The 114587-nt window shown below is 64.9% G+C and carries 103 protein-coding genes, 2 tRNA genes and 3 pseudogenes (1 of these 108 running past the window's edge); 58 read left to right on the forward strand and 50 right to left on the reverse strand.

What is annotated here, in order from left to right; translation table 11 throughout:
* The 3 genes from E4K09_RS11795 to E4K09_RS11805 form a co-directional block, all read left to right on the forward strand.
* Positions 1 to 130, forward strand: a 130-nt coding sequence (locus E4K09_RS11795; protein WP_134497181.1) for a 4Fe-4S dicluster domain-containing protein, incomplete at its 5' end; no start/stop codon positions are given.
* Between the two features lie 325 nt (positions 131 to 455).
* A complete protein-coding gene (locus tag E4K09_RS11800) occupies positions 456 to 2246 on the forward strand; it encodes a tetratricopeptide repeat protein (RefSeq protein ID WP_244610464.1) in 1791 nt (596 codons plus the stop codon).
* Between the two features lie 136 nt (positions 2247 to 2382).
* Positions 2383 to 3255: a 4-(cytidine 5'-diphospho)-2-C-methyl-D-erythritol kinase gene (locus tag E4K09_RS11805; RefSeq protein WP_134497183.1), complete on the forward strand. Its 873-nt coding sequence runs from the start codon at positions 2383 to 2385 to the stop codon at positions 3253 to 3255.
* Between the two features lie 94 nt (positions 3256 to 3349).
* Here the strand turns inward: E4K09_RS11805 and E4K09_RS11810 are convergent, their stop codons facing one another.
* Together E4K09_RS11810 and E4K09_RS11815 are read right to left on the reverse strand one after the other, a co-directional pair.
* A complete protein-coding gene (locus tag E4K09_RS11810; RefSeq protein WP_134497185.1) occupies positions 3350 to 4159 on the reverse strand; it encodes a MetQ/NlpA family ABC transporter substrate-binding protein in 810 nt (269 codons plus the stop codon).
* 358 nt (positions 4160 to 4517) lie between these two features.
* Positions 4518 to 5537 carry a polyprenyl synthetase family protein gene (locus E4K09_RS11815; RefSeq protein ID WP_134497187.1) on the reverse strand — a complete coding sequence of 340 codons (1020 nt, stop codon included), beginning with the start codon at positions 5535 to 5537 and terminating at the stop codon, positions 4518 to 4520.
* A gap of 112 nt (positions 5538 to 5649) precedes the next feature.
* Between E4K09_RS11815 and E4K09_RS11820 the strand changes: the two genes are divergently transcribed.
* Complete coding sequence (locus tag E4K09_RS11820) at positions 5650 to 5874, forward strand: putative signal transducing protein (RefSeq protein ID WP_134497189.1); 225 nt, start codon at positions 5650 to 5652, stop codon at positions 5872 to 5874.
* Positions 5867 to 6619: a tRNA1(Val) (adenine(37)-N6)-methyltransferase gene (locus tag E4K09_RS11825; protein ID WP_134497191.1), complete on the forward strand. Its 753-nt coding sequence runs from the start codon at positions 5867 to 5869 to the stop codon at positions 6617 to 6619. The genes E4K09_RS11820 and E4K09_RS11825 overlap by 8 nt, the downstream gene beginning before the upstream one ends.
* 29 nt (positions 6620 to 6648) lie before the next feature.
* On the opposite strand, the gene E4K09_RS11830 is transcribed toward E4K09_RS11825, so the two are convergent.
* Positions 6649 to 6978 carry a hypothetical protein gene (locus E4K09_RS11830; protein ID WP_134497193.1) on the reverse strand — a complete coding sequence of 110 codons (330 nt, stop codon included), beginning with the start codon at positions 6976 to 6978 and terminating at the stop codon, positions 6649 to 6651.
* A 162-nt stretch (positions 6979 to 7140) separates the two neighbouring features.
* On the opposite strand from E4K09_RS11830, the gene E4K09_RS11835 reads away from it, so the two are divergent.
* The 7 genes from E4K09_RS11835 to E4K09_RS11865 all read left to right on the forward strand — a co-directional run bounded on the left by E4K09_RS11835 (position 7141) and on the right by E4K09_RS11865 (position 15735).
* Complete coding sequence (locus E4K09_RS11835; RefSeq protein ID WP_134497195.1) at positions 7141 to 8025, forward strand: S49 family peptidase; 885 nt, start codon at positions 7141 to 7143, stop codon at positions 8023 to 8025.
* 302 nt (positions 8026 to 8327) lie between these two features.
* On the forward strand, positions 8328 to 9269 hold the full coding sequence (locus E4K09_RS11840) for a glycine--tRNA ligase subunit alpha (RefSeq protein ID WP_134497197.1): 942 nt from the start codon (positions 8328 to 8330) through the stop codon (positions 9267 to 9269).
* Positions 9270 to 9316: 47 nt separating this feature from the next.
* Positions 9317 to 11464 (forward strand): glycine--tRNA ligase subunit beta, encoded by a 2148-nt coding sequence (gene glyS, locus E4K09_RS11845; protein WP_134497199.1) that lies wholly within the window; start codon positions 9317 to 9319, stop codon positions 11462 to 11464.
* A 97-nt stretch (positions 11465 to 11561) separates the two neighbouring features.
* Positions 11562 to 12212 (forward strand): L,D-transpeptidase, encoded by a 651-nt coding sequence (locus tag E4K09_RS11850; protein ID WP_134497201.1) that lies wholly within the window; start codon positions 11562 to 11564, stop codon positions 12210 to 12212.
* Positions 12213 to 12413: 201 nt separating this feature from the next.
* On the forward strand, positions 12414 to 15092 hold the full coding sequence (gene ppdK / locus E4K09_RS11855; protein WP_134497203.1) for a pyruvate, phosphate dikinase: 2679 nt from the start codon (positions 12414 to 12416) through the stop codon (positions 15090 to 15092).
* On the forward strand, positions 15089 to 15370 hold the full coding sequence (locus E4K09_RS11860) for a hypothetical protein (protein ID WP_134497205.1): 282 nt from the start codon (positions 15089 to 15091) through the stop codon (positions 15368 to 15370). The genes ppdK and E4K09_RS11860 overlap by 4 nt, the downstream gene beginning before the upstream one ends.
* A 17-nt stretch (positions 15371 to 15387) precedes the next feature.
* Entirely contained in the window at positions 15388 to 15735 is a 348-nt protein-coding gene (locus tag E4K09_RS11865; protein WP_134497207.1) for a GFA family protein, read from the forward strand.
* 84 nt (positions 15736 to 15819) lie between these two features.
* Here E4K09_RS11865 and E4K09_RS11870 read toward each other — a convergent pair whose 3' ends face one another.
* Entirely contained in the window at positions 15820 to 16221 is a 402-nt protein-coding gene (locus E4K09_RS11870; protein WP_134497209.1) for a hypothetical protein, read from the reverse strand.
* A 236-nt stretch (positions 16222 to 16457) separates the two neighbouring features.
* On the opposite strand from E4K09_RS11870, the gene E4K09_RS11875 reads away from it, so the two are divergent.
* The 4 genes from E4K09_RS11875 to acuI all read left to right on the forward strand — a co-directional run bounded on the left by E4K09_RS11875 (position 16458) and on the right by acuI (position 21080).
* The gene (locus E4K09_RS11875) at positions 16458 to 17297 is read left to right on the forward strand and encodes a helix-turn-helix domain-containing protein (RefSeq protein WP_134497211.1); all 840 of its coding nucleotides are present in this window, start codon (positions 16458 to 16460) and stop codon (positions 17295 to 17297) included.
* Between the two features lie 107 nt (positions 17298 to 17404).
* On the forward strand, positions 17405 to 18634 hold the full coding sequence (locus tag E4K09_RS11880; protein WP_244610465.1) for a cell wall hydrolase: 1230 nt from the start codon (positions 17405 to 17407) through the stop codon (positions 18632 to 18634).
* 133 nt (positions 18635 to 18767) lie between these two features.
* A complete protein-coding gene (locus tag E4K09_RS11885) occupies positions 18768 to 20006 on the forward strand; it encodes an MFS transporter (protein WP_134497213.1) in 1239 nt (412 codons plus the stop codon).
* An 87-nt stretch (positions 20007 to 20093) separates the two neighbouring features.
* A complete protein-coding gene (acuI, locus tag E4K09_RS11890) occupies positions 20094 to 21080 on the forward strand; it encodes an acrylyl-CoA reductase (NADPH) (protein ID WP_134497215.1) in 987 nt (328 codons plus the stop codon).
* On the opposite strand, the gene E4K09_RS11895 is transcribed toward acuI, so the two are convergent.
* Positions 21044 to 22009, reverse strand: coding sequence for a LysR family transcriptional regulator (locus tag E4K09_RS11895; protein WP_134497217.1), 966 nt, complete (start codon positions 22007 to 22009; stop codon positions 21044 to 21046). The genes acuI and E4K09_RS11895 overlap by 37 nt on opposite strands.
* Before the next feature lie 141 nt (positions 22010 to 22150).
* On the opposite strand from E4K09_RS11895, the gene wrbA reads away from it, so the two are divergent.
* Positions 22151 to 22753, forward strand: a complete 603-nt coding sequence (gene wrbA / locus E4K09_RS11900; protein WP_134497219.1) for an NAD(P)H:quinone oxidoreductase — start codon at positions 22151 to 22153, stop codon at positions 22751 to 22753.
* Positions 22754 to 22911: 158 nt separating this feature from the next.
* On the opposite strand, the gene E4K09_RS11905 is transcribed toward wrbA, so the two are convergent.
* Positions 22912 to 23883 carry an L-threonylcarbamoyladenylate synthase gene (locus E4K09_RS11905; protein ID WP_134497221.1) on the reverse strand — a complete coding sequence of 324 codons (972 nt, stop codon included), beginning with the start codon at positions 23881 to 23883 and terminating at the stop codon, positions 22912 to 22914.
* Positions 23884 to 24003: 120 nt separating this feature from the next.
* Between E4K09_RS11905 and E4K09_RS11910 the strand changes: the two genes are divergently transcribed.
* The 4 genes from E4K09_RS11910 to E4K09_RS11925 all read left to right on the forward strand — a co-directional run bounded on the left by E4K09_RS11910 (position 24004) and on the right by E4K09_RS11925 (position 28589).
* A complete protein-coding gene (locus tag E4K09_RS11910) occupies positions 24004 to 25782 on the forward strand; it encodes an acyl-CoA dehydrogenase family protein (protein ID WP_134497223.1) in 1779 nt (592 codons plus the stop codon).
* Between the two features lie 4 nt (positions 25783 to 25786).
* A complete protein-coding gene (locus E4K09_RS11915) occupies positions 25787 to 26635 on the forward strand; it encodes an SDR family oxidoreductase (protein WP_134497225.1) in 849 nt (282 codons plus the stop codon).
* Between the two features lie 157 nt (positions 26636 to 26792).
* Complete coding sequence (locus E4K09_RS11920; protein ID WP_134497227.1) at positions 26793 to 27788, forward strand: magnesium transporter CorA family protein; 996 nt, start codon at positions 26793 to 26795, stop codon at positions 27786 to 27788.
* 51 nt (positions 27789 to 27839) lie between these two features.
* On the forward strand, positions 27840 to 28589 hold the full coding sequence (locus tag E4K09_RS11925) for an SOS response-associated peptidase (RefSeq protein WP_134497229.1): 750 nt from the start codon (positions 27840 to 27842) through the stop codon (positions 28587 to 28589).
* A gap of 175 nt (positions 28590 to 28764) precedes the next feature.
* Here E4K09_RS11925 and E4K09_RS11930 read toward each other — a convergent pair whose 3' ends face one another.
* Complete coding sequence (locus tag E4K09_RS11930; RefSeq protein ID WP_134497231.1) at positions 28765 to 30015, reverse strand: class I SAM-dependent RNA methyltransferase; 1251 nt, start codon at positions 30013 to 30015, stop codon at positions 28765 to 28767.
* A complete protein-coding gene (locus E4K09_RS11935) occupies positions 30008 to 30736 on the reverse strand; it encodes a TlyA family RNA methyltransferase (RefSeq protein WP_134497233.1) in 729 nt (242 codons plus the stop codon). Before E4K09_RS11935 ends, E4K09_RS11930 begins: the two co-directional genes overlap by 8 nt.
* A 118-nt stretch (positions 30737 to 30854) precedes the next feature.
* Between E4K09_RS11935 and E4K09_RS11940 the strand changes: the two genes are divergently transcribed.
* Complete coding sequence (locus E4K09_RS11940) at positions 30855 to 31568, forward strand: superoxide dismutase (RefSeq protein ID WP_134497235.1); 714 nt, start codon at positions 30855 to 30857, stop codon at positions 31566 to 31568.
* 234 nt (positions 31569 to 31802) lie between these two features.
* Here E4K09_RS11940 and dxs read toward each other — a convergent pair whose 3' ends face one another.
* Entirely contained in the window at positions 31803 to 33719 is a 1917-nt protein-coding gene (gene dxs, locus E4K09_RS11950) for a 1-deoxy-D-xylulose-5-phosphate synthase (protein ID WP_134497239.1), read from the reverse strand.
* 140 nt (positions 33720 to 33859) lie between these two features.
* Here dxs and E4K09_RS11955 point away from each other — a divergent pair, with 140 nt between their 5' ends.
* Together E4K09_RS11955 and E4K09_RS11960 are read left to right on the forward strand one after the other, a co-directional pair.
* Positions 33860 to 35104 carry an O-antigen ligase family protein gene (locus E4K09_RS11955; protein ID WP_166802276.1) on the forward strand — a complete coding sequence of 415 codons (1245 nt, stop codon included), beginning with the start codon at positions 33860 to 33862 and terminating at the stop codon, positions 35102 to 35104.
* A 9-nt stretch (positions 35105 to 35113) separates the two neighbouring features.
* Complete coding sequence (locus E4K09_RS11960) at positions 35114 to 36316, forward strand: glycosyltransferase family 61 protein (protein WP_134497243.1); 1203 nt, start codon at positions 35114 to 35116, stop codon at positions 36314 to 36316.
* 17 nt (positions 36317 to 36333) lie between these two features.
* Here E4K09_RS11960 and E4K09_RS11965 read toward each other — a convergent pair whose 3' ends face one another.
* The 8 genes from E4K09_RS11965 to ygfZ all read right to left on the reverse strand — a co-directional run bounded on the left by E4K09_RS11965 (position 36334) and on the right by ygfZ (position 45022).
* A complete protein-coding gene (locus E4K09_RS11965) occupies positions 36334 to 36582 on the reverse strand; it encodes an exodeoxyribonuclease VII small subunit (protein ID WP_134497245.1) in 249 nt (82 codons plus the stop codon).
* 41 nt (positions 36583 to 36623) lie between these two features.
* Complete coding sequence (locus tag E4K09_RS11970; protein WP_134497247.1) at positions 36624 to 39329, reverse strand: DUF2339 domain-containing protein; 2706 nt, start codon at positions 39327 to 39329, stop codon at positions 36624 to 36626.
* Positions 39330 to 39385: 56 nt separating this feature from the next.
* A complete protein-coding gene (locus E4K09_RS11975; RefSeq protein ID WP_134497248.1) occupies positions 39386 to 39904 on the reverse strand; it encodes a tyrosine phosphatase family protein in 519 nt (172 codons plus the stop codon).
* 4 nt (positions 39905 to 39908) lie between these two features.
* A complete protein-coding gene (locus E4K09_RS11980) occupies positions 39909 to 40499 on the reverse strand; it encodes a YfbR-like 5'-deoxynucleotidase (protein WP_134497250.1) in 591 nt (196 codons plus the stop codon).
* Positions 40500 to 41108 carry a DNA-3-methyladenine glycosylase I gene (locus E4K09_RS11985; protein ID WP_134497252.1) on the reverse strand — a complete coding sequence of 203 codons (609 nt, stop codon included), beginning with the start codon at positions 41106 to 41108 and terminating at the stop codon, positions 40500 to 40502.
* Positions 41109 to 41307: 199 nt separating this feature from the next.
* Positions 41308 to 41973 carry an FMN-binding negative transcriptional regulator gene (locus E4K09_RS11990; protein WP_134497254.1) on the reverse strand — a complete coding sequence of 222 codons (666 nt, stop codon included), beginning with the start codon at positions 41971 to 41973 and terminating at the stop codon, positions 41308 to 41310.
* Positions 41974 to 42072: 99 nt separating this feature from the next.
* Positions 42073 to 44025, reverse strand: a complete 1953-nt coding sequence (locus E4K09_RS11995) for a hybrid sensor histidine kinase/response regulator (protein ID WP_134497257.1) — start codon at positions 44023 to 44025, stop codon at positions 42073 to 42075.
* 103 nt (positions 44026 to 44128) lie between these two features.
* Positions 44129 to 45022 carry a CAF17-like 4Fe-4S cluster assembly/insertion protein YgfZ gene (ygfZ, locus tag E4K09_RS12000; protein WP_134497259.1) on the reverse strand — a complete coding sequence of 298 codons (894 nt, stop codon included), beginning with the start codon at positions 45020 to 45022 and terminating at the stop codon, positions 44129 to 44131.
* A gap of 75 nt (positions 45023 to 45097) precedes the next feature.
* On the opposite strand from ygfZ, the gene E4K09_RS12005 reads away from it, so the two are divergent.
* Positions 45098 to 46432, forward strand: a complete 1335-nt coding sequence (locus tag E4K09_RS12005) for a dihydroorotase (RefSeq protein ID WP_134497261.1) — start codon at positions 45098 to 45100, stop codon at positions 46430 to 46432.
* A 66-nt stretch (positions 46433 to 46498) separates the two neighbouring features.
* On the opposite strand, the gene E4K09_RS12010 is transcribed toward E4K09_RS12005, so the two are convergent.
* The 5 genes from E4K09_RS12010 to E4K09_RS12030 all read right to left on the reverse strand — a co-directional run bounded on the left by E4K09_RS12010 (position 46499) and on the right by E4K09_RS12030 (position 49464).
* Positions 46499 to 46735, reverse strand: coding sequence for a GIY-YIG nuclease family protein (locus E4K09_RS12010; RefSeq protein WP_342211350.1), 237 nt, complete (start codon positions 46733 to 46735; stop codon positions 46499 to 46501).
* A 138-nt stretch (positions 46736 to 46873) separates the two neighbouring features.
* Complete coding sequence (locus tag E4K09_RS12015) at positions 46874 to 47137, reverse strand: hypothetical protein (protein WP_134497263.1); 264 nt, start codon at positions 47135 to 47137, stop codon at positions 46874 to 46876.
* Positions 47138 to 47333: 196 nt separating this feature from the next.
* Positions 47334 to 47912, reverse strand: coding sequence for a TIGR02301 family protein (locus E4K09_RS12020; RefSeq protein WP_134497265.1), 579 nt, complete (start codon positions 47910 to 47912; stop codon positions 47334 to 47336).
* Positions 47909 to 48358: an NUDIX hydrolase gene (locus E4K09_RS12025; protein WP_134497267.1), complete on the reverse strand. Its 450-nt coding sequence runs from the start codon at positions 48356 to 48358 to the stop codon at positions 47909 to 47911. Before E4K09_RS12025 ends, E4K09_RS12020 begins: the two co-directional genes overlap by 4 nt.
* Complete coding sequence (locus E4K09_RS12030) at positions 48355 to 49464, reverse strand: citrate synthase family protein (RefSeq protein WP_134497269.1); 1110 nt, start codon at positions 49462 to 49464, stop codon at positions 48355 to 48357. Before E4K09_RS12030 ends, E4K09_RS12025 begins: the two co-directional genes overlap by 4 nt.
* Positions 49465 to 49613: 149 nt before the next feature.
* On the opposite strand from E4K09_RS12030, the gene E4K09_RS12035 reads away from it, so the two are divergent.
* The gene (locus E4K09_RS12035; protein WP_134497271.1) at positions 49614 to 50684 is read left to right on the forward strand and encodes a citrate synthase/methylcitrate synthase; all 1071 of its coding nucleotides are present in this window, start codon (positions 49614 to 49616) and stop codon (positions 50682 to 50684) included.
* A 12-nt stretch (positions 50685 to 50696) separates the two neighbouring features.
* Here the strand turns inward: E4K09_RS12035 and E4K09_RS12040 are convergent, their stop codons facing one another.
* The 3 genes from E4K09_RS12040 to pdxH all read right to left on the reverse strand — a co-directional run bounded on the left by E4K09_RS12040 (position 50697) and on the right by pdxH (position 52585).
* A complete protein-coding gene (locus E4K09_RS12040) occupies positions 50697 to 51113 on the reverse strand; it encodes a hypothetical protein (protein WP_134497273.1) in 417 nt (138 codons plus the stop codon).
* A gap of 23 nt (positions 51114 to 51136) precedes the next feature.
* A complete protein-coding gene (locus E4K09_RS12045) occupies positions 51137 to 51892 on the reverse strand; it encodes an SDR family NAD(P)-dependent oxidoreductase (protein ID WP_244610466.1) in 756 nt (251 codons plus the stop codon).
* A gap of 84 nt (positions 51893 to 51976) precedes the next feature.
* On the reverse strand, positions 51977 to 52585 hold the full coding sequence (gene pdxH / locus E4K09_RS12050; RefSeq protein ID WP_134497275.1) for a pyridoxamine 5'-phosphate oxidase: 609 nt from the start codon (positions 52583 to 52585) through the stop codon (positions 51977 to 51979).
* Between the two features lie 44 nt (positions 52586 to 52629).
* On the opposite strand from pdxH, the gene E4K09_RS12055 reads away from it, so the two are divergent.
* The 6 genes from E4K09_RS12055 to ribB all read left to right on the forward strand — a co-directional run bounded on the left by E4K09_RS12055 (position 52630) and on the right by ribB (position 58287).
* Complete coding sequence (locus tag E4K09_RS12055) at positions 52630 to 53163, forward strand: RT0821/Lpp0805 family surface protein (RefSeq protein WP_244610467.1); 534 nt, start codon at positions 52630 to 52632, stop codon at positions 53161 to 53163.
* Positions 53164 to 53268: 105 nt separating this feature from the next.
* Complete coding sequence (locus E4K09_RS12060; RefSeq protein WP_134497279.1) at positions 53269 to 54216, forward strand: DnaJ C-terminal domain-containing protein; 948 nt, start codon at positions 53269 to 53271, stop codon at positions 54214 to 54216.
* Between the two features lie 121 nt (positions 54217 to 54337).
* A complete protein-coding gene (gene fabI / locus E4K09_RS12065; protein WP_134497281.1) occupies positions 54338 to 55162 on the forward strand; it encodes an enoyl-ACP reductase FabI in 825 nt (274 codons plus the stop codon).
* Between the two features lie 11 nt (positions 55163 to 55173).
* Positions 55174 to 55767: a histidine phosphatase family protein gene (locus E4K09_RS12070; protein WP_134497283.1), complete on the forward strand. Its 594-nt coding sequence runs from the start codon at positions 55174 to 55176 to the stop codon at positions 55765 to 55767.
* A 64-nt stretch (positions 55768 to 55831) separates the two neighbouring features.
* Entirely contained in the window at positions 55832 to 56947 is a 1116-nt protein-coding gene (gene aroC, locus E4K09_RS12075) for a chorismate synthase (RefSeq protein WP_134497285.1), read from the forward strand.
* Positions 56948 to 56997: 50 nt separating this feature from the next.
* Complete coding sequence (ribB, locus tag E4K09_RS12080) at positions 56998 to 58287, forward strand: 3,4-dihydroxy-2-butanone-4-phosphate synthase (RefSeq protein WP_134497287.1); 1290 nt, start codon at positions 56998 to 57000, stop codon at positions 58285 to 58287.
* Positions 58288 to 58479: 192 nt separating this feature from the next.
* Here ribB and E4K09_RS12085 read toward each other — a convergent pair whose 3' ends face one another.
* Positions 58480 to 59421 (reverse strand): histone deacetylase family protein, encoded by a 942-nt coding sequence (locus E4K09_RS12085; RefSeq protein ID WP_134497289.1) that lies wholly within the window; start codon positions 59419 to 59421, stop codon positions 58480 to 58482.
* A gap of 203 nt (positions 59422 to 59624) precedes the next feature.
* On the opposite strand from E4K09_RS12085, the gene E4K09_RS12090 reads away from it, so the two are divergent.
* Positions 59625 to 60215 (forward strand): L,D-transpeptidase, encoded by a 591-nt coding sequence (locus E4K09_RS12090; RefSeq protein ID WP_134497291.1) that lies wholly within the window; start codon positions 59625 to 59627, stop codon positions 60213 to 60215.
* 133 nt (positions 60216 to 60348) lie between these two features.
* Here the strand turns inward: E4K09_RS12090 and E4K09_RS12095 are convergent, their stop codons facing one another.
* From E4K09_RS12095 to E4K09_RS12105, 3 genes are all read right to left on the reverse strand, one after another.
* Positions 60349 to 60600 carry a hypothetical protein gene (locus tag E4K09_RS12095; RefSeq protein WP_134497293.1) on the reverse strand — a complete coding sequence of 84 codons (252 nt, stop codon included), beginning with the start codon at positions 60598 to 60600 and terminating at the stop codon, positions 60349 to 60351.
* Positions 60601 to 60706: 106 nt separating this feature from the next.
* The gene (locus E4K09_RS12100) at positions 60707 to 61552 is read right to left on the reverse strand and encodes a patatin-like phospholipase family protein (RefSeq protein WP_134497295.1); all 846 of its coding nucleotides are present in this window, start codon (positions 61550 to 61552) and stop codon (positions 60707 to 60709) included.
* 5 nt (positions 61553 to 61557) lie between these two features.
* On the reverse strand, positions 61558 to 62052 hold the full coding sequence (locus E4K09_RS12105; RefSeq protein WP_134497297.1) for a MarR family winged helix-turn-helix transcriptional regulator: 495 nt from the start codon (positions 62050 to 62052) through the stop codon (positions 61558 to 61560).
* A gap of 196 nt (positions 62053 to 62248) precedes the next feature.
* Between E4K09_RS12105 and E4K09_RS12110 the strand changes: the two genes are divergently transcribed.
* The 3 genes from E4K09_RS12110 to E4K09_RS12120 are packed head-to-tail and all read left to right on the forward strand — an operon-like array spanning position 62249 to position 65345.
* Positions 62249 to 63475 carry a YjgN family protein gene (locus E4K09_RS12110; protein ID WP_134497299.1) on the forward strand — a complete coding sequence of 409 codons (1227 nt, stop codon included), beginning with the start codon at positions 62249 to 62251 and terminating at the stop codon, positions 63473 to 63475.
* An 8-nt stretch (positions 63476 to 63483) separates the two neighbouring features.
* Positions 63484 to 64566, forward strand: coding sequence for a M48 family metallopeptidase (locus E4K09_RS12115; RefSeq protein ID WP_134497301.1), 1083 nt, complete (start codon positions 63484 to 63486; stop codon positions 64564 to 64566).
* Complete coding sequence (locus tag E4K09_RS12120) at positions 64566 to 65345, forward strand: DUF1499 domain-containing protein (RefSeq protein ID WP_134497303.1); 780 nt, start codon at positions 64566 to 64568, stop codon at positions 65343 to 65345. The genes E4K09_RS12115 and E4K09_RS12120 overlap by 1 nt, the downstream gene beginning before the upstream one ends.
* Positions 65346 to 65369: 24 nt before the next feature.
* Here E4K09_RS12120 and E4K09_RS12125 read toward each other — a convergent pair whose 3' ends face one another.
* A complete protein-coding gene (locus E4K09_RS12125) occupies positions 65370 to 66281 on the reverse strand; it encodes an MBL fold metallo-hydrolase (protein ID WP_134497305.1) in 912 nt (303 codons plus the stop codon).
* A 476-nt stretch (positions 66282 to 66757) separates the two neighbouring features.
* Positions 66758 to 67048 carry a hypothetical protein gene (locus tag E4K09_RS12130; RefSeq protein WP_134497307.1) on the reverse strand — a complete coding sequence of 97 codons (291 nt, stop codon included), beginning with the start codon at positions 67046 to 67048 and terminating at the stop codon, positions 66758 to 66760.
* 303 nt (positions 67049 to 67351) lie between these two features.
* Here E4K09_RS12130 and E4K09_RS12135 point away from each other — a divergent pair, with 303 nt between their 5' ends.
* Positions 67352 to 68044, forward strand: coding sequence for a hypothetical protein (locus E4K09_RS12135; protein ID WP_134497309.1), 693 nt, complete (start codon positions 67352 to 67354; stop codon positions 68042 to 68044).
* Between the two features lie 71 nt (positions 68045 to 68115).
* Here E4K09_RS12135 and E4K09_RS12140 read toward each other — a convergent pair whose 3' ends face one another.
* Positions 68116 to 68511 (reverse strand): DoxX family protein, encoded by a 396-nt coding sequence (locus E4K09_RS12140; RefSeq protein ID WP_134497311.1) that lies wholly within the window; start codon positions 68509 to 68511, stop codon positions 68116 to 68118.
* Positions 68512 to 69081: 570 nt separating this feature from the next.
* On the opposite strand from E4K09_RS12140, the gene E4K09_RS12145 reads away from it, so the two are divergent.
* Entirely contained in the window at positions 69082 to 69405 is a 324-nt protein-coding gene (locus E4K09_RS12145; protein ID WP_134497313.1) for a hypothetical protein, read from the forward strand.
* Positions 69406 to 69484: 79 nt separating this feature from the next.
* Here E4K09_RS12145 and E4K09_RS12150 read toward each other — a convergent pair.
* Positions 69485 to 69561: transfer RNA gene (locus E4K09_RS12150), tRNA-Pro, on the reverse strand.
* Positions 69562 to 69715: 154 nt separating this feature from the next.
* Here E4K09_RS12150 and E4K09_RS12155 point away from each other — a divergent pair.
* Positions 69716 to 69790, forward strand: a tRNA-Gln gene (locus tag E4K09_RS12155).
* Between the two features lie 340 nt (positions 69791 to 70130).
* Here the strand turns inward: E4K09_RS12155 and E4K09_RS12160 are convergent.
* The 10 genes from E4K09_RS12160 to E4K09_RS12205 form a co-directional block, all read right to left on the reverse strand.
* Positions 70131 to 73385 carry an error-prone DNA polymerase gene (locus E4K09_RS12160; protein ID WP_134497315.1) on the reverse strand — a complete coding sequence of 1085 codons (3255 nt, stop codon included), beginning with the start codon at positions 73383 to 73385 and terminating at the stop codon, positions 70131 to 70133.
* Between the two features lie 18 nt (positions 73386 to 73403).
* The gene (locus E4K09_RS12165) at positions 73404 to 74906 is read right to left on the reverse strand and encodes a Y-family DNA polymerase (protein ID WP_134497317.1); all 1503 of its coding nucleotides are present in this window, start codon (positions 74904 to 74906) and stop codon (positions 73404 to 73406) included.
* Entirely contained in the window at positions 74824 to 75576 is a 753-nt protein-coding gene (locus E4K09_RS12170) for an ImuA family protein (RefSeq protein WP_134497319.1), read from the reverse strand. Before E4K09_RS12170 ends, E4K09_RS12165 begins: the two co-directional genes overlap by 83 nt.
* A gap of 844 nt (positions 75577 to 76420) precedes the next feature.
* Positions 76421 to 77116, reverse strand: coding sequence for an RraA family protein (locus E4K09_RS12175; RefSeq protein WP_244610468.1), 696 nt, complete (start codon positions 77114 to 77116; stop codon positions 76421 to 76423).
* A gap of 59 nt (positions 77117 to 77175) precedes the next feature.
* Positions 77176 to 78075 (reverse strand): NAD-dependent epimerase/dehydratase family protein, encoded by a 900-nt coding sequence (locus E4K09_RS12180; RefSeq protein WP_134497323.1) that lies wholly within the window; start codon positions 78073 to 78075, stop codon positions 77176 to 77178.
* Between the two features lie 214 nt (positions 78076 to 78289).
* Complete coding sequence (kce, locus tag E4K09_RS12185) at positions 78290 to 79216, reverse strand: 3,5-dioxohexanoate:acetyl-CoA acetone transferase (RefSeq protein WP_134497325.1); 927 nt, start codon at positions 79214 to 79216, stop codon at positions 78290 to 78292.
* A gap of 22 nt (positions 79217 to 79238) precedes the next feature.
* Positions 79239 to 80171 carry a 3-hydroxyacyl-CoA dehydrogenase gene (locus E4K09_RS12190; protein ID WP_134497327.1) on the reverse strand — a complete coding sequence of 311 codons (933 nt, stop codon included), beginning with the start codon at positions 80169 to 80171 and terminating at the stop codon, positions 79239 to 79241.
* Between the two features lie 20 nt (positions 80172 to 80191).
* Entirely contained in the window at positions 80192 to 82708 is a 2517-nt protein-coding gene (locus E4K09_RS12195; protein ID WP_134497329.1) for a branched-chain amino acid ABC transporter ATP-binding protein/permease, read from the reverse strand.
* A 4-nt stretch (positions 82709 to 82712) separates the two neighbouring features.
* Positions 82713 to 83588, reverse strand: coding sequence for a branched-chain amino acid ABC transporter permease (locus E4K09_RS12200; protein WP_134497332.1), 876 nt, complete (start codon positions 83586 to 83588; stop codon positions 82713 to 82715).
* A gap of 127 nt (positions 83589 to 83715) precedes the next feature.
* On the reverse strand, positions 83716 to 84966 hold the full coding sequence (locus tag E4K09_RS12205; protein ID WP_134497334.1) for an ABC transporter substrate-binding protein: 1251 nt from the start codon (positions 84964 to 84966) through the stop codon (positions 83716 to 83718).
* Positions 84967 to 85039: 73 nt separating this feature from the next.
* Between E4K09_RS12205 and E4K09_RS12210 the strand changes: the two genes are divergently transcribed.
* The 11 genes from E4K09_RS12210 (at position 85040) to E4K09_RS12260 (ending at position 95300) form a co-directional block, all read left to right on the forward strand.
* Complete coding sequence (locus E4K09_RS12210; RefSeq protein ID WP_134497336.1) at positions 85040 to 85765, forward strand: GntR family transcriptional regulator; 726 nt, start codon at positions 85040 to 85042, stop codon at positions 85763 to 85765.
* Positions 85766 to 85847: 82 nt separating this feature from the next.
* Entirely contained in the window at positions 85848 to 86624 is a 777-nt protein-coding gene (locus E4K09_RS12215; protein WP_134497338.1) for an SDR family oxidoreductase, read from the forward strand.
* Positions 86625 to 86718: 94 nt separating this feature from the next.
* Positions 86719 to 87618: an NAD(P)-dependent oxidoreductase gene (locus tag E4K09_RS12220; RefSeq protein WP_134497982.1), complete on the forward strand. Its 900-nt coding sequence runs from the start codon at positions 86719 to 86721 to the stop codon at positions 87616 to 87618.
* 270 nt (positions 87619 to 87888) lie between these two features.
* Entirely contained in the window at positions 87889 to 88878 is a 990-nt protein-coding gene (locus E4K09_RS12225; RefSeq protein ID WP_134497340.1) for a TRAP transporter substrate-binding protein, read from the forward strand.
* A gap of 80 nt (positions 88879 to 88958) precedes the next feature.
* Entirely contained in the window at positions 88959 to 89504 is a 546-nt protein-coding gene (locus tag E4K09_RS12230; RefSeq protein WP_134497342.1) for a TRAP transporter small permease, read from the forward strand.
* Positions 89501 to 90820 (forward strand): TRAP transporter large permease, encoded by a 1320-nt coding sequence (locus tag E4K09_RS12235; protein ID WP_134497344.1) that lies wholly within the window; start codon positions 89501 to 89503, stop codon positions 90818 to 90820. The genes E4K09_RS12230 and E4K09_RS12235 overlap by 4 nt, the downstream gene beginning before the upstream one ends.
* Positions 90821 to 90883: 63 nt before the next feature.
* Complete coding sequence (locus tag E4K09_RS12240; protein WP_134497346.1) at positions 90884 to 91672, forward strand: SDR family NAD(P)-dependent oxidoreductase; 789 nt, start codon at positions 90884 to 90886, stop codon at positions 91670 to 91672.
* 44 nt (positions 91673 to 91716) lie between these two features.
* A complete protein-coding gene (locus tag E4K09_RS12245; RefSeq protein ID WP_134497348.1) occupies positions 91717 to 92196 on the forward strand; it encodes a DUF2938 domain-containing protein in 480 nt (159 codons plus the stop codon).
* Positions 92197 to 92339: 143 nt separating this feature from the next.
* Positions 92340 to 93314 carry a Bug family tripartite tricarboxylate transporter substrate binding protein gene (locus E4K09_RS12250; protein WP_134497350.1) on the forward strand — a complete coding sequence of 325 codons (975 nt, stop codon included), beginning with the start codon at positions 92340 to 92342 and terminating at the stop codon, positions 93312 to 93314.
* A 14-nt stretch (positions 93315 to 93328) separates the two neighbouring features.
* Positions 93329 to 93787 carry a tripartite tricarboxylate transporter TctB family protein gene (locus E4K09_RS12255; protein ID WP_134497352.1) on the forward strand — a complete coding sequence of 153 codons (459 nt, stop codon included), beginning with the start codon at positions 93329 to 93331 and terminating at the stop codon, positions 93785 to 93787.
* Between the two features lie 13 nt (positions 93788 to 93800).
* On the forward strand, positions 93801 to 95300 hold the full coding sequence (locus E4K09_RS12260; RefSeq protein WP_134497354.1) for a tripartite tricarboxylate transporter permease: 1500 nt from the start codon (positions 93801 to 93803) through the stop codon (positions 95298 to 95300).
* Between the two features lie 33 nt (positions 95301 to 95333).
* Here E4K09_RS12260 and E4K09_RS12265 read toward each other — a convergent pair whose 3' ends face one another.
* The 4 genes from E4K09_RS12265 to E4K09_RS29015 form a co-directional block, all read right to left on the reverse strand.
* Positions 95334 to 95879: a 2,4'-dihydroxyacetophenone dioxygenase family protein gene (locus E4K09_RS12265; RefSeq protein ID WP_134497356.1), complete on the reverse strand. Its 546-nt coding sequence runs from the start codon at positions 95877 to 95879 to the stop codon at positions 95334 to 95336.
* 29 nt (positions 95880 to 95908) lie between these two features.
* Positions 95909 to 96658 carry an SDR family NAD(P)-dependent oxidoreductase gene (locus E4K09_RS12270; protein WP_134497358.1) on the reverse strand — a complete coding sequence of 250 codons (750 nt, stop codon included), beginning with the start codon at positions 96656 to 96658 and terminating at the stop codon, positions 95909 to 95911.
* 124 nt (positions 96659 to 96782) lie between these two features.
* On the reverse strand, positions 96783 to 97379 hold the full coding sequence (locus E4K09_RS30645; protein ID WP_134497360.1) for an ABC transporter substrate binding protein: 597 nt from the start codon (positions 97377 to 97379) through the stop codon (positions 96783 to 96785).
* Positions 97380 to 97618: 239 nt separating this feature from the next.
* Positions 97619 to 97783 (reverse strand): hypothetical protein, encoded by a 165-nt coding sequence (locus E4K09_RS29015; RefSeq protein ID WP_166802278.1) that lies wholly within the window; start codon positions 97781 to 97783, stop codon positions 97619 to 97621.
* A 518-nt stretch (positions 97784 to 98301) separates the two neighbouring features.
* On the opposite strand from E4K09_RS29015, the pseudogene E4K09_RS12280 reads away from it, so the two are divergent.
* The 4 genes and pseudogenes from E4K09_RS12280 to E4K09_RS12295 form a co-directional block, all read left to right on the forward strand.
* Positions 98302 to 98607, forward strand: a pseudogene (locus E4K09_RS12280) (YybH family protein); the annotation flags it as partial.
* A 192-nt stretch (positions 98608 to 98799) separates the two neighbouring features.
* Entirely contained in the window at positions 98800 to 99000 is a 201-nt protein-coding gene (locus tag E4K09_RS12285) for a hypothetical protein (RefSeq protein WP_134497364.1), read from the forward strand.
* 765 nt (positions 99001 to 99765) lie between these two features.
* Positions 99766 to 107730 carry an Ig-like domain-containing protein gene (locus E4K09_RS12290; RefSeq protein WP_134497366.1) on the forward strand — a complete coding sequence of 2655 codons (7965 nt, stop codon included), beginning with the start codon at positions 99766 to 99768 and terminating at the stop codon, positions 107728 to 107730.
* A gap of 131 nt (positions 107731 to 107861) precedes the next feature.
* On the forward strand, positions 107862 to 108629 hold the full coding sequence (locus tag E4K09_RS12295; protein WP_134497368.1) for an outer membrane protein: 768 nt from the start codon (positions 107862 to 107864) through the stop codon (positions 108627 to 108629).
* 150 nt (positions 108630 to 108779) lie between these two features.
* Here the strand turns inward: E4K09_RS12295 and E4K09_RS12300 are convergent.
* Positions 108780 to 109125, reverse strand: a pseudogene (locus E4K09_RS12300) (transposase family protein); the annotation flags it as partial.
* 473 nt (positions 109126 to 109598) lie between these two features.
* On the opposite strand from E4K09_RS12300, the gene E4K09_RS12305 reads away from it, so the two are divergent.
* The 4 genes and pseudogenes from E4K09_RS12305 to E4K09_RS12315 all read left to right on the forward strand — a co-directional run bounded on the left by E4K09_RS12305 (position 109599) and on the right by E4K09_RS12315 (position 112446).
* Complete coding sequence (locus tag E4K09_RS12305; RefSeq protein WP_134497370.1) at positions 109599 to 110183, forward strand: hypothetical protein; 585 nt, start codon at positions 109599 to 109601, stop codon at positions 110181 to 110183.
* Positions 110184 to 110205: 22 nt separating this feature from the next.
* Positions 110206 to 110283, forward strand: a pseudogene (locus tag E4K09_RS31035) (HGGxSTG domain-containing protein); the annotation flags it as partial.
* A 9-nt stretch (positions 110284 to 110292) separates the two neighbouring features.
* Positions 110293 to 110442 carry a hypothetical protein gene (locus E4K09_RS31040; protein WP_244610469.1) on the forward strand — a complete coding sequence of 50 codons (150 nt, stop codon included), beginning with the start codon at positions 110293 to 110295 and terminating at the stop codon, positions 110440 to 110442.
* A gap of 729 nt (positions 110443 to 111171) precedes the next feature.
* Positions 111172 to 112446: an endonuclease/exonuclease/phosphatase family protein gene (locus E4K09_RS12315; protein ID WP_134497372.1), complete on the forward strand. Its 1275-nt coding sequence runs from the start codon at positions 111172 to 111174 to the stop codon at positions 112444 to 112446.
* Positions 112447 to 113399: 953 nt separating this feature from the next.
* Here E4K09_RS12315 and E4K09_RS12325 read toward each other — a convergent pair.
* Together E4K09_RS12325 and E4K09_RS30165 are read right to left on the reverse strand one after the other, a co-directional pair.
* Positions 113400 to 113744: a hypothetical protein gene (locus tag E4K09_RS12325; protein ID WP_134497374.1), complete on the reverse strand. Its 345-nt coding sequence runs from the start codon at positions 113742 to 113744 to the stop codon at positions 113400 to 113402.
* Between the two features lie 45 nt (positions 113745 to 113789).
* Positions 113790 to 114587: the 3' end of an IS630 family transposase gene (locus E4K09_RS30165; protein ID WP_244610470.1), read on the reverse strand. Its footprint extends 870 nt past the window's final position; the window shows 798 of its 1668 coding nt (coding positions 871-1668); its start codon lies off the right edge, out of view; the stop codon is at positions 113790 to 113792.

A 114587-nucleotide genomic window follows, 5' to 3' on the forward strand; every position in this document is an offset into this window, starting at 1 on the left:
GGGCGTGCGCTTCCAGATCAACGCCCAGAACTGCGTGCACTGCAAGACCTGCGACATCAAGGATCCCAACCAGAACATCACCTGGACCACCCCCGAGGGCGGCGGCGGGCCGAACTACGTCAATATGTGAGACGAGCCGTCCCAGGACCCGGGGATCTCCGTCTTTGCCCCGGCGGCGCTCAAGACGTGGATGGCCGTGACTGATTCCCGGATCCAGTCCGGGGACGGCCATGACGAGGAGGGGCGTCTCCGTATCAGGCGGCCGAGCCCTGCCATGAGGAAGCCGGGAGCATGGCCGCCTCGCCCCATTTTCTCCCCTCAGGCGGCTTTTAGGCTCCCAGCGTCAATCTCCCCCCTTGCGACCGCTCCGGGGACACGCCATTCTCCGGCCTGATTTGGCGCACATCTCCCTACATCCTGTTCCCGAGATGTCGCGATGATTGGAGCCGCGCTTCGTGCCAACATTCAAATTGTCTTTGACCCGCAAGGGTTTGCCCGTGCTCGTGTTGATGGCGGCCGGCCTTCTGGGCTCACCGGCCCTGGCGGTCAACGGAGACCCGAATGACGCCCTGATGCCCGCTCAGAGCCTCGAGGGCAACTTCCTCTCGGCCTATGTGGCAGGCTCCGCCCGCGACACGGAAGCCGCTTCGCTGTATTTCCGCGAGGCCATCCAGGCCGATCCCGGCAACCAGGAGCTTCTGGAGCGCGGCTTCGTGGCGTTCCTCGGCAACGGCTCGATGCAGGAGGCCTACCGGGCGGCCGAACGCCTGTCCAAGCGCGACCAGTCCAACAACCTGGCCCAGTTCGCCCTCGCGGTCCGCTCTCTCAAGGGGGAGAAATACGCCGATGCCCGCGCCCGTCTCTCCAAGGGCGCGCGGGGCCGCCAGGCCGACCTCACCGCAACGCTTCTGACGGCCTGGGCCCACGCGGGCTCGAAGGACGGCAAGCAGGCGCTGGCGACCGTCGACAAGCTCAAGAGCGAGCGCGCCTTCAATCAGTTCCGGGAATATCATGCCGCGCTGATCGCCGACGTGGTCGGCAACGTCAAAGAGGCGGAGGCGCGTTTCAAGGCCGCCTATGAGGGCGAGAAGAACACCCTGCAGGTGGTGGACGCCTATGGCCGGTTCCTGGCCAAGCGCGGCAGGAAGAACGAGGCGATCGCCGTCTACAAGGCCTTCGATGAACTCGCCCCGCGCCATCCCATCGTCAGGGCGGCCATGACGGCGCTGGAGCAGGACAAGCCCCTCATGCCGCTCGTCACCAACGCGCAGGACGGCGCCGCCGAACTGCTCTACGGGCTCGGCGTGGTGGGCAATACCCAGGGCGACGAGCTGACGGCCATCATCTATCTCCAGCTCGCGCTCGACCTGAAGCCGGATCATCCGCTGGCGCTCATCACCCTCGGCGACGTCTATGAGCGCCTCAAGCAGTACGAGCAGGCCAACGCGAAGTTCGACCGCGTTCCGAAGGACTCGCCCGTCCGCACCAGCGCCGATATCGCCATCGGCCAGAACTACGAGCAGATGGGTCGCGGCGAGGAGGCCATGGCCTATCTCGACAAGCTCATGAAGGAGCGCCCCGACGACGTGGAGGTCGTCATGGCCCTCGGCAACGTGCAGCGTTCGCGCAAGAAGTTCGCGGAAGCCGCCGAGACCTATGGCCGGGCCATCCAACTCGTCGGCACGCCCCAGCGCGGCCACTGGATCCTCTTCTTCTATCGCGGCACGTCCTATGAGCGGGCCAAGCAGTGGGACAAGGCGGAGGCGGATCTCAAGAAGGCGCTCGAACTGGTGCCCGACAGCCTCCCGGCCGGCAAGGCGCAGGTGATGAACTATCTCGCCTATTCCTGGGTCGACCGGAACGAGAATATCGACGAAGCCTTCAAGATGCTCACGAAGGCCGTGGAACTCGCGCCGCGCGACGGCATGATCATCGATTCCCTCGGCTGGGCCTATTACCGCATGGGCCGCTACGAGGACGCCGTGCGCGAGCTCGAAAAGGCCGTGGAGCTGAAGGCCGGAGACCCGACGATCAACGATCACCTGGGCGACGCCTACTGGAAGGTAGGCCGCAAGCTCGAGGCGAAGTTCCAGTGGGACCACGCCAAGGCGTCGAACCCCGAGCCGGAGGATCTGGTGAAGATCCTCAAGAAGATCGACAACGGCCTGGAGGAGGAGCCGAACCCCACGGCCGCCGACAGCACGCCGGCTCCCGCGCCGGCTCCCGTGCCCCAGAGCGGCGGCTGATCCCAGATCCGCGAAAAACGCATTGTCTTCGTCATGGCCGGGCTCGTCCCGGCCATTTCTTCTGGAAGGCGCGGGCTCGGGCCCGGGAAGGGGATATGTCTTCCCATCCCGTCGTCTCTGGGGCATGGGAAAAAGCATGACGCAGCCTCTCGCCACCCGCGCCCCCGCCAAGATCAACCTGACGCTCCACGTGCTCGGGCGACGTGACGACGGCTACCACGACCTGGAAAGCCTCGTGGCGTTCGCCGAGGTGAGCGACGATCTGCGGATCGTGCCGGGGCCGCGTCTTTGCCTCGAGGTCAGCGGCCCGACGGCGGCCCTCGCCGGACAGGGCGCGGACAATCTCGTGCTGAAAGCGGCGTGCCTTCTCGCGGAGCGCGTCGAGGGGCTGAAAGTCGGCGCCTTCCATCTGGTCAAGCGCCTCCCCGTTGCGGCGGGCATCGGCGGGGGATCGTCGGACGCGGCGGCGGCTCTGAGACTGCTGGCTTTCCTCAACGACATGCCGCTGTCGCATCCTGCCCTTCTTGATGCGGCACGCCTCGCGGGGGCGGACGTGCCCGTCTGTCTCGAACCTCGGGCCCGGATGATGCGCGGCGCGGGAGAGGATCTCGGGCCGGCTCTGCCGCTGCCGCCGCTCTTCGCCGTGCTGGTCAATCCCCGCGTGCCGGTCGAGACGCCCTCGGTGTTCCGGGCGCTCGGATTGCAGCCGGGGCAATCCCTGGACGGCGGGGCGCATCCTGCGGTGGAGGCGGATTCCGTCGATTCCCTGCTGGGGAACCTGAAGGCTGCGCGCAACGATCTCGAACAGGCGGCTCTCAGGGTTCAGCCGGTAATCGGGGGGGCGCTTGACCTCGTCGCCCGCACCGGGGGCTGCCGCCTCGCCCGCATGTCGGGATCGGGCGCGACGGTGTTCGGGCTGTATGAGGATTCCCGAGGCGCGGCGGAGGCCGCTCGCTCTGTTCTCGCCCACAGGCCTGACTGGTGGGTGGAGGCGACGAGCCTCCGTTGAGCCTTGCCCCGATGCCACCGCTCAGCCGTCATCCCCGGGCTTGACCCGGGGATCCACGTCTTGGGGAGATGATCAGTGGCTTTGCAACGGCGGCTTACCAGGCCGGGATGATGGCGCCCTTGAAGCGCTCATCGAGGAACTTCGCCACTTCGGGAGATTGATAGGATTCCACGAAGGTCTTGATCTCCGGGCGGTTCTCGTCGCCCTGGCGGGCCGCGACGAAGTTCGCGTAAGGATTGCCCTCGCGCTTCTCGACCGCGATCGTGTCCTTGCGGATGTCGAGGCCGGCGTTGAGGGCATGATCGGTGTTGATCACCGCCGCATCGAGGTCGGGCAGGGCGCGGGGCAGCTGCGCGGCGTCGAGCTCGGAGAACTGGATGCTCTTCGGGTTCTCGGCGATGTCGAGCAGGCTCGGCGATAGGCCCTGGCCTTCCTTGATCTTGATCACGCCCTGCTGGGCCAGAAGGTTGAGCGCCCGGCCGCCGTTGCTCGGATCGTTCGGGATGCCGATCTTGGCGCCCTTCGGCAGCTCGGCGACGGATTTCACCTTGGTCGAGTAGAGACCGATCGGCTGCACGAAGGTGAAGCCGACGGGCACGATCCGGTAGCCCCGCGCCGCGATCTGCGCGTCGAGATAGGGCTTGTGCTGGAAGGCGTTGGCGTCGAGGTCCTTGCGCTCCAGCGCCTCGTTCACGAGGGCATAATCGGAGAAGGGGACGAGCTCGACATTGAGGCCCTTGGAGGCGGCCACCTTCTTGACGACCTGCGCCACCTCTTCCTCGGCGCCGGACATGACCCCGACCTTGATGCTCTTCTGCTGGGCGGCCGCGGGCAGCGCCGCTGCGAGAGCGGCTCCGAGGGCGAAGGTCGCGGACAGAATCGTGCGACGGGTGAAAACGGACATGGGAGTACCTTTCGGGCAGAATGCGTCTGGGCTTCAACACGAAGCCGGACATGTGGTTCGAGGGGATGGACGAACGATCAGGCCGTGAAGCGGCAACAGCGCTCAGCCAGGGCGGGCTGAGGGCGCGGCATGGATGCCGGCATGCGGATGGGGCGCGTCATGGCCAGTCGTTCCTCGTGAACCACGAGGCGGAAGCCGCTCGTGGCGCTTTAGCCTTTGATCACGCGGGGCAAGCTGCTCGTCTCAAATCGCCGCGGCTCCGAAGCGGTGGGCCGCTCCGGAACAGAGGTGTTTTTATCGCGACTGATTTTTATGTCAACCGAATTGTTCTGTAAAAAGAACAGACCTGCCATGCAGCTCAGTAAGCTCGGGCGATGCAGAACTCGACGGCGTCCAAAAGAGCCTGCTTCATGGGACTCGACGGGAAGAGAGCGAGCGCGTCGCGGGCCATGAAGCCGTAATGGCGCGCGCGCTCCACCGTGTCCTCCAGCGCCCTGTGGCGACGCATGATCGCGACGGCCTGTTCGAGATCGCCGTCCCCGATCTCGCCGTGTTCGAGCACGCGCTTCCAGAACGCGCGCTCGTCCACCGACCCGCGGCGGAAGGAGAGGACGACCGGGAGCGTGATCTTCCCCTCGCGGAAATCGTCGCCCACGTTCTTGCCGAGGATCGCGGCCTTGCCGCCGTAATCCAGGGCGTCGTCCACGAGCTGGAAGGCGATGCCGAGATTCATGCCGTAGGAGCGGCAGGCGGCCTGCTCGGCCTTGGGGCGATTGGCGATCACGGGACCGACCTCGCAGGCGGCGGCGAAGAGCTCCGCCGTCTTGCCGCGGATCACGGCGAGGTATTCGTCCTCCGTGGTCTCGGTGTTCTTGGCGGCGGCGAGCTGCATCACCTCGCCCTCTGCGATCACGGTCGCGGCGGCCGAGAGAATGTCGAGGGCGCGCAGGGAGCCCACTTCCACCATCATGCGGAAGGCCTGGCCCAGCAGGAAGTCGCCCACGAGCACGCTCGCCTCGTTGCCCCATTTGATGCGGGCGGCGATCTTGCCCCGGCGCATGTCGCTCTCGTCCACCACGTCGTCGTGGAGCAGGGTGGCCGTGTGCATGAACTCGACGGCGGCCGCGAGCTTCACGTGCCCGTCGCCCTCGTAGCCCGACAGGCCCGCGGTCGCGAGGGTGAGCATGGGGCGCAGGCGCTTGCCGCCGGAGGAGATGAGGTGGTTGGCAACCTCCGGGATCATGGTGACCTCGGATCCCGTGCGCGACAGAATCATCGCATTGACCCGCTGCATGTCGGCGGCCACAAGGGAGACGAGCTTCTCGATGCCCGCATTCTTTTCAGGATGCTTATCTTCGAAAGGAACGACGACGCCCACGTCTCAAACCCGGGTTGCCGGCCGGCATGGCCGGTAGGAATATCATTCACGGTGGCATGGCATTTTCCATGCTGCAATGCAAACGCTTGCCGCACAGGAAGGTTGTCAGCCGATGGTCGAAATCGTCCGCACGAACGATCTCGTGATGGTGGGCTTCCTACAATCCTTATTGGAGAACGCCAATATCCCTGTTCTGGTGGCAGACATGCATATGAGCGCCCTGGAGGGCATGATCGGCGCCTTTCCCAGGCGGCTCCTCGTGCCCGACGACGATGCCGCCCAGGCCCGACGGCTGATCCGCGAGGCGGGGCTCGAAGGCGAACTGCGCGATGAGTGACGCCCTCGGCGGGATCACGGACGATCGTCTGCTCGGCGGGCGTGTGCCGCTCGCGCAGCCGGCCCGGGGGCACCGGGCCGGAACCGACGCCGTGCTGCTCGCCGCCTCCGCTCCCGCGAAAGCCGGGGACAGGGTGCTCGACGTGGGCGCGTCCACCGGCGCGGTCGGCCTCATGGTGGCGGCCCGGCAGAAGGCTGTGCGTCTCGCTTTCGTGGAACGGGATCCGGACCTTGCCGCGCTGTGCCGCCGCAACTGCCGGCAGAACGGCCTCGAGGCCGAGATCTTCGTGACGGATGTCCTGGACAAGGCCGCCCGCCGGTCGGTGGGGCTCCTCCCGGAATCGGCCGACCTGGTGCTGAGCAACCCGCCTTTCCTGGAGGAGGGCCAGGCGCGGATCTCACCGGACGCGGGCCGCGCGGCGGCCCATGCTCTTCCGGCGGGAGGGCTCCAGGCTTGGCTCAAGGCGTGCCTGAGCCTGCTCAGGCCCAAGGGCAGGCTCGTCCTCATCCACCGGGCCGACCGGCTGGCCGAGTGCCTGGAAGGGCTGAGCGGCCCTCTCGGAGATCTGAGCCTTCGCTTCGTGCATCCGAGCGCGGACAGGCCCGCCATCCGCGTCCTGCTCTCGGGCGTTAAGGGCAGCCGCGCCTCCTCGAAGATCCTGCCGCCGGTCATCCTCAACGGGCCGGACGGGCGCTTCACGCCGCAGGCGCAGGCCCTGCATCTGGGAGAGGCGGACCTCCTGTGAAAAAGGGCGCCTTTCGGCGCCCTTCTCGATCACCAGCGATAGCCGGGCCTGCGGACCGTGCGGCAGACCTCGATCGGGCGGCGGACCCAGCGGTAGCCGTTCCAGACCCGACGGCGCTCGACCCAGCAGCGGCGCACCGTGCGGACCGGGCGATAGATGGGAGCCGGACGGTAGTACCGGCGGCCGCGGTAATGCGGGCGGCCGTATTCATGGCGCACCACGATGGGGCCGGCACGGTATTCGACGGCGGGGCGGCGATAGCCATAGCCGTAATAGGGCTGAGCCTCCGCCTGCGGAGTCGGGAGACCGACCAAGCCGAGGGTGGCGATTCCCAAAAGACCGAAAAGCAACTTGCGCATGCTATTCTCTCCTTGTCCGCTCGTGCCTCAGGCCCGAGGCGGCTGGTGGACGGTTAACGTTCATGCCTCTTCTGTAAGGCATCTTAACTGAACGAATGCCGAAGGTTTCCCTAACAGGATGTTCATCTTGGGAAGCTGCACCTCCCGCACTACATCTGAGCCATGGCTCAGACATCTCTCTCCTCCCTGCTTCCGGCCCGCCTTCAGGTCCTCCTTCCAAGCCGCTATCGCAGCTATCGTCATCCCGTCGTTCCGACCCTGCGCCTGTCGGGCGCCATCGGCGCCGTCACGCCGCTCCGTTCGGGGTTGGCCATGTCCGGCGTGGCGCAGATGCTGGAGCGGGCGTTCTCCATGCCCGGCGCGAAGGCCGTGGCCATCGTGGTCAATTCGCCGGGCGGATCGGCCGCCCAGTCGCACCTGATCTTCAAGCGCATCCGCAGCCTGGCGGAGGAAAAGAAGCTCCCGGTCTTCGCCTTCGTGGAGGATGCGGCGGCCTCCGGCGGCTACATGATCGCCTGCGCGGCCGACGAGATCTATGCGGACCCGGCCTCCATCGTGGGTTCCATCGGGGTGGTGTCGGCGGGCTTCGGCTTCCAGGAGCTGATCACCCGCCTCGGCGTGGAACGCCGGGTGCACACGGCCGGCAAGAACAAGGCCATGCTCGACCCCTTCAAGCCCGAAGACCCGGAGGACGTGGCGCGCCTCAAGGGCCTTCAGCGCAAGATCCACGACGTTTTCGTCGAGCTCGTTCGCAGCCGCCGGGGCGAGAAGCTCAACGATTCCTACGAGGATCTCTTCTCCGGCGCCTTCTGGGTCGGGGCGGAGGCGGTGGATCTCGGCCTCGTCGACGGCCTCGGCGACGTTCGCACCATCATGCGTCAGCGCTTCGGCGAAGACGTGCAGTTCCGCATGATCGAGCCCGCCCGCCCGCCGCTCCTGGCCCGGCTCATCGGGCGCCGCGCCGTGACCGGAGGCAGCCTCCTCGACCCCGCCGAGATCGTGGGGGCCCTGGAGGAGCGGGCCGCCTGGGCGAGGCTGGGGCTGTAGGGATTTCGTCATCGGCGGCTTTCCGCGAGACCGAGAACGGGATCTGCTCCCATGCACCCCGTCATGGATTCCTTTCCCCTCCGCTTCGCTCTGGCCGGGAATGACAACGAGGGTGTCATCCCCGGCGAGCCGAAGGCGAGGGAAGGGGATCCACCCACACGCTCTGGCTGATGGCTTCCTTACCCCTGCGAGGGCTCCGTTCTCCCCGGGGCAGGGAATGACACCGAGCGCACCCTGCGCTTGACTTCAAGCGCCCGTCATCCCAAGGGTTCGCCTGACATTTTCAAGACCGGACGCCATTTATGACGAGCGAACCCGCGCACATGAATCCTGCGCGCTCCTTCCAGGGCCTGATCCTCACGCTCCAGCGCTATTGGGCCGAGCAGGGCTGCGTCATCCTCCAGCCCTACGACATGGAAATGGGCGCAGGCACCTTCCACCCGGCCACGACCTTGCGGGCGCTGGGCCCGAAGCCCTGGCGCGCCGCCTATGTGCAGCCCTCCCGCCGCCCGAAGGACGGGCGCTATGGCGAGAACCCCAACCGCCTTCAGCATTACTACCAGTTCCAGGTGATCCTGAAGCCGAACCCGCCGAACCTGCAGGAGCTCTATCTCGGCTCCCTCGAAGCCATCGGCATCGACACGGCCGTCCATGACATCCGCTTCGTCGAGGACGACTGGGAGAGCCCGACGCTGGGCGCCTGGGGCCTGGGCTGGGAATGCTGGTGCGACGGCATGGAGGTCTCGCAGTTCACCTATTTCCAGCAGGTCGCGGGCTTCGAGTGCGCGCCGGTCGCGGGCGAGCTGACCTACGGCCTGGAGCGGCTCGCCATGTATCTCCAGGGCGTGGAGTCGATCTACGATCTCAACTTCAACGGCCAGGACGGCGACCGGAAGGTCACCTATGCGCAAGTGTTCCTGCAGGCCGAGCAGGAATATTCGCGCCACAATTTCGAGGTCGCCGACACCGAGATGCTGTTCCGGCACTTCCGCGACGCGGAAGCCGCCTGCCGCAAGTATCTGGAAGCCGGCGAGCCGAAGGACGGCTCCAACGACAGCCGCCATCTCATGGCGCTTCCGGCCTATGACCAGTGCATCAAGGCCAGCCACATGTTCAATCTGCTTGATGCGCGCGGCGTGATCTCGGTTACCGAGCGCCAGAGCTACATCCTGCGCGTGCGGGAACTGGCGAAAGCCTGCGGCGCGGCATGGCTGAAGACCGAGGGCGGAGGCGTGGCTGCCTGACGCCACGCACTCACCCGTTCCCTCAACCCTCAGGTTTCCAATCTCCCATGCCCGATCTTCTCCTTGAACTCTTTTCCGAAGAAATCCCCGCCCGCATGCAGCGCCGCGCGGCGGAGGACCTGAAGAAACTTGTGACCGATGCGCTGGTGGAGCGCGGCTTCCTCTACGAGGGCGCGCAGGCCTTCTCGACGCCGCGCCGCCTCGCGCTCACCATCATGGGCCTGCCCGTGAAGGGCCAGGACGTGCGCGAGGAGCGCAAAGGCCCGCGCGTCGGCTCGCCCGACGCGGCGATCCAGGGCTTCCTGAAAGGGGCGGGGCTCACCTCCCTCGACCAGGCGAGGATCGAGAGCGACCCGAAGAAAGGCGAGTTCTACGTCGCCATCATCGAGAAACCCGGCCGCGCCACCACGGCCGTGCTGGCCGAGATCCTGCCGCAGATCGTCAAGACCTTCCCCTGGCCGAAATCCATGCGCTGGGGCGCGGCATCCGCGGAGGCCGGATCCTTGCGCTGGGTGCGTCCGCTCCAGTCGATCCTGTGCACCTTCGGCCCCGAGACCGAGGATCCGGAGATCGTTCGCTTCGAGGTCGACGGCATCGTCTCCGGCGACGTCACTTACGGTCACCGCTTCCTCGCGCCGGATGCGATCCGCGTGAAGCGCTTCGACGATTACGCGCCGGCGCTCGAGCGCGCGAAGGTCGTGCTCGATGCGGATCGCCGCAAGGACATGATCCTGCACGACGCGAAGGACCTCGCCTTCGCGCAGGGCCTCGAGCTCGTCGAGGACGAGGGCCTGCTGGAAGAGGTCGCCGGGCTGGTCGAATGGCCCGTGGTGCTCATGGGCTCCTTCGACGAAGCCTTCTTAGGAATTCCGCCGGAGGTGATCCGCACCACCATCCGGGCGAACCAGAAATGCTTCGTGCTGCGTGACCCGAACACCGGCAAGCTCGCCAACAAGTTCCTGCTCACCTCCAACCTCATCGCCAGTGACGGCGGCAAGACGATCGTGGGCGGCAACGAGCGCGTGGTGCGCGCCCGGCTCTCCGACGCCAAGTTCTTCTGGGAGACGGACCAGAAGGTGAAGCTGGAGGACCGGCTCGAGAAGCTGAAGACCATCGTGTTCCACGAGAAGCTCGGCACGCAATACGAGCGCGTGGAGCGCATCGCCGCGCTCGCCAAAGAACTGGCTCCCGTCGTCGGCGCCGACCCAGCGCTTGCCGAGCGCGCCGCGCGCCTCGCCAAGGCCGACCTCGTCACCGAGATGGTCGGCGAGTTCCCCGAGCTGCAGGGCCTCATGGGGCGTTATTACGCGACGCTGCAGGGCGAGCACCCGTCCGTCGCCGCCGCCGTCGAGGAGCACTACAAGCCCCTCGGCCCCTCCGACCGCGTGCCGACCGATCCGGTGTCGGTGGCCGTCGCGCTCGCCGACAAGATCGACACCCTCGTGGGCTTCTGGGCCATCGATGAGAAGCCGACCGGGTCGAAGGATCCCTTCGCCCTGCGCCGTGCGGCGTTGGGTGTGATTAGGCTGCTGCTTGTTGGTGAGAAGCGAATCAATCTCCGGCGCTATGTATCGATTGCCTTGAACCCGTATAGATCTGCTTCGGCTGTTCCAGCCGATACGAGCATGACTGGCATTTCACAGCGTGAGGACGCGTTCTTCGAAGACCTCCTCTCGTTCTTCGCCGACCGCCTGAAGGTCTATCTCCGCGACCAGGGCGCGCGGCATGATCTCATCGACGCGGTATTCGCCCTCGAAGGCCAGGACGACCTGCTCATGATCGTTCGTCGGGTGGAGGCGCTCGGCCGTTTCCTCGACACGGAGGACGGGGCGAATCTTCTCGCCGGCTACCGACGCGCGGCCAACATCCTGCGCATCGAGGAGAAGAAGGACGGGCGCACCTACGACGAGGCTCCCGATCTCCACATCGTGAACGACCACGGCCAGATCGAGGAGAAGGCGCTCGCGGTCGCTCTCCACGGCGCGAAGGACGAGGCGCGGAACGCCGTCGCGGCGGAGGATTTCGAGGGCGCGATGCGGGCTTTGTCGCGGCTGCGCCAGCCGGTGGACGCGTTTTTCGACAAGGTGACGGTGAATGCCGAGGATCCGGCGCTTCGGGCGAACCGCCTGCGTCTCCTCAACAGCCTCCGCGAGGCGACCCGCACGGTGGCCGACTTCTCCCGAATCGAAGGGTAGATCGGTTAATTCCCGTTAAGGTGTTGCAGGAGGGGCACAGCCAAAGGCCCCTCTTGGCCCTAGGTAGGCGGCAACACATATCGGGTAGACCTGAGCCATGATCCGACGCCTGCTTCTCGGCGCTCTGCTGAGCGCTTCCCTCGCCGCCTGCCAGACCACCCAGCAGGCCTCCGCGCCTGCTGAAGCGCCGGCGGACGAATACGCCGCCTGGTACATCGGCTCCATGCCCGACAAGCCGTTCGACGTGCCGCTGGTCGACCGCCGCCGGATGGACGCGAAATACGCGAAGCAGACCGTGAATTACGACGGCCCCGAGAAGCCCGGCTCCATCGTGGTCGATATCGACGAGCGCATGCTCTACCTCGTCCAGCCCGACCGGAAGGCGATTCGCTACGGCGTCGGCGTGGGCAAGCAGGGCTTCTCCTGGAGGGGCGTCGCCTCCGTCGGCCGCAAGGGCGTGTGGCCCGCCTGGTCGCCCACCAAGACCATGCGGAGCATCAAGCCCGATCTGCCCAGCCATCTCCAGGCCGGCCTCGACAACCCCCTCGGCGCGCGCGCCCTCTATCTCTACCAGGACGGCCGGGACATCCTCTTCCGCATCCACGGCACCAACGAGCCCTGGAGCATCGGCGAGCAGGTCTCCTCCGGCTGCGTGCGCATGCTCAACGAGGATGTGGTGGACCTCTACGAGCGGGTTCCCGTCGGCACGACGGTCTACGTGAAGCGCAACGGGCGCTACCGGGTGTGATCCGACGAACCTGAAGGCACCGCGGCCGGGCATGTCCCGGCCGTTTTGTTTTCGGGACGGATGCCCCCCGAGCGACACCCCTTCCGCGCATCGATTATGCAACAAAGGAACCTTGGCTGTTCAGCTTGCGTTTGGGCTCTACATGCTTCAAGCCAGCATCGGCGCTGCAGCAGGGCGTTTCACGAGCCAAGGGGTTAAGCGATGACGCAGTGGGTTTACATCTTCGGTGACGGCAAGGCCGAGGGCCAGGCGGGAATGAAGAACCTGCTTGGCGGCAAGGGAGCGAACCTCGCCGAGATGTCCAATCTGGGGCTGCCGGTTCCTCCGGGCTTCACGATCACCACGGAAGTCTGCACCTACTATTACGATCATGGCCGCTCCTATCCCGAGGAGCTCAAGGCCCAAGTCGAGAAGGCCCTCGACTTCGTCGGCCGGCTCACCGGCCGTACGTTCGGCGACGCCCAGAACCCGCTCCTCGTCTCCGTCCGCTCCGGCGCCCGCGCCTCGATGCCCGGCATGATGGACACGGTGCTCAATCTCGGGCTCAACGACGTGACCGTCGAGGCGCTGGCGCAAGGCGCAGGCGACGAGCGCTTCGCCTACGATTCCTATCGCCGCTTCATCACCATGTATTCCAACGTGGTGCTCGGGATCGGGCACCACCACTTCGAGGAAGTGCTCGACGGGTTCAAGGACCGTCGGGGCTACACCCTCGACACCGACCTGACGGCGCAGGACTGGAAGGGCCTGATCCCGCGCTACAAGGCGCTCGTCGAGAAGGAGCTCGGCAAGCCCTTCCCGCAGGAGGCGCAGGAGCAGCTCTGGGGCGCCATCGGGGCCGTATTCGGCTCCTGGATGAACAGCCGCGCCATCAAGTACCGGGAATTGCACGCCATTCCGGCGAGCTGGGGCACGGCCGTGAACGTGCAGGCCATGGTGTTCGGCAACATGGGCGAGACCTCGGCCACCGGCGTCGCCTTCACACGCAATCCCTCGACGGGCGAGAAGCAGCTCTACGGCGAGTTCCTCATCAACGCTCAGGGCGAGGACGTGGTGGCGGGCATCCGCACCCCGCAGGACATCACGGAAGCCGCGCGCATCGCGTCCGGCTCCGACAAGCCCTCCATGGAAAAGGCGATGCCGCAGGCCTATGCCGAGCTGGTGCGCATCTACGGCATCCTCGAGAAGCACTACCGTGACATGCAGGACATGGAATTCACGGTGGAGAAGGGCAAGCTCTGGATGCTCCAGACCCGCAACGGCAAGCGCACGGCGAAAGCCGCGCTGCGCATCGCGGTGGAGCTGGCATCCGAGGGCCTTATCACCCAGGAGGAGGCGATCACCCGCGTCGAGCCCGCGGCGCTCGACCAGCTCCTGCACCCGACCATCGACCCGAAGGCCGAGCGCAAGATCCTCGCCACCGGCCTGCCGGCCTCTCCCGGCGCGGCCTCGGGCGAGATCGTGTTCAATTCCGACGATGCGGAGGCCGCCAAGAAGGCGGGCCGCAAGGTCATTCTCGTGCGCGTCGAGACTTCTCCCGAGGACATCCACGGCATGCATGCGGCGGAGGGCATCCTCACCACGCGCGGCGGCATGACCTCGCACGCGGCGGTGGTCGCGCGCGGCATGGGCAAGCCCTGCGTCTCGGGCGCGGGCTCGATCCGGGTCGATTATCAGAAGCAGACCCTGACGGTTGCCGGGCAAACGCTCAAGAAGGGCGAGATCATCACCATCGACGGCTCGAACGGCCAGGTGCTGCTCGGCCAGGTGAAGATGCTGGAGCCCGAGCTCTCCGGCGAGTTCGCCACCCTCATGGCCTGGGCCGACAAAGTGCGCCGCATGAAGGTGCGCGCCAATGCGGAAACGCCGCTCGATGCCAAGACCGCGCGCAACTTCGGCGCCGAGGGCATCGGGCTGTGCCGCACGGAGCACATGTTCTTCGAGGGCGACGGCATCGTGGCCGTGCGCGAGATGATCCTGTCCGACGACGAAGCCGGTCGCCGGGCGGCGCTCGCCAAGCTTCTGCCGATGCAGCGCAAGGACTTCGTCGAGCTGTTTTCGATCATGAGCGGCCTGCCCGTCACGATTCGCCTGCTCGATCCGCCGCTGCACGAGTTCCTGCCGCATTCGGAAGAGGAGATGCAGGAAGTCGCCAAAGCGATGAACGCTTCGGTCGACAAGCTCAGGCATCGCGCCCGCGAGCTGCACGAGTTCAACCCGATGCTCGGCTTCCGCGGCTGCCGTCTCGCGGTGGCGTATCCCGAGATCGCCGAAATGCAGGCGCGCGCCATCTTCGAGGCGGCGGTGGAGGCCGGACGCAGCACCGGCTCGCCCGTGGTGCCGGAGATCATGGTGCCGCTCGTGATGACGAAGCCCGAGCTCGACCTCGTGAAGGAGCGCATCGTCGCCATGGCGGAGGCGGTGGCCAAGGAAAGCGGCGTGAGAGTCGAGTACCAGGTCGGCACCATGATCGAGCTGCCGCGCGCGGCCCTGCGCGCCGCCGAGATCGCCGAATCGGCGGAGTTCTTCTCGTTCGGCACCAACGACCTCACGCAGACGACGCTCGGCATCTCGCGCGACGACGCGGCATCGTTCCTCGGACCGTATACGCAAAAGGGCCTGCTGCCCGCCGATCCGTTCGTCACCATCGACCAGGAGGGCGTGGGCGAACTGGTGAAGCTCGCGGTGGAACGGGGCAAGGCAACGCGACCGGACATCAAGCTCGGGATCTGCGGCGAGCATGGCGGCGATCCGGCCTCGATCCATTTCTGCCAGTCGGTCGGACTCGACTACGTGTCCTGCTCGCCCTACCGCGTGCCGATCGCACGCCTCGCGGCGGCGCAGGCCGCGCTCGGCAACAAGGCCGCGAGCCAGGCGTGAAGACGATGGCCCTCTCGCGCGGACGGTTGCTCTACATCGGCGCGGTGCTGGTCTCCGGCATCGTGATCGGCTTCATCGCGGCACGGAACCCTGCGTTGCAGCAGATGGCCGTGCCGCCCGCCGCGTGGCCGTTCGCCGTCTCGCTGGTCATCGATCTCGTCATCGGCCAGATGGCGGCGCAGGGCAGGGCGGAGCCGCTCACCATGGGTGACCGCTTCGTCGCCGTGCTCGGCGCAGGCCTCATCGTCACGGCGATGGTGGCCTACGCAGCCCAATAAGAAAGAGGAGGGGGAACATGGCTCTTCACAAAGGCTCATGCCATTGCGGCAAGGTCGCATTCGAAGTCGAAGCGGATCTCCGGCAGGTCATCGAATGCAACTGCTCCATCTGTCGCAAGAAGGGCTACTGGCTCGCTTTTGCGCCGCGTGAGGCGCTGACGGTGAGCGGCGAGGAGAACCTCTCCACCTACACGTTCAACACGCATACGATCCGGCACCGCTTCTGCGCCCATTGCGGCGCTGCCCCTTTCGGCGAGGGCAGCCAGCCGACGGGAGAGGCCATGGCCGCCATCAACGTGCGCTGCCTCGATGACATCGACCTATCGGAGATCAAGCCTGCGCCCTTCAACGGGCGGGACCGGTAGGGCCGAACGTTTCATCCGCAAGGCGCCGAAACACGACGTCATGCCCGCGACACGTGCGGGCATGACGAAGAATAGGCCGGTGCCTCAGGCCGCTACAGTCTCCGACCGGCGCAGCCCCATGATCTGGAGTTCCGCATACATCAGCACCACGAGGGCCTGCGCGATCACGAAGGCATAGCCCGCGCCGGTCGGCGCAACCCAGCCACTGACGAGCAGCAGAAGGCTGTCGGCGGCCCAGAGAACGTTGCCGAGAACGACGGCCCACACGAGCGCCCTGTGCATCCGGTCCCGCAGGCCGAGCCAGGCGAGCAGCGCCACGTAGGGGATGAGGACCGCGCCGGCGCCGCGCAGAAGCATCTCCGGCAATCCGAGCAGATAGCTCAAGGGGCCGGCGGCGAGCAGCATCAGAAGCCCGAACGCGCCGCTCGTGGTGGCGTCCGCCAGGAGCGCCTGTCGAAGAAGCGGGGAGGGGTGAAGCGTCGTCATGGCATGTTCCTCTCGAATGTCCGGTTGATCATCCAACCGCATCGCAGGATCGCCCGGCCCGAGAACGGCGTCGATTACCTCCGAGGTCATGGAATCGGGCGCCGCGCCGCGCTACAGCATCGGACGTGAAAAGCGGACTTGCACTTCTAGGATCAATCCGATGCTTCTTCTTAAGTTGAGAGCATCGTGCGGAAAACCGGATCCACTTTTCCGCACGATGCTCTAATGTCCCATCCATGAAGCCCGCGAAGTCCACATCTCCTTCCGTTCAGCATTTCGGCGATTACCTGCGCGAATGGCGTCAGCGCCGCCGCATGAGCCAGCTCGACCTCGCGCTCGAGGCCGAGATCTCCACGCGGCATCTGAGCTTCCTCGAGACGGGCCGCTCGCAGCCGAGCCGGGAGATGGTCCAACTCCTCGCGGAGAAGCTCGATATGCCCTTGCGCGAGCGCAACGTGATGCTCGCGGCCGCGGGCTTCGCGCCGGTCTATTCCGAGCGCTCCCTCGACGACCCGGCCATGCAGAGCATGCGCGAGGCCATCGATCTCGTGCTCAAGGGGCACGAGCCCTATCCTGCGCTCGCCGTGGACAGGCACTGGTCGCTCGTTGCCGCCAACAGCGCGCTGTTCTCGCTCGTGCAGGGCGTCGACCCGGCGCTGCTGAAGCCGCCCGTGAACGTGCTGCGCCTGAGCGTTCATCCGGCTGGCCTCGCCCGGCGCATCGTCAACTTTTCCGAGTGGCGCGATCACCTGATCGCCCGTCTCCATCACCAGGTGAACGTGACGGGAGACGCGGTGCTCGCGAGCCTGATCGAAGAGCTGCGCGCTTATCCGATCCCCGATGCGGCGAAGCGCTCGGCCGCCCCCCGCCGGGATCACACGGGCATCGTCGTGCCGCTGCAGCTGACGACGGAGGAGGGCGTGCTCACCTTCTTCAGCACCACGACGATCTTCGGCACGCCTGTCGACGTGACCCTGTCGGAAATCGCCATCGAGGCCTTCTTCCCGGCCGATCCGGAGACGGCCGGCGCCCTGCGGCGCATGGACGAGAAGCGGCAGGCGGCCGCAGGCGCCTGAGGCCCTGACAGGCTTCCTCTTTAACCACCCGTCAACCTTAACCCCGGATAACCATAAGCAACGGAAGTTTTTTGTCCGATGCTTCCCGGGATTGAGTGGGTGTTCGCGTGCGTCTTCGGAATCGTCGCTCTCGGGTGAAATGGATCTGCGCCACGACGGCGCCCTGGGCGCTTGCGACCGGCCTGCTGATCTCGTTCACCGCCTCGGCCAGCAACGACCCTCAGACGGGCGTGAGTTTCGCCGCCCGCGGCGCGCTGGCGCGCCTGACCCAGACCGATCTCGTGCCACCCATCACCACGTCGATCGCAGGCGGGCGGCTCGATCTCGAGCGGGATGTCCTGCGCTTCGTGCCCCGTTACGACCTGCCCGACGACTTGGCGAGCACCGTGCCGCCCAAGAGCGACCGCAAGGCGGGGGCAGGCCCCGATCCGGTGGTCGAGCGGTCGGGGAAGGGCGATCCCCTGGTCGCGCCGCATGTGACCCTCTCTCTGCGGGCGAGCCAGCTGCGCCCCGACCTCGCGCAGGCGGGCGGTTCGCGCCTCCTGTTCAGGCAGGACGAGCGGCTGCTGCCGCCCACCGTCCTCATGGAGGGCGAGCTGGAGGAGCCCGAGATGGGGCAGGGCTTCGAGCCTTGGGAGGCGCCGGAATTCACCACCACGCGCCAGTCGGTCTCCGTGCAGTCTCCCGCCGCCGCCGCGGCGGGTTCGACCGGCGCCGCGGCAAGCCTCACCACGCCGATGGTCAAGCGCGCCGTCACCCTGTCCTCGACGACCCCGGCTCCGATGGAGGCGACGCCCATCGAGATCGCCGCCGCGCCCGTCTCGCTGCAATCGCCGCGCCTCGACCGGGGCGGCTACGGCACGAGCCTCGTGCCGAAAACGGATGATTCGGCGGCGCCGCGCTACGCTGATCTGATCGATCCCGACAACATGAGCAAGGAACAGCGCTGCCTGGCGGAAGCGGTCTATTTCGAGGCGCGCAGCGAGCCCGAGGAAGGCCAGGCGGCGGTCGCGCAGGTGGTGCTGAACCGCGTGAAGAGCGGCCTCTATCCATCGTCGATCTGCGGCGTCGTCTATCAGAACCGCCACCGCCACCTGGCGTGCCAGTTCACCTTCGCCTGCGAGGGCAAGGCCCTGCGCGTCAGCGATTCCGCCTCCTGGGAGCGGGCGAAGCGCGTCGCCAGCGCCGTCCTGGAGGGCAAGACCTATCTCGCCGACGTGGGCGGCGCCACGCACTACCACGCCAATTACGTGCGTCCCTCCTGGGCGCGCCGCCTCAAGAAGATGGACGTGATCGGCCGGCACATCTTCTACAAGCTCAAGCCGGGGCAGACGTGAGCAAGGGGGCAGCCTCCGGCAGGCTGCCATCCATCACACTTCATCATACCAAAGCCCATAAACTTTCAATATTGCTGATGCTCTGCTTCGGATAACATCCGCCCTCCGATTTGCCGCCTCGAGGGCCGTGCCCATGTCCGCACCTTCCGCTCAATCCCGCGTCTCCCCGGAAATGATCGTTCTCGCCGGCTGCCTGATCGCGCTGATCAGCTTCGGCCCCCGCGCCTCGGTGGGTCTGTTCCAGATTCCGATGACGACGGAGTTCGGCTGGGGACGCGACACGTTCAGCCTGGCCATCGCCTTGCAGAACCTCCTCTGGGGCGTCGGACAGCCCTTCGCGGGCGCGGTGGCGGACCGTTTCGGAGCCTTCCGGGTCCTCTGCCTCGGCGCCGTGCTCTACGCGCTCGGTCTCGTGCTGATGGCCTATGCGGCGACTCCCGGCATTCTGCACCTCAGCGCGGGCGTGCTCGTCGGCTTCGGCCTCTCGGGCTGCTCGTTCAATCTCGTGCTCGGCGCCTTCGGCAAGCTCCTGCCCGAGCAATGGCGGCCCATGGCCTTCGGCGCGGGGACGGCGGCCGGCTCCTTCGGCCAGTTCCTCTTCCCGCCCATCGGCAATGCGCTGATCGACTCCTTCGGCTGGCATCAGGCCCTCATCATCTTCGCGGGCTCCGTGCTGATCGTGATGCCCCTGGCGCTGGCGCTCGCGACCCGTCCGGGTGCGGCGACGCAGGCCAGCGCCGCCAACGTGCCGAATCAATCCATCCGGCAGGCGCTGACGGAGGCCTTCCAGCATCGGTCCTACGTGCTCCTGGTGCTCGGCTTCTTCACTTGCGGGTTCCAGCTCGCCTTCATCACCGCGCATCTGCCCGCCTACCTGAAGGACGCGGGCCTCTCGGCCTCGGTCGGCGGCTGGACGCTCGCCGTGATCGGCCTCGCCAACGCCTTTGGGTCGCTCGGCTCGGGCTGGCTCTCCACCCGCATGTCGAAGCGCTGGCTCTTGGCCTGGATCTATTTCGGGCGCTCGCTGGCGATCGCCGCCTTCGTGCTGCTGCCGGCTTCGCCCGCGAGCTCGATCGTCTTCGGCATCTCCATCGGCCTCCTGTGGCTCTCCACGGTGCCGCCCACGTCGTCTCTCGTGATGCTGATGTTCGGCACGCGCTACATGGCCATGCTCTTCGGCTTCGCCTTCTTCTCGCACCAGGTGGGCGGTTTCCTCGGGGTGTGGCTCGGCGGCGAGCTGTACGAGATCTACGGCAACTACACCCTCGTGTGGTGGCTCTCGATCGCGCTCGGCATCGCATCGGCCCTGATCAACCTGCCGATCAAGGAGCGCCCGGTGGAGCGTGGCCCGGCGCTGCAGCCCGCCGAGTAGGGCTTTTCTCGTCCGAAGGGATGAGGCCCATGCGCTTGCCCTGATCGCTCCCCGCGCCAACAATCGGCGCGAGGAGGATGAATCGACATGGGAACGTTCAGGGCGCTTGTCATCGAAAAGACCGATGCCGGCCAGACGGTCGGCCTCCGCGACTTCGACGAGGCCGACCTCATGGACGGCGACGTCACCGTGCGCGTGTCGCATTCCACCCTCAACTACAAGGACGGGCTGGCGCTTACCGGCAAGGCGCCGGTGGTGCGGCGCTTTCCCATGATTCCCGGCGTCGATCTCGTCGGCACGGTGGAGGCCTCCTCCCATGCCGGGTTCAAGGCGGGCGACGCGGTGATCCTGAACGGCTGGGGCCTGGGTGAGACGCATCTGGGCGCCTATGCGCAGAAGGTGCGCGTGAAGGGCGATTGGCTGATCCCGCTGCCGGCGGGGCTCTCGCCCCATCAGGCCATGGCCATCGGCACGGCGGGTTACACCGCCATGCTCTGCCTGATGGCGATCGAGAAGCACGGGCTGACCCCCGAGCGGGGTCCCGCCATCGTCACGGGCGCAGCCGGCGGCGTCGGCTCGGTCGCCGTCGCTCTTCTGGCCCGGGCCGGCTGGCACGTGATCGCCGCGACGGGCCGGCCTCAGGAGGCCGAGTACCTGAAGGGCCTCGGCGCGGCCGAGATCCTCGACCGCAGCGAACTCACCGGTCCCGTGCGGCCGCTCGGGAAGGAGCGCTGGGCGGCGGGCGTCGACACGGTGGGATCGGTCCCGCTCGCCAACGTGATCTCCATGACCCGGTACGGCGGGGCCATCGCGGCCTGCGGCCTGGCGGCCGGCATGGATCTGCCCTCGACCGTCGCGCCGTTCATTCTGCGCAATGTCTCGCTGCTCGGCGTCGATTCCGTGATGGCGCCCAAGCCGCTTCGCGTCGAGGCGTGGAACCGGCTGGCGCACGAACTCGACCATGCCAGGCTCGCCTCCATGACCTCCACGATTCCGCTCGATGAGGTCATGGAGGCGGGAAGCCGGATCGTGGCCGGTCAGATCAGGGGACGGGTGGTGGTGGACATCGGCTGATCGGCCGATTTCCTGCCGCTGCCTTCGATCCAGCGCCGCTGCCTGCCGATCTCGGAGGCCATGAAGTCCATGAAGGCGCGCACGCGCGCCGACTGGCGCAGATCCGGATGCGTGAGCAGCCAGAGGCCTGCGGAGAAATCCGGATTCACGTCGGAGAGGCGCACGAGGTTGGGCTTCGAATCCGCGATGAAGCAGGGAATAGGTCCGATGCCGATGCCCGCCTCCACCGCCTCCGCCAAGCCCAGCACCGTGTTCACCTTGTAGACGATGTTCTCCGGGCTCACGCGGTCACGCACGAAGCGGGCGGCCTTGAGGGTTGCCAGGTTGTCGCCCAGGGCGACCCAGGGCCGGTTGTAGAGGGCGGGCGAAGTGAGGTCCACCGGCGTATGATGCTCGGGGAAATCCTCCAGTCGCCCGTAGATGGCCCAGGCGATGGTGGCGACGCGCCGTCCCACGAGGGTTTCGGGCGGATCGTCGGTCGCGCGGATCGCCACGTCCGCATCGCGCTTCGACAGGTTGAGGGCTTGGTTCGCGAGAACCACGTCGAGGCGCATCTCGGGACAGGCCTTCACGAAGCGCGTGAAGATATGCGTCAGCATGTGGACGAGCAGCGTGTCGTTCGTCGTCACCCGCAATTCACCCGCAGGCGCGACCGCCTGACCCGCGAGCTTGCGCGTAAACGAGGTGACGTTCTCCTCCATCTGCTCGGCGAGCGCCGACATTTCCTCGCCGGCCGGGGTCAGCACGTAGCCGGTCCGGTGCCGCTCGAAGAGCTTGACGCCGAGGTTCTCCTCCATCTGGCCAAGTCTGCGGAAAACGGTGGAGTGATTGACCCCGAGCCGCTCCGCCGCGCCCGCGAGGCCGTTCGCTTCGGCGATGACTTTGACGAGTCGGAAATCGTCCCAATCGAGCTGCTGTTGCTTGATCATTGGCTCTTGCAATGGCGCAATGGAAGTCCTGCATATCTAGCACTGGTTTTGCATAAGAGAAAGATTATCCTTAGGTCATCCTGCCGCTGCAGAGCGACCGGCATCCGGCGTCTGCGCAATCCCTCACAAACTGGAGATCACATGGCCAAGGTTCTTGTGCTGTATTACTCGTCTTGGGGTCATATCGAGCAGATGGCGTACGCCGCCGCCGAAGGGGCGCGCGAGGCGGGTGCCGAGGTGGTGGTGAAGCGCGTGCCCGAGCTGGTGCCAGCCGAGATCGCCCAGGCGGCCCATTACAAGACGGATCAGAAGGCGCCCCTGGCCACGGTCGAAGAGTTGCCCGAGTACGACGCCATCATCTTCGGCACGCCGACCCGCTACGGCACCATGACGGCGCAGATGAAGAACTTCCTCGATCAGACCGGCGGCCTGTGGGCGCAAGGAAAGCTCATCGGCAAGGTGGGCTCGGTCTTCACCTCCACCGCCACCCAGCACGGTGGCCAGGAGGCCACCATCCTCACCACGATCCCGGTTCTCATGCACCACGGCATGGTCATCGTCGGCCTGCCTTACAGTTTCGCGGGCCAGTCGGGCGTGGACGAGGTGAAGGGCGGCACCCCCTACGGCGCCTCGACCATCGCGGCCGGAGACGGCTCGCGTCAGCCGAGCCAGGCCGAACTCGACGGTGCCCGCTTCCAGGGCCGGCACGTCGCCCAGATCGCCGCGAAGCTCGCCGCGAAATAGGTTCCTTCCCCCTGATCGCCGTTGTCTTTGCAATCCTGCGTCATGGCCGGGCGTGTCCCGGCCATCCAGGTCTCGAGAACCGCGCCGGGGCAAGGACGTGGATGCCCGGCTTAAAGCGCCGGGCATGACGGAAGGGTGTGATCAAGGAACGGGGTGGATCACCGCTGCGCGGCCGCGCGCCGGAGACGGTCGTTGATGGCTTCGCCCAAGCCCGCTTCAGGAACCGGCGCAACGGCGATGGTCTCGGCGCCCGACGCGTCGAGCCGCCGAAGATACGAGAACAGATGAGCGGCGGCCTCCTGGAGGTCGCCGTTTTCGCTCAAGTTGAGCCGAGCCTTCGCCTGCTCCTCGTCCCGAAGCGGGGCCGTGCCGAACAGCAGGGCTGCTTCGCCGGGCCGGATCTCGGTCGCGTTCAGCCGCACCTGCGCGCGCGGCGCGTAATGCGATGCGAGCATTCCCGGCGCGAGCGGGTTCTCCTCACCGCCATGGCCGCCCTCGAGAGGCTGGCCGATCAGGGCTTCGATGGCCTCGCGCGGCACCCCGCCGGGGCGCAGCAGGCGAGGCGAGCCGCCGAGGCACGCCACGATGGTGGATTCGACCCCCACATCCGAAGCGCCGCCATCGAGCACGGCGTCGATGCGCCCATCGAGGTCGCCCAGCACGTGATCCGCATCCGTCGGGCTCACCCGACCCGAGCGGTTGGCGGACGGCGCCGCGACGGGGCGGCCGGTGGCCTTCAGGAGCGCATGGGCGAGGGGATGGGCCGGGACGCGCAGGCCCACGCTGTCGAGACCGGCGCGGGCGAGATCCGAGACCGTGCAGGTGGGGGCCACCGGCACCACGAGGGTGAGCGGGCCGGGCCAGAAGGCCTCGGCCAGCCGCCGGGCCGTCTCGTCGAAGAGGCCCTGGACCTGCGCCGCCTCGAGGCTGTCCAGATGGGAGATCAGGGGGTTGAAGCTGGGGCGCTCCTTGGCGGCATAGATGCCCGCGACCGCCTCTGCGTTCGTGGCATCGGCCCCCAGTCCATAGACGGTCTCGGTCGGGAAGGCGACGAGGCCGCCGCGGCTCAGAATGGCTGCAGCTTCCGCCAGGCCGCCCTCATCGGACTTCAGACGCAGCGTCCGGCGCATTGACCCGTGATCGTTCACCTCTAAACTATCCCTTGTCCGAGGAGTGATGATACCTTGGGCGGGTTTAATGACACGCGGGAACGCGTCAATATCAAAAGCCCCTGCTTGAGAGGAAATGCCATGACCTACCGCGCACCCGTGCCGGACATCGTCTTCACCATGCGCCACGTGGCGGGGTTCGACCGGGCCGTTGCGGATGGTCTCTACGGCGATCTGTCCGCCGATCTCGCCCAGGCCGTCCTGGAGGAGGCCGGACGCTTCGCCAACGACGTGATCGCGCCGCTCAACCGCGAGGGCGACCGGCACGGGGCGACCCTGAAGGATGGCGTCGTCACCACCGCTCCCGGCTGGAAGGAGGCTTACAGGGCCTGGGCCGAGGCCGGGTGGAACGCGCTTCCCGGGCCCGCCGACCATGGCGGGCAGGGCCTGCCGACGCTGCTGAATTCGGCCTGCGTGGAAATGTGGAACTCCGCCTCCATGGCCTTCGGCATCGGCCCCGTGCTGACCCATGGCGCCATCGAGGCACTGACCCGGCATGCCTCGGATGACCTGAAGAGCCGCTATCTCGACAAGCTCGTCTCCGGCGAATGGACGGCGACGATGAACCTCACCGAGCCGCAGGCGGGGTCCGATCTCGCGGCCCTGCGCTCGCGGGCGGAGCCCGTGGGTGACGGCACCTACCGCATCACGGGCCAGAAGATCTTCATCACCTATGGCGAGCACGATCTGACCGACAACATCATCCATCTCGTGCTCGCGCGCCTGCCCGACGCGCCGGCCGGCACGCGCGGCATCTCGCTCTTCCTCGTCCCGAAGATCCTGCCGGATGGCACGCGCAACGACCTGCGCTGCCACAGCCTGGAGCACAAGCTCGGCATCCACGGCTCGCCCACCTGCACCATGATCTTCGGCGACGAGGGCGGGGCCGTCGGCTGGCTCGTGGGCGAGGAGAACCGGGGCCTCGCCTGCATGTTCACGATGATGAACAACGCGCGCCTCGCGGTCGGCCTGCAGGGGGTCGCCATCGCCGAGCGCGCCTATCAGCAGGCTCTCGCCTATGCCAACGAGCGCCGACAGGGCCGTGCCATCGGGGCCGTCGAGGGATCGAGCGCCATCGTTCAGCACCCGGACGTGCAGCGCAGCCTTCTCACCATGAAGGCGCTCACCGCCGCCGCGCGGGCGATCTGCTACATGACCGCGGAGGCCATCGACCGCGCCCATCTGGAGCAGGATCCGGCGCGCGCCAAGGCGGCGCACGAGCGCGCGTCCCTGCTGACGCCCGTCGCGAAGGCGTTCTCGACGGATATCGGCATGGAGGTCGCGTCGCTGGGCGTGCAGGTCCATGGCGGGATGGGCTTCATCGAGGAGACGGGCGCGGCCCAGCATTACCGGGATGCGCGCATCGCGCCGATCTACGAGGGCACCAACGGCATTCAGGCGATCGACCTCGTCGCGCGCAAGCTGCCCCTGTCCGGCGGCGACACGGTGCATGCGCAGATCGCCTCCATGCGCGCCGTCGTTGCGCGCCTCCTGAAGGAAGGAACGCCCGCTTTCGGCGCAACCGCCGCGCGCCTGCGCGATGCGATCGAAAGCCTGGACCGGGCGACGAGCTTCATGCTCCGCTCCGTCTCGTCGAACGCACCCGCCGAGGCCCTGGCGGGCGCGACGCCGTATCTGCGCCTGTTCGGCTTGGCCCAGGGCGGGGCGGCGCTGGCGCAGGCCGCCCTCGCGGCGAATGCCCTGGTGGCGGGCGGAGAGAGCGATCCCGCTCATGCGGGCCGCATCGCGCTCTGCCGCTTCTTTGCGGAGAACATCGCCGTCGGGGCGAAGGGTCTGGAAGAGACGGTCCTGGGCGGAGCGGGCTTCCTGCAGGATGCGAACCTGGCACTGGCGAGCTGATCCGATGAGCCTTAAGGGAAAAACACTCTTCATCACCGGCGCCTCGCGGGGCATCGGTCTCGCCATCGGGCTGCGCGCGGCGCAGGACGGCGCGAACGTGGTGATCGCGGCAAAGACCGCCGAGCCGCATCCCAAGCTCCCCGGCACCATCTACACGGCGGCGGAGGAGATCGAGAGGGCAGGCGGCAAGGCCTTGCCGCTCGTCGTCGACGTGCGCGACGAAGAGGCGGTGAAGGGCGCGATCCAGAACGCGGTCGAGACCTTCGGCGGCCTCGACATCGTGGTGAACAACGCCAGCGCCATCAGCCTCACGCCGACGCCCGCGACGGACATGAAGCGCTTCGACCTCATGCACCAGATCAACACGCGCGGAACCTACATGGTCTCGAAATACGCGATCCCGCATCTGGAAAAGGCCGAGAACCCGCACATCCTCATGCTGTCGCCGCCGCTCGACATGAAGGAGAAATGGTTCGCGCCGCATCTTGCCTATTCCATCGCCAAGTACGGCATGAGCCTGTGCGTGCTGGGGCTTGCGGGCGAGCTGCGGGGGAGGGGAATCGCCGTCAACGCGCTGTGGCCGCGCACCACCATCGCGACGAGCGCCGTGAAGAACCTTCTCGGCGGCGACGAGATCGTGCAGGCGAGCCGCACGCCGGAGATCCTGGCCGACGCGGCCCATGCGATCTTCCGCAAACCCTCGCGGAGCTTCTCCGGTCACTTCCTCATCGACGACGTCTTCCTGAGCGGGGAGGGCGCGACGGATTTCGAGAAATACCGGGTCGACCCATCCAGGCCACTGATGCCGGACTTCTTCGTGCCCGACGATGTTCCGCCGCTGTCATCACGGTGAAACGCGCATCGTGCCACCTGCCCGTCATGCCCGGACTTGATCCGGGCATCCACGTCTTTAAACGTTAGCATTGCCTCTGGGGTTGATCCCGGGATGAATCCGAGGATGACCTGGCGGAGCCGGGGCCAGGAAGACCTCGCTTAAAACGGAGATGGGCATGATCGTGATCCATAGGCCTGCACAGGCGGTGCTTCCGGGAGGGGAATCCCTCGACCGTTTCGTGCTGCCTCCGGGAGAATCGATTCCGGAGGATGCCCTTTGGATCGATCTGATCGACCCGACCCGCGAGGAGGACAGGCTCGTCGAGCGCCATCTCAATATCGAGATCCCCACCCGGGAGGAGATGGCGGATATCGAGCCATCGGAAATTCTCTATAACGAGAACAATGCGCGCTACATGACCGCGCGCGTGCTCTGTCATTCGGATTCGGACACGCCGAAATTGATCGACGTCTCCTTCATCCTGACGGAGCGTGCCCTCGTCACCGTGCGTTATGGGGAACCGCGCTCCTTCAGCATGTTCATGGCCCGCGCCGGCAAGCCGGGCGGATGCCGGCACCAGCCGGAAGCCGTGCTCGACGGCCTGATTGAGACGATCATCGACCGAGCCGCCGAAATCCTCGGTACCGTCGGCCAGCGCATCGACCGGCTGTCGCAATCGATCTTCGAGAACGAGAAGAAGGGCACGCGGCGCACCGCCTCCTTCCGCGCCGCGCTGAAATCGATCGGCCGCAAGGGCGACATCATCTCCAACGTGCGCGAGAGCATGGTCTCCGTGGAGCGGCTGCTGCTGTTCCTGTCCGCCACCATGCCGAGGCCGCAGAAATCGCGCGGCTACCAGGCCGAATGGCGCACCGCCCTGCGCGACGTGCAATCCATCGAGGAGCACGCGACCTTCCTGTCCAACAAGGTGCAGTTCCTGCTCGACGCCACGCTCGGCTTCGTCACCATCGAGCAGAACGACGTGACGAAGATCTTCTCGGTGATGTCGGTGATCTTCCTGCCGCCGACCCTCGTGTCATCCATGTACGGGATGAACTTCCGCTACATGCCGGAACTGGAATGGGATCTCGGCTATCCCTGGGCGATCATGCTGATGATCTCGGCGGCGGTGGTGCCGTATCTCGTCTTCCGCTGGAAACGGTGGCTGTAGGAAGGTCCGGCACGAGGCCTTTGCCTGACGAGGAAGTGAAAGAGACAGATCATGTGCGGGCGCTATGCCATCAGCCTTCCTCCCGAGACTTACCGGGAGTTCTACGGCTACCCGGAGCAACCGAACTTTCCTCCGCGCTACAACGTGGCGCCCACCCAGCCCGTGCCCATCGTGCTGGAGGATCGCGGCGAACGGCACTTCATGCTGGTGCGCTGGGGCTTCCTGCCGTCCTGGGTGAAGGACCCGAAGGAGTTCCCGCTCGTCATCAACGCCCGCGGCGAGACCCTGGAGACGAAGCCGACCTTCAAGGCGGCGTTGAAACGAAGGCGGTGCATCTTTCTCGCCGACGGCTTCTATGAGTGGCGGCGCCATGACCGCGAGAAGACGCCCTTCCTGATCCGTCCGCGCTCCCGCAAGCCCATGCCGCTCGCCGGATTGTGGGAGACCTACAGCAGTCCCGACGGGTCCGAGATCGATACCGCCGCTATCGTGACGACGGATGCCAACGGCACGCTCTCCGCCGTGCACGACCGCATGCCGGTGATTCTCTCGGAGGAGGACATCGCCGCATGGCTCGATGTTCGCGACGAGCGCGCGAACGTCATGCGGCTCGTGCGGCCATGCCCCGACGATTGGCTCGAGGTGCTGCCGGTTTCGAGCCGCGTGAACAAGGTCGAGAACGACGATCCCGGGCTGATGGAGCCTCTGGCGCATCCGGAACCCGCTCCGGTGAAGGAAAGCAAGCGCAAGGCGAAGAAGCCGCTCTCCAGCGACGAGGACGACCAGGGAAGCCTGTTCTAAGGTCGTGCCCCGTCAAGGCCGGGCTCGTCCCGGCCATCCACGTCTTCGGAACGGCTGCACCCTCAAGACGCGGATCCCCGGCACAAGGCCGGGGATGACGGAGAGGTTGTGGGAGGCTGCGCAGGGTCGGTGATGACGTGAAGGGGGATGAAGGAATGTCTGAGGAAGTCCCGGCTCACCGCCGCCTCTTCGCCACCTCGCGCCGCAGGATTCCGATGATTTCGAGATGCGGCGAGTGCTTGAACTGATCGACCGGGACGACCCGCTCCAGGCGGTAGCCGCTGCCCATGAGGATGGCGGCGTCGCGGGCGAAGGTGGCGGCATCGCAGGAGACGCTCACCACGAGGGGCACCTTGGAGGCGGCGAGCTGCCTCGCCTGCGCCTCCGCGCCGGCGCGGGGCGGATCGAGCACGACGGCATCGAAGGCATCGAGCTCGGGCGTCAGAAGCGGACGGCGGAAGAGATCGCGCGCCTCGGTGGTGACCCGGCGAAGCCCCGGCGTCGCCCGGAAGGCCCTGTCGAGAGCCGACATCGAGCCCTGATCGTATTCCACCGCATGAACCTCGGACCTTTCCGCGAGGCGCAGGGCGAAGGGGCCGGAGCCGGAAAAGAGGTCGGCCACGCGCTTGGCGCGCCCGCAGGCCTCCGTCACGAAGCGGGCGAGGGTTTCCTCTCCCAGGCGCGTGGCCTGCAGAAACGAGCCTGCGGGCGGCACGACGGATGCGCGTCCCATCACGATGGCGGGCGGGCGGCGCTCCACGATCACGTCCCCATGGATCGACAGGCGCGAGAGATCGAGCTTTTCGGCAAGGCCGATCAGGCTCAGGCGGCTCGCATCCTTCAGGGGTCCGTGCCCGCGCACATCCACATCGAAGCCGGTCGATGTATTGGTGATCTGGACATCGAGCGGCTTGCGGGCGCTTTTGAGATGCTCGCCGATGGCGCGGGCGATCACGGGTGCCCGCTCCTTCAGCACCGGCTCGGCGATGGGGCAGAAGGCGATCTCGACGATCTGGTGGCTGCGGGCCGCCATATAGCCCACATGCATGGCGCGCTCGGGGAAGCGCACATGCAGCGTCACGCGGCGGCGGCCATCGCCATGGGCATCGATCATTCCATCGACGGGAGCCTCGATGCGGGCTTGGCGCAGGGTGCGGGCGAGGATCTCCTGCTTCCAGGTCCGGTAGAAGCCGTGCTTCATGTGCTGTGTCGCGCAGCCGCCGCATTCGTCGAAATAGGGGCAGAACGGCGTTTCCCGCTCGGGCGACGCCGCATCCACGCGAATGAGGTCCGCCCGTGAACCGTCGCGTTCGACGGTGACGGTTTCGCCCGGCAGCGTCTTGGGCACGAAGACGGGACCGGACGCGGATTCCGCGATGCCGTCGGCCTTGGCGCCGAGGCGCTCGATCACAATCTGCTCAGGCACGATGGGCTCCCAACAAGAACTCGCGGTTGCCGTCCCCGCCCTCGATGGGCGAAGGGACGATGCCGTCGACGGAAAATCCGAGCGAGGCGACGAAGGCGCCCATGTCGTCGCACACCGCGCGGTGAACCGCCTCGTCCCGCACGATGCCCTTCTTCACGTGATCGCGCCCCGCCTCGAATTGCGGCTTGACGAGAACGGCCAGCCTCGCGCGCGGTTTCAGCAAAGCGGTCGCGGCCGGCAGCACCAGCTTCAAGGAGATGAAGCTCACATCCGACACGAGGAGATCCGCGGGCTCGGGGATGAGATCGGCCGTGAGCGCGCGCGCGTCGGTGCCCTCGAGATTGGTGACGCGCGGATCCCCCGCCACCGTCGGATGAAGCTGGGAATGGCCGACATCCACCGCGTAGACATGGGCGGCATCGCGCATCAGCAGCACCTGCGTGAAGCCGCCGGTGGAGGCGCCGATATCGAGGCAGATGCAGCCTCGAGGATCGATGTGGAAGGCATCGAGCGCCGCCGCCAGCTTCACGCCGCCGCGGGATACGTAAGGATGCGGCTGCACCGCCGTGATCACCGCATCATTGGCAACCGCGTCGGAGGGTTTCTTCACCACGGCGCCGTTCACCGTGACGAGGCCTGCGGCAATCGCTTCCTGGGCCCGCGCGCGGCTCGTGAAGAAGCCGCGCTCGACGAGCACCATGTCGGCACGCTTGCGGGTCATGAATGCCTCAACGCCAAATGCCTCAACGCCATGTGAATTCAAATCCTCCTCAATTCCGGAACCGGCTCTCGCGGGTAGGCGTATCCGTTCAGCGATCAACCGAACTCATGGGGTTCTCATGCTCAGCCGTCGCCACCTTCTGACCGGCGCCACCCTCCTGGCCGCCAGCGCTGCCATTCCGCGAGCCTGGGCGCAAGCGCCTTCCGGTCCCTTCAAACTCGATCCCCTGCCATATGCCCCCTCCAAGAACGAGCCCCACATCGACGCCCAGACCATGGAGCTCCACCATGGAAAGCACCATGCATCCTACGTCAACAACCTCAACGCCGCTTTGAGCCAGAACGGCGAACTGGCCAGGATGCCGCTCCACGAGATGCTGGCGAAGATCGGCGAGATGCCGGAATCCGTGCGGACCGCCATCCGCAACAACGGCGGCGGGCATGCCAACCACACCATGTTCTGGCGGATCATGGGCGGGTCGGGCGGCGAGCCCTCGGGTGAGCTGAAGAGCGCCATCGACCGGGATCTCGGCGGATTCCAGAAGCTCCAGGCCGATTTCAACACGGCCGGGGAGAAGCAGTTCGGGTCTGGATGGGTGTTCGTGACGGTGAGCCGTGACGGCAGGCTCGGCATCACGTCCAAGCCCAACCAGGATACTCCGCTCATGGACGGACAGATGGTCCTCATGGGCAATGACGTCTGGGAGCATGCCTATTACCTGAAATACCAGAACCGGCGGCCCGATTACCTCAAGGCTTGGTGGAACGTGCTCGACTGGAACCGGATCGGCGAGCGCTATGCCGCCGCGAAGGCCGGGACGCTGGGAATTTGATCCAACGTCATGCGAAGCGGAGACGAGGATCCTTGGCTCTGATTCCTTGGCTTTGATCCTGGAGCGAACCCGGAATCAGCGTGATGGGCAGGGGAGGCAGGTCCAGACCACGGCATCCCCATGCGTCATGACCGGGCCCGTCCCGACCATCCACGTCTTTGATAGCCGCCCCAGAGAAGGCGTGGATGCCCGGCACAAGGCCGGGCATGACGGAGATGGAGGGCCCGAGCGGCGTTAAGCCCGCGCCTGGCGGGTCTCCTCCCGGCCAAGCGCCTCGAAGACCTTGGACACGATGCCCGCCGCATCGAGGCCGGCCTGGGCATACATGCGTTCGGGCTTGTCGTGGTCCTGGTAGAGGTCGGGCAGAACCATCGAGCGCACCTTCACCGTGCCGCGATCGAGCGCTCCCCTGTCGGAGAGAAGCTGCAGCACGAAGGAGCCGAAGCCGCCGATGGAACCTTCCTCGACCGTCACGAGAACTTCGTGGTCACGGGCGAGCCCGAGGATCATCTCCTCGTCGAGGGGCTTGGCGAAACGGGCATCGGCCACGGTCGTGGAGAGCCCGCGGGCTTCCAGCTCCTCCGCCGCCTTCAGGGCCTCCGCGAGGCGGGTGCCGAGGGACAGGAGGGCAATGCGGCTGCCCTGCTTCACGATGCGGCCCTTGCCGATGGCGAGCGGCACGCCCTGCTCCGGCAGGTCGACGCCGACGCCCTCGCCGCGCGGGTAGCGGAACGCGATGGGCCCGTCGTCATGGGCCGCAGCGGTGGCCACCATGTGCATCAGCTCCGCTTCGTCCGCGGCCGCCATCACCACCATGTTCGGCAGGCAGCCCAGATAGGCGATGTCGAAGGAGCCCGCATGGGTCGGGCCGTCCGCGCCCACGAGGCCCGCGCGGTCGAGGGCGAAGCGCACCGGCAGGTTCTGGATGGACACATCGTGCACCACCTGGTCGTAGGCTCTCTGCAGGAAGGTGGAGTAGATCGCGCAGAACGGCTTGTAGCCTTCCGCCGCCATGCCGGCCGCGAAGGTCACGGCGTGCTGCTCGGCGATGCCCACGTCGAAGGTGCGGGTCGGGAATTCCTTCCCGAAGAGGTCGATGCCGGTGCCGGTGGGCATCGCGGCCGTGATGGCCACGATCTTGTCGTCCTGACGCGCCTGCCTGATCAGGCTCTCGCCGAAAACCTTCGTGTAGGAGGGGGCATTGGCCTTGGCCTTCGTCTGAGCTCCGGTCACCACGTCGAAGGTGGCGACCCCGTGGTACTTGTCGGCGGCGGCTTCCGCCGGCGCATAGCCCTTGCCCTTCTGGGTGACCACATGGACCAGGATCGGACCGGTCTCCGAATCGCGGACATTCTTCAGGATCGGCAGCAGGTGATCCAGGTTGTGGCCGTCGATGGGGCCGACATAGTAGAAGCCGAGCTCCTCGAACATGGTGCCGCCGGTCCAGAACCCGCGGGCGAATTCCTCGGCGCGCTGCGCCTTCTCGTAGAGGAATTTCGGCAGCTTCTTGGCCAGCTGCTTGGCGGTCTCGCGGATGCCCCGATAGGTTCCGCCCGAGACGAGCCGCGCCAGATAGGACGACATCGCGCCGGTGGGCGGCGCGATCGACATGTCGTTGTCGTTGAGAATCACGATCAGGCGCGAATGCATGGCGCCGGCGTTGTTCATGGCCTCATAGGCCATGCCCGCCGACATGGCGCCATCGCCGATCACGGCGATCACATTGTTGCGCCTGCCGTCGAGATCGCGCGCGACCGCCATGCCCAGACCGGCCGAGATCGACGTGGAGGTATGGGCCGCGCCGAAGGGGTCGTATTCGCTTTCCGAGCGCTTGGTGAAGCCCGACAGGCCTCCCGCCTGACGCAGGGTCCGGATCCGATCGCGCCTGCCGGTGAGAATCTTGTGAGGATAGGCTTGGTGCCCTACGTCCCAGATCAGTCGATCGCGCGGCGTATCGAAGACGTAATGGAGGGCCACCGTCAGCTCGACCACGCCGAGGCCGGCGCCCAGGTGGCCGCCGGTGACGGAGACGGCGCTGATCGTTTCCGTTCGCAGCTCGTCTGCAACTTGCCTCAGCTGGTTTTCAGGGAGCTGTCGGAGGTTTTCCGGGATCTTAATGGTGTCAAGGAGAGGTGTATGCGTTGCGCTCACGTGGTCACCAGAATGCAGGATTTCCTTCGCCGGGAGCCCCAGCTTGGAAGCGCCGCAAAGGTTGAAAGCACCAAAGCCAGATGATAGACGGCAAGAAACAATATCCCAATTCCCAGGTCGGGGGGAGGATGCCGCTTCCGATGTTCTCCGTCTCTTCTCGACAGACATATGCTGCCGTCTGGCTGCGAAAGCAACTCGTTGATCCGAATTGGTCCAGTTCCATCGGTGCGGCAGCCTTCGTGGTTTTCGTTGCGTCGACCTTTCTCGTTCGGGGCCATGCGGTCCCTGTGGCGATGATCGTCGTCATGACCCTCGTGGCGTTGTCGAGCGGCGTTGCACAGGGGGCGTTCAGGCGGAATGCCTGGCTGTGGCTTTTCGGGATCTTTTTCTCTGCGTGGACGCTCCTCGGGACCGTTGCCGGAGGTCCGGGATACAATATTTCAGACTTTTTCAATCTCGTGCTTCTGGGGGCGTTCTTCCTGTCCCTGAGCCAGGTTTCCCGTGCGTTGAGCACGAGACAAATTTTGTGCATCATCGCGGTCGCCGGTGGGATAAGTGCGTTGGCGTCCATCGTGCTGCACTTTGTCTCATCCGGTGACCTGTTCGATCGCTTGTCTCCCCTCGGACGGGGGCGCAACCCCATTCCCGGTGCCGGAGGACTTGCGGTCGCGCTGATTGCATTTGCGGCACTCTGGCTGGAGCGTGCGCCCGGACGCCGGATCGAAGCGCTTCACGTGGCCCTGGCTTTTATGCTCCTCGTCGCCTTGGCCTGGACGCAGAGCCGCGCTCCGATCCTTTCGCTCTGCCTGGCGCTGCCGCTGGCTTGGTGGCTCGAGAAGAGGGGCGGGACGACCGCCGTGCTCGTCGCCTGCGGTGGCGTTTGGCTCTTCATTACTGGCCTCGGCCTCTTGGAGCCCGTCATCAAGGCCATGGTCTGCAAGGGCGATGCCAACTGGTGCCGCCCTGCGCTTCGAACCGAGATCTGGGGTTGGGTGCGTGACCAGATCCTTCTCCATCCAGCGCTGGGAACCGGCCCGAGCTTCCGCTTCCAGAAGGTCTGGATGAGCCATCCCCATAACGGCATTTTCGGAATTGCCATGTATTACGGCCTTCCGGCGCTCGTGGCATTCGGAGCCATGATCGGCTTCTACGCCCGGGAATTGACACGGCTGGGGGACCGGTCATTGCGCTACTTCGGGCTGGCGTCCATCGTCTTCTCATTCGGCTATATGGGAACGGATTTGTCCAATCCTTTTGCCTTCTTCAACATGCATTATCTCTTTCTCTGGCTGCCGTGCCTTCTCGTTCTGGCATCGAAGGAGGCCGGGGCCCGGGGTGAGGAAAAGGCTGCTCTGGGGGGCTCCGACGAGCTTCGGCGGATCTGACGGCCCGTCATGGCAAGGCATCACTCGGCCCTTCACCGCACGTTCGATCCCAAGCCCATCGCCTTCAAGGTGATGAAAGGGTTGACCGGCTCTCACCCAGGGCTCCGGAAGGCCATGTCCTTCTTCCCGGATTTCGGGTGGCCTGACGCCGCGAAGGTGGATCTGCGGGAAGACAGCATCCGCGCCTTCAACCTCGCCCAGGAGCGTTACCGTCGGCAGCGCGCCTTCGTCGCGTCATGCGACGTGGACGTGATGAACCCGCATTGCCGGTTCACGGACCCGGATTCGGCCCATCGGGTGATCGCCCTCATCGCGGACGTGCTGATCCCGGGCCATACGATAACGGCGGTCGATCCGGATTCCGGGCGGCAGATCGCCTACGACACGACAGCCGACAGCAACTGGCACTTCTCGTATCCGGCGCCCGCCGCGCTCCGGACCCGAAGGGTCGGAGGAGTGGTCGCAGCGATCCCGCCCTACAAGCATTACGGTCACCTGCTCACCGACGTGCTGATGCCTCTGGCCTATGGGTTGCAGCGCGGGGTGCTCGCGCCCGGCGAGACGCTGACCATCGTGACCGCGCGTTCGGTCAATCCGTTGGTGCAGAGCTTCCTCGAGGGGCTACGGCGCATCGGTCTTCCCGTGAACCATCTGAAGCTTGCTCCCTGGGAGCGGGTTCGGGCCGAGCGCTATCTCTATGCGCGCAGCCATTGCTGCAACCTCGAACGGGTGTTCGCAACGCCGGAAGCGCTGGAATACGCCCGCTCCATCTTCCAGGCCGCCTACGCGGACCGGAGGTTGCCGGAGGCTGAGCGCCGGATCTATCTGACCCGTGGCGAGACGCGGCTGCGCCGGGTGGAAGGTGAGGCCGAACTGATCGGGGGGCTTCGCGGGCGAGGGTTCAGGATCGTCGAGGCCTCCTGGTCCAACCACCACGAGCAGATTCACTGGTTCGGCGAAGCAAAGACCGTCATGGCCGTTCATGGCGCCGGCCTCGCCAACATTCTCTGGGCGCGTCGCGAGCCGCTCCTCATCGAGCTGATGGCCCAGAATGCCCGCAAGAGCACCGGCCTTCACTGGGCCGCCGAGGTCGGGGCGGATTACGAGCCCGTCACCGGCGGGCCCGAGGGACCGAGGCAGGCCTTCAGCATCGATCCCGCAGCGGTTCTGCGGGAAGTCGATGCGATTCTCGAGAAGAATCCCGGCCGTTAGGGGCCGTTCCTAAGGAACTAGGCCTCGACGTCCAGCGGCGCCGCGCCGGAGGCGGCGCCGTCCGGGCCGATGGTGATCTTCTCGATCCGGGCCTCGGCCTTCTTCAGAAGCTGCTCGCAATGCTTCTTGAGGGCCTCGCCACGCTCGTAGATGGCGATCGAATCCTCGAGCGGCACATCGCCGCGCTCAAGACGCCGCACGATCTCCTCCAGTTCGGCCAGGGCCTTCTCGAAGGGGAGGGTCTTGATGGAAGGGGTGTCGGTCATGCAGCTATCCGTCAAAAATCGTTGTTGGGCCGCTCCTTCTCTCAAGAGGTCGCGGCATTGCCCGGCTGGCGGACGAGGAATCTCTGATAAACGAGGCCGATGCCGATGAGAACAAGCCCGAGGCCAATAAAGGACAGGGCTCGCATCACGCCCTCCAGGTTGGACAGGTCGATGATGAACACCTTCACGACGGCGAGCACAAGATAAACCGCCGAGGCGATGCGCGCAAAGCGGTTGTCGCGCAGGATCCCGAGGCCGAGGAGCGCGATGCCGATGACGAGGAGCGCCACCGAGTAGCTCCACTGCTCGCCCTGGGTGAAGCCGCGCCAGAAGATGCCTACCCTGGGGCCTTGGAAGATTCGTCGGATCTCCATCGCCACGTAGGCCCATTGCAGCACCAAGCTCAGGATGGCCGAAGCGACGGCATAGGAAGCGGGCCGCGTATTCCGCTCCACAGAGGCCAAGCCAGCCGCCAGGATCGAGGGCAGAAGATAGGCCGCGATCAGACTGTTGAAGAGTGTCCCGCCCACGATCGTGTCATTGGTCAGAAGCGGGTTCTCGAGCACGAGCAGTCCGCCGGCGGCCAGAAGGAACGAGGCGAGCTTGAAGATCAGAGCCCCCCAGCGATAGACCGGATCGGGACGGCGGATATCCATCCGGGTCAGCAGGATCGAGAAAGCGAGGCTTTCTGTCGCAACCAGTCCCGCCTCCAGGAGATGGAGGTCAGCCGCCAGGGGATTGCTCACATGAAGGGCATGGCGGATCTCGAAGAAGACCAGGAAGGCCGCAAAGACGATGCTCAGGCTCTCGGCGAGCTGGACGATCCTGTCGCGGCCCATCCGCTCCAGAAGGCGGCTCGCCAGCCAGAACGAGACGGCGGGAACGCCATAGCCCCAGAGAAGCCAATTGAAGAGCACCGGCCCTGGATCGCCACCCACGATGGTCGGGTCCCAGACCAGGCGGCCGAGCACGACGAGGCCGATGGCGCCCACCGCGTAGCGCAGGGCCGGAATGGCGATGCGGTTCGCGACCCAGGCCGTTCCCAGAGCCGCAAGCGCGAAGGCGACCGTCAGCATACCCTTTTCGAGGGCGAAGGTCAGGCCGAGCGCGGCCGCCGCCAAAGCCGCCGAAGCGGTGGTCCCCACCCCGAGACGGATGGCCGCGTCCTCCTCCACTCCGCCACGGCGCATCAGCCATTGCGCGGCGAGGACGAAGCCCAGGGCCAGGAGGCCCGCCGCCAGGGCGAAGGAGAGGCTGCGCTCGAACGCGGTCACGCGCCAATAGGCGGCGATCAGGGCCAGGAGCGGTCCCGCGCCAGCGGCACCGGCGTACCAGGCGGCAACCGGCAGGCGTAAGGATCGCGAGCGCGCGAGCCGCAGCAGTGAGGCTCCCGCGATCACCGATGGCAGGAGAGCCGCCAGAACCAAATAGGTGCTGAGCGCATGGGGCCGGACGGCGAAAGCATCCCCGTTCTGGTAGAACAGGCTTTCGGGGCCATCCCCGATCTCGGCCGCGAGGGGCCAAACCAGGAGCGCGCCCACCGCCAGGACGGCGCTGCCGGCCGCCGCCGCCGCGACATTGGCGACGCGCACGCCCGCGGCGAGCAGGATCAACGCCATGGCGGCCACGAAGACCGGCCTTCCGTCGCCCGTGGCGACGGCGCCTGTCACCACGATCCCAGCCAGGGCGAAGGCCAAGAGCGCCATGCTCGCGCCTCCGTCGAGCCGCGCCTCGGGATCGGGCACATGGCGATAGGGATCGAGGGCGAGAAAGAACGCCGCGAAGCCGGCCTGAAGCACCAGATGCACCATGGACGGTAGCGCATTCGCTTCGTCGATGAAGAAAATCGGCACTGTCCACAGGAGCACGCCAGCCGCCGCCGCGAGGGCCAGCCAGCGCCAGAGCCTGAGCCGAGCGACGCCATAGGCGGGCAGGACCACGAAGGCGAGATAGACGACGAGCGCCCAGGGCTGGGGCCGATCCGAGGACACGAGGAGGGGGCTTCCCATGGCGCCGAGCAGGCCAAGAGCCGCCAGGATCGGACCATGGAGGGTCGAGGCCACCATGGCCATCACGGCGATGAGACCGAGCAGCACGAAGGTCGTGCCGGGGCCGATCAGGCCATAGAGGGCATAGGCGGCATAGGCCGAGGCGAAGGCCGTGCAGGTGCCGGCGGCCGTGAGGATGCTCGGCACATGGGCGCTCGGAATGCCCGGCAGGCGGAGGCTGCGCTCGCGTCGGCGCATCCATTCGCCCGCGCCGGCGAGGGCGAGCGCAAAGAGGATTCCGAGCGCGATGCGGGTCCGGGGATCGAGCAGGTTCTGCTCGATGGAATAGCGGACGAGAAAGACGCCGCCCAGCGCCAGGGCCACGCCGCCCACCCACACGGCCCAGCGCGAGCCGAGCGTTTCCTCGAAGCCCTTGCCGGGCGGGTTTGGGTCGGCCGCCCTGGGGGGAACCGGCGGAACGGAGGTTGGCCGGGGCTCTGAGAGTTCGGGGAGCGCAGTGTCCGCCTCCTGTGCCGGCACCGGCTCCGCGGCGCGCGAGGGACCGGGTTCCGGAACGGCCTCGGGAGGTGCCTGCGCATTCCGCATGTCCGTTTCGAACCGGTCGAGACGCAGCTGGAGATTGCGGAGCTCCCGCCGCGAGCGCAGGGCAAGCACGAGGCCGACGATGGCCACGATGGGACCGCCGATCCCAGCGACGATCGACAGGAGAATGCCAAAGCCGATGAGCACGTCGTCCACGAAGAGCCCCTTCCTCGTTCACGGGCGGGGCCCCTCGTCCAGCGCGTGGAATCGCGTCAGCCCCCGTTAAGCTGTAACATGAAGGGCGTGCCCTCCATAGCCTCCGCCCCCCGGCCGATGGCCCGGATGGCGTCCACCATGCGGCCCCCTCGGCCCAGGAGGTCGTCGGCAAGGGCCACGAAGCGCGCGTTCGGCGTGGCGGACGGAGCGGCCTCGCGCAGGGCGCGGGCGATCGCGACTTCGTCCCGCTCGGGAGCAAGGGCGCAGGCGGCGATGTAGGCGCCGGCCGTCGAGCGGCTGATGCCCGCCCAGCAATGGAGGAGCAGGGGACTCCCGCGATCCCAGGCGCGCACGAAGGCGAGAAGCTGCTCCATGTGCTCCGGGCCGGCCAGCACATAGCCTTCCATCGGCTCCAGGATGTCGTTGACGCTGATGACGAGGTGGCGGTCCGGCGCGATCGATGCCGGCCGCTCGATCGTCGCGCCCCCGCCCATGAGGCTCACCATGTGGCTCGGGCCGATGGTCGCAATGGTCTCGTTCAGGCGGGAGAGCGGGCAGACATGGAGCGTCGGCATGGGGTCAGGCCGTAACGGCGAGAACACGGGCCCGGAAGCGCTCTTCCGCCTCGGACACGGGCCATGGCTCGAGGAGCGCATGGACGCTGCGGGGCAGGGGTTCCGGCCGCCCGAAGAACTTGATGGCTTCGTCGCGCGCGAAACCGGCGAGCTGCGTCGCCTCGAGATAGGCGGCCTGCCGGTCCGCCTGCTTGATGAAGCGCTTCAGGGCCGCGCCGGGTGCGGCGGGCAACCCGAAATGGAGATGGATCGCCCCGAGCAGTCCCGCCTCGATGGTCTTGTAGGCATCGCCGATCACCGCCTTGAAAGGCGAGATGATGTCGCCGATCACGTATTCCGGCGCATCGTGCAGGAGGACGGCGAGGCGCGTCGAACGCTGCATGTCCGGATCGAGGTGATCGGCGATCGCTTCGACGAGCAGACTGTGCTGCGCCACGGAGAAAATGTGGTCGCCGACGGTCTGGCCGTTCCAGCGCGCAACACGCGCGAGGCCGTGCGCGATGTCGTCGAGCTCCACATCGAGGGGCGAGGGATCGAGCAGGTTGAGGCGGCGGCCCGAGAGCATCCGCTGCCAGACGCGAGGTTCCTTCGCCATTCAGCGTTTCTCGGCGAGGGCGGCGCATTCCGCGTGGCGGTAGCAGCCGACGAGATGATCGTTCACCATGCCCACCGCCTGCATGAAGGCATAGACGATGGTGGGTCCGACGAAATTGAAGCCTTCCGCCTTCAGGGCCTTCGAGATGCGCCGCGACACATCCGTTTCCGCCGGGACGTCGCTGCGGCTCTTCAGGTTGTTCTGGACCGGCCGGCCGTCGACGTAATTCCACAGAAAGTTCGAGAAGCCGCCGCGTTCCTGAAGGGCAAGCCATGCCCGCGCGCCCGCGATCGTTGCCTCGATCTTGGCGCGATTGCGCACGATTCCCTTGTCGAGCATCAGAGCCTCGACATGCGACTGGTCGAAGCGGGCGATCACGGCAGGGTCGAAGCCCGCGAAGGCCGTGCGGAAACTCTCGCGCTTGCGCAGGATCGTGATCCACGACAACCCGGCCTGGAAGCCGTCGAGAATGAGCTTCTCAAAGAGAGCCCGGTCGTCGAACTCGGGCACGCCCCATTCGGTGTCGTGATAGGCGACGTAGAAAGGATCCGTGCCGGGCCACCAGCAGCGGTGCTTGTCGTCGGGGTGCAGGATCAGTCCTTCGGTCATGGGGCAAGGTGTAGCTGGCTTGATCGGGAACGGAAAGAGCCTTGCGGAGGCTGCGCGGCGAATGGTCGAACAAGATCGATCCACGTCCTGTCACGCGCCAATTCCAGAAGACGTGGGTGGCCGGGACTGATCCCCGGATCAAGTCCGGGACGGCCATGACGTGCTGCCGTCGCGGAAAATCCGCTCTCGATCCTTGCCCTCAATCCCACTTCGTAGGAGGAGGGGAGGCAGGAGCACCCTGCGCTTCCACCAGGGCGGCCATCTGCCGGTCGTCGTCGGTTGCGGATTCGCGCAGGCCCGCCGCGACGCCCCTGCGGTCGGCCTCCGGCCGGTTCTGGCTCACCTTCCACTTGCCTTCGATCCGCGCGATCTCGATCTCGACGCCCACGATGCCCTTCATCTGCGCGGTGAGGAAATCGGGCGGCGCATCGCCGACGGTCCAGGGCTCCGGCCGGGCCGCTTCGTGGGTCGCTGTGAGGCGCGTCACCTGCGTCAGGAGCCATGCCGGATCCTCGATGATCCGCATGGGCCCGCGGGCCTGCACGATGGCGTAGTTCCAGGTGGGCACGACCTTGCCGTGCTGGCGCTTGGATTCGTACCAGGACGGGGTGATATAGGTTTCCGTGCCCTGAAAGACCACGAGCGCTTCCTGCGCGGGGTCGACATCGCGCCATTGCGGATTGGCGCGGGAGAGATGCGCGCGCAGGGTGCCCTGCGGCGAGGCCGATTCATCCAGGGTAAAGGGGATGGGATTGGCGACGAGCCCTGTTGTCCCTACCGTCACGAGAAGCCCGAGCGGATGCGCCCGGATGAGCGCGTGCTGGATGTCCAGGCGGTCTTCGCGAAAGTGCGGCGGCTGATACATGGCATTCCAATCCCAATGCGATTGGAATGCTAATCGCAAGCCACCGGCCGGGACCAATGAAAATTCACGATCCTGGCCATCACGGCCATCGATGGACGCTCAGGAGCCGACCCGCAGGGCGCGCAGCTTGTCGGCCAGCTCCGTCCAGCGATAGGGTTTGCTGATGAAGGATACTCCTTCCTCGAACCCTTCCGACGGCAGGGCCGACATGGGGTAGCCGGAGGCGAGCAGAACCTTGATGCCCGGCCGCAGCTCCCGCGCCTTGCGGGAGAGTTCGACGCCGTTCATGCCGTTGGGCATGACCACGTCGCTGAACAGCACATGGACGGGCACGTCCTGTTCCAGCACGGCGACCGCCTGCGTGGCGTCGGACGCCGTCAGCACGTCGTAGCCGAGGCTGTCGAAGATCTCCGTCGCCACGTCCAGAACCGCGGGCTCGTCCTCGACGATCAGCACGGTTCCGGCCGTGTCTCGGGCCGGCCGGCCGCCGGCTGCGGAATCCTCCTCGCCGGACTCGTGCTGGCCATCACCGTGGGCCGGAAGCAGCATGGTGATGGTCGTGCCCTTGCCCAGCTCGCTGTCCACTTCGATATGCCCGCCCGATTGCGTGATGAAGCCATAGACTTGGCTCAGGCCGAGACCCGTGCCCTTGCCGACCTCCTTCGTGGTGAAGAAGGGCTCGAAGACGCGGCTGACGACATCCTTGGGCATGCCGACGCCCGTGTCCCGCACAGTCAGGGACACGTAGGAACCTGCTGGAATGTTCAAGGTTGCGGCGCGCTGCTCATTCACGATGGTCTCACCGAGGATGATCGTCAGATCGCCTCCATCCGGCATCGCGTCACGGGCATTGACGACGAGGTTGAGGAGAGCGGCCTCGAACTGCGCGGCATCCACGTTGATCGTGCTGATGCGGGAGGGAAGGGAGAGGCTCAGCCTCACCGTCTCGCCACAGGCACGGCGCAGGACGGTCTCGAAGCCCTCGATGAGCGTGTTCGGAACGTGCAGCGCCGGCTGGAGCGGCTGGCGACGCGAGAAGGCCAGAAGCTGCTGGGTCAGCTTAGCGCCCCTCTCGGCGGCGCGCTGCGCACTCTCGATGAGGCGGGTCTCGCGGGCGCCGGTCACGTTGCGGGTCAAGAGATCCAGGTTGTTGACGATGATCGTCAGAAGGTTGTTGAAGTCGTGCGCGATGCCGCCGGTCAATTGCCCGACGGTCTCCATCTTCTGCGACTGGAACAAGGCAGCCTGAGCCTGCGCCAACGCCTCCTGCGCGTTGCGGCGCTCGGTGATGTCGCGGGTGATCTTGGCAAAGCCGATCAGCCTCTTCTGATCGTTGTAGATCGGATCGATGACGACGCTGGCCCAGAAGCGCGTGCCGTCCTTGCGCACGCGCCAGCCCTCGGCCTCGAACTTGCCTTCGCGCGCCGCGGTCTCGAGCGCCCGCCGCGGCAGCCCTGTGGCGCGGTCCTCGTCGGTGTAGAAGCGCGAGAAATGCTGGCCTCGGATCTCGTCCTCGGTATAGCCCTTGATCCGTTGCGCGCCCGGGTTCCAATTCGACACGTGGCCTTGGGGATCGAGCATGTAGATGGCATAATCCGTGACGCCCTGCACCAGCAGGCGGAAGCGCTCCTCGCTCTCCCGCAATGCGTCCTCGGCCTTGCGGCGCTCGGTGAGGTCGCGGGTGATCTTGGCATAGCCGAGAAGATTGCCTTCGCCGTCCCAGATCGGATCGACCACCACATGGGCCCAGAAGCGCGTGCCGTCCTTACGCACGCGCCAGCCCTCGGCCTCGAACTTGCCTTCGCGCGCCGCGGTCTCGAGCACGCGCTGCGGCAGCCCTGTGGCGCGGTCCTCGTCGGTGTAGAAGCGCGAGAAATGCTCTCCGATAATTTCGCTTTCGATATAACCTTTAAAGCGCTGCGCTCCGGGGTTCCAACTTGCGATAATGCCGTTCGGATCGAGCATATAGATGGCGTAATCCGTGACCGAGTCGACAAGAAGCTGAAAACGTTCCTTGTCCTGCGCCATCGGTCGCGCTTGTACAGCAATCATTGAGAAACCCTTGGAAAGGCCGTCTTCGCACATGGCTTACGGTACGTAAGAGGCCCGTTCGCGGCTAACGCAGTTTGATCGATCCGGTTCCCGGAATAGAACCCTAGCCCGGCTCTGCTCCCAATGGAGTAACACCTTCTCCTGGGTAAGGAAAGTTCACCCAGCGCGGTTTCGCCAGGCGAACGGGGATCCCTCCCGCCAGGATGGTCTGTCCGGCCGCCAGGGCGTCGGCGGCGCGATCGAGGCGAATCATCAGGAGGCCCCGCCCGTCGATTCCGGTGCCGGTCTTGCCGAGCGTCTTGTCGCCTGCCGTCACCTCGACGCCGACATCGGCGGCAAGCCCTCCCTCATAGACGGCGGGCACGATGCGCGTGCGCGCGGTTCCGCGATGCTGCATGCGGGACACGACCTCCTGGCCCACATAGCAGCCCTTGTCGAAATCGACCCCGTGCAGCTGGTCCATCAGCGCCTCGTGCGGGAAGGCGTCTCCGAACAGGAAGTCGCGGCCGCCCTCGGGAACGCCGAGAGCGATGCGGTGAGCCTGATAGGCTTCGGCGGGAGCGGTGGCGAACTCCGCCGCGTCCTCGGCCGCCACGATGGCGCGCCAGCCGAGGTCCGGCAGGCGAGGGTCCTCCGCCACGAGGCCGACCTCGTCGTCCGGCTTCGGTTCGCTCCAGCCCGCCACAACGGCCATGGCTTCCGACAGGTCGTCGATCGTGACCTTGGACCTGAGCCTATAAAACCCGAGCCGTTTGGCGAGATCGGGAGCGAAGACCTTGAAGGTGTCGAGATAATACCCGCCGCCGATCTCCTCGGGGGCCTGGAACACGATGAAATCGAACAGGATCTTGCCCTGGGGCGAAAGCAATGCCCCGAGGCGCGCGGTGTGCGCGGACACACGGTCCAGATCGCAGGTCACGAGGCCGTCGAGAAAACTCTTGGCGTCCGCGCCCGAAACCCTTACCACGCCACGGTCGGCTAGATGGACTGACGGCATGTCCCGCTCCAGTTGCTCTTCACGATAGCCGTGACATATGCCCCCTTCGCACCAGCCTCAAGGGAAGAGATCGCCATGCCCCAAACCTTCGACCTGATCCTGAAAGGCGGCATCGTCGTCAATCACGACGGACGCGTCGAGCGCGACATCGGCGTGCGGGCCGGCACCGTCGCGGCGATCGGGGATCTTTCGCAGGCGTCCGCAGGGCGGGTGATCGAGTGCCGCGGCCTGCACATCCTGCCCGGGATCATCGACACGCAGGTGCATTTCCGCGAACCCGGCCTCGACCACAAGGAGGATCTGGAAACGGGCTCGCGCGCGGCCGTGATGGGCGGCGTGACGGCGGTCTTCGAGATGCCCAACACCGACCCGCAGACCACGACGCCCGAGACGCTCGCCGACAAGGTGCGGCGCGGCCATCATCGCATGCATTGCGACTTCGCCTTCTGGGTCGGCGGCACGCACGAGAACGCGATGGACGTCGCGGAGCTGGAGCGCCTGCCGGGAGCCGCCGGCATCAAGGTGTTCATGGGCTCCTCCACCGGCTCCCTGCTCGTGGAGGACGACGAGGGCATCGCCGGAATCCTGCGCAACACCCGCCGCCGCGCCGCCTTCCATTCGGAGGACGAGGCGATGCTGCGCGCGCGCAAGGATCTGCGCGTCGAGAACGATCCGCGCTCGCATCCGGTCTGGCGCTCGGCGGAGGTGGCGCTCGCCTGCACGCAGCGCCTCGTGCGCATCTCCCGGCAGACCGGCGCGCGCATCCACGTGCTCCACGTCACCACGGCGGAGGAGATGGCGCTCCTGAAGCAGCACAAGGACCTCGTCTCCGTGGAGGTCACGCCCCATCACCTGACGCTGGTGGGCCCGGATGATTACGAGCGCCTCGGCACCTACATCCAGATGAACCCGCCCGTGCGCGACGAAGTGCATCGCGCTGCGCTCTGGCAGGGGCTCGACGAGGGCGTCGCCGATATTCTCGGTTCCGATCACGCGCCGCATACCCGCGAGGAGAAGGACAAGGCCTATCCCAACACGCCTTCCGGCATGACGGGCGTGCAGACGCTCGTGCCGATCATGCTCGACCACGTGAATGCGAGCAGGATCACGCTGGAGCGCTTCGTCGACATGACGAGCGCGGGCCCCAAGCGCCTCTTCGGCATCGCCCGGAAAGGGCGCATCGCGGTGGGCTACGACGCGGATTTCACGGTGGTCGATCTGAAGCGCACCGAAACCATCACCAACGACTGGATCGCCTCCAAGTGCGGCTGGACGCCCTACGACGGCAGGAAGGTCACCGGCTGGCCCATCGGCACCGTCGTGCGCGGGCACGTGGTGATGTGGGACGGCGGCCTCGAGACGCCGTCGCAGGGCGAGGTGGTGCGATTCGAGGAGACGCTGCGCCCTTAAGGGCGCAGCGAGGTCACGGATGTCCGCTCTTCGAGGGACTTTGCAGCAACGTGAAGTCGCCTTTGATCAAAGCCTCTTTGGCTCTCGACCAGCCTTGACTTGCCGTTCGTAGGCAGTCGCATCCGTGATGTGATCAAAGCGTGCTGAACACACGAGTGTGACGGGACGACGCTTGGCTGGATAGCCTCCGAACAATCCCTGGTTATGCGGACTGATCCGAGTCCCTAGATCATCAGGCCGGCTCGTGCCGACATAGGAGCTGCCGTCCGCGCATCGCAGAATATAGAACCGGCAGCCGTCCATTTTTCTTGAATGACACAGCACAGCCTCATCCTGAGGAGGATTGCGCAGCAATCCGTCTCGAAGGATGTTGCCGTGCCCTCTGGATCATCCTTCGAGACGCAGACTTCGTCTGCTCCTCAGGATGAGGTGGAATTGGTCTTAATGCTTCAACGCCCCCGCCATGGAGAACGCGCCGCTGCGGATCTTGTCCGCAAGGGACGAGGCGTACTCAGCCACGGCGTCCTCGCCGTAGGTGGCGACGAGTTCCGTGAAGGCCGCGAAGAGCGCGGCCTGGGCCATGCAATCGGCATCGAGCCCGTCGAGCTCGGCCTCGGCGAAGGCCTCGGTCACATAGCTCAAGGCCGCCTGCTTGATGGCGCTGAGTTCGGGTAGCTCGGTGAGAGGGACGTCGTTGTCGTTCATGAATCCATGCCCCTTTGTGGGGCGGCGCGCGGGTTCGGTTGAATCGACCTTAGATATCGCGCCGCACCACCGCCAGCATCGCCTTGCAAAGAGGTTAACGCGAGAGGGTTATTTCCGAAAAATGTGGATAAAACCCTTTGCCTGCAACGAATATGCCGGGGCCCTCTCCAGACGGAGAGGCCGGCGCGGCGTTGGATCAGCCGCCGTAGCGGCCGGTGATGTTGCGGGCGAGCTGCTCGCCTTCCCGGATGAAGCGCACCGAGGCTTCCTGGGCCGACGGCGTGCAGACGCGGTAGGTGAGGGCATAGGCCTGGTAGCCTTTGTTGTAGGCTCCGGCCAGACGTTCGCGGCGTCCCGGCGTCGTGCCTTCCGTCTCCAGCAGGACCTGCATGCGCCGGCTCCATTCGTTGGCGTCGGGTGCCGTGCAGAGGGGGCGGAGCATCGCGAGCGCGCCGATGATCTCGGCCAGTCGCAGTAGCTCCTTCTCGTAAGGAGCGGGCGGCGGCTCGGCCTGGGGGGCGGGCTCGGCCTGCTGCTGGTTCGGCTGGGCCTGGGGCGCCGCTTGCTGGGGCCGCCGCTGGGGCTGCTGGGGTTGCGGCCGCTGCTGCGGCTGGGGCCGTGGGCGATATTGAGGCTGCGGCGGATAGCCCTGAGGCGGGGCATTCGGGGCCGGCGGCGGGCCGAAGAGGCGCTCGAAAAAGCCCTGGGCGAATGCAGGTTGAAGGCCGGCGGGCAGGAGCGTGAGAGCGGTGAGCAGCGCGACGGCGCGCCTCATGCGCCCGCGTCCTCGCGAGCGATCCTGAAGGCCTGCTCCAGAACCCCGGCGAGGCCCGCCGTCATGGGCAGATCCGCGATATCCCGTTCCGTAACCCAACGGATGTCCTTTGCTTCCGGTCCTGTCTGGGGTTCGCCGGAAACCCAGCGGGCTGCATGGGCGGCGATGACGACATGATGCTTTATATGGCCTTGCTCGTCCCTTTCAATGAATTCCACAGGCGCGATCAGGCCGATGAGCTCGGCTTCGACCCCGACCTCTTCCCGCAGTTCCCGCAGGGCCGCTTCGCCGAGGCTCTCTCCGGTTTCCACCATCCCGCCGGGCAGCGAGTAGAGTCCTTCGCTCGGCGGCTTGCCGCGGGCCGCGAGCAGGATGCGCCCGTCGCGGATCACCGCGACCGAGGCGGCCAGGATGGGGCGGGACGGGTAGAAGCGGTCGCTGGTCATGACGATGAAGGCTCCTCGCCCACGCTGTAGCGGGCGCGCGGCCGGATGAGCCGGGCCTGGCCGCGCTGCTCGATGGCATGGGCGAGCCAGCCGGCGGTGCGCCCGACCGCGAACAGCGTAAAGGCCGCTCCGCGCGGGAGTCCATAGGCGCGCTCCAGCATCACCAGCGCCGCGTCGACGCTGGGCTTCCGGCCCGTGGCGCTCTCGAGGCTCTGGAGAGCCGTTGCATCGGAGGCCAGCAGGGGCACGTGCTCCAGGATCGCCGGGGTGCGGGGATCGCCCTCGGGATAGAGCCGGTGCTGGAAGCTCGGCGCGGCCACCCGCTCGGGAGCCTCCAGGAAGGCTCGCACCCGCTCGGTCATGCCGCCGTGATAGGGGCCGCTCAGGGCCACGAGGCCCGCGATGATCGCGTGGCGCAGCGATGCGCCGGTCGAGGCCGTGACCCTGACCGCGAAGGCCGAGGAGGAGAGCTCGTGATCGGCGCAGAGCACGAGCGCGCGGCGGATGGCCTCGGACGCCTGCGGCGCCCTCCAGGCCTGGGCCAAATGGCGGTGCAGGGGCTCCGCCTGCGGGTCGGCGCCGCTGGCCGCCGCGGCCACCAGCCGCAGGATCGCCGCCACCTCCGCGGCTCGCATGTCCTTGGGGACGGGCTCAGACAGGAGGCGCACGGCATTCGCCACGAAGGTGTGCAGGTCCCCTGCGGGAGCGGGACGGTCCTGCGGCAGCCGGGATGGCCGGCGGAAGGCTTCGCCGTCGAGGCCGCCGATCAGCAGGAGCGCCGTGTCCTCCAGGGTTGCCGTCGCGGCCCAGGCGACGGCGTCGTGCCCGCGATAGAACAGCCGTCCGTCCTTGATCTGGGTGATGCTCGTCTCCAGCACCGGCAGCCCCCAATCGAGGGCGGTCGCCGCGGCCACGGCGGGGCGGCGGAACCGGGTCTTGCGGGCGACCAGCGCCTCCACGTCGTCAAGCGCATAGAGCCGCTGGCGGGGATCGTGGGGAGACGAGAACGATCGGATCAGTCCACGGCTCACATAGGCATAGAGGCTTGCCCGGCTGACGCCGAGGCGGGCGGAGGCTTCGTTGGCGGAGGTCAGTTCGAGGCTCATATGTTGATATGTTGATTCAAGATTGACGCTCATGCAAGTCCGGCGCGAAGCTCGGCCCACACTGCATCGTCCGGACAGGATCGCCCGACCATAAGGCCCCATGCGAACCCTGGAGCCGGGAGAGCCCTGCTTCCACAAGGAGACATTCTATGAGCATCGGACTCGATGACGTCATCGCCGCCGAAACCGTCCTGAGCCATGTGGACGGCGAGGCGGGCCGCCTGATCATCCGCGGCCACGACCTGGAGGAACTGGCCGGCCGTGTGCCCTTCGAGGATGTTGCCGCGATGCTGTGGGACGGTCTCGTGCCCGGCGCTGCCGCCGATCCGCATGCCCGCTTCGGCGAGGCGCGGGAGAGAGCCTTCCGGTATCTCTCGCCTCTCGCCCGGAACCTGTCCGGCCTCACGCCTGTCGAGGGCATGCGGCTTCTGCTTTCGGCCCTGCCGGATGCCGACGAGAATCCGGCTTATCTCGCGGTCGGCGCAGCGGCGGTCGCGGCCGCCATGGCGATCCGGGGCGCGAAGGGCCTCCCGCCGGTGGCGCCCGATGCCGCGGCCGGCCATGCGGCGGATCTGCTGCGCATGATCAAGGGCGCGCCGGTCGACGAAAGCCGGGCGAGGGGGCTCGACACCTATCTCGTGACGGTGATCGATCACGGTCTCAACGCATCGACCTTCGCGGCCCGGGTCGTCGCCTCCACCGATGCGGGGCTGCTCTCCTCGGTGGTCGCCGGGCTCTGCGCCCTGAAGGGGCCGCTCCATGGCGGCGCTCCCGGCCCGGTGCTCGACATGTTCGATGCGATCGGCACGATCGACCATGCCGAGGGTTGGCTCGACGCCGCGATAGTGCGGGGCGAGCGCCTCATGGGCTTCGGCCACCGTATCTACCGGGTGCGCGATCCACGGGCCGACGTGCTGAAGGCCGCCGCCGCGACGCTGAAGGGCGAGAGCAACCGCATCGCCTTCGCTGAGGCCGTCGAGCAGACCGCCCTGACGGTGCTCCAGCGCCGCAAGCCGGGCCGCCGCCTGGACACCAACGTGGAGTTCTACACGGCGATCCTTCTGGATTCGCTTGGTGTGCCGCGCGAGGGCTTCACGCCGCTCTTCGCGGCCGGCCGCACGGCGGGCTGGGTCGCGCACGCCATCGAGCAGGAGAAGGCCGGCCGCATCATCCGCCCGCTGTCGCATTACGTGGGGCCATGGCCGGCGCAGGCGGCCTGAGGCAGGCCCGTCTTACTGGTCGGGCTGGTCGGCCGGGAAGGCGAGGCACGGATCGAGAACCACGTGGTCGTCGTCCGGCCGGTTGTAGCCCCCGGTCACCGTCACCACGTCGCCGACCCTCATGCCGTTGGCCTTGTAGGTGACGCAGAGCACCTTCGGGTCCGGCGCCGTGCCGCACAGGCCGAGATAGGTGAGCGCCGTGTCGATATGCACGAGGGCGAGCGGACCCGTCACGCTGAAATCCACGCGCGTGCTGCCCGTGTCGCGACCCTCGGTCAGGCGGCGGACCTCGTCGCAGCGGGCCCGGACGGCCGGCGGCATGTCCGCATCGGAGAAGGGGTTCGGCTCGGCCTCCTCCTGCGCAGAGGCGTCCGGCGTTGCGAGGAGCACGAGGGCGACCATAACGGATGCGGTGAAGGTCGAGCGCATCGGAACGGACCTCCAGGGGCGGCTCAGACGTGCTGGCCGCCGTTGATGTGAAGCTCCGCGCCGTTCACGTAGGAGCTTGCGTCGGTGCACAGGAAATAGATCGCCTTCGCGACCTCGTCCGGGGTGCCGAGGCGGCGCATGGGAATCTGCTCGACGATCTTCTCCGTGCCGGGGGACAGGATCGAGGTGTCGATCTCGCCCGGCGAGATGGCGTTCACCCGAACGCCCAGGGGGCCGAAATCAGCCGCCATTTCGCGGGTCAGCGCAGCGAGGGCGGCCTTCGAGGTGGCATAGGCCGCGCCCGCGAAGGGGTGGACGCGCGAACCCGCGATGGAGGTGACGTTCACCACCGATCCCTTCGCGCGGGTCAGTTCGTCCTGCAGGCCGCGCGCGAGCATGATCGAGGCGAAGAAGTTCACCTGGAACACCCGCAGCCAGTCCTCGTAGGATGTCTGGATGGCATCAAGCCGGGAGCCGCTGGGGCTCTTGGGCGAGATGCCCGCATTGTTGACGAGCGCGTGCAGGCAGCCGCCCTCGGCCGCGAGCCGCTCCTTCACCTCGGCGATGGCGCGCAGGGTGTCCTGCGCATTCGCGAGATCGACCTGCAGGTGGTCCTCCGGTCCCATCTCCCACGGGCAGTTTTCCGGAAAGCCGTGGCGCGAGCAGGTGATCACCCGCCACCCGGCGGCGGAGAAGCGCTTCACGGTGGCATGCCCGATCCCGCGGCTGGCGCCGGTGAGCAGCATGATGCGGCGGGAGGTGTTGGACGAAGGCGACATGTCAAAATCTCTGTGAGAGGCGGCGCATTCTTAACCGATCCGCGGGCGCAAGTCTCACAATAAAGCTCTCCCGAACAAACGCGCTCACGGATAAAGCCGCGCCTTCCGCCACCCGTCCCCCTCGCGGGTGAAGACCACGCGGTCGTGGAGGCGGAAAGGCTTGTCCTGCCAGAACTCGATGGAGACGGGTTCGATCCGGAAGCCTGTCCAGTAGGGCGGGCGCGGGACCTCGCCGAGGGCGTATTTCGCGGCGGTCACGGCCACGGCCTTCTCCAGGGCGAAGCGGCTCTCGAGGGGGCGCGACTGCTGGCTCGCCCAGGCGCCGATGCGGCTGTCGCGGGGGCGGCTCTGGAAGTAGGCGTCGGCTTCCGCATCGCTCACCGGGCTCACGGGTCCGCGCGCCCGCACCTGGCGGCGCAGGCTCTTCCAGTGCAGCACCAGGGCCGCCTTCTTCTGTCCCAGAAGCTCGCGGCCCTTGTTGGATTCCGTGTTGGTGTAGAACACGAAGCCGTTCTCGTCGAAGCCTTTGAGGAGCACCATGCGCACGTTGGGAAGTCCCGTCTCGTCGACGGTGGCGAGCGCCATGGCGTTGGGATCGTTCGGCTCGGAGGCCTCCGCCTCCTTCAGCCAGGACTGGAACAGGGCGAAGGGCTCTTCCGACTCAGTGAAGTCACCGGTTGTTAACGGGTTCAATGGTTTATCTCAGGGTGTGACTTTTGGATATGGGGGCCCGACGCGTGCCGTGGACCAATACGCGCCGTTATAGATCAGATGGCTTCCTTCGCGAAGCGGGGAAAATCCTGGCGGCTGGCCTTGTCGCCCTGTCCACGTCGGCCTGCAGCTATTCCCTCGGGATGGCGGGCATGGACGTGGAGGAGCCCAAAGCCACCGGATCCATCTCGTCCGCGAATGCCCACACCGCCCCGTCCCCGCTCTCGCCCGATCTGAACGAGGAGGACTGGCGCCGGGCCAAGGCGGCTCTGGGCGTCGCCCTCGATCCCCAGGGCCCCGGCACCCAGGTCTCCTGGGACAATCCCGAGACCTCCATGAAAGGCAGCTTCACGCCCACCGGAGCGCCTTTCGTGAAGAACGACGAGATCTGCCGCACCTTCAACGCCCGCCTGAGCGGCCCGACCCAGGCCTCCCTGCACGGCACCGCCTGCCGCCTCTCGGGCGAGGAATGGACGGTCAAGCAGGTCAAGCCCGCTGCCGGCGAGACGCAGCCGGGCAAGATTCCCGCCAGGTCCGAGAAAAAACTCGCCAAAGCCTAAGCGCGGCGGAACGGCTCGTTGCAAAGCGGCAACACTTTTACCATATGAGCCGTGAGTTCCGTGGGGCGGCCCCGCCCCCATTCGACGGTTCATGGATTGTCCAACATGCGAAACCCCTACGACGTGCTAGGCGTGTCCCGCTCCGCGAGCGAAGCGGAGATCAAGAAGGCGTTCCGCAAGCTCGCCAAGACCTATCATCCGGACAGCAACAAGAACGACCCCAAGGCCAAGGACAAGTTCGCCGAGGCCAATGCCGCCTATGAGATCTTGGGCGATGCGGACAAGCGTGCCCAGTTCGACCGGGGCGAGATCGATGCGGAGGGCAAGCCGCGCTTCCAGGGATTCGAGGGCTTCGGCGGCCGGGGCGCCGGCGGGCAGGGCTTCGAGGGCTTTGGGTTCGGCGGCGGCGGACCCTTCGGCGGCCGGCGCAGCGCGCGGGGCTTTTCGGGCGCGGAGACGAGCGATTTCTTCTCGGAGCTTTTCGGCGAGGCGTTCCGCTCGGCCGGAGCCGAGAGCGCCCGGCAGCAGGGCCGCGCCCGTTCGCAGAAGGGCGATGACGTGTCCGCCACCCTGACGGTGACCCTCGAGGAGGTGGCCGCGGAGGCGAAGAAGCGCATCCGGCTGCCCACGGGCCGCGATGTGGACGTGGTCATCCCCAAGGGCGTGAGCGACGGACAGGTGATCCGCCTGCGCGGGCTGGGGCAGGGAGCCCCGGGCGTGAACCCGGGCGACGCGCTGCTCACCATCGCGATCGCCCCGCACGAGCGCTTCGCCATGGAGGGCCAGAACCTTCGCTACCGCCTGCCGATCCAGATCGAGGAGGCGATCCTCGGCGGTCCCGTGCGCATCCCCACCCTGACCGGCGCCGTGAGCATGACCATCCCGCCCATGACCGATTCCGGCCGCACCTTCCGCCTGCGCGGCAAGGGCCTGCCCATGAAGGGCGGAGAGCACGGGGATCTCCTCGTCACCGTGGAGATCAAGCTGCCGCAGGTCATCGACGAGGAGCTGATGGATTACGCCCGCAAGCGCCGCTCCGCCAAGGCGGAATAACCTCGAAGCACGATATAACGCCCAGATTCGACTCCCGAAGGTCAAGAGGGCTTCCCCACGCTTGCCTAGTCGGTTAAAGAGACCGCTCTTTTGCTGTCCAGCGACGATCTAGGTGAATCTCATGGCGGAGACAAAGGCCACCGGCATCCTGGCCGGAAAGCGTGGCTTGGTGATGGGCGTGGCGAACAACCGTTCGATCGCCTGGGGCATTGCGCAGGCCGCCCGCCAGCAGGGCGCGGAGCTTGCCTTCACCTACCAGGGCGACGCCCTGAAGAAGCGCGTCGAGCCCCTGGCGAAGGAGCTCGACGCCCATGTGGTCGGCCATTGCGACGTCACGGACGGCGCCACCGTCGACGCCGTGTTCGAGGAGGTGCGGCGCCTCTGGGGCTCCCTCGATTTCGTCATCCACTGCATCGCCTTCTCCGACAAGGACGAACTCACAGGCCGCTACGTGGACACGAGCGAAGGCAACTTCTCCAAGTCGCTCCTCATCTCCTGCTATTCCTTCACGGCCATCGCCCAGCGGGCCGAGAAGCTGATGAACAACGGCGGCTCGCTCGTGACGCTCACCTATTACGGCGCCGAGAAGTGGATGCCGCACTACAACGTCATGGGCGTGGCCAAGGCCGCCCTCGAGGCGTCCGTGCGCTATCTCGCGGCCGATCTCGGCCCCAAGAACATCCGCGTCAACGCGATCTCGGCGGGCCCGATCAAGACTCTCGCGGCCTCCGGCATCGGCGACTTCCGCTACATTCTCAAATGGAACGAGTACAACTCGCCTCTGCGCCGCACGGTCACCATCGAGGAGGTGGGCGAGACGGCGGCCTATCTCGTGTCCGACATGGCGCGCGGCATGACCGGCGAGATCCTGCACGTGGATGCCGGCTATCACGTGGTCGGCATGAAGAACCCTGAAGCGCCCGACCTGTCCCTCGACAAAGAGTAATCTGAAGACCCATGCATTCGCCTCGCCCGACGATCTATTTCATCCGCCACGGCGAGACGGATTGGAATCTGGAAGGCCGCCTCCAGGGCCAAAAGGACATCCCGCTCAACGATCTCGGCCGCGTCCAGGCCGAGGAGGCGGGCCGCCGCCTCCGGTCGATCTGCCCGCATCATGAGGATCTCGCCTATGTGGCGAGCCCGATGCGGCGCACCCGCGAGACCATGGAGATCCTGCGGCAGGCCGCCGGCCTTCCGCCCCAGGGCTACCGGCTCGACGAGCGCCTGGTCGAGATCACCTTCGGGGCCTGGGAAGGGATGACCTGGAAGGAGGTCCGCAGGGCGGAGCCGCAACTGGCGGCCATGCGCGAGCGGGACAAGTGGAACTACGTTCCCCCGGGCGGAGGCGAGAGCTACGCCATGCTGGTCGACCGCATCCGCCCCGTCCTCGACGATCTCACCCGCGACACGGTGATCGTCGCCCATGGCGGCGTGGCCCGAGCCTTCCTGGCGATCCGTTGCGGCGTCTCCAGCCGTCAGGCCGCCAGCATGGACATCTGGCAGGGCCGGGTGCTCGTGATCGAAGGGCGCAATCATCGCTGGGTGTGAGAGGTCCGGCGTGACACAGGAGCGCTTTGGCACTAAGACGCCTTGAACATCTTCGAAGCGCGCCATGTCCCACAACACCTTCGGCCACCTCTTCCGCGTCACCACCTTCGGCGAGAGCCACGGGCCGGCCCTCGGCTGCGTCATCGACGGCTGCCCGCCCATGATCCCGCTGGAGGCCTCCGAGATCCAGGCGGATCTCGACCGCCGCCGCCCGGGCCAGTCGCGCTTCACGACGCAGCGTCAGGAGCCCGACCAGGTCAAGATCCTGTCCGGTGTGTTCATGGACGAGCGCACGGGAAAGCAGGTCACCACCGGCACGCCCATCGCGCTGATGATCGAGAACGTGGACCAGCGCTCCAAGGATTACTCGGAGATCAAGAACACCTATCGCCCGGGGCATGCGGATTTCACCTACGAGGTGAAATACGGCATCCGCGACTACCGCGGCGGCGGACGCTCCTCGGCCCGCGAGACGGCCGCGCGGGTGGCGGCGGGCGCGGTGGCGCGCAAGGTTCTGTCCGGCGTCACGATCCGCGGCGCCCTCGTGCAGATGGGCCCGCACGCCATCGATCGCGGCAACTGGGATTGGGAGGAGGTCTCGCGCAATCCCTTCTTCTGCCCGGACGCTAAGGCGGCCGAATTCTACGCGGAGTATCTGGACGGCCTGCGCAAGGCCGGTTCCTCCATCGGCGCGGTGATCGAGATCGTGGCCGAGGGCGTGCCGGCGGGGCTCGGGGCTCCGATCTACGGCAAGCTCGATTCCGATCTCGCCGCCGCGATGATGTCGATCAATGCCGTGAAGGGCGTCGAAATCGGCGAGGGTTTCGCGGCTGCGGCTCTGCGCGGCGAGGAGAACGCTGACGAGATGCGCCCCGGCAACGGGGGCGCGCCGACCTTCCTGTCGAACCATGCGGGCGGCGTTCTCGGGGGCATCTCCACCGGCCAGCCGGTCGTCTGCCGCTTCGCCGTGAAGCCCACCTCGTCGATCCTCACCCCCCGCGCCAGCGTGACCCGCACCGGGGCCGAGGCCGAGGTGATGACCAAGGGCCGGCACGACCCCTGCGTGGGGATCCGCGCGGTGCCGGTGGGCGAGGCCATGATGGCCTGCGTTCTCGCCGATCATCTGCTCCGCCATCGCGGCCAAGTGGGCGAAGGGCCGTCCTGGCCGTTCGAGGGCTGATCAGCAAATTTTAGTTTTACTAAAATCGCGGCTTCCGCTAAGCCGGCGGCATGAAGCTGGCTGAATGGTTGTCCCGTAACGGCATGTCGCGCGTCGAGTTCGCGCGGCGGATCGGCGTCACTCCCGGCGCCATCACCCAAATGTGCAATTCGGATCATGCCTGGCTTTCGCGGGACACCGCGGAACTGATCGCCCGCGAGACCCGCGGAGCGGTCACACCCAATGATTTTCTGCCCCTATCCGCCCAGGAGGCCCTGATGTCCAATTCCGTCACCGAAGCCATCGAGGCTTTCGCTCGCGGTGAGATCGTGATCGTCACGGATGACGACGACCGCGAGAACGAGGGCGATCTCATCGTCGCCGCCTCCCTGTGCACGCCCGAGAAGATGGCCTTCATCATCCGCAACACCTGCGGGATCGTCTGCGCGCCGCTCACGGGCGCGGAGGCGCGCCGCCTGCGCCTCGATCCGATGGTGGCCTCCAACGACGCGCCGCTCGGCACCGCCTTCACCGTCTCGGTCGACGTGAAGCACGGGCTGACCACGGGCATCTCGGCCGAGCAGCGCTCCAACACCGTTCGGGCGCTCGCCAACAACAACATGGGGGCGGCCGATTTCGTGCGCCCCGGCCACATCTTCCCACTGATCGCCAAGGACGGCGGCGTGCTCATGCGCTCCGGCCATACGGAAGCCGCCGTCGATCTCTGCAAGCTGGCGAACCTGCCGCCGGTGGGAGTGATCTGCGAACTCGCCAACGACGACGGCACGGTGATGAAGGGGGCGCAGATCGACGCCTTCGCCGAGAAGCACAGCCTCAAGCGGATCTCGGTGGCCGATCTGATTGCCTACCGTCAGTCGCGCGAAAAGCTCGTCGAGCGCATCGCCACCTTTCCGGTGGAGACGCCTTGGGGCTCGTTCACGGGCTATGCCTATTCGACGCCTTTCGACAGCGTGCAGCACATGGCGGTGGTGCATGGCCGCATCGGCGACGGCACCAACATCCCGGTGCGCCTGCACCGGGCCAATGCGCTCACCGACGTGTTCGAGGGCGGCAGGACCGTGGCCACCGTCATGCAGCGCTTCGTCAAGGAGGGCCGGGGCGTTCTCGTCTACCTGCGCGACGGCACCGCAGGCGTGCCGACCACATCCTACTCGGAGCACGAGGAGAGCGCCTCGGAAGCGGTACGTTCCAGCCTATGGCGCGAGATCGGCCTTGGCGCACAGATCCTGAGGGATCTCGGCGTCGTCTCCATCCGCAATCTCGCCACCTCAAGCCGGTCCTATGTCGGCCTCTCCGGCTTCGGCATCGATCTGCTCGGCCAGGAGCCGATCGAGGGCTGATGCGTCTTGCGTCATGCCCGGAACGAGCCCGGGCACGACGAGGAGGGTGATCAGGGCCTAGAGCATCGGCCCCAAAAGTGGATTCCACTTTTGGGATCTAATCCGATGCTCAACTCCTTAAGCAGCGCATTGTTGGGCCGGAAAGCCGGGTCCACTTTTCACTGACGCGGCCCTCTGGGTCCGCACGATGCGCTAAGTATTCATCTCGCGCCCCATCAGGGCGTCGAGGTGGAAGGCGGCTGATTTCGACAATCCTTCGAGATCGTAGCCGCCTTCGAGAAGCGACACGATGCGCCGCCCGCAATGCCGGTCGGCGAGATCCATGAGCTTCTGCGTGGCCCAGGCGAAATCCGTCTCGGTGAGGTTGAGGCTCGCAAGCGGATCGCGCCAATGGGCGTCGAAGCCTGCGGAAATGATGATGAGGTCGGGCGCGAAGGCGTCGATGCGCGGCAGAATGGCCGTCTCCACCGCCTCGCGGAAGGCTTCCGTGCCGTCGCCGGCATTGAGGGGCGCGTTGACGATCGTGTTGTGCTCGCCCGTCTCCGAGAGGGCGCCCGTTCCGGGATAAAGCGGAGCCTCGTGGGTGGAGCAATAGAGAACGCTGGCATCGTTCCAGAAAATGTCCTGCGTGCCGTTGCCGTGGTGGACGTCCCAGTCGAAGATCGCGACCCGCTCGGCGCCGTGCATCCTCTGCGCGTGGCGCGCCGCGATGGCGGCATTGTTGAAGAAGCAGAACCCCATGGCCTTGACGCGCTCCGCATGATGACCGGGCGGGCGCATGGCCACGAAGGCACTCGTCGCATGGCCGACCATGACCTCGTCGACCGCCTTCACCGCGCCGCCGGCGCCGCGCAGGGCGGCCTCGTAGGTGCCCGGCGACATGACCGTGTCGTCGTCGATCCGCACGAGACCTTCCCGGGGCGCGATGTCCCGCAGCTTCACCACGTAGCCTTCGGGATGGGCGAGGGTGAGGCTTTCCATCTCCGCCATGGGCGCCTGATCCCGGATCAGGGCAGTGAAGCGCTCCTTCTCCAGGGCGCGCTCGATGGCGCGGATGCGGTCCGGCCGCTCGGGATGGCCGAGGGGCGTCTGATGGTCGAGGCAGGACGGATGGCTGATGTAGAGCGTGGACATGCAAGCACTTGATTGAGGGTGGAAAAACAGTGTCGCAGCGGCGCAAGGGATTGTCCATGTTGTTGCGATGCAACACCTCTCATGCGCTAACCGTGGCATTGTTGCGATGATTCGCTGAACGGCTCCGGGTTCCGCTGCCCTGTCGTAACGGCGTTGCGTCAACCCAAGCTGTCCTCGCGACAGCCCAGCAGAGCTTTGTTCCGATGCGCCTCTCGAGCCTCGTTTTCCTTGTGGTAACCATGGCGGTCGCCTTGGCCGGGTGTACCTACAAGGGCGTTCCCGATCCCCAGGTCTCCGCCCGTGACGCGGAGTGGATGGCGCAGATTCCGGCCGCTCAGGAGGAGCCGCGCTACGCCCGCTACCTAGTCGACGATCCGACCGGCGAGGCGCCCGGCACGATCGTGGTGGATACGAAGCAGCGCTTTCTCTATCTCGTGCAGGACGGCAGGAAGGCGATCCGCTACGGCGTCGCCGTCGGCGACGAGGCCTATGGCTGGACCGGCACCTCGCATGTGGCCCGCAAGGCGGAATGGCCGAACTGGAATCCGCCGGCCGAGATGAAGGCGCGCTGGCCCCATGTTCATGCGATGAACGGCGGCCCGGCCAACCCGCTCGGCGCCCGCGCCCTCTATCTCTACGAGGGCAACCGCGACACGCTCTACCGCATCCACGGCACCAACGAGCCGGAGAAGATTGGTCAGGCGGTTTCGTCCGGCTGCATCCGGATGCGCAACATCGACGTGATTGATCTCTACAACCGCGTGGCGCTGAACACGAAAGTCATCGTCCGCTAAAGCATCGTGCAGAAAGGCGGACCCGGTTTTGCGTTCGATGCTCCCTTCTTGGAGCGGTGCATGGTTCGGGTTCGCAATATGCAAACAGAAAAAGCGCCCCTCGGGGCGCTTTTTCGTTGCAGGGGCGATGGACCTAGCGGTCCAGCATCGCCTCCTTGCGGAGAATGGCGGGAGGTTCGAACGTCGTGGCCTTGGGTCCCACATACTTCACTGAGCGCACGGCGGCCGCCAGGGCGGGGAGGGCGACGGGCTTGAAGGCGGGAATGGTTTGAGCGGTCGCTTTCGGGGTCGATTGCTGGTCACGGCTCGGGGCAGGCACGGTCATAAAGGTTTCCTCCTGGTCATGGCGGGCGTTGATGCCTGCCGTCATGATCGGGAGCGACACGGCCTCTTTGCGGCAAACGCTCGATCATGGCTTGGTTGTCCAACGCCTAATCCGAACAGGCTTAATCGGGGATGAACATGTTCCAGTCTCGCCGAAGAGCCGGCCTTCACAGGGGGGCCCGGCTCATGCGCCGGGCGAAGTCTTCGCCGTCCGCCAAGCCCATCTCGTAGGCCTTCCGGATCCCAGCGGGATTGGTGATGTCGAATTGCCCGATGGGGACGGGCCTCGACGGCTGGACATAGGTACGCCCTTTCACCTGCGGGAAGGCCCTGTAGAGGCGCGAGAGGATGACGAGCGTCCTGCCGCCCTGTTCCTCGACCGGGAGAAGCGGTTCGGTGGGCACGTTGTCCACGAGGCCGTCGTCGAGTGCCGCCATGCCGCCGATGCGACCCACCGGCATGAAGGGCGGCACGCTGGCGCTCGCCATCAGGGCGGCCGAGAGTTCGGCCGGGGAGGCGAGATCCCGCACGCGGACGAATTCGGGAACGAAGCCCAGGGCCCGTCCGCCGCGCGGATGGACGGGGGAGCGCAGCTTCTTCTCGATCTGATAGGCGGCGATCCCGAGCGGGATCGCCACGGCCAGCGGCAGGCGCCGAGGCTGGCGCGCAAGGCCGATCAGGATCTCCGGGCCCTCCTTCAGGCGCTCCAGCGCGGCCTCGTCGATGATTGCCTCGATCAGGCTGCGGTACATGAGGGAAACGGGCCAGGGCGAGCCCTCGCGGCGCCAGGCGCGCCACTCGAAATTGCGCCGTCCCTGGCTGCAGCCTTCCGCCACCATTGCGTTGACCCTGCGGCCCAGCCCCAGGAGGCTGTAGCAGGCCGACCACGCTCCCGCGCTCACGCCGACCACCAGGGATGGGTCGAGGCCCAGGAGAGGAGCCGCCGCCTCCCAGAAGCCGCCCTGCCAGTAGCAGCGGTTGCCGCCGCCGGCGAATGCCACCGCGTCGAACATGGCTCCTATCGCTCGATGGTGGCGAGCGCTGCCTCTTCCTCGTGGCGGGCGCGTTCGCGCCAGGCGAGCACGATCCGCTCGAGATCGGCGAGGTCCTGCTCGGGGAGAGAGCCCAGGGTACGCTGCACATAGGCGCGTTGCGCGGCGATTCCCTTCTCGGCCAGGTCACGGCCCTTCTTGGTGAGATACAGCGCGTTCGAGCGCCTGTCGCCCGGAATGGAGCGGCGCTCGACGAGGTCCGCCTCCACCATCCGGTCCAGAAGGCCTGAGACATTCCCCTTGGTGACATAAAGCCGTTCCGCCAGTTCCTGCTGGCTCAGTCCCTCCCGTTCCGTCAGGGTGGACAGGAGGTCGAACTGGGGAATCGACAGGCCGATCGCCCGCAGCTCCCCGGCGACCGTATTGAGCGCGCGGCGGTGCAGGCGAATGACGCGGAACCAGATACGAAGCGGATCCGATCCGAGGTCCGCAGGGGCGGAGGAGGGGGAAGGCACGGACATGAGGCTCCTGGTGAGGAGGATAGTTTAGGGTGAAACAGTTCATGCCGTCATCCCCAGCGGAGAGTTCTCGACCGCAAACGCGGATGCCGGTCTCAGAAAAGCGTGAATAAACGACCTGCTCTTGATGTTATATAGTTATATATTTCATTGGTTTTTATGCTAAGGCGGTCGCTATCCTCCCTGAAGGTTTAGGACCATGACTGCTTCACTCTCATCCAACGTTCCGCTGACACCACATCAGGCATCCCCCGTGTCCTTCTCCGGACGCGGAGGCGAGTTCCTCAAGATGCTGGTGACTGGGAGCCTCTACCAGATACCCACCTTCGGCTTCTACCGCTTCTGGCTGATCACGAAGCTGCGCCGTCACCTCTGGGCGAATACCCGGGTCGAGGGCGAATCCTTCGAGTACACGGGCACGGCGAAGGAGCTGCTGATCGGCTTCCTGATCGCCCTCGCCATTCTGGCGCCGCTCTACATCGCGATCTTCGCGGTCTCGTTCTTGCTCGAAGAGCAGGCTGCGTTCGCCAGCATTCCTCTCTTCCTCGTCCTGTACGTGCTGGCGCATTTCGGCAGCTATCGCGCCCGCAAGTATCGCGCGACCCGGACCGTCTTCCGGGGCGTGCGCTTCTGGATGAAGGGGTCGGGCTGGGCCTATGCCTTCCGGGCCGTTCTGTGGGACTTCGCCAATCTGTCCACCCTCGGATTGTCCCTGCCGTGGGCGATGGCCTCCCTCGAACGATACCGCATGCGCCACACCTATTTCGGCAATGTCCAGGGCGACTTTTCCGGCACCGGCTGGACGCTGTTCAAGCACGGCTGGTGGTTGTGGGCGCTCAGCTGGATTGCACTCGGCGGCAGCATCGCGCTTAGTTTCCATCTGGCCGAGACCTTTCCCGAGCACGAGAAGACTTATGCCGGTATTGGTCCGTTCATCGCATTTCTCCTTCTTGCGCTGCTTTGGCCGCTCGTGATGGCGATCTTCACCCGCTGGCATATCGATGGCCTGCGCTTCGGGGACGCGGTGGTGTCGAGCCGGCTCCGGACCGGCACGTTCTACGGCCTGTTCTTCAAGGTGATCTTCTCGTCCATCGGCTATGCGGTCGCCTTCAGCGTCGTGTTCGCGATCGGAGCCGTCGTGGTCGGCCTGTTCTTCCAGGAGGCTCTGGCGGAGGTGCAGGCCGGCGAATGGACCGGCGGGGCGATGGTCGTGGCCACCTTGGGGGCGATCGCCTACCTCGTGTTCCTCCTCGGCTTCGGAATCATTCAGCGCTATTTCTTCGGCCGTGGTCTGTGGGCCGCCATCGCCAACACCACATCGGTCTCGAACCTGCGTTCGTTGGACGAGGCTCTCGCTGCCGGGCGGAAAACGGGCGGCATGGGCGAGGGTCTCGCCGACGCGCTCGACTTCAACGTTGGCATTTGAGGTGAAGCATGCCGGATGCGGTGTTCTATGACGGAGCGAGCGCCCGACGACGGGCCGTTACCCTCAAGGTCACCGCATCGAGTCTCGACCTGCACGAGGGAGGCGAGTGGATCGCCTCTTGGCCTGCAGGCGAGGTCCGCCGGAAGGATGCCCCTGACGGCGTCCTGCGCCTCGCGCGGGAGGGCGGGCCGGATCTTGCGCGTCTCGACGTGACGGACCCGGCCGATCAGGTGGCGGTTCGGCTGCATTGCCATCGGCTCGAGGGTCGCGAGGACCGGGAGCGGACGGGGCCTATCGTCTTCTGGTCCGCCGCGACCGCGATCTCGATCATCCTGTGCGTGTTCTATCTCATTCCTCTCCTGGCGGAGACGCTCACGCCGCTCATTCCCATCTCGGTTGAACAGCGCATCGGAAAAGCCGTCGACAATCAGCTGCGTGCTCTCGTGCGCGACGACCTCTGCGAAGCGCCCGAGGGGACGGCGGCCCTGCGGAAGCTGACCGAGCGCCTCGCCGGGGCGAAGGGCGTCGAGGCTCCTCTCGACGTTGCGGTGCTCGATTCCGACATTCCCAATGCGGTCGCCCTTCCTGGGGGCCGGATCTACATCTTCAACGGACTCCTAGAGGAGGCGGAGACGACCGACGAGATGGCCGGCGTGCTGGCTCACGAGATCGGGCATGTGGTCGGTCGGGACGGCCTGCGCACCATGATCCAGTCGGGCGGCACGTCCTACCTCTTCGGCCTCCTGTTCGGTGACGTCACGGGCGGCGGCGCCATCGTATTCGCGAGCAGCTATCTCATCGACAGCGCCTATTCCCGCGAGGTCGAGGCGGCGGCGGACAACTTCGCGGGCCGCACCATGGTGTCCCTGGGAAGGCCTGCCCATCCCATGGCGCTGTTGCTCAAACGCATCGAAGCGGATGAAGATGAGGACGACGGGAACGAAACAGGCATTCCGGCTTTTCTGTTGAGCCATCCGGTCACCGAACAACGCTTGAAAGCTTTGGAAAAACAGGTGCCTTCCCAGCCCGGCGAGCCTCTTCTGAACCAGGAGGAGTGGCGCGCACTCAAAGAGATCTGTAAGACCCCTTAATGCGTCGCCTCATCATCGAAGAGCCCTTTTCCCGTCCGGCCCAATGGTCGCCTACGGCGGCTTGGTTCGCGCTCGTCGTGACGCTCCTCTCCGCTCTGCTGATCCGCTTCGACCGCATCGATTACCAATCCGGCTTCATCGCCCTGGGGCTCGGGCTCGCCGTCGCCCTCATCGCCGCAGGACTGGCCCTCGTCGCCTTCGTTCGCATCTGGCAGGAGGGGCGCCGGGGTCTCGGCAGCGCCATCAAGGGCCTGGCGCTGGCCGCCCTTGTTCTCGGCTATCCGGCCTTTCTGGGCCTCAAGGCTCTGACGCTGCCGGCGATCAACGATGTCAGCACCGATACGGACGACCCGCCCGTCTTTTCGCGCTCGCGGGTCACTCTCGAGGCCCGCGGCGGCCGCATCCCTCCCGAGGTTCCGGCCGAGGACCGCGAGCTGCAGCGCGACGCCTATGTCCAGATCGCGCCGCTCTCGCTCGACATCCCGCCCGAGGACGCCTTTCCCCTGGTGCGCAAGGCCGCGGAAAATCTCGGCTGGCGGATCATCGAAGCGGTGCCCCCCGGAGGGCGGACGGGCGCCGGACGGCTCGAGGCTGTCGATCGCACGCTCATCCTGAAAATTCCCAGTGACATCACCATCCGTGTCCGGCCACGGGTCGACGGGACGCGGATCGACATTCGCTCCGCGTCCCGCATCGGCGAGCACGATCTCGGCACGAACGCCGCGCGGATCCGCGCCTTTCTCGAAGAGGCGTCGAATCTGGCTCTCGCGGTAAAGTAGAGCCTTTTACAGCTCTCGCCCGCCTTAAGCCGGATGGTACTCTCCGTCGAGGCTCGGGACACCGTCCGTCGCGACAAGGTCCCGGGCGACCAGATCTTCCAGATGGGCGAAGACCGACAGGCCCGCGGCATTCACGAGCGCCGGGTTGAGGCCCTGGTAGATGGCCGACACGATTTCGGGAATCGTGCGGTCACCCGATTTGAGGCGATTGAGGATCGAAGCCTCACGCAATCGCCGGTGATGGATGAGCGCGCGCACGAAACGCTGAGGATCCTGAACAGGGCCGCCATGGCCAGGCCAATAGACCGTCTCCTCACGGGTCTTGAGCTTGTCGAGGGACGCCATGAACGCGCTCATGGACCCGTCCGGCGGTGCCACGACGGTGGTGGACCAGGCCATCACGTGATCGCCGGAGAACAAAGCTCGCTCCTCGGGCAGAGCGAAGGCCAGGTGATTGGCCATGTGCCCGGGCGTCGCGACGGCTTCCAGGGTCCAGCCGGGGCCCTGCACGGCGTCGCCTTCGGTCAATTCCCGATCGGGGGCGTAGCTCTTGTCGGAGCTCGCCTCCAGGGAATTGACCTCGCCGGTGAACAGGGGCCGGGCGCTCCGGTGCGGGCTGCAGCCGACGACGAGCGCCCCCGTTGCGGCCTGAATGGCCCGGGCGGCCGGGGAATGGTCGCGGTGGGTGTGGGTCACCAGAATATGGGTGACCGTCTCGGTGCGGACCGTATCGAGCAGGGCCGCGATATGCTCAGGGCTGTCCGGGCCGGGATCGATGATGGCGACCTTGCCCGAGCCCACGATGTAGCTGCAGGTGCCGGTGAAGGTGACGGGACCGGGATTGTCGGCAACGATCCGCCGCACGAGAGGGCTCACCTGCAGGCATTCGCCCGCCTGGGCCGGAGGGCGCGTATCGAAGGTGAGCTCGTCTGCCATGGGGGATCCTTGGACATCTCTGCCGGTCGCGGCCGTGCCGCGAGTGAGGCCGGCTTGCCCCTCCTATAGGGCTTTCCGCACGGCCTGCGAATGGCGGATCGATGAGCGGAGAGGTTTCATGCCGACCAGCGCTCCAACGCCATCGTCATTGTCCACCCCCGTCGCAGGGCTGCGGCCGTCGCTGAAGGGGTGCGGCGCTCCTGACCGTGTCTCGCGAAAGTCCAGATGCCGCCGCCTTATGTTCCCATGACGCCGCAGACGCTCACCGTGCGGGTCATCGGCGCTTCCTGCGCCTGGCGTCCCGGCAGCACGACCGTCGCCCTGTGTCTTGCGCAGGGCGGCTTCCTTCGCTCAAGGCCGCGTGTTGCATCGACCGCATCGTGCGGACCCGGAGGGCCGCATCGAACGATGCGCTCTCCCAAGAGTGGAGCATCGGATCGGATCCCAAAGTGCAAGTCCGCTTCGGGTCCGATGCTCTAGCCTGCCGAATGCACGAGCCGGAGATTGGGCTTCGCCTTGATGCTGCCATGGCGGAACGTGATGTCCACCCACTCCTCATCGCCGCCATTCTCGATGACGCGATAGCCCATCTGTCTGGCAATCGCCTCCACCTGTCCGAGGTTGGCCCGGGAAATCCAGCGCGAGAACTCAGGAGTCTCCTGGTCCATGAGAACGGCCACCATGCCGATCTCGACACCCTGGTCAAAATCTTCGCTGCGGCCTGGAAATCGCAAACGCAAACCCTCGTCGAGATGGATATGTCGCATGGTGGGGCCCCTACTTCGCCGTGAGCGGCATTCTTTTGTGGGACTGTAGCAATATTCCGCCGGGACCGGAAGGCGTCACGGGCGCGCAGTGTTGCAACGAAACTTGGCGACCGCGCAAGAACGCCGGAACCCGCCTAGGGAGCGCTCATTAGAGCATCGTGCGGAAAAGTGGATTCGGTTTTCCGCTAAGACGATGCTCTCAACTTAAGAGGAAGCATCGGATTGATCCCAAAAGTGCAAATCCACTTTTGGGTCCGATGCTTTAGCCTTGCAGGACGGAAGAGAAGATGTGGAGGTGGCCTCATGGCCGAGCGCAGAATCACGGCTTTCTTCAAAACTTACGACGAGGCCGCCAAGGCCGTGCAGCGGCTGGAAGCGGCTCGCATGCCGAATTTCGAGATCAGCCTGGTCTCCAACAACCCCGCCAGCATCTCGTCGCAACATGCTGAGCCCTCCCTCGCGGAGGAGGGCGCATCCCACGAGTTTGCCGGGGCCGCGGCCGCGGCGGGCACGATCGCCGGCGGCGGGGCAGGGCTCCTGGCAGGGCTCGGCACCGTCGCGGTGCCAGGGCTTGGCTCGCTGGTCGCGGCCGGATGGCTGGTCTCGACGCTCGTCGGCGCCGGGGCGGGAGCGGCGCTGGGAGGCCTCATGGGGGCCCTGGCCGATTCCGGCCTGAGCGAAGAGGAGGCCAGGGCTTATGTGGACGGTGTCCGCGAGGGCGGAACCCTCGTGACCGTTCGCGTCGACGAGACCGAGATCGACCGGGTGGTGGACATCCTGGATGACGAGGGCCGCGTCGAGCCTGGTCGGCCGGGGCGGGACTGGCGGTCCGAAGGGGCCGCTCCGCCGATCGGTGCAGCAGCCTCCACCACGACGGGGTTGATGACGGACCTCATGCCGAATCTCCTCGACGAGGAGGATGACCACACGCTGCACGCAGAGCTGGAGGACGAGCGCGTTCGGCGCATGACCGGCTCTGGGGGCGAGGGGGCCTGACAGGACGGAGGCCGAGTGGGCCGGCCCTCCGCCGCATGCTCTCGCGTGATGCTCCCTCGGCGGGCTCTTGCTCAGCGGGTCCTGCGCAGCAGGTTGTCCAGGCTCCAGGCACCGCCGCCGGCCGCCACGAGGTAGAGGAACACGAAGCAGTACAGGATGGCTGCGTCGCCGCCGTTCAGCACGGGAAAGAAGCTCCTCGGCGCGTGGGCGATCCAATATGCGCAGGCCATCAGGCCCGAGAGAACGAAGGCCACGGGACGGACGAACAGGCCGAGGACCAGAAGCGCGCCCCCGAAAAGCTCGAGCACGCCCGCGATCCAGGAGAGGCTGAACATGGCCGGCGAGGCGCCGGCCGGAAAGCCGAGGATCTTCTGGGTGCCGTGCGCCATGAAGACCAGCGCGGCGACGATTCGCAGAACGCTGAGAAGGCGTGGCGACCAAACGGATTCGAGCAGGCTTGTAGACATCAAATGGATCTCCGGAAATGAGGTGCGGCGCCGACGTCGGTACGGGCCGGCTGCGGCGTCCGGGTTAAAGGTCGCGCTTCGTCATTTCCAGGTGCGAAAGCACACGCACCGGTAACGAATTGCTTACCACGTTCGAAAGACCATCTGATCCTTCCCGCATGTCCGGCGTTTTCCTCATGCCAACAGCACAGGAGGCTGCCATGACCATCCTCGATCCTCGAACCGGTGAACTGGTCAAGATCGATCTCACGCCGCGCCCGCGCTCCTGAGAGGAGGTCCGCAGCTCTTCCGGTACCCTGCGTTCCTGTTGTCTCCCGATCGTCCTTTCCGCACCGGCCCTCGTGCCGCAAAGCCTTCCTTGAAGCCTTGAGGATAATGTGCGGAACATCACTTCCCAACGTTGCGACGCTTGGTTCCGGCGAACAGGCCGGAACCTGAAAGCCGCGCCCGCATTGGCCTTGTAACGGCAAGGTTCGGCAGGCGTTATAGCCGAGGTTTTATTGGCCCGGTCCCGGCAACCTTGGCTTTGAGCGCAATCTTTGCAGAGTACGAAAGAGTTGGGAGAGTTGAATGGCTCTGACTGGACGTTTTAACCTTCGCAAGACCTTCACGGGCCGCATCATCCTTCAGGTGGAGGAGGAGGTGCAGGGCTTCTGGGGGCGCATGACGGGCCGCCCCAAGCTGCACCGCCGCTGGCGCGACGCCAATGTGCTCGACCTGGCGGCTCCGGAACTGCGCGCTCTGGTCGATCTGCGCTTCCGCCCTCGCTACATGCCGCAGGCCCAGGAGACTGTCCAGGACTGGCCGAAGGGCCCCCGTCAGCTGGAGGCGATCCCGGCACAGACCCTTCATTACGAAACCTATGACGAGAACGGCCGCTTCTCGACCCATTAGGGGAGAAGCCACGCCCTCTTCGGCGCGGGAAAGCCAAGCCACCGTGGCTTAGCCCTGGCTCTTGCTCTCTGAAGAAGAATGGTCGGAGTGATAGGATTCGAACCTACGACCCCCTCGTCCCGAACGAGGTGCGCTACCAGACTGCGCTACACTCCGACACCGATTTTTCATCGGGAGGCCGGACTTATAGCGGCGAGGGGCGGGGGCCGCAAGGGGGATTTGCGCCTTTGAGGCATATCTTTTCGGCTGCGGAGCTTCGCAAAATCGGGTTGCCAGGAAGCGCTCGCCCGATTATGTACACGCCCACCATTGGGGCGTCGCCAAGCGGTAAGGCAGCGGTTTTTGGTACCGCCATTCCCAGGTTCGAATCCTGGCGCCCCAGCCATCCATGCCAAGTTCCTGAACGCGAATGCTCTTCTCCCAATTCCGGGCGAGGCGCTCCGCACCGCTGCAAGGCCAAGCGGGGCAGAAGGCCGGTTGGCCGCCTCCTTGGTCAGTCTTCTGGCCTGCCGAAGAGCTACGGAAAACCGTCCGGTGACATCGTTCGATATGTTGGACAGGGGGCAGGTCTTCGATGACGATCGTGCGGACCCAGAGGGCCGCGTCAGCGACCCGAAGGGCCTCGTCCGTGAAAAGCGGACCCGGTTTTCCGCACCCGACGATGCTGCTGTCTGAAGAGGAAGCACGGACCCAAGGGTGCAGGTCCACTTTTCACGTCCGACGCTTTAGCGGAAGTCTCGCGTCGGAACCCTGATCATCGGGGCCTGATCATCCTCCGATGGATCAGACGTTGGTCGTTCCGAGGCAGCTTTCGTATCCAGGCGCAGGGTTTCGCGCGTTCCGGCTTTGGCTTCGTCCCCACGACCATGTCTCAGGCGCAGGGGCTCATCCCGGCTGCCGACTGAGCGCAACAGGTCCGACAGATCGATGAGATGCTCGGCGATAAGATGCGTGACGCCGCCTTCGCGCTGAAGTCGGCCCCGGCAGCCGATCATGCCGGTGGACAGGATCAGGCGCCGGTGCTTCTCGAACACGGTGGACCAGATCACGATGTTGGCCACATCGGTCTCGTCCTCGATGGTCATGAAGGTGACACCCTTGGCCGAGCCCGGCTTCTGGCGCACCAGCACCAGGCCTGCCACCGCGACCCTCTGGCCGTCCCTGACGTGCTGGAGGCTGGCGCAGGAGCGGATGCGCCGTTCCGTCAGTTCCTGGCGCAGGAAGGCGAGGGGATGCCGGCGCAGGGTCAAGCCCTTCGAGCGGTAGTCCTCGACGACCTCGCGGCCCTCCGTCATGGGCACGAGGTCGACGGCGGGCTCCACCGCTTCTGACCGGATCGCCCGCTCCCGCTCGTCGGCCGCGGCAAACAGGGGCATGACCTCGTCGGACAACCCCTTGATGGTCCAGAGCGCGTCGCGGCGGTTCACCCCGATAGAGCCATAGGCATCGGCCTCAGCCAGCCGCTCCAAAGCGGAGACCGGTATGACGGCCCGCCGCCACAGGTCCTCGATGGACGAGTAGCGGCGCTCCGCCCGGGCGAGCGGGATCAGGGCGCCATGGGCATTCGCCAAGCCATGCACCATCCGGAACCCGAGCCGGACGGCGAAACGCTTCGGGCTCCGGGTCGGCTCCAGGGTGCAGTCCCAGCGGGAATGGTTGATGTCGACAGGATGCACTTCGACCCCGTGAGCTTTGGCATCCCGCACCAGCTGGGCGGGCGCATAGAAGCCCATTGGCTGCGAATTGAGAATGGCGCAGCAAAAGACGTCCGGATGGTGGCACTTCAGCCAGGCGGAGGCATAGGCGATCTTGGCGAAGCTCGCCGCATGGCTTTCGGGGAAGCCGTAGGAGCCGAAGCCCTCGAGTTGCTTGAAGGTGCGCTCGGCAAAGGCAGCGTCATAGCCGCGGGCGACCATGCCCGTGATCAGCTTGTCGCGGAACCTGGACACGCCAGCGGTGAACTTGAAGGTCGCCATCGCGCGCCGGAGCTGATCGGCCTCCGAGGGCGTGAAACCGGCGCATTCGATCGCGACCCGCATGGCCTGCTCCTGGAAGAGCGGCACGCCGAGTGTCTTCGCCAGCACGCGCCTGAGTTCGGGTCGCGGGTATTCGACCTCCTCACGCTTCTCCCGGCGGCGCAGATAGGGATGCACCATGTCGCCCTGGATCGGGCCGGGACGGACGATCGCCACCTGAATGACGATGTCGTAGAAGGTCTCCGGCTTCAGCCGCGGCAGCATCGCCATCTGGGCGCGGCTCTCGATCTGGAACGTGCCCACCGTGTCGGCCTTCTGGATCATGGCGTAGGTCGCCTTGTCCTCGCCCGGGATCGTGGCGATGTCGTAGCTCTCGCCCTTGTGCTCGCGCAGGAGATCGAAGGCGCGGCGCATGCAGCCGAGCATGCCCAAGCCCAACACGTCGACCTTCATGAATTTCAGCGCGTCGATGTCGTTCTTGTCCCATTCGATCACCTGCCGGTTCTCCATGGCGGCCGGTTCGATGGGGACGAGCTCATCGAGACGGTCCTGCGTGAGCACGAAGCCGCCCGGATGCTGCGAGAGATGGCGGGGCGCGCCGATGAGTTCGCTGGCAAGTTCAAGCGTCATCCGCAGGCGCGGATCGTTCAGGTTGAGGTTGAGCTCCTTCGCCTCCTTGTCCGACACGCCGTCATTGCCCCAGCCCCAGACGAGACCGGCGAGTCCCGCCGTCACATCCTCGGGAACGCCAAGCGCTTTGCCGACCTCGCGCACGGCGCCGCGGGCACGGTAGCAGGAGACGACGGCGGTGAGGGCGGCGCGATGGCGGCCATAGGTGTCGTAGATCCACTGGATCACCTCCTCGCGCCGTTCGTGCTCGAAGTCGACGTCGATGTCCGGCGGCTCGCGCCGCTCCTGGGACACGAAGCGCTCGAAGAGCAGGTCGTGCTCGGTCGGGTTGATCGACGTGATGCCGAGCACGAAGCACACGGCGGAGTTCGCGGCCGAGCCGCGCCCCTGGCACAGGATGCCGCGCGATTTGGCGAACGACACGATGGCATGGACGGTAAGGAAGTAGGGCGCGTAGCCCAGTTCCTCGATCAGACGCAGCTCATGGCGGCAGGTCGTCGCGACCACGTCCGGAATGCCATCCGGGTAGCGATGCCGCGCGCCTTCCCAGGTCAGCCGCTCCAGCTTCTCCTGCGCCGTCTCGCCATCTTCCGTCTCGGACGGGTACTGGTAGCGCAGCTCGTCGAGCGAGAAGGTGCAACGGTCGAGGATCTCGCGAACCCGCCGGAACGCTGGCCCGTGGCGCTCGAACAGGCGCTCCATTTCGACCGGATCCTTGAGGTAGCGGTCGGCATGCCGTTCGAGGCGGTAGCCCGCCTCGTCGATGGTGCAGCCCTCCCGAATGCAGGAGACCACGTCCTGCAAACGACGACGATCCGGGTGATGGTAGAGCACGTCGCCCATGGCGATGGTCGGCACCCGGGCCACCTTCGCCGCCTGCTCGATGGCGTACAGACGCAGGTGCTCGTTGGGCGCGAAGCGCCGGATCAGGGCCATATAGGCGCGATTGCCGAAGGTTTGTCTGAGACGTGTGAGATTACGGTCGAGGTCTTCGTCCGCTTCATCGCCCAGGAGGATCGCCAGCATCCCCTCGTTCCAGGCCACCACATCATCCCAGACGAGATGGCACTTGCCCTTGCCGCCGCGGCTCTTGCCGAGGCTGAGCAATCGGCATAGGCGAGAATAGGCCGCGCGATCCGTGGGATAGACGAGCAGTGATGTGCCATCGGTGAGGTCGAGCCGGCAGCCGACGACAAGGCGGACGCCTGTATCCCGGGACGCTTCATAGGCGCGCACGATCCCGGCGAGAGAGTTGCGGTCGGTAATGCCCAGAGCTGAGATGCCGAGGAGTTTCGCCTGCTCGAACAGTTCCTGCGGGCTCGAGGCGCCGCGCAGGAACGAGAAGTGGGTCGTGACCTGGAGTTCAGCATACATCGGAGAGACGATCGTCTGTCACGAGAAGAAACCATGCATCCACCAGCGTCCGCCCTCGGCAGTGGGGGCATCGCGGAAGATCCAGAAGCGGCCACCTTGCTCGGTCTCGACACGGTAATAGTCGCGGGCGAAAGAGCTCTTGTCGCCGTTCCACCATTCCGGCGTGATGCGCTCCGGCCCGTCGGCTTTGGCGACCTTGTGACGGACCTTGCGCCAGACGAAGAAGGCTGGTGGATGATCGGGCAGCAGGGCGGTTGCTACCACGGGCTCCGGCGGATCGAGCAGGCGCGTGGGGCGTGGCAGGTTCTCCGGCCAGACGGAGCCGGTCGGCGGTGCAAGGGCAGGGATCCGTCGCGCCATGCGTTCAGGGACGAGGCTCTGGACGGGCGCAAGGCGGTAGATGCGTCGCATGCCGATGCGGGCTCCGAGTCTGTCGACGAGCGGACCCATGTCCGCTTCCCCGGTATCCTCTTCCCCAAGGCCACGGGCATGGATCTGCATCTCAGTCAGCGGCTCGACCTTGCTCGCGACCAGCACCATCTCCTCGATGCCGAAGCCGGGGTCGATGGTTTGCAGCCGTTCGTCGAAGAGCCTGGCAAGATGAGCCGCGTCCCTGTTGGCCTTGGCTGTGCCGACCCGCAGGCAGGCGCTCTTCTGATCGACGCGCTGGAAGATGAGGTCGAGACGGCGTACGCCTTCGCCACGGCGGCCCAGTTGCCGGCACAGATCCTTGGCAAGCCGCAGCAGCACGCCCTTGAGATCCTCGAGCCGGGCGACCGGCTCCGCGAAGGCACAGGATGCCACCGGAGTTTCCTTGGGGATGAGCGGCGTGATCGGCTCGAAGGCATGACCCATGGCCTGATCGAGCCGCAGGGCGACGTCGCGGCCGAAACGCCGGACCAGCGGTGCACGCGGCATGGCGGCGAGCTGTCCGATCCGCTCGATGCCGAGCCGGTGCAGGGCACCGAGCTTGTCGGGAGCGATCCTCAGGGCGCGGATCGACAAGGTCGCCACGGCGTCAACGATCCGGCCTGTCGGTACGACGCCGCCCGCGCCATAGCGGGCCATCGCCCAGGCCGCCCCCGGAGCATCGGCGACAGCCGCTTTGGCGGCAATGCCCTGGCGCGTCAGGCGGCTGGTCAGATCGCTGAGCAGTTCTTCCTCGCTGCCGAAGAGATGCGCCACGCCGGCGATGTCGATCCAAAGACCATCCGGCGGATCGGAGGCCACCACGGGCGAGTAGCCAATCGCCCAACGTGCGAGTTCCCGCAACGAGGCCTCGTCCTCGTCCGGGTTTGCTTCAACCACGTGCAGGTTCGGCACCAGGGCCTGTGCCTGGGCCAGCGCCATGCCGACATGCAGACCCGCCTCCTGCGCAGCCGCACAGGCCGCACGGACGACGCGCCGCGATCCAACCGTATGCACGGTCACGAGTGGCTCATGACGCGGCGGCTCGCCGGTCCGCCGCCTGATCCGATCGGTCGGCCAGGTCGGCAGGTAGAGCGAGACGACCCTTCGCATCGCAGGCCTCCAGAATCCATGTACGAGGTTCAGCGCCACGGCAGCGCAGGAGTTCGACTTGCCAGCGTTCCCGTCCGAGACCGGGAGCCGGCATGAGTTCGGATGGGGCAGGGGCGATGCGCCAGCGGGTCGCGGCAGCCGTCGGCAGGTGGACCAGATCCTTCTCGGCCAATGTCCACCAGCGCCGGATGACGAGAGCGGTCACGCCGGTGGCTTCAGCCGCCAGTTGCAGGCGCCGCGAGGCGGTGAGCCCCATGCGCGTGACCTCGCCGATGACGGCCGCCAGCCCCTTCTCACGCAAGCCCTCCTCGATGAGGGGCAGGATCTCGCGTTCCCGCTCGGCTTCGGCATAGATCACCCGGTCCGGGTGCAGACCTGCGCGCAGGAGGCCGGGAGCGAACAGGTCGCGGCGCGTCAGGCACCAGAGCACAGGACCCTTGAGCCGGGCCGCGATTCCTGCGGTGAACAGGGTGGTGCAGCCAGCGAACTCGGAGGCATGGCCCGCCTCGATCATCTCATGAAGAACGCCTCGGGCGAGGCCGCCTCCTGGCAGGTGAGCGTCGAGCGGCTTGAGGCCAAAGGGCAGCGGCCTGGTTTTCTGTGATCCGCCTTCCATCCGGGCAATCTGGAGCCGCAATGCGGCAAGCCTGTCCTGTTGCCCGGCATGCATGACTCCGTGCCCATTCACGTTCGCGTTGAGGATGTTCGTATTATGTTCTCGTTACGGAAGGAGTCAAACACACGCAGAAGTAGCTGTTAATTCCGGGGAGAAGGGCGCTTATTCAACCTTCAGGCACGATCACGGACCGGTAGCCTCCGTTAGCGCTGGAGCTTGGAATTGGGCGAAACCACCCTCATGACCCGCGTCTATGATATGAGGCGGTGCCGCTGGACATGGCGCGTGTTGGCGTTTGGACCATCGATGCCGAGGCGCAAAGCCGCTCGGCAAGCTCCTGATCCATTCGGACGTAGTCCCGCCTATCCGGACCGGTGTCGATGAAGCCTGGGTATTCAGCAGGTCAGAAATTCACCAACCCGATAGGGTGACGGCTGAAAAAGGGTTACGTCATCAGACGATCCAGACTCGCCAAATCCTGGGATCAAACACCTGGCTTTAGAGAATTTTTCGGCGAAGCGGACCCGGCTCGCCGTCAAACATGCGGCAGACCAAGGAAAAGAGCTGATTCCACGCAAGTGGAAACAGCTCGAGTGCATCGTGCGGAACCAGGGGGCCCGCGTCAGCGACCCGAAGGGCCACGTCAGTGAAAAGTGGATCCGGTTTTCCGCTCCCAACGATGCTCTTGAATCTAAGAAAGCATCGGATGCGTCCCAAAAGTGCAGGTCCACTTTTCACGTCCGATGCTTTAGACTGATGAATTCAAGCATATCCTGACTTGCGGGGTGTCACACACGATCGTTCCGTGCAGAGGGACGGCGCGTGGTTTCAGGAAATGAGCTGACAGGTGCGGCTTAGCTTAAGATCCCGGCCGCACAGCCTTGAGCCGCCAAGCGCGTCAGTGGATGTCCTCCGCCTCACCCCAAGCCTCGATCAGCTTCTCCACAGTAAAACCTGGACTGCGGGCGGCTCTCAGGACCAGGGCTTCCTTTCGAGCCACCAGATCAATGGCGCGGGGGAGTTCATGGGCGATCTCCAGGTCGATGACGACAGCGCCGTGGCGGTCGGCATGGATGAGATCATTGGGTTTGACCTTCAGTCCGAAAACCTCCACTGGGCAATCAAACTCCTCGATGCGAACGAAGGCATGGCTCGGGCTGAGCGAGCCGGCCAGGATCTGAAACCCGGGATCGACGGCGCCGAGGTCGCGCATCGAGCCGTTGGTCAGAACTCCTTGCGCGCCCAGGCCTTTATGGATCGCTACGTTGACCTCACCCCAGAACGCCCCGAGCCCGGGACAGGGGTCGACGTCCTGCAGAACCACCACGGCAGGACTGGGTTGAGCCGCGACATAGCTGTAGTAGGCGATCCGTCGGGCTCTCAGAGCTCCGGGTGACTCTTCGCTTGGCTGCGAGCTACGGATCAGCCCCGTGCGGGCGTATCCCACGACGGCAGGCAGATTGGGATGGGCGGCGAGAACCGGCCGGGTCGTGAAGCCCTCCGCCGTCCGGCGGCCCAGAACGAGCTCAATGGCGTTACACACCGTCGGCGTATCAACAGCCGTCAGGGCTGCGAAGACTTCAGAAGACAGCACCTGTTCCATTTCCAAGCCTTTCCACGTCAATGAGTTGTCATCGCAGGGCGCTCACAGCCTCAGGCGAAGTGCTTCCAGACATCATCCTGCGACTCGTAGCCGATGAGCGACCGGGTGGTTTCAATGTCCCACGGCATGTTCCGGTTGGCTGACATGCCGTTGACGACAATGCCGGGTTGCGGCCAAGGCAGCGCATTGGCGAGGAGCGCCCGCTCGATCACTGCCACGAAGTCCCGGTTCGAGAGCCACATGTTGCGAAACCACCGCAGGTCGCGCTCGGTGTCGGGACCTGTGCTCTCGTCCGCACCGGGCAGGCCAGAAGTGTTGATTGTGTCTGGTCTGTTCTCTCCCGGCTGGCACCAGCCGATTCGAACGCAGACGCTGGTCAGGGCGCCTCCCGAGCGATGCGCCTCAGCGAGACAGGCTCTCTCGCCCATCAGTTTCGATGCTGCATAGGCGAACCCCTGCACCATCTCACGGCCGTTGAACCAGCGTGTCCCCGGACCTGGCGGCAAGGCCGTCGTCAGAGCACCTGCCGTCAGACTATCGGCCAAGGGCGGGTCCTTGTATTGGCCCATCACGTGGTTGGACGAGGCGAACACGACGCGGTGCGTGCCCGCCTGAGCGGCAGCGGCCAACATGTTGAGTGTCATGTCGAATGACGCACAAGCGTCGCTCCAGGGCGCATCGGGATAAGGATTCTGGGCTGCGAAATGCACCACGGCATTAACCCCGGCCAAAGCCTCACGCCACCCAGTTTCGGATGGATCTGTCAGATCGGCGGTGACCCATTCCACCCGGTCCGAATGCGCTGCCATGGATTGTGGCGGCATCACGTGGTCAAGCGCGACGATCCGCTCACACCAGTCCTGCGCCAGGAGATGGCTGATCAGCTTCTGTCCGAGATTGCCTCCCGCGCCTGTAACAAGAACAGAGCGAACAGGTTTCGATTGGCTCATGGCGCAACTGACTTTCCGGAGTGATGTCTATTACTCACCGTACTACTCCAGCATCCTCGGCTGATGTCTATAAGGGACTGCAGCATCTATCATGACCCTGAACGGCAGGCGGACTGCAACCTGCCCGGCGGTTCTCTGCACGTCGCAAAGGGCAACCAGATGCGTTTAGCCCCAAAGGCTGGCGACTGAACCCAGAGCAAAGGAGAACCAATCCTTAGAAATTAACGCGGTCACCCCCTTTGAGTGACAGCATGTTGCGGGCATCGTCAGGGGTGGCGATCTCCAGCCCAAGGCCCTCGATGATCTGACGGGCCGCTTTCACCTGCTGCGCATTCGATTCCGCAAGTTTGCCCGGACCGATCCAGAGCGAATCCTCCAGCCCGACACGGACATTGCCTCCCATGGCCGCCGCCTGGGCGGCAATGGGAAGCTGGTTCTTGCCGGCACCGAGCACCGACCATTGGTACTCATTCCCGAACAGTCGGTCGGCCGTGCGCTTCATGTGCGCCACGTCCTCGGGATGCGGGCCAATGCCGCCCAGAAGACCAAACACGCTTTGGACAAAGAGAGGCGTCTTGATGAGACCACGGTCCACGAAGTGGGCGAGAGTGTAGAGATGACCGATGTCGTAGCATTCGATTTCGAAGCGGGTGCCATTCTCGGCGCAGGTCGTCAGGATGTACTCGATATCGGAGAAAGTATTGCGGAAGATCCTGTCACGTGACCCTTCGAGGTACGGTTCCTCCCAATCGTATTTGAAGTCTTTGAAACGATTGAGCATCGGGTAGAGCCCAAAATTCATCGAGCCCATGTTGAGGGAGGCGACCTCGGGCTTGTAATGAGCCGCAGGCCGCACCCGCTCCTCCACCAGCATGGTCGGGGCCCCGCCCGTCGTGATGTTGATGACACAATTGCTTCGCTGCTTCACCACCTGCAGGAACGGGGCGAAGGCTTCCGGCGATTGATCAGGCTTGCCGTTCTTTGGGTCCCGCGCGTGAAGGTGCACGATCGCGGCTCCAGCTTCCGCGGCGCTGATGGCAGCCTCCGCGATCTCCTCGGGCGTAACCGGCAGGTGAGGAGACATGGAAGGCGTATGGATCGCACCGGTCACGGCGCATGTTATGATGACTTTGCGGGCCATGGGCTTGGTTCCTCCCGGGAGATCACTGATCTGGTTGCGACTTCTTGTGGGCCTTCAACGCAGCCAAGCGTTTGTCTCGCCAAACAGAGCGCCGTGCGAGCTCATCGGGTCCAGGCGCTTCGCCCCAGGTGTCCAGTATGCGGCTCACATTCTCCTTATCCCAGACATGAGGCTTGGCTGCATCTTCCGAGAGGCGCCGGTAGAAGCCCGTATAGCGGTCACAGTAATCGGCCATGCCACCAGGTGCGTTGAGCTCGATGGTTCCGAGGGGACCAAGGAAGGACCAGCGCAAGCCGAGACCGTCCTTGACGGTCTTGTCGAGATCCTGCGGGCTCACCACGCCCTCGCCGACGAGCCGGAACGCCTCTGCCAAGAGCGCGCCCTGGAGCCGGTTCAGGACGAACCCCTCGACCTCGCGGTTTACGACAATGGGCACCTGTTCGACACTCTCATAGATTGTTCGTGCCCGAGAGATTGTCTCGGGGGTCGTCCAGGGAGCTCCGCAGAGTTCAACGAGTGGCACGAGATGAGGTGGGTTGACGGGATGGGCTACGAGGCAGCGGGCGCGGCCCGACAGTCCTTCGGTGAAGTGGGACGCGACAATCGCGGATGTCGAGGAGGCAAGAATGCAGTCTGAAGGCGCGAGCCGGTCGAGTTCCGCGAAGATGAGCCGCTTGGTCTCGACGATCTCGGGGCCATTCTCCTGAACGAGGTCGGCTTCACTCACAGCCTCCGCGAGAGAGGATACGGCGACGACGTGAGCAGATGCACTTTCTGGGTTGGCAACGAGGCCATGCCTTGCAAGCTCCTCTAATCCCTCGCGGACGAGGCTTGGCGCGTTCCTAAGCGTGTCGGGGTTCGGGTCAGTGATGCGCACGTCCCAGCCGGCCCGTGCGAAGACGATCGCCCAGGACCGGCCGATCAGCCCGGCACCAATGATTGCAGCAATCGGCATTCCGTAGTCTCCCTCAAGGCTCACAGCCATAGGACCTTGCGGCGAAGCGCAAGATCGTCCCTTAGATCCTTCGATGAACCGGTATGTATCACCCGCCCACGTTCAAGAGCGACTGTCCGGTCGGACAGGGCGAGCGCGAGGTCCAGGTGGTGATCAACGATGATGATCGAAACCTCATGACGGAGCTTGTCGAAGCTCTCGAAAAGTTGCTCGACGACAGCCGGGGCAAGACCTTCGAAGGGCTCGTCCAGGAGAAGTACCTTGACGTCGCCCGAGAGGGCGCGTGCGACCGCCACCATCTGCTGCTCTCCACCGGAGAGGAAATCCGCCGGGGTGTCGAGCCTCTCACGAATCCGCGGGAAGTACTCGAAGACCTTGTCCAGATTCCACCGGACGCCATGGCCGGTTTCCCGCTTGAGCCGTCCCAGCTCGAGATTCTGAGCCACAGTCATTCCGGCGAAGAGACCGCGCCCCTGCGGCACATAGCCGATTCCCAGACGCGCGATCTCGGAAGAGGGGCGGCCGGCGATCTCCTGGCCATCAAGCCTGATCGAGCCTGAACCGGGCGGTGCAACGCCGATCAGCGTTTTGAGCAGGGTCGACTTGCCGGCACCGTTGCGGCCCAACAGAGCCACGATCTCATGTTGGCGGACGTCGAAGGACACGTCCGCCAGGACATGGCTCTTGCCGTAGAACGTGTTGACCTTCTCGACGGCGAGCAGGGTCGCTGCCCCGACGGCGCTCTGCCGAGGTTTCGCGGCAACGGCGGCCGTGCCGGAGCCGATGTAGATCTCTTGGACCTTCGGGCTGGAGCGGGCATCCTCGACCGTTCCGTCAACCAGAACCTGACCCGCATTCATCACCGTAACGACATCGGCGATCTGAAACACACGGTCGATGTCGTGCTCGACGAGAAGCATCGGGACGTCCGCGGAAATGCGTTTGATGATCTCGCCGATGCGCTGGCGCTCGGCGGCGGCAAGGCCCGCAAGCGGCTCGTCGAGCAGCAGCACTCTCGGTTTCGTGGCAAGCGCCAAGCCCATGTCCAGGAGGCGCTGCCCGCCATAGGAGAGGGCGCCCGCCTCGGCCTTCTCGATGCCGGCGACGCCGAGATAGCGGATGACCGCTGACGTCTCGGCTTCGATTGGCTTGATTGATCGCGCGACCGTCCAAGGGTTGAAACGCTGTGGGTGGCGGGCCTGTATGGCGAGGCGGACATTCTCTTCGACCGTCAAGGCCGGAAAGAGGTTCGTGATTTGGAATGAGCGTCCGATCCCGGCTTGCGTGATCGCTTCGGGGGAGAGGCCGGCGATGGAGCGGCCTCGAAGGAGGACGTCGCCTTCATCAGGCGTATAGTACCCGGAGATCAGATTGAAGGCCGTCGTCTTTCCGGCACCGTTCGGTCCGATCAGGGCATGGAGGCTACGGTCGCGTACGGCGATGTTGACCGACTGAACGGCCTTGAGCGCCCCAAAGCTCTTCGTCATGCCATGGGCTTCGAGAATGACGCCATCCACATGGTCAGCAGGCTTAAGGAACGAGGGCAGGGGCTCGTCGGTGAGAGTGCGCCCCGCCATGGCGGCCTCTTCCGTGACCTTGGCGCGGAATGGAGCCGCGATCCGCTGCGCGATCCCGATCAGTCCCGTCGGCGAGAGGACGATGAACCCGACGAAGAGGATGCCGAAATAGAGCAGCCAATGTGGAGTCCAGATCGACAGGAACTCGCGGAACAGAATGTAAAAGAGCGCCCCCAGGGCCGGCCCGAGAAAACTGCGCATTCCGCCGATCACCACCATCGCGATCAGCTCGCCAGAGAAGGCGACGGAAAGGGGCTCGGCTGAGGCGAAGCGGTGATTGAAAACCGAGAGGATGCCTGCGACCCCCACGACCGTGGCGGATACGACGAACCCGAGCAGCTTGTAGCGATTCGTCGGATAGCCGAGAAAACGGGCGCGCTGCTCGTTTTCCCGGATCGCCACCAGTACGCTCCCGGCGGGCGAGCTGTGGAAGCGCAGCAGGGCGAAGCAGACGGCAAACGCTATCGCCGCCACGAACCAGTAGTAGGTCCAGTCCGAACTCAGATCGAGGCCGATCGCGCGGGTACGGACAACGCCGCCGAGCCCGCTCTCTCCACCCGTCAACGCCGTCCAGCGGTAGGCGATTGCGAAAAGCATGGCGGCCAATGCCAGCGTCAGCAAGGAGAAGTAGACGCCGCGACGCCGCAGGATGAGCGCGCCCAGGAGAGACGACGCTCCAGCAATAAAGACGATGGCAAAGAGAGCCGGAAGAACGATGCCGTCCGGAAACCAGTGAAGCTGGCTCAAGGCCGCCGCATAAGCCCCAAGCCCAAACCAGACGCCGTGCCCGAAGGAGACGAGGCCAGTGTAGCCCACCAGAACGTTCAGGCCGAGGCAGGCGATGGCGAACACCACCACGTCGATCGACGAGCGAAGCGGCAGGCCGATGGGGTCGAGAACGAAGGGAAGCACCAGGAGTGCTGCCGCTGCGATGAGGAGGGGCCAGTAACGCGTGCGCATCGATCTACTCGAATTTCTGGATGCGTTCGCCGAGCAGCCCGCGTGGCCGCAGAAGCAGCACGAGGGCCATCAGAAGGTACATCGAGGCTTCGCCGGCGGGTGGAAAAAAGTAGATCGTGAGGCCGCGCACCACCCCCACGAGCGCCGCGGCCGCAATCACGCCCCAGAAGGACCCCAACCCGCCGATGACCACCACCACGAAGGCGGCCGTCAGAATCTCAGCCCCCATGGCGGGATGCACACCCGAGATTGGGGCCAGCAGGACTCCGGCGAGGCCTGCGAGTCCGATGCCGAGCGCCGCGATGGCGGTCATATACGGCTGAAGCGAGATGCCGAGCGCTCCCACCATATCCGGGTTTTGTACTCCGGCCCGGACCACACGGCCGAAGGCTGTACGGTAGACCAGGAACCAGGTCGCGATGACGGCTGCGAGCGCCACCCCGAAGATGATGAGACGGTAGCGCGGATAAATGAAGCTGCCAAGGAAGACCTGTCCCCGGAGAGCCGTCGGGATAGAAAAGGGCAGGGGAGCCGCCCCGAAAATGATTCGCAGGCTCTGCTCGATGATCATCGCAAGCCCAAAGGTCAGAAGCAGGCTGAGAATGGGGTCCGAACGGTAGAACCTCCGAAAGAGCAGGCGCTCGATGACGATGCCCAAGAGCGCGACGAGCAACGGAGACGCAACGAACGCGCCTGCAAATCCAATCCTGGATGTCAGCGTCACGGCAAGATATGCACCGACCGCATAGAACGCACCGTGGGACAGATTCACGATTCCGCCGAGCGAAAAGATCAGCGAGAGGCCGAGGGCGATCAGCAGATAGTAAGCGCCCACCAGAAGGCCATTCAGCACCTGCTCAAGAAGAAAGACGAACGCCACGCGAGACTCCCTTTCCGGTCATGGAGGCGTCCTGCCGTGAGGAGCCGGAGTTGAGGGAAAACAGGATATCGTGCTTCCCGACGGCCGATACGGCGGTCAGCCGTTCGGCCAGCCGGTGTTTGAGGCGTCACGCCTGCATCTTGCAGGTGCCGTCCTTCGGGGGAGCCAGAGCTTCAAGGTCCTCGTTCGGGCCCGGGACGGAACCCAGCGGGTCATAGATATCCCACTGATCCTTCATCTTGTCGGGATCCTTTGCGCGGACAGCATACATCTCCTGGACCATCTGGTTGTCATAGGCCCGGAAGTAGCCTTCGCGGCTCTTCAGAACGTCAAATTTCGCGCCCTTCCGCAGGTGCTCGGCGAGCTTTTGCGGGTCGGCCGCTTTCATTTCGGTGAAGGACTGCGCGACAATCTTGAGGGAGTTGTAGTCGCCCCAGCACTGGTTCTCAGGTGGTTTGCCGTATTTCTTGGTGAAGGCCTCAACGAACTTCTTCGACGATGGCGTATCGACCATGTGGTGCCAGATCAGCGGCCAGATACCAGAGAAATTGCCCTTGCCGGCGCCCCAGGCTACCGCCGTGTCGAAGCCGAAGCCGGTGATCGGGAACTGGAGACCATACTCGGCATATTGCTTGATGAAGTTCGTGATCTGATTGCCGGCGAGATTCGAGGCGACGATATCGGGCTGGGCCTGCCGGATCTTGAGGAGGTAGGGACTGAAGTCGGTGGCATCGGTCGGGACGAGCTCCTCGCCGATGAATTCGCCGCCGTTCTCCGTCACGAATTTTTTGGCGACCCGGAAGAGATCGTGGCCGAAGGCATAATCCGCCGTGAGGGAGTACCACTTCTTGCCCTTGATCATGTTCTCGGTCTTCAGGTACGTGCCGACCGCCGTGACCATCATCGAGTTCGCAGCCTCGATGTGGAACATGAAAGGATTGCAGCTCGCCCCGCGCAGGGCGTCGGAATTGGCGCCGGTGTTGATGAAAACCGTCTTGGTCCGGTTGGCCACCTGGCCGATGGCCAGGGCCGATGCGGAAGAGATTTCGCCGATGATCATCGCAACCTTGTCGCGCTCGATCAGGCGTTCGGCCTTGGCGGAGGCGGTCTGCGGGTTTACCGAATCCTCGATCACGAGCTCGATCTTGCGGCCCAGGACGCCACCGGCGGCGTTGATCTCCTCGGCGGCGAGCTTCACGCCCATCTGGGCGAACTCGCCGAGCGGCCCCAAGAAGCCGGTGATGGGCGTGAGATGCCCGATCCGGATCACGTCAGATTGCGCCTTCACGATTGCAGGCATCCCGAGTCCAGCAAGCGCGGTCGCGCCGGCCGCTCCCTTCAGGAGCATACGACGGGTCAAGTCATCAGAGTGTGCCATGGCCGTTTCCTTCCTCCCATGATGCTGTCGCGTTACTTGCTGCGATCTGTGATCACAGTTAGACTGTCGGAAAATGAGCAACTTGTCGAGCCCCCGCCCTACCAACACCCCCTCGGCCATCGCCCAGATCGGCCGGCTGGAACGCGTCACCCTGGGCGAACGCGTCTATGCCGAATTACGTGAGCTGCTGATGAGCGGTGAGCTCGCCCCCGGGCAGAAGATGTCCCTGCGCAGTGTCGCCGAAACCCTCGGCGTCTCGATGATGCCGGTGCGGGAGGCGGTCTCGCGGCTTGTCGCCGACCAGTCTCTGGAGGTGCTGCCGAACCGTGCGGTGCGCGTCCCGCTGATGAACCTCGCACGCTTCCGGGAACTGACGACTGTGAGACTCGCGGTCGAGGGCTTCGCGGTGGAGCAGGCGGCCAGGAGCCGCGCGGAGGCCGACCTTGCCGCCATGCGGCAATTCGAAGAGGCGTTCCTTGCCGAGGCCCGAAGCTCCGATCCTCATGCGGATCGAGCCGTCCGAGCCAACAAGGAGCTGCACTTCGCCGTCTACCGGGCGACTGGCCTGCCGACGCTGGTGGGGATCATCGAGAGTCTCTGGCTGAAAATCGGCCCAGTTCTGAATTTCGATCTCAAGGCCTCGCCCGAACGGCTGCAAACGGGCGGCGCAACCGGACATCACCGTCGTCTCGTCGCAGCGGTGAAGGAGGGTGATGGAGCCGCCGCACGCAACGCGCTCATCGACGACATTGAAGGCGCAGCCCGATTCATCGAGAGCACCGGACGCCTGCTGGAGTAGGCCGGCGCCCCGGCTCTCGAACATGACAAGACGAGCAGGCGCCAGGTGCTAGGGGCCCGCTTCAGGGATGGAGACGACACAGATGGACCTCGACATCGCCGGGTTGCGTGTGCTGGTGACGGCTGGCGCTGCTGGAATCGGACTTGAGATTGCCCGTACCTTCCACCGTGAGGGCGCGCGCGTGCATGTCTGCGACGTGGACAGCGCCGCTCTCCAGGAGGCGGCCGCGACCGATCCGAACCTGACCTCCTCCCAGGGCGATGTGGCGAAACGAGCTGATGTCGCCCGGATTTTCGAGGAGACTCTGGGAGTTCTCGGCGGGCTGGATGTCCTCGTCAACAATGCCGGCATCGCAGGGCCGACCGCCCGGGTTGAGGAGATCAACCCAGAGGACTGGGACCGCTGCCTCGAGGTCTGCATCACCGGGCAGTTCAACTGCACGCGTCTTGCAGTGCCCTACCTGAGGCAGAGCCAGAATGCCTCGATCGTGAATCTGTCTTCCGCGGCAGGCCGGTTTGGTTTTCCCTTGCGCTCCCCGTACGCCGCCGCCAAGTGGGCCGTGATCGGCTTCACGAAGTCGCTCTCTCGGGAATTGGGCGAGGACGGTATCCGCGTGAACGCGATCCTGCCCGGGGTCGTCGCCGGCGATCGCCAGCGCCGGGTGCTCGAAGCGAAGGCGCAGCAGCTCGGTGTATCGTTCGAGGAGATGCAGCGGCGGGCGCTCGAGAACACGTCCTTGAAGGAATACGTCACGGCACAGCAGCTTGCCGACCAAATCGCTTTTTTGTGTTCGCCACTCGGACGTACGATTTCAGGGCAGGCGATTGCCGTTGACGGGGATCTCCAGGCTCTTTTCTGACGATTGTATCAACTGCACTACCCAATTCAGGCCTTAGACTTTGAAGCGCCGGGCCTCATCCAAGGAACTGGGTGCGAGCTACGAAACAGGGAGGATGAATATGGCCAGTGTCGGCTTCATCGGGATCGGCCTCATGGGCCATGGCATGGCCAAGAACCTCATGGAGAAGGGCCACAAGCTTACTGTTGTTGCCAATCGCAGCCGTGAACGGGTGGACGACCTCGTTGCTCGTGGCGCAACGGAGGTGGATACACCGCGCGAGCTGGCTGCCGCGTCCGAGATCATCTTCACCTGTGTGCCGACGTCCAACGATGTCGAAGGCCTCGTCTACGGGGAGAATGGCATTCTGTCTGGCGCGCGCGAGGGGCTGATCCACGTCGATACCTCCACCGCCAATCCCATCTCGTCGGTCAGGATCGCGGCTGATTATCAAGCGCGAGGTTTTCGTTTCGCCGATGCGCCGCTCACCCGTACGCCGAAGGAGGCCGAGGAGGGGCGTCTCAATGTGATGGTGGGTGCAAGCCCGGAACTCTTCGAGGAGATCCTTCCCGTCCTCAAGTGCTTCGCTGAAAATGTTTTCCACGTGGGCGGCGTCGGCGCAGGGCACAAGATCAAACTGATTAACAACTTCATCGCGATGAGCCACGCGAGCGTCGTTGCGGAGGCGGTGGCGGTGGCCCGCGCCACGGGTGTCGATCCGAAGGCTCTGTATGACCTGGTCTCGGCCGGTGGCGCGAACAGCGCGATGTTTCAGATGATCATGCCCTACGTGCTCGAGGGCGATCCCAGCCGTTTGCAGTTCGCCATCGGCAACGCCCGCAAGGATCTCGCCTACTTCGTTGCAATGGTGAATGACGCGAAGGCGACGGGACTCATAGGTCCTGCCGTTCTGCAGACGCTCACCATCGCCGGTGCGATGGGCAACAGCGGCAAGCACATGCCGCATCTGACGGATGTCCTGACACAACTCAATGGGAGTAAAGACTTGGCCTGAGGACTGACGCCTGAAAGGGACCGCATCAGAGACTGAAAACGAGCGGCCTGCACAACCATCAACCCTGGTCGCGCGATGACTCAGGGGAGATAATGTTGTTATCAAGTAAGACACAGCAATGATGATGGATTGCTGAGAGAACGGAACTCAAATTCTGCCATGAATGAAAGGTGAATTTTACAATATACTGAATAAGTATTGAAACTGACGATAATCGCACACAGTATCGCACTTTAGCCCCGCCAGAGGGTCACCAGGGAGGATACGGATATGAGGAAAATACTCGCTACCGGTTTGTTCGGGCTCGGGTTGGCTCTCGGCCCTTCAGGAGTGTCCGCCCAGCAGGCAATCGAGCTCCACGGTGCGTCCCAGTTCAACGACGACCATGCCTTCACCAAATCGTTGGCCAAGTTCGGGGAGCTCGTACAGTCCTGTTACGGCAAGCCGCTCAATATCATCCTGCACAGGAACAGCGAGCTCGGCCTTGAGAAGCAGTATTTCGAATACATGTCGCAAGGGCGCGCGGTCGACTTTGCGATCGTCTCGCCGGCGCATATGTCGACCTTCTCGAAAGCCGCTCCTTTCATTGATGCGCCGTTTCTGTTTCGCGACCTCGCTCATTGGAATAAGGTGCTCGACCGGGACCTGTTTAAGCCGATCGCGGACGAGATCGCCAAACGTGCCGACGTCATGCTGATCGGCTATGCCGGCGGCGGTACACGCAATATCTTCGTCAATAAGCCAGTCGCTACTTTGGACGAGATCAAGAGCCTCAAGATCCGCGTCCAAGGCGCCCCAATCTGGAGCCGCACATTCGCTGCGATCGGCATGTCGCCAACCGTCATTGCCTATAACGAGGTTTACAACGCGATTCAGAACGGTGTGATCGCCGCGGGCGAGAACGAAGCTGCCGGCGTTGAGCAGATGAAGTTCTTCGAGGTAGCTCCCAACTTGGCGATGACCAAGCACGCCATCACGATCCGGCCGCTGGCATTTTCCGGCAAGACATTCCGCAACCTGCCCGCCGAGTTGCAGGCCTGCGTGATCAAGTCCGGCAAGGAGGCTGGCGCGCACGGCCGGACCATCGAGTCCAGCGAGGATGCGGCAAAGCTCGACGCCCTAGAAAAGGCCGGCAAGCTGAAGCAGATCACGTTCAAAGATCGCGATGCCATGAAGAAACTCGTCGATCCCGTTCTGGCAGCCTATGCCAAGGAGATCGAGGCCGACAAGATCCTGGCGGAGATCAACAGCATCGAGTAGTGCGCCGCGCTTCGTGACACGGTCGGGGATTGCTCCCCGACCGTGCCCTCTCAAGGAATGAGGAGCTTATGGCAACATCAATGCCCGAACAGCGCAGCATGTGGCGTAGAATAACCGCGTGGTACAGCCTCCTCTTGTCCTGGCTCGTGGCGATTTCCACTGCTGTCCTGATCATCCCGGTCACATTGCAGATCTTCTCGCGCTTCAGCTCGATCATCCCGCATTACATCTGGACCGAGGAAATGGCGCGTTTCCTGCTGGTCTGGACCGTGATGATAGGCGCTATGATCGGCGTCCGCGAGAGCACTCATTTCGAGGTTGATGTCTGGCCGCGACTGTCGCCGCGCCCTGAGGCCGCCGTGCGGTTGATCGCCCGCATCTGCGTGCTCATCGTCGCGCTCGTTTTCATTTGGTCGGGAATCGAGTTCACGCAATTCGCCTGGTATCGGATCTCCGAACTGGCCGAACTGCCGCTGTGGGTCATCCATATTGCCTGGCCGATCACCGGTATCACCTGGCTCGTCTTTCTTGGCGAGCAGATGTGGGATGAGCTGAATGTGCTGTTCGGTCGAGGAACTCTACCGCCGGCAGACCCTATCCCGACGCCGGAGGGACCCCTCTCATGACCGGCGCTCTGCTGTCCCCCGGGCAAGCGGCCCTCGTCCTGTTCGGCATCTTCTTCGGATTGATGATACTCCGCGTTCCGGTTGCTTTCGCATTGGCGCTGGCCTGTCTTCCAATTTTGGTCATTGAGCCTCGGCTCTCGGCTATGACCCTCGTGCAGGAGACCTTCAACGCATACAATTCGTTCATCCTGCTCGCCGTTCCCTTCTTCCTGCTGACCGCGAACCTGATGAATGTCGGCGGTATCACAGAGAGGCTCATGAAGCTGTCCCGGTCAATGGTCGGGCATTTTCCCGGCGGATTGGCGCAGATCAACGTGGTGCTTTCCTTCTTCTTCGCTGGCATTTCGGGTTCTTCGACCGCGGACGCAGCAAGCCAGTCGAAGATCTTTATCGAGGCGCAGCGCCGGGAAGGCTACGATGATTCGTTCTCCGTCGCGATCACTGCCGTGTCGGCGGTTCTGGCGGTTATCATCCCGCCGTCGATCCTGATGATCGTTTGGGGCGGAGTGTTGACAGTTTCCATTGGCGCGCTCTTCCTCGCGGGAGTATTACCCGGTCTGTTGATCGCTCTTGCACAGATGGCGACGGTCCATGCCTATGCAACTCTCAAGGGCTACCCGACCTATCCTCGTGACACGTGGAGGACCTTCTTCAAGTCCATCCTGGCTTCGGTTCCAGCCTTGATGACGCCGCTCATCATCATCGGCGGGAAGATCTTCGGCTGGTTTACGGCAACGGAGTCGGCCTGCATTGCCGTGCTTTACGCCGGCTTCCTGTCCATTTTCATCTATCGAGAGATGGATTCTGCGGCATTCCGGGAAGCGCTCGTCGACACGGGCAAGTTCGCCGGGATAACGCTTTTCTGTGTCGGCACGGCGAGCGCCTTCGGCTGGTTGCTTGCCTATTATCAAATCCCCAAGGTCATCCTGTCTGGTGTTTCGGCCTGGGAACTCGGGCCGATTGGGACCGGTTTCTTCATTGCGTTCGTGTTTCTCGTCGTCGGGTGCTTTCTCGACGCCATCCCCGCCATCATCATCGTGGGAACGATCCTGGAGCCGCTGGCCCGGTCCGCAGGCCTCGATCCGGTTCACTTCGCCATGATCGGCATCGTGTCGCTAGCCTTTGGACTCGTCACGCCACCCTATGGACTCTGCCTGATGATCGCATGCTCGGTCGCCGGGATCAGGATGCGGCAGGCGCTGAAGGATACGATGATCATGCTCGTCCCGATGTTCCTTGTCTTGGCTCTCCTCATCGTCTGGCCGCAGGTCGCACTCTTCGTGCCCAGTCTTGTCTCGCCGGAGTTCCTCAAGTGAGATCCCCTCCCTGCAGAGGCCTGCGGGGCTCTTCCTTCTCAAGCCGCTATCGGAGTTCTCGTGATGACCGTTCCTGAAATCTACCCCACCATTCCCGACCTCGCCGGAAAAGTCGTCCTCATCACCGGCGCGAGCACCGGGATAGGTGCAGCGGCCGCCGTTGCGTTCGGGCACAATAAGGCACGTGTGGCGATCCATTATAATGCCAGCGAGAATCCGGCACTGCAGGTTGCCGAAGAGGTGAGGGCGGCTGGCGGAGAGGCATTCCTCGTCCAAGCGGACGTGACCGAACCCGAGGCGGCGGCGCGGGTCGTGGCTGAGACCGTCGGGCATTTCGGCCGGCTCGACGTTCTCGTCAACAATGCGGGCGGCCTCGTCAACCGGACGCCTATCAAGGAGTACACCGATGAGTACGTGGCTGCTGTGCTCGCCCTGAACGTCGAGCAGGTCGTGCGCTTCGTTCGCGAGGGCGTTTCGCACATGCGGGCGCAGGGCGGCGGCTCCATCATCAATGTGTCATCGATCGCGGCCCGCCATGGCGGCGGGCCGGGCTCGGTCATCTATGCCGCGGCCAAGGGGTTCATTTCAGTAGCCACGCGGGGCTGGGCCAAGGAACTGGTCAAGGACGGCATCCGGGTCAACGCGGTTTCGCCGGGCGTCATCATGACTCCGTTCCACGAACGCTATTCGACCCCGGAGCAGCTTGCCGCCATGCAGGCCACTATTCCCATGGATCGTCTCGGCACGCCGGAGGATTGCGTCGGCGCCTTTCTCTATCTCGCCTCTAACCGGCTCAGCGGCTACGTCACCGGACAGGTGATGGAGGTGAATGGCGGCCAATACATGCCCTAGAGGCGCTCTGTGTTCGCCCGGATACCAGGAGGGAACCTGAACAGATGGTTGATTTTCTCAGCCGCACAGTCCTCATTGGAGTTGGTGCAACGGCGTTGCTCGATCTCTGGGCTGTGCTCCTGCAGCGGTTGTTTAAGGTGCCGGCGCCGAACTGGGGGCTGGTGGGACGCTGGTTCTGCCACCTGACCAATGCCCATGTCTTTCACGACGACATCGCGCTCGCGCGCGCCTATCCTTTCGAACGTGCGGTCGGCTGGATTGGGCACTATGCTATCGGCATTGTCTATGCTGGTGTCCTCCTGGTGTTCACGCGCCCGGATTGGGCGTCGGCGCCGACATTGTCTCCCGCACTCGCCATGGGCATCATCACCGTGGGAGCCGGATGGTTTCTGCTCCAGCCCGGCATGGGAGCGGGCGTTGCCGCCTCGAAACGGCCCAACGCCAAACAGATCAGGGTGCTCAACATTGCCGGCCATGTCGTCTTCGGATTCGGGCTGTACGGGAGCGCGCTTCTCGTCCGGTAGGATGATCGCAGGGAGATGCCACAGGACATCAGGTAATCGTGAAGTGGAAAACATGTAAGGCTTGCCAATAATGGTTTCGTGACTCAACCTAAGCCAAAGACCGGCTCCAGGAAAACGAGGAGCCGGCGCATCGGGAGGAAAGAATGCTACGTCGTGGTTTCCTGAAGACACTGGCCGTTGCTGCCGTTTCGCTGGTCTCGGCTGCCGGGTATGCGTGGGCCGCCTATCCTGAGCGACCGATCACCATCATCGTTCCCTGGGCTGCCGGCGGCGGCACGGATGCAACCGCCCGCATCATCGGCTCCCTGCTCGAGAAGGAGCTTGGCCAGCCGGTCAATGTCGTCAACAGGACCGGAGGAAGCGGTGTCGTGGGACATGAAGCCATCGCGGCGGCTGCGCCGGATGGCTACACCCTCGGGCTAGCGACGGTCGAGATCGGCATGTTGCATTGGCAGGGGCTCACCCAGCGCGATTACAAGGACTACACGCCGATCGCATTGATGAATCTTGATCCGGCAGGCGTTCAGGTGCGCGCCGACGCACCTTACAAGACCGTCAACGACCTGCTGGACGACATCAAGAAGAACCCAGGCAAGTTCAAGGCGTCGGGGACAGGGCAGGGCGGCATCTGGCACCTGGCGATCGCCGGCATGCTCGACAGCGCCAAAATCGATCCCAGCACTGTCCGCTGGGTGCCAAGCCAGGGGGCCGCACCCGGACTTCAGGATCTCGTCGCAGGCGGTGTCGAGATCGTACCCTGCTCGCTCCCGGAGGCGCGCTCTCTCATCGATGCCGGCCGCGTGAAGAGCATTGCCATCATGAACCCCGAGCGCAATCCGACTTTCCCGAACGTTCCCACGCTCGCGGAGCAGACCGGCAGCCAGTGGGCTATCGGCGCCTGGCGCGGCATCGTCGGACCGAAAGGCATACCTGCGGATGTCACGAAGCGGCTCGCTGACGCCCTGGACAAGATCTACAAGGGCAAGGAGTACAACGACTTCATGAGCCAGCGCGGCTTCGGCGTGAAGTTCGCGGCGGGTGAGGAGTTCCTTGCGTTCTGGAGGAAGAGCGACGAGGACCTCGGAGCGGTCATGAAAAAGGTAGGGTTGGCGAAGTAGCCTGGCTGACCCCGATGCGTGTCAACGATGCCATCACGGGCTTCGTGCTCCTCGCATTCGCGATCGTGATGTTCGCCTATGCGAGGACACTTCCGGCCATTCCGGGACAGGAGTACGGCGCCGCCGTCTTTCCGATGCTCATCGCCGTGGGCCTGGCAGGCTGCGGCATCCTGATGATTGCCTCGGGCTTTCGGCAATGGCAGGGCGCCGTAATCTGGAACGACTGGGCTCGCACCCATCATGCCTGGGTGAGGCTTGCGGTCATTTTCGCCTTGATCCTGGCCTACATCCTGGCCGCGCCGGTGCTCGGATTCGCGCCGACATCGATCACTATCCTGCTGGTGTTCATGCTGACGATGGGCGTCCGATGGTGGATCGCCGCGGCCGTCGCGATCGCCGCAACGGTGCTGATTCAGCAGACCTTCGTCGGATTGCTGCGCGTCCCCCTTCCACTCGGGCTCCTTGGACCCTGACCCTGATGATGTCATGAGTGCGATCCAGACAGCTTTCGGCCTCGTGTTCCAGCCGGCGGTGCTGGTGACCATCTTTCTCGCAGCCCTGTTCGGGCTCGTGGTCGGCGCGATCCCTGGCCTGACTGCCACGATGGCGATCGCGCTCCTGGTGCCGGTAACCTTCTTCATGGATCCGGTTCCGGCGGTGGGCGCCATGGTGACCTGCTCTGCCATGGCCATTTTCGCCGGCGACATCCCCGGCACGCTGCTGCGCATTCCGGGAACGCCGGCATCGGCGGCCTACACAGACGAAGCCTACATGATGACCCGCAACGGCGAGGGGGAGATCGCCCTTGGCGCCAACCTGCTCTTCTCGGCCATTGGGGGATTATTCGGCACATTCGTGCTGATCCTGTCCGCCCCGGCCCTCGCCGAGGTGGCCTTGCAGTTCAGCTCCTTCGAGTATTTTTGGATGGCACTGCTCGGGCTGACCTGTGCGGTGTTCATCGGAACAGGATCGCCGGTGAAGGGGCTCGTGAGCCTGTTCATCGGCCTGTTTGTTTCGACCATCGGGCTGAACAATCCAGCCGGCGTGCCCCGCTTCACCTTCGGAAACGCCGAGCTCACCGGAGGCGTGAACTTTATTGCAGCGATGATCGGCCTGTTCGCCGTGTCCGAGGTCTTTCGTTTTGCCATCTCCCATAGCATCCAGACCGCGCCGCAGGCCGTGATCGGCAATCTCTTCCGAGGCTGGGGGCGGATGATGGTGCAGTACTGGCCGCAGCAGCTGCGCGGCAATGTGCTGGGCACGATCATCGGCGCGCTGCCGGGAGCAGGGGCGGATATCGCAGCTTGGGTCAGTTATGCGGTCAGCAAGAAAATGTCCCGCACTCCCGAGAAGTTCGGCAAGGGGCACGTAGAAGGGATCATCGAGAGCACCTCGTCGAACAATGCCGCACTTGCAGGCGCCTGGGTTCCGGCGCTCGTCTTCGGCATCCCGGGCGACAGCATCACGGCCATTGTCATCGGCGTGCTCTACCTGAAGAACATGAACCCGGGCCCGACGATCTTCCTGAACAACCCCGAGTACATCTATGCGGTCTTCATCATCTTCATCCTGGCCAATCTGGTGATGCTGCCCTTAGGGTGGGCCGCCATCAAGGGTGCCCGGACGATTCTGCGCATTCCCCGCGAGATCCTGATGCCGTGCATTCTCATGTTCTGCATCGTGGGGGCCTTTGCCATCAACAACTCCGCTTTCGGCGTGGCCGTGATGCTGGTCTTCGGCGTGCTCGGATTTCTGATGGAGGAGAACGATATTCCCGTTGCTCCGTGCATCCTCGGCATCGTGCTCGGGCCCATGCTCGAGGAGAATTTCGTGACCTCCATGATCAAATCCGACGGCAGCTATCTTGCCTTCTTCGAACGGCCGATCTCAGGCGCGCTCGGGATCGCCACGCTGCTCATCTGGCTTGCGCCGGTGCTGCTCATGGCGCTGCGCTCCAGAAGGAGTACAATGCTACGGCAGGGCTAACGATCAGGCGATCCCAACCTGCAGAGGTCGCCGTCAACGGATGAACCGGTCAATGTAGTCGGCTCCGAGTCCGTTCTTCGCATAATGTGCACGGCACTTCTCGATCCGCGTGAAGACATCGTCGAACCCGGTCGCGTTGCCGTCGGGATCCACGTAGATCATGGCTCCGTTCACCTGGAACAGAGTGATCATCTCCTCGACATGAGGATCGACGACCAGCGTATGCGTCTCGCCAGGGGCCTCGTAGGCGTAGGAGCCCTCAGTCGCAACCCAGTCATGCTCCAGGTACCGCCATTCACCCTTCAGCACGAAGGCATGCACCGGTTGAGGATGACGATGGCGCGAGAGCACGCCCGACTTCCGCACCCGTAGCAGGTTCATCCAGTACCCGCGCGAGGCCGCAAGCAGCAGCGGTCGGAACCACACGTTCTCTTCCACAGGAACCCAGATCCGTTCGTCCGTCGGGACGGCGTTCGGGACCACGAGCTCCGGCGGGGAGTCCTTCGGCTGCGGATGCCTGTAGGGCACCCACTTGTCGTTCACGGGTGTAACGGGAGAGGTGGGCTCTGAGCTTGACATGCAATCTGCTCCTGTGGGCTTTACTGTAGTTACATGGTCAGATAACCGCCATCGATGGCCAGGATGGCGCCCGTCACGAACCGGGCCGCGGGCGAGGCCAGGAAGACGGCGCCGCCAGCCACTTCCTCCGGTGTGCCCCAGCGGCCCATCGGAGTGCGGGACAGGATCGGGGCGCTGCGCTCCGGGTCGTCCTGCAGAGCCTGGGTGAGGGGGGTGGCGATCCAGCCCGGTGCGACGGCATTGACGCGGATGCCATCGGCCGCCCACGCGGCGGCGAGGCTCTTGGTCAATTGGCCGATGCCACCTTTCGAGGCGCTGTAGGCAGGAACCCGGGGGCCGCCGAAGAAGGTGAGCATGGATGCGACGTTGACCACCGAACCCTTGGTTTCGAGCAGCCTTGCTTTCGAGGCAGCGCAGACCCGCATGGCACCGGTCAGATTGACTGAGATGACGTCTGCGAAGACCTCTGGGTCGTGCTCCATGTCACGGCGGATCACGCCCGCGGCATTGACCAGGACATCCAAGCGGTTGAACTGCGTGAGCAGGTGGTCGATGGATGGACCGTCGCGGACGTCGAGAACCGCAAACGAGATCCCTGCATTGGTCTCGTCGTCCGCCGCCCGCATCTGCTCGGTTTCGCTTGCTCCCGTTGCCGTGACATTGGCTCCCAAGTCGCGGAAGGCCTTGGCACAGGCAAGCCCGATTCCACTTGTGCCGCCCGTGATCAGAACGGTTTGGCCGTCGAACAGATGAGGGGCAAAAGCATCAGTGATCGGCATGCCGCTGTTCTCTCCAGGATGTTGATCGGATGCTCGGCAGGATTTGAAACATAGCGCTTGAATGAATGTAGCCAACCCGACCCTGCCACGGGATCGTGGCCGCTGCCGGAGGGAGTGACATTCCTCATGCGAATGATTGGACCAGAGGGCGGTGGCCCGCAGCCCTGAAGGCTTCCATGTGCGGGTCCGGACCACTCGGCGGTGTCCGTGACAACATCGAGAGCTGGCGGTCCTCGTCGTGAGGGGGCGCGGCCAGTAGCTTCGGGGCCGAGCGCGCGGATTTACGGTAAATGGCGAAGACGATCGGAATGGTGTGGGTGACAGACAGGGCCGCCTCAACCCGGGCGGAGTCAGGGGCATAGATCAGATCCACGCCCCTCTTCACGAACTCCGCCGCGTGCTGAGTATGCAGTTCCGGGTTTCCCCGCGCCCAGCGCCACTCGATGATGATGGTTTGTCCCTCAATCCAGCCGAGATCGCGCAGCCCGTCGGGAATGGCTTGCGTGGCCATAGTAAGAGCAGTCCCAAGAACACCGATGCGAGGGATCCTGCCACTGGTCTGTGCCGAGGCGGCGGGCGGCTTCAGAAGACAGGCAGAGGCTGCACCCAGAGCAAAGCTCTCCGGTTGATCATCCCATCCTCCCGTACAGTTTCGGCGGTACGAGGTCACAGGATCGATCCTGTTCCGAACGCGTTGGGCTGACCAGCAAGACCGTTCCATGAACGGCGTTTCGCGAAACCCGGGCCTGAAATGAAAAAAGCCCCAGCCGAAGGGTAGACCTCAGCCAGGGCAGCCTCCACGCTTGGGGGCAATGGAGCTCGGTCGAGCATCTTGGAATGGCCACGGTAAAAATTCCGTAGCAGACTCAGGGCTGTTCTATACTGGCGGTCATGCGAACGGCGAGGATCATCATCACCTGCGCGATGATGCGATCGATTTCGGATCGTCTCTCACTGTTCTTATGGAATCGAGTTGACGGGGCCGTAGCCCCAGACCGTGGACACCGTCGAGAGAACTCCGCTCAGGAGCAAAATGCTCAAGGCGATCGTTCCGAATGGGACGTGCCGGGCCTTCCAGGCAAGTCGCACGGCTTCCTTGTGGTCGGATGCGTGACGGGCCGCCATGAGAGCCTCCCCGCTTGAACATCATCAATATACCCGATCCGAACCCAGAAGTTTGCAACATAGATTAAGCTGGGATGCCGATTTCAGGGCTCGACGGCCACTTGTCTGCCGATTTCCTATCGTCCGCTTCCGCGAATTCACCTGATGACGCTGTAGTGGAATTCATCAATTGATGGATGTGGCGTCCCAGCGAACCCGATCATTGTCGATGGCGTCAAGTTGCCCGTTGCAGTGAATGCCCTTTCTGGCCAGGGAATTGCTGCCCTGGTCACCTCCCTGCCCGCTGACGCGAGGCCGTTCCATGAATGCGTCTGTGCACAATTCGATCTGGTCCAGGCACCGGATTGGACGCATACTTGATGGTTCTGGGGGAGTCTCTCGGATGGGAGGAAGCCATGAAACCAGCCGTCGGGTGCTTGTTTGTTGTGGCCGGCATGCTCACCGCCGGGACAGCGTTCGCGCAGGACTTCAAAAGCCAAGCCACGGCCACCGCTTCGCCGTAGGACACCGCCTTCAATGCGGGTGACGCCACCAAGCTCTCGAAAGCCTACACCAAGGATGCCGTGATCCTCCCGGCAGGTGGCGAGCAGGTGACCGGCCCGGAAGGAGCCGAGAAGCTGTTCGGCGGCTTCATCAAGGGTGGGGTCAAGAACCATAAGATCACGGTCCAGGGCGGAGAAGGCAACAGCGGGAGGGGTTATGTCGATGGACGCTGGCAAGCCGATGCCGGGGACAAGCCGCTGAACGGCCACTGGGTCAATGTGCTTGAGCGCGAGGACGGTCAGTGGCGCACCGCCCTCCACACCTGGAACCTCGATCAGTAGCGTTTGCCCTGAGGGTTGCCTTGGCCCTTCACCGCGCGGCCGCGCGTGTTTCCACTGGCGTAAGACCGGGGAAGTTCTCCCCGGTCGGGTCTCTCGGATATCGGAGACGTGCACGCGGGCATAGCCCATAGGCCATCTGGTCTATTTTTTCCTATCTGGCGTGCTGCTAGACCATTGGTCTGGGAGACGACCATGCGCGACCACAAACCCGGCTGGGGCAATCAGATCCATAAAATCGAAGAGATCAAGATGCGCCTCATCCAGCACGAGAAGCGAGTTCGGGTCACCCTCATCCTGCTCGTTGTACTCAATGCGATCCTGCTCGCGCTGGTCGTGAGCCATCTATGGGAGCATCCATGGATGCAGGACAGCATCCAGGGAGTTGTTCCATGACGCCATTTACGCGCAATTCGCGGACTGTTTTCCGCGTCCAAGCGAGGCACAAAAAAGGCCGCTGCGAACAGCGACCCAAGATGAGGGCTAAAGCGCCAAAGGGGGCCGCCATGCTAAGCTCACAGCGGTTCGGCGCTTCAACAGCAGCTTGATAGGAGAATAGGCTTACCTGAGGCTTGCCAAAGCCAAAAAGCGAGCATTGTCTACGGCTGGGGTTCGCCTCCTCGGACTCCCTTCCATAAACGATTGTCGGAAGTTCGCGGACTTTCTTCTCACGTGCGTGACGGCTCGGATGCCAGATCAGGGGGATTGCGCGCAGGATGGGCGGACCAAGATCCTTCCGAAACGATGTTCCTATGGACATTCCCGGTTCTCCAAGAGTGGAGGAACCGGCTTGGCTTCATCGTCCCTCCAGCTAAGGGCTTTCTGCAGCTTAGTGACGAAGCGTCGACCGTGCCGGCGCAAGGTAGTTTCAACGCGTTGCCTGGAGTCGGACTTTCGTCCACGCAGTATTTGGGTCAACTGGCGTTACGCCTCTCCAAGCCAATTGGCGCTTTAGTGGCTATGTTGCCGTAAAGTACCAGAGATCAGCAAAAAACATATTCTGGGGAATCTGGCTCGACAGTTAGGGGATTATTCTTATTAGTGTTCGCCCGTAGGCGGACCATTCCGAGAAGCCGCCTGGAATTGTAACAATAATCAAGGGTGCCGCAGAGCGGCACGTCAACCCTGGAACTCGGCTCAGGGGTGGCCAGGGGGCATGACATGGCAGGCAGTCTCGAAGGGATTCAGGTTAAGATCACCTTCTCCTTGCAGGGATCGTTCGTCTACGAGGCTCCTTATGAGTTCACATCGGTGACCGTTGGGGCCGGGGCCGAACTCGTCGTGCCCCTGTCCGCCAGGATCCTGTCCGACACGGACGGCGATGGCGATATGGAGCCGGTGCAGGGGCCCAACGGGCTCCTGAGCGGGACGATGACCGTCGATATTTCCGGCAACCAAGTCTTCGCCCAATTCGAGGGGACCGCACAACCCGCCGGGTTCACGATCACGATCGAAGGCCTGGCTCCCGCCGGAGCCGCTCCCGGAACGATCACCGACGAGGGGTCGATGAACGGCGTCAATGCCGTTAATGCCCCGACCTACAACGCTTCGACCAAGACACTGACCTACAACTGGTCCTTCTGGGGCTTCCAACCTGGGACCAAGGTCGATCAGACGGTGTTTTACGACAATATGCTCGAAGACACTCCGGATGCGGTCGATGACGCGTTCAGCGCCAAGGCAGGGGTTCTGCTCACGGGTAAGAGCGTTCTCGCAAACGATACGGATCTCGACAATGGAGGGTCGTTCGGCGTCGTTGATCAGCAGACAGTCACGGCGATCAACGGAGTGGCGGCTGGTGTCGGCCAATGGGTCGACCTCGTTGGCGGCGGACGTGTTCTGCTGAATGGCGATGGCACCTTGCAGTTCTCCGACGGTGGCGACTTCGCCGATCTGACGGCAAGGCAAACACGCGCCACGTCCTTCCAGTATACGGTCACGGACTCGACCGGCCGGTCCGACACGGCTACCACGACATTCACCGTCGAGGGTGTCAACGATGCGCCAACGGCCGTGAACCTGACCCAGTCCAAAGTCGCCGTCGAGGATGGCGGAGCGGTCCCACTGGACAATATCGTCGTGACAGATGCCGATGCTGGGGAAACGGTCACGGCGACGCTCACGCTCAATCTGCCCCAAGCAGGCAGCCTGTCAGTAGGAACTTTCGGCGCGGCCACAGCAACCTACAATTCGTCGACCGGAGTGTGGACCGTGACCGGGTCCGTTGCGGACGTGAATGCAGCCTTGGCGGCGGTCGCATTCGCTCCTGCCCCCAACTGGGACAGGCCGGTGTCGATCACGACGCAGATCCGGGATGCCGCCGGAGCAGGTCCCGCCAACGGGACGATCACTGTCAACGTCTCCGGGATCAACGACGCGCCGACCGCCACGCAGCTCGTTCAGAACAAGAGCTTCGCGGAAGATCCCGGCGGCAGTATCGCCTTGGACAACATCGTTGTCACCGATATCGATACCGGCGAGACGGTCACGGCGACGCTCACCTTGAGCAATCCGGCGGCTGGCAGCCTCACCGTCGGCACCTATGGCTCGGCCACCTCCACCTTCGATGCGGGCACTGGTGTCTGGACGGTCACCGGGTCGGTGAGCGATGTCAACGCGGCCTTGGCGGCCGTGGCCTTCACGCCGGCTGCCAATTGGGATCAGAGCTTCACCATCACCACCAGGATCCGGGACTCCGCCAACACCGGCCCGGCGGATGGCACGATCGCCGTCACCGTCACCCCGGTCAATGACGCTCCCACCGCTGTGTCTATGACCCAGGGCAAGACCTTTGTCGAGGATGCCAGCAGCCCTGTCGCGCTCGACAACATCGTCGTCAGCGACGTCGACCCCGGTGAGACGATCACCGCTACTCTGACCCTGAGCACTCCGGCTGCGGGAAGCCTCAGTGCCGGCACCTACGGCTCGGCCACCGCGACCTACAACGCGGGTACCGGCGTGTGGACCGTCACAGGCTCCGCGGCCGATGTGAACGCCGCGCTCGCAGCCGTGACCTTCACGTCGGCCGCCGGCTGGGACAAGAACGTCACCATTGCCACCCGGATTCGGGACGCGGCGAATGTGGGCCCCGCTGACGGGACGATCACCCTCATCGCTACGCCGGTGAACGATGCACCGGCAATCGGCACGAATCTCGGCGCCTCGACCGTGACGGGCGGCCTTTTCACCCTCACGTCCGGGCAGCTGAGCGCGAACGATCCGGACGATTTAGCGACGGGCCTGACCTACACGGTCACCGACGCAACCGATTACGGTACGCTGTTCCGCGACGGCAACGGCAACGGCGTCATCGATGGGGGCGAGGCCCTCGGAATCAACAGCACCTTTACCCAGAACGACATCGATCAGGGCCGCATCAAGTACCTGCATGGCGGTGGAGCCGACACCGGCGACAGCTTCACGTTCTCCCTTGCGGATGGCGGTGAGGACGGAGCGGCGCCCGTCACGGGCCGGACCTTCGATATCGCAGTCTCGGCCAAGCCAATCATCACAAAGGGCGGCGCGCCAACACCCACCCATGCCGAGGGCGGGGCCGCAACGATCATCGCTCCTACGCTCACAGTAGCCGACAGCGACAGCCCCATGCTCACCGGCGCGACACTGGTGGTGACGGACTTCGTTGCTGGCGACGTACTGGGCTTTGCAGCCGTGGACGGAATCACAGGCAGTTACAACGCGGCGGCCGGCGTGCTGACGCTGAGCGGCACGGCCACCGTGGCGGCATACCAGGCGGTACTGCGTACGCTCACGTACAGCACGACGAGCGACAACCCGACGGTCGGGGTCGGCAATGCGGATCGGGTGATCAGCGTGAAGGTCGCGGACGGCTCCGGCCTGGAGAGCGTTCCCGCGTCGATCACGCTCAATGTCGTGGCTACGAACGATGCGCCCGTGCTCGACGTGTCACAGTCTTCCACCCTGAAAGCCATCGCCGAGGACATCGGCAACCCGACCGACGGCAGCACGGCCAACGGCACGTTGGTCTCCGCGCTGCTGGGTGGCATGACCGATGTTGATGTAGGCGCCCTGCAGGGCATCGCTGTCGTCGGCGTCAGCACCCATGGAACTCTATGGTGCTCCACCGACGGCGGCGTGAGCTGGGATCAGGTGTCAGCCGACCTCTCGGCGACCAGCGCGCTAGTGCTCCACAGCGATGCACGGCTCTATTTCCAGCCCGCGGCCAATTTCCATGGCACGGTGGCGGACGCTATCACCTTCAAGGCCTGGGACCGCACCGACGGCCGTGCGAACGGAACAACGGGCGTCGATACCACTCACGGCTCGGCCTTCTCGACCGGCACCGACACCGCTTCTGTCAACATCATCAGTGTCAACGATTCCCCCGCCTTGGCCGACACGCCGCTTGCCCTGAATCCCGTTGCCGAAGACTCAGGCAGCCCGGACGGCCCTGTGGGAACGCTCGTGTCCTCCCTGACCGGCGGCATCTCGGATGCCGATTCGGGAGACGCGAGGGGCATTGCCATCGTGGGGGCCGACGCCTCACAGGGAACGTGGTTCTTCTCGACCGACAATGGTGCCCATTGGATGCCACTCGGCATGCCGAGCGCCGACGCGGCCCGATTGCTGCTGGGGGATGCCGGCACGCGGGTCTACTTCCAGCCTGCGGCGGACTACCAGGGCACGGTGCCCGCGGCACTGACCATCCGTGCCTGGGACGGCACCGCAGGGACGAACGGCGGGACGGCCAATACCGGATCGACCGGCGGCACGACGGCCTTCTCGCCGACCGCCGACACGGTCTCGGTGACCGTCACGCCTGCCAACGACGCCCCAATCGCGACCGTGCCGTCCAGCCTTTCGGTGACGGAGGACACGCCGACGGCCCTGACCGGCATCAGCTTTGCGGATGTCGACGCGGGCTCAGGCGCCGTCACTGTGACCATGAGCGTGCCGGCGGGAGTGCTGATTGCCACGAGCGGCGCGGGCGTGACGGTCGGCGGCACCGCCTCGGCCCTGACGCTGACGGGCACGATCGCCGATATCAATGCCTTCATCGCCGGCAGCGGTGTCACCTACACGCCGGCCCCGAACGACAGCGGCACACGGGTGCTGACGATCTCGATCGATGATGGCGGGAACAACGGCAGCGGCGGAGCGCTGAGCGATACCAGGACGGTGAGTTTGAACGTCTCGGCCGTGAACGATGCTCCTGTCATTGCAGCGCCGGCGACGATCGAGGCGCACGAGGACGCACGGGCGGCCCTGACTGGCATCAGCTTCTCGGATGCCGATGCTGGACCGGGTCTGGTCACCGTCACATTTTCCGCAGCTTCCGGTTCACTGGCGGCCAGCGATGGCGACGGGGTGAACGTGGGTGAATTCGCCTCGGCCCTGACACTGACGGGCACGATCGCCGATATCAACGCCTTCATCGCCTCGGGCAACCTGACGTTCCTCGGTGCGGACAACGCCAGCGGGAACGTCAAGGTCACAGTCACCATCGATGACGGCGGCAACACTGGCGCTGGTGGGGCGAAGACGGACACGGCTGACTTCGACATCGTTGTCGCACCCGTCAATGACGCGCCGATCGGGCAGGACAAGACCATCTCGCTCCTGGAGGATAGCACCTATCGTTTCTCGGCCGCCGACTTCGGCTTCTCCGATCCGGTCGAGGGCGACGCTTTCAGCTTCATTGAGATCGTCAGCCTGCCCGAGGAAGGTGTCCTGACGCTCCTCGATCTCGGCACCGGCACCACGCGGCCGGTTGTGGTAGGCGACATCATCCCAGCCGCAAGCCTCGACGGCGGCAAGCTGGGGTACACTCCGGCAGCCAACAGCCACGGCGCGGCCCTTGCAGGCTTCGCGTTCCGGGTGACGGACAGTGGCGGTACGGACAACGGCGGCTCCGACACATCCGGCGTTCACCGCATCACCTTCGATGTGGCTCCCGTCAACGATGCGCCGACCGCGCAGGACAAGACCGTCACCCTGCTGGAGGATGACTCGTACACCTTCAAGGCTGCCGACTTCGGCTTTGCCGATATCGAGGGGCATGGTCTCAAGGCGGTGACCGTCGTCACCCTGCCGCAAAGTGGAACGCTGACTCTCAACGGCCATAAGGTTGTCCTGAACCAATCCATCGCGGCCAGCGAGATCGGCAAACTGGTGTTCACGCCGGCGACCGACATGAGCGGGGAGGGCCTCGCCTCGTTCAATTTCCGGGTCCAGGATACCGGCGGCACCGCGAACGGCGGCGTTGACACTTCGGCGCAGCACCAGATGCGCATCGACGTCGCTCCGGTCAACGACGCCCCCGCCGCGCAGAACAGGACCGTGTCCCTGCAGGAGGACCGGACCCGCAGCCTCACGGCCGCAGATTTCGGCTTCTCGGATGCCTTGGATGGACACTCCCTGAAGGCCATCATCATTGCGGGTCTGCCGCAGAGCGGTACGCTGACCCTCAATGGCCGTGCGGTCGTGGCGGGCCAGTCCATTTCCGCGGGTGACATCGGCAAGCTGGCGTTCACTCCAGCCAAGGACGCGAACGGCTCTGGCTACGCCACGATCCGCTTCAAGGTCCAGGACGATGGCGGCACCGCGCACGGTGGGCAGAATACGTCGAGGGAGCACACTCTCACCGTCGACGTCACTCCGGTCAACGATGCTCCAACGATCGGCGGGGTCCCGGCAGGGCTCGCGATCACCGACAAGGCGAGCGGCAAGCCGTTCACGAACGTGATCGTCAGTGACGCCGATGGCATGGGCACGGTTCTCACAGCCACGATCAGCCTGGACAAGACCGGCACGGGCACCCTAACCCGTCTCGACGGCTTTGCGCTAAACTCCGACGGCAGCTACTCCATCACCGGAACTGCGGCCCAGGTCCAGGCGGCTCTGCGCAGTCTCGTCTTTGTTCCAAAGGAGAACGGCGGCAAACCTGGCCAGCCGACCTCGACCACGATCTCCGTTACGATCGGCGACGGGGAGGCTTCCGTCACCCGGAACGTGCCGATCACGGTCCAACCGGTGAACGACAGGCCGACCCTGGCCAATGATGGCCCAGTCGTGGTTGTCGAGAACGGCACAGCATCGGCGAATGCGCGGCATGGCGTTCTGGCCAACGACACCGATCCAGATCGGGATGTGCTCGCGGTGAGCGCGGTCGCGCATGGACACTCCCGCGAAGTCGCCGCCGGCACCGCGATCATTGGCACCTACGGACGGCTGACGCTCAAGGCCGACGGCAGCTACACCTACGTGGCCAACACGACCGCAGCGGAGGCCCTGAGGGCAGGCGCCATTGCGACCGACACCTTCTCCTATACCGTCTCCGATGGCCAGGGCGGCACGCAGACGGCGACCCTTTCGTTCCGGGTGAGCGGCACCAATGACTCTGCCACCTTCGGGGGCACATCCCGGGGCATGGTGATGGAGGATGGTGTGCTCTTCGCCCGCGGCACCTTGACTACCCTTGATGCCGATGCCGGCCAGACGGGGTTCCGTGCGCAGGCTGACCAGAAGGGCGTGTACGGCACGTTCGCCTTCGATGCGGCCACCGGGACCTGGACCTATGCTCTCGACAACAAGGCCAAGGCCACCCAGGCGCTGCGCCAAGGCGAGACGAAGACCGAGACCTTCACGGTCAAGGCGCTCGACGGCACCGTAAAGACGGTGACCGTCACAGTGACCGGCTCGGGCGAGGCTGTCGATGGCGCCGAGGTCGAGACCGTGGTGACAACCAACCCGGACGGCTCGCAGACGCAGCGCGTCGCGATCATGCCGATCACCGCAGACAGGGGCGAGACGGGCGGCAATCCCATGTATGCCGATGTCCCGCTGGTCAGCGTGGGCGGGAGCAGCGTGCTGACGGCCCAACTTGGTGTCGGGATCGGTCTCGTCGCGTCGGGCTTCGTGACCCCGAAGCCTGCGGGTTCCTCAGTGGCGGATCTGATCCGCGAGATCCGGGCGCACACGGCGGCGGGCTCGTCGGATCAGGCCTCCCTGACGGGCAGCGGCGCGGGCTTTCTCGCAAGCCTGCCCACCAACGTGCCACTGATCGTGCAGACGCTGCTGCCCACGATAGCATCGGGCAGCACGGCCCCGGCCCAGCCGCTGGTCATCAGCGGCAGCCCGGCCGCGAATGCGCCCCAGACCGCCCTCGTGATCGACACCCGCGGCCTGCCCTCCGGCAGCCACATCGAGCTCCAGAACGTGGATTTTGCGGCGGTGATCGGCGCAGTGACGATCACCGGAGGCGCTGGTTCGCAGGTGGTCTATGGCGATGGCGCCGGCCAGCACATCGTGCTCGGGGCCGACGACGACACCCTGCACGGCGGGGGCGGCAACGACTATGTCGGCTCGCATGGCGGCAACGACTGGCTGTACGGGGATGCGGGCAACGATACCGTCTCGGGCGGGATCGGCAACGACCGCCTGTATGGTGGGTCGGGTCACGACCGGCTGCTGGGAGAGACTGGCCATGACCGTCTCTCCGGCGATACCGGCAATGACACCCTCGACGGGGGCACCAGCAACGACAGCCTGTGGGGTGGCAGCGGCAACGACCGGCTCATCGGCGGATCGGGCAACGACGGACTCTATGGCGACACCGGTGATGACCGCCTCGAGGGCGGCACAGGGCATGACCGGCTAGACGGCGGCACCGGCAACGACCTTCTGTATGGCAACGCGGAGAACGACACTCTCTTGGGGGGCGAGGGCAACGACAGCCTCAAAGGCGACGGCGGCAACGATTGGATCGTGGGCGGCCTGGGCCAGGACAAGCTGTGGGGCGGAGCTGGCGCGGATGTATTCGATTTCAACGCGGTCCAGGAGAGCCGGGCGGGTGCGCAGCGCGACGTCATCTACGACTTCCAGTCCGGCGTGGATCGGATCGACCTGCGTGGGATCGACGCCAATGTGCACCTGAAAGGCGACCAGGCCTTCACCTGGGTGGGGGCGAACGCACCCTTCCTGTACCCGAAGGAGACGGCTGCCCTCCTGAAGTTGGGCTTTACTGGCAAGGCCGGGCAGCTGCGCTTCGAGGACGGCATCCTGTCGGGCGACACGAACGGCGACCGCAAGGCCGACTTCCAGATCAAGATCGTGGGCCACTTCTCGCATGGGGACGTGATCCTGTAAGCCGCAGCCGCAGGACGGGAGGGACTGCCTCCTGACCTGCATCTCATTCTGCCGCCGGACCTTGTGGCGCGCGTGTGACAGCGCCGGCGCAGGTCTTGCCCTACCATCCGCCCGAATCGCCGGAGATCCTCATGAAGCGCCTGTTGTTATCCCTGTCAGCCCTGATCGCCGGGACGAGCGTATCGGCCGCCGCCGACCTGCCGGGCCGGGCCGCACCGGTTGCTCCGGTGCTGCCTGCTGCCGCCTTGAGCTGGACCGGTTTTTATGCCGGCGTGCACGGCGCCTGGATTCGGGACGCCGGGGAGGCGGTGCGCACCAGCGTGCTGGGCGTCTCGCCGGCCGCGCTTCCCGCCCGCGCCGGGCTGACCGACACCGGCCTGGGGGGCGGCGCGCAGATCGGCTACCTGTGGGACTTCGGCCGCCTCGTGGCGGGCGTTGAGGCGGATCTCACGGTTCTGGACGTGGGCCGCAGCCGCAGCTTCGAGGGCGAGGAAGCCCCGTTCGCCCTGCGCACGGATCTGAGTTCGCAGATGAGCCTCTTCGGCAGCGTGAAGGGCCGTCTCGGTATGGCGCTGCCGGGGGTTCTGCCATTCGTCGAAGGCTCGCTGGTCTATGTCACGGGCGGTCTCGCCATGGCGCGGATCGAGCGGCAGGGGCGGATCACGGTGGAGCCGGTGGGACTGGGCCCTCAGGCGAGCCATGAGGATTGGCGCACCGGCTTTGTGGTGGGCGCCGGCAGCGAGCACAGGCTGACGCCGACCCTGTCGCTCAAGACGGAGACGCTCTATTACAACCTCCAGGACGATACGCTGACGCTCGCACGCTCTGCCAGCCAGGCGAGCTATCGGTTTAAGAACGACGGCTGGATCAGCCGCGTCGGATTGAACCTGCGATTCTGATCCTGGCGCCACAAGGGCAGGGTGAAGGGCTCAACACAGCCGGCCGCCTCTCGTCCAGGATCCAGTGGTACGCTTCGTATGCTTGTTGGTTGGATCAACGGGTGCTGTCATCGGCATTCGGGCCATTGGCGTAGCGCGGGGCAGCCGCAACTGGATTCCGTTATCGGTGAGCACCGTGTGTATCTTAGGGCACAGCCGCGATCAGGGCGACAGGGAAGGCCGAGGCGGTGGCTCGGTTGGCCTTGTTCACCAACTGCGCAAAGGCGAACTTGCTGGTGCGGTGGATGGCCACAAACAGATAGAGCTTGCCTTGGGTGGTCCGCACTCCGGCAACGTCGATGTGGCAGAAGCTGATGGGGGAGCTCTTGAACTGCTTCTTAGTGGGCTTGTCACTCTCCACATCCAGCAAACGCCCAAGCCGATGCCCATGCCGCTGTAGACAATGATGGAGTGAAGAGCGCGTCAGGTGCGGGATGGTCGGCTGGACTTCGACAAGCTCTGATCAACTTGCCGTGGCGTGCTACCTGCCGGCAGCGGCTTTGATTTCAGTAAAGACCCTGATGGCGCAATCCAGATCCTTGAGCATCCGGAGGGAGTGGCATTCCTCATACGAATGATTGGACCAGCGGGCGATGGTCTACGCAGCCGACCGATCCTAGGCAGACCGAGGGACGAGCGCTGGACCGCTGCAGGTGACCTACCTATTCTGGCCATCTGCTAAAAGTGAAATTCAACCCCATGCACAGTAAGAGATCGGCGGGCTTGCAGCCGTTGAAGCATTGAGCATCTGCAAACGGCCATGTCTACTGACAGTGCCAAAGTCAATAACCGGGTTAAAAATAGATTACATTTTTGTCTACTGAGGCTAGCGATCCACTTGATCGCGAGAGTAAGTCGTTTCTCCACCGGAAAGGGAGAACGATTATGTCACAGCTACCACAAACAGCTTCCAGGGATGATGGGGCGCCAGTGGGCACCCGCTTGAAAGCGGCCACGGGAACGCGGCACCCGGGTCTTCAGGAGGCCCTTATCCGTCAGGTTCAGGAGACCATGCCGGCCTCCTCCCGAATGACTCCGGCCCACTCTCCGGATCTCGAGGAGGCCGCCGTGGCGGCTATGATGGAGATGCAGCCGCAGAATACCGTCCAGGGGATGCTGGCTGGACAGTTCGTGGCACTGCACTTCGCTAGCATGGAAAGCCTCCAGCGTGCCGCCGAGAAGGGATCCTTGCCTGCCGTGCGTGACATGAACCTGCATCATGCCGTGAAGCTGAGTGCCATGGGGCTACGGGTGCTGGATGTGTTCGAGCGGCTGCAGGGCCGGGGCGCCGCGTCGCAACCACATGGGCATTTTCTCAACGTCGAATCGGGCGGGAAGGCGGTGGTCGGGGTGCAGGTGGGCATCGGGGTAACGGAGGGCGCCGTGAGACCGGACGCGGCTGCATCCGCGGCAAAGACTGGTGAGAGTGGCCCAGGCCCGGCGCTGGACCAGGAAGATGAGCGGGTGAAGCGGTACCTCTCTGAGCGCGACGAACGGGGCATTCGCCTTGGGTGACCATGTCCGCAACACCGGACCAATGCGGGCGAGCCGGCGCTGTGGCGCGCTCACCCGAGCAGGGTGCGCCTGTCGGGCGCCCGCAGTCCAGGGAAAGCGGCGGTGCCGGATGCACGGGGGCGCTGCCGGATCCGGAGCCCCTCACGGCAACCAGAATGCGCTCCAGACGGGGCTGCACACCCGCGCGATGATCGCGCAGCGTCAGGCTGTGAGCACCTTGCTCAAGCGCGCACGCCAGGTGCTGGACGATCTTGAGTAGGCGTGGCAACCGGGTTCCGGTTTCTCGACTCTCGCCTGCTCCAGGGGAACTCCGGGAGGATGGCACCTCGTTCTGTTGTCCCTCAGGACGTCCGCGTCCTACGCGTGCCTATCTGAGGGCAGCAAAGCGCGTCTCCAAGGGCATCTTCGGTGACGTGACGACAGGCGACGCAGAGGCTGACGCGATGATGAAAGAATTGGGTCAGAAGATCCTGAAGGTCTGCACTGCAACCCCAAAGATCATGGTCCGTGAGGCTATCCAGAAAGCTATGATCGAAGAAAACTGATCGGTGCAAGATGGAGGTGTGTCTTCGTCGAGAGCCCCGTCTCGTCCCTTGTACCTGTTCAATCCAGCGAAGGGACCGGACCGGGAAGTTAGTGCTCCCACAACGTCGGCGCCGCGAACCTGATCCCGAACGAAAAGGGGAACGACCTCGGGGGCGTGATCGGCATTCGATGCCCAAGGCTCCCGAGCCGATCAGGGCAATCACGGAGTCGCTGCAGGACCCTATAGCATTTTCAAGTTGGGTGGGCTGAGGGAGCAAGCTCATCCTAGTTACCTAAGACGTTGGGCTAACCCGCACATAGCCATAGAAGGTCTCGCAGTATCAGTTCAATGCAAGTTGAAGGAGATTTTCGTCTAGCATTTGCCTTGTTCCTTTGTATTGCGCGCGATATGCAATCTGGTACTTTCTTTGTCTCGACGAACTACTAACGTGGGTGACTGATCATGGTCCGAGCGTTGTTCTTGTCGTTCATGCTTCTCTGGTCTTCCCTTGTTCTTGCGCAGGATTGGAAAGTCGGTGATGCAGCGGTCTTTCGGGCCGAGCATGCCCTTGGCGTGCCCCTGCATCGTGAGCCCCGTCCGAGTCTGGTCGGACGCGCTCTGGACGGTTCTGAGGCGAAGATCGTTGCGATCCAGCCGAACAGTCGATGGGTGCAAGTTGAAACTCCGGGTGGACTGCAAGCGTGGGTCCTCGCCCGCTATCTGGCCGCGCAAACCACTCCAAACCCCGGCCCTTCGACAAGAGAGAGTGCCGCAGCCACTTCTGCCGTCTGGACGTCACCGGACGAATGCCGCTCGCGCGTGGCAAACGGCGAGCGCCTCGTGAAATCAGATGACCGCATCCGCATAGCCACTTGGAACATTCGATGGTTCCCTTGGACAAGCCCTGAGCGGGAGGGGATCAACACGGACCTGGACTGGCTCTCCTGTGTCCTTGCCTGGATGCAGGCCGATGTCATCGCAGTTCAGGAAATCCTGGATACCCGGGATGCAGATTTCGCGTGGGCCACTCTGTTCGACGGGTTGAAAGCTCACATGGGCGGAAATTGGCGTGTGGATCTACAGGAGTGTGGTGACGAGTCGGCGCAGCACGTGGGCTTTGTGTGGAACGCCGATCGTATCACATTGAGCAATACGCGAGACGTGTGGCAGCTGAACGGTGCTTCCATGAGTAGCGACAATCCCTGCGCAGACAATCTGCGTCCAGGAAGAGGTGCGTACGCCAAGAGCCTCAGCGGCGGTGCCGACTTTCACATTGTGGTGGCTCACGCCGATTCCGGCACGAAAGAGCGCGACTTCGAACACCGGCAGACGGCACTTCATCGCCTCGACAGCGTCTTCGCCGATCTGAATAGCCAAGCCTCCGATGCTGACATTATCCTGTTGGGTGACCTCAACACGATGGGAGCTCAGGGTCGTGCTGACGCAGAAGGTGAACTTCAGCTCCTCGGGCAAGTCACCTCGAAGGAGGCGCCTGAATACCGCCACCTGAAACTCACACCGGCCTGCACGGAGTATTTTGAGGGGGTGTGTGGCTGGCTTGATCACGTTCTGGTCGGGCGGACCATGGCGGAGGCGGAACGTACTGAACTACGCCTCACCGGGTACTGTGCGGAAAGCGGGGGCGCTCCAATCCGAGGCTCGATGCCGGCGGCTTACGAGCGTCTTTCCGACCACTGTCCAGTTGTCCTGGATTTGGCCGATCAGGATCTCGACTGAAGGGGCTTTGCAGCACTTGGCGCCTACGCGGAGCATTTTACATTGTGGAGATCAGGAGCGGTCTTCATCGGGAGCGCTCTTGCGCCCCGGCTAATGTGGAAGGCAGACGAGGGTCAGCAGCCAACCCTTTGCTTGATTGCGTCCACTTGAGACTTTGAGCGGCAGACATTCTCACACGGAATGCCGTCCCCATCCCCGTCCGCCCGGCGATGCATTTAAGGGAAAGTCAGTGCTGAGATAAGCACACTTGCCATGAAAGCTATCAGGATCAGGAGTGGCACCAGCACGCCAGCCGAGACTGCCAGGAATAGGGGCAGACCGAGATAACGCATAGCAGGTCCTCCACGTCAGTGGGTAAAGGCTAATGCGAACCTCGGCTTTAATATGTCCTACCGTGATGGTGGCAGACCAGGCCGCCGAGGCCGCTGATCTTGCGCCATTTCAGAGGAGGCCACACCTATATACGCTGTTCACTTAGCATCCTTACGGCAGTCACCGACATTTAGGTCCGGAGCCGGCCACACGCTCCTAATAGCTTGGGCCTGCCGGAGAACCGCGCTCCCCGGAAGACAGCCCCCGTTCAACGATTGCGCCGGAGCCACTAAATAAGGGCTTAACTGATGGGGATCCGCAATGTCCGACAGGAATGAACAGCCCAAATCCGATAGGGATGACGAGCTTGGTATAAGACAGCGCATCAGCTTTCGAGATTACCCCAGTACGGGTTGGGTCGTGCTTGCGGCACTTGTCTCGGGACTGAGCTGGCTGGTCTACAAACGCTCGGGCAGCAAGCGAAAGGGTCAGTCGACGCCTCCGACGACACACAACAGCAGCAGGGGATGATCCGCGCCACTCAAAATTGTCCGGTGGTCCCCGCTCAAGCAGACATCTGGCTGCTATCAGCCGAGTGCCTGGCTCAACCATCAACAGCCGAATGGGTCGGGCATACAGTGTCAGCGGATGTTCTTGACCAAGGCGAGGAGCAATGCTGCTTCCACATCGCCGTCCTTTGCAGCCCGTTGCAGCACCTGCTGGATGGTTTTGTCCTCACCGGGCGCATGCCGGTCGCACACGGCAAGAACCTGCTCATACAGACCTCGATCCGCTGGCTCGATCCCCCACACCGAGGCGAATGCAGCCCTGATCTCCTCCGAGGAGGCGTCGGGGACGTCCGCTGCCACCAAGGGATAGGTCAGCTCGAACAAGCCACCGGCCCCCATCGTCCGTTGGTCCTCCGCAAGTGACCCGATGGCCCGCTCGATCGCTCGTTCGATCAGCTGTTCACGCTCAACAGTCATGGAGCACCTCCAGCGGCTGTTATGGTCAGAATACCCCAATTCCTGTCACCGGTATGCGGGATCTTTGCAGGTGCTGGCCTCCGAGAACACGGCCGGCTGGCGCTCGAGCCCCCACACCCACTCGCCCGCCCGCTCCGGGTGTGCCTGGAAGTGGGCATTCCGTTCGGCCAAGTAGCGGTCGATCGCCGCCTGAGCCTCCTCAGCAGAGGGATAGTCGCTGTTGTGCAGGACAGCGCGCGCCATGCCGCTGAAGACCGCTTCAATGACATTCAGGAACGGCGCACAGGAGGGCAGCGGCACGACCCTGATCTGCGGCCCGCCCCCCACCTGAGCGTCGGCATTGTACTTGGCCAGCCAGTCCTTGAGCTGGTTCGAGGAGTGCCAGGACGCCGCGTCCCAGGACAGGTAGAGCTGACGGCAGGCGGCATACTGCGTGGCCAGGATCTCGATCAGCCGGATCATCTCGGCTGTGTTCTTGTTCGCGCTGTAGATATGTGTGACCTGGTTCGTTGCCAGCTCCAGGGCCGCCGTGAGGATCAGGGTGCCGCGCGCCTTCTGCCGTGCGGGGATAGTCCGGACTGTACCAGGAGGCGTCAGGGCTCGGCCGCCCTGCCGCCGCACAATGAACGGCCCGAACTCATCGATCGAGAAGAAGGCTTCGTCTGCTTGCAGCGCAGCCAGCGTCGAGCGCAGGGTCCGAACCTTCTCAGAGTAATCCGGGTCGGTGGATGTGAGCACCTTGCGGGCTTTGCGCCAGCGCCAGCCGGCCCGGTGCGTGATCGTGCGGATGGTATCCCGGCACGCAGGGCTGCCTTTTGCCGCGAGAACCTGCTGCAACGTGCC

The organism is Microvirga pakistanensis (assembly GCF_004458765.1).
GTDB classification, from domain to species: domain Bacteria; phylum Pseudomonadota; class Alphaproteobacteria; order Rhizobiales; family Beijerinckiaceae; genus Microvirga; species Microvirga pakistanensis.

Coding starts and splice junctions, on each gene's coding strand:
- E4K09_RS11805 (WP_134497183.1), top strand. CDS start 2,383: ATGACGCAGCCTCTCGCCACCCGCGCCCCCGCCAAGATCAACCTGACG.
- E4K09_RS11810 (WP_134497185.1), bottom strand. CDS start 4,159: ATGTCCGTTTTCACCCGTCGCACGATTCTGTCCGCGACCTTCGCCCTC.
- E4K09_RS11820 (WP_134497189.1), top strand. CDS start 5,650: ATGGTCGAAATCGTCCGCACGAACGATCTCGTGATGGTGGGCTTCCTA.
- E4K09_RS11825 (WP_134497191.1), top strand. CDS start 5,867: ATGAGTGACGCCCTCGGCGGGATCACGGACGATCGTCTGCTCGGCGGG.
- E4K09_RS11830 (WP_134497193.1), bottom strand. CDS start 6,978: ATGCGCAAGTTGCTTTTCGGTCTTTTGGGAATCGCCACCCTCGGCTTG.
- E4K09_RS11835 (WP_134497195.1), top strand. CDS start 7,141: ATGGCTCAGACATCTCTCTCCTCCCTGCTTCCGGCCCGCCTTCAGGTC.
- E4K09_RS11840 (WP_134497197.1), top strand. CDS start 8,328: ATGACGAGCGAACCCGCGCACATGAATCCTGCGCGCTCCTTCCAGGGC.
- glyS (WP_134497199.1), top strand. CDS start 9,317: ATGCCCGATCTTCTCCTTGAACTCTTTTCCGAAGAAATCCCCGCCCGC.
- E4K09_RS11850 (WP_134497201.1), top strand. CDS start 11,562: ATGATCCGACGCCTGCTTCTCGGCGCTCTGCTGAGCGCTTCCCTCGCC.
- ppdK (WP_134497203.1), top strand. CDS start 12,414: ATGACGCAGTGGGTTTACATCTTCGGTGACGGCAAGGCCGAGGGCCAG.
- E4K09_RS11865 (WP_134497207.1), top strand. CDS start 15,388: ATGGCTCTTCACAAAGGCTCATGCCATTGCGGCAAGGTCGCATTCGAA.
- E4K09_RS11870 (WP_134497209.1), bottom strand. CDS start 16,221: ATGACGACGCTTCACCCCTCCCCGCTTCTTCGACAGGCGCTCCTGGCG.
- E4K09_RS11875 (WP_134497211.1), top strand. CDS start 16,458: ATGAAGCCCGCGAAGTCCACATCTCCTTCCGTTCAGCATTTCGGCGAT.
- E4K09_RS11885 (WP_134497213.1), top strand. CDS start 18,768: ATGTCCGCACCTTCCGCTCAATCCCGCGTCTCCCCGGAAATGATCGTT.
- acuI (WP_134497215.1), top strand. CDS start 20,094: ATGGGAACGTTCAGGGCGCTTGTCATCGAAAAGACCGATGCCGGCCAG.
- E4K09_RS11895 (WP_134497217.1), bottom strand. CDS start 22,009: ATGATCAAGCAACAGCAGCTCGATTGGGACGATTTCCGACTCGTCAAA.
- wrbA (WP_134497219.1), top strand. CDS start 22,151: ATGGCCAAGGTTCTTGTGCTGTATTACTCGTCTTGGGGTCATATCGAG.
- E4K09_RS11905 (WP_134497221.1), bottom strand. CDS start 23,883: ATGCGCCGGACGCTGCGTCTGAAGTCCGATGAGGGCGGCCTGGCGGAA.
- E4K09_RS11910 (WP_134497223.1), top strand. CDS start 24,004: ATGACCTACCGCGCACCCGTGCCGGACATCGTCTTCACCATGCGCCAC.
- E4K09_RS11915 (WP_134497225.1), top strand. CDS start 25,787: ATGAGCCTTAAGGGAAAAACACTCTTCATCACCGGCGCCTCGCGGGGC.
- E4K09_RS11920 (WP_134497227.1), top strand. CDS start 26,793: ATGATCGTGATCCATAGGCCTGCACAGGCGGTGCTTCCGGGAGGGGAA.
- E4K09_RS11925 (WP_134497229.1), top strand. CDS start 27,840: ATGTGCGGGCGCTATGCCATCAGCCTTCCTCCCGAGACTTACCGGGAG.
- E4K09_RS11935 (WP_134497233.1), bottom strand. CDS start 30,736: ATGACCCGCAAGCGTGCCGACATGGTGCTCGTCGAGCGCGGCTTCTTC.
- E4K09_RS11940 (WP_134497235.1), top strand. CDS start 30,855: ATGCTCAGCCGTCGCCACCTTCTGACCGGCGCCACCCTCCTGGCCGCC.
- E4K09_RS11955 (WP_166802276.1), top strand. CDS start 33,860: ATGTTCTCCGTCTCTTCTCGACAGACATATGCTGCCGTCTGGCTGCGA.
- E4K09_RS11960 (WP_134497243.1), top strand. CDS start 35,114: ATGGCAAGGCATCACTCGGCCCTTCACCGCACGTTCGATCCCAAGCCC.
- E4K09_RS11965 (WP_134497245.1), bottom strand. CDS start 36,582: ATGACCGACACCCCTTCCATCAAGACCCTCCCCTTCGAGAAGGCCCTG.
- E4K09_RS11975 (WP_134497248.1), bottom strand. CDS start 39,904: ATGCCGACGCTCCATGTCTGCCCGCTCTCCCGCCTGAACGAGACCATT.
- E4K09_RS11980 (WP_134497250.1), bottom strand. CDS start 40,499: ATGGCGAAGGAACCTCGCGTCTGGCAGCGGATGCTCTCGGGCCGCCGC.
- E4K09_RS11985 (WP_134497252.1), bottom strand. CDS start 41,108: ATGACCGAAGGACTGATCCTGCACCCCGACGACAAGCACCGCTGCTGG.
- E4K09_RS11990 (WP_134497254.1), bottom strand. CDS start 41,973: ATGTATCAGCCGCCGCACTTTCGCGAAGACCGCCTGGACATCCAGCAC.
- E4K09_RS11995 (WP_134497257.1), bottom strand. CDS start 44,025: ATGATTGCTGTACAAGCGCGACCGATGGCGCAGGACAAGGAACGTTTT.
- ygfZ (WP_134497259.1), bottom strand. CDS start 45,022: ATGCCGTCAGTCCATCTAGCCGACCGTGGCGTGGTAAGGGTTTCGGGC.
- E4K09_RS12005 (WP_134497261.1), top strand. CDS start 45,098: ATGCCCCAAACCTTCGACCTGATCCTGAAAGGCGGCATCGTCGTCAAT.
- E4K09_RS12010 (WP_342211350.1), bottom strand. CDS start 46,735: ATGGACGGCTGCCGGTTCTATATTCTGCGATGCGCGGACGGCAGCTCC.
- E4K09_RS12015 (WP_134497263.1), bottom strand. CDS start 47,137: ATGAACGACAACGACGTCCCTCTCACCGAGCTACCCGAACTCAGCGCC.
- E4K09_RS12020 (WP_134497265.1), bottom strand. CDS start 47,912: ATGAGGCGCGCCGTCGCGCTGCTCACCGCTCTCACGCTCCTGCCCGCC.
- E4K09_RS12025 (WP_134497267.1), bottom strand. CDS start 48,358: ATGACCAGCGACCGCTTCTACCCGTCCCGCCCCATCCTGGCCGCCTCG.
- E4K09_RS12030 (WP_134497269.1), bottom strand. CDS start 49,464: ATGAGCCTCGAACTGACCTCCGCCAACGAAGCCTCCGCCCGCCTCGGC.
- E4K09_RS12035 (WP_134497271.1), top strand. CDS start 49,614: ATGAGCATCGGACTCGATGACGTCATCGCCGCCGAAACCGTCCTGAGC.
- E4K09_RS12040 (WP_134497273.1), bottom strand. CDS start 51,113: ATGCGCTCGACCTTCACCGCATCCGTTATGGTCGCCCTCGTGCTCCTC.
- E4K09_RS12045 (WP_244610466.1), bottom strand. CDS start 51,892: ATGTCGCCTTCGTCCAACACCTCCCGCCGCATCATGCTGCTCACCGGC.
- E4K09_RS12060 (WP_134497279.1), top strand. CDS start 53,269: ATGCGAAACCCCTACGACGTGCTAGGCGTGTCCCGCTCCGCGAGCGAA.
- fabI (WP_134497281.1), top strand. CDS start 54,338: ATGGCGGAGACAAAGGCCACCGGCATCCTGGCCGGAAAGCGTGGCTTG.
- E4K09_RS12070 (WP_134497283.1), top strand. CDS start 55,174: ATGCATTCGCCTCGCCCGACGATCTATTTCATCCGCCACGGCGAGACG.
- aroC (WP_134497285.1), top strand. CDS start 55,832: ATGTCCCACAACACCTTCGGCCACCTCTTCCGCGTCACCACCTTCGGC.
- ribB (WP_134497287.1), top strand. CDS start 56,998: ATGAAGCTGGCTGAATGGTTGTCCCGTAACGGCATGTCGCGCGTCGAG.
- E4K09_RS12085 (WP_134497289.1), bottom strand. CDS start 59,421: ATGTCCACGCTCTACATCAGCCATCCGTCCTGCCTCGACCATCAGACG.
- E4K09_RS12090 (WP_134497291.1), top strand. CDS start 59,625: ATGCGCCTCTCGAGCCTCGTTTTCCTTGTGGTAACCATGGCGGTCGCC.
- E4K09_RS12100 (WP_134497295.1), bottom strand. CDS start 61,552: ATGTTCGACGCGGTGGCATTCGCCGGCGGCGGCAACCGCTGCTACTGG.
- E4K09_RS12105 (WP_134497297.1), bottom strand. CDS start 62,052: ATGTCCGTGCCTTCCCCCTCCTCCGCCCCTGCGGACCTCGGATCGGAT.
- E4K09_RS12110 (WP_134497299.1), top strand. CDS start 62,249: ATGACTGCTTCACTCTCATCCAACGTTCCGCTGACACCACATCAGGCA.
- E4K09_RS12115 (WP_134497301.1), top strand. CDS start 63,484: ATGCCGGATGCGGTGTTCTATGACGGAGCGAGCGCCCGACGACGGGCC.
- E4K09_RS12120 (WP_134497303.1), top strand. CDS start 64,566: ATGCGTCGCCTCATCATCGAAGAGCCCTTTTCCCGTCCGGCCCAATGG.
- E4K09_RS12125 (WP_134497305.1), bottom strand. CDS start 66,281: ATGGCAGACGAGCTCACCTTCGATACGCGCCCTCCGGCCCAGGCGGGC.
- E4K09_RS12130 (WP_134497307.1), bottom strand. CDS start 67,048: ATGCGACATATCCATCTCGACGAGGGTTTGCGTTTGCGATTTCCAGGC.
- E4K09_RS12135 (WP_134497309.1), top strand. CDS start 67,352: ATGGCCGAGCGCAGAATCACGGCTTTCTTCAAAACTTACGACGAGGCC.
- E4K09_RS12140 (WP_134497311.1), bottom strand. CDS start 68,511: ATGTCTACAAGCCTGCTCGAATCCGTTTGGTCGCCACGCCTTCTCAGC.
- E4K09_RS12145 (WP_134497313.1), top strand. CDS start 69,082: ATGGCTCTGACTGGACGTTTTAACCTTCGCAAGACCTTCACGGGCCGC.
- E4K09_RS12160 (WP_134497315.1), bottom strand. CDS start 73,385: ATGTATGCTGAACTCCAGGTCACGACCCACTTCTCGTTCCTGCGCGGC.
- E4K09_RS12165 (WP_134497317.1), bottom strand. CDS start 74,906: ATGCGAAGGGTCGTCTCGCTCTACCTGCCGACCTGGCCGACCGATCGG.
- E4K09_RS12170 (WP_134497319.1), bottom strand. CDS start 75,576: ATGCATGCCGGGCAACAGGACAGGCTTGCCGCATTGCGGCTCCAGATT.
- E4K09_RS12180 (WP_134497323.1), bottom strand. CDS start 78,075: ATGAGCCAATCGAAACCTGTTCGCTCTGTTCTTGTTACAGGCGCGGGA.
- kce (WP_134497325.1), bottom strand. CDS start 79,216: ATGGCCCGCAAAGTCATCATAACATGCGCCGTGACCGGTGCGATCCAT.
- E4K09_RS12190 (WP_134497327.1), bottom strand. CDS start 80,171: ATGCCGATTGCTGCAATCATTGGTGCCGGGCTGATCGGCCGGTCCTGG.
- E4K09_RS12195 (WP_134497329.1), bottom strand. CDS start 82,708: ATGCGCACGCGTTACTGGCCCCTCCTCATCGCAGCGGCAGCACTCCTG.
- E4K09_RS12205 (WP_134497334.1), bottom strand. CDS start 84,966: ATGGCACACTCTGATGACTTGACCCGTCGTATGCTCCTGAAGGGAGCG.
- E4K09_RS12210 (WP_134497336.1), top strand. CDS start 85,040: ATGAGCAACTTGTCGAGCCCCCGCCCTACCAACACCCCCTCGGCCATC.
- E4K09_RS12215 (WP_134497338.1), top strand. CDS start 85,848: ATGGACCTCGACATCGCCGGGTTGCGTGTGCTGGTGACGGCTGGCGCT.
- E4K09_RS12220 (WP_134497982.1), top strand. CDS start 86,719: ATGAATATGGCCAGTGTCGGCTTCATCGGGATCGGCCTCATGGGCCAT.
- E4K09_RS12225 (WP_134497340.1), top strand. CDS start 87,889: ATGAGGAAAATACTCGCTACCGGTTTGTTCGGGCTCGGGTTGGCTCTC.
- E4K09_RS12230 (WP_134497342.1), top strand. CDS start 88,959: ATGCCCGAACAGCGCAGCATGTGGCGTAGAATAACCGCGTGGTACAGC.
- E4K09_RS12235 (WP_134497344.1), top strand. CDS start 89,501: ATGACCGGCGCTCTGCTGTCCCCCGGGCAAGCGGCCCTCGTCCTGTTC.
- E4K09_RS12240 (WP_134497346.1), top strand. CDS start 90,884: ATGACCGTTCCTGAAATCTACCCCACCATTCCCGACCTCGCCGGAAAA.
- E4K09_RS12245 (WP_134497348.1), top strand. CDS start 91,717: ATGGTTGATTTTCTCAGCCGCACAGTCCTCATTGGAGTTGGTGCAACG.
- E4K09_RS12250 (WP_134497350.1), top strand. CDS start 92,340: ATGCTACGTCGTGGTTTCCTGAAGACACTGGCCGTTGCTGCCGTTTCG.
- E4K09_RS12255 (WP_134497352.1), top strand. CDS start 93,329: ATGCGTGTCAACGATGCCATCACGGGCTTCGTGCTCCTCGCATTCGCG.
- E4K09_RS12260 (WP_134497354.1), top strand. CDS start 93,801: ATGAGTGCGATCCAGACAGCTTTCGGCCTCGTGTTCCAGCCGGCGGTG.
- E4K09_RS12265 (WP_134497356.1), bottom strand. CDS start 95,879: ATGTCAAGCTCAGAGCCCACCTCTCCCGTTACACCCGTGAACGACAAG.
- E4K09_RS12270 (WP_134497358.1), bottom strand. CDS start 96,658: ATGCCGATCACTGATGCTTTTGCCCCTCATCTGTTCGACGGCCAAACC.
- E4K09_RS30645 (WP_134497360.1), bottom strand. CDS start 97,379: ATGGAACGGTCTTGCTGGTCAGCCCAACGCGTTCGGAACAGGATCGAT.
- E4K09_RS29015 (WP_166802278.1), bottom strand. CDS start 97,783: ATGGCGGCCCGTCACGCATCCGACCACAAGGAAGCCGTGCGACTTGCC.
- E4K09_RS12285 (WP_134497364.1), top strand. CDS start 98,800: ATGCGCGACCACAAACCCGGCTGGGGCAATCAGATCCATAAAATCGAA.
- E4K09_RS12290 (WP_134497366.1), top strand. CDS start 99,766: ATGGCAGGCAGTCTCGAAGGGATTCAGGTTAAGATCACCTTCTCCTTG.
- E4K09_RS12295 (WP_134497368.1), top strand. CDS start 107,862: ATGAAGCGCCTGTTGTTATCCCTGTCAGCCCTGATCGCCGGGACGAGC.
- E4K09_RS31040 (WP_244610469.1), top strand. CDS start 110,293: ATGCACGGGGGCGCTGCCGGATCCGGAGCCCCTCACGGCAACCAGAAT.
- E4K09_RS12315 (WP_134497372.1), top strand. CDS start 111,172: ATGGTCCGAGCGTTGTTCTTGTCGTTCATGCTTCTCTGGTCTTCCCTT.
- E4K09_RS12325 (WP_134497374.1), bottom strand. CDS start 113,744: ATGACTGTTGAGCGTGAACAGCTGATCGAACGAGCGATCGAGCGGGCC.